Annotated in this window: 109 protein-coding genes, 1 tRNA gene, 1 other RNA gene and 2 pseudogenes (2 of these 113 running past the window's edge); 61 read left to right on the forward strand and 52 right to left on the reverse strand. The window is 66.3% G+C overall.

Annotated elements, in window-relative coordinates:
• A protein-coding gene (locus BLT71_RS04350; RefSeq protein ID WP_157693422.1) for a polysaccharide deacetylase family protein crosses the window boundary here: on the reverse strand, positions 1-701 show its 5' portion. It extends 1,831 nt beyond the left edge of the window; 701 of the gene's 2,532 nt are visible here — the first part of the coding sequence; the start codon lies at positions 699-701; the stop codon falls past the left edge of the window.
• A gap of 605 nt (positions 702-1,306) precedes the next feature.
• On the opposite strand from BLT71_RS04350, the gene BLT71_RS04355 reads away from it, so the two are divergent.
• The 6 genes from BLT71_RS04355 to BLT71_RS04380 all read left to right on the forward strand — a co-directional run bounded on the left by BLT71_RS04355 (position 1,307) and on the right by BLT71_RS04380 (position 5,415).
• Positions 1,307-2,905 carry a glycoside hydrolase family 68 protein gene (locus BLT71_RS04355; RefSeq protein WP_091717907.1) on the forward strand — a complete coding sequence of 533 codons (1,599 nt, stop codon included), beginning with the start codon at positions 1,307-1,309 and terminating at the stop codon, positions 2,903-2,905.
• Between the two features lie 225 nt (positions 2,906-3,130).
• The gene (locus BLT71_RS04360) at positions 3,131-3,592 is read left to right on the forward strand and encodes an Asp23/Gls24 family envelope stress response protein (protein ID WP_091717909.1); all 462 of its coding nucleotides are present in this window, start codon (positions 3,131-3,133) and stop codon (positions 3,590-3,592) included.
• Entirely contained in the window at positions 3,589-3,780 is a 192-nt protein-coding gene (locus BLT71_RS04365; protein WP_056076947.1) for a hypothetical protein, read from the forward strand. Before BLT71_RS04360 ends, BLT71_RS04365 begins: the two co-directional genes overlap by 4 nt.
• Entirely contained in the window at positions 3,777-4,154 is a 378-nt protein-coding gene (locus BLT71_RS04370; RefSeq protein ID WP_091717911.1) for a hypothetical protein, read from the forward strand. Before BLT71_RS04365 ends, BLT71_RS04370 begins: the two co-directional genes overlap by 4 nt.
• Complete coding sequence (locus BLT71_RS04375) at positions 4,151-4,807, forward strand: hypothetical protein (protein WP_091717912.1); 657 nt, start codon at positions 4,151-4,153, stop codon at positions 4,805-4,807. The genes BLT71_RS04370 and BLT71_RS04375 overlap by 4 nt, the downstream gene beginning before the upstream one ends.
• Entirely contained in the window at positions 4,804-5,415 is a 612-nt protein-coding gene (locus BLT71_RS04380; RefSeq protein WP_091717914.1) for a hypothetical protein, read from the forward strand. Before BLT71_RS04375 ends, BLT71_RS04380 begins: the two co-directional genes overlap by 4 nt.
• Positions 5,416-5,445: 30 nt before the next feature.
• Here BLT71_RS04380 and BLT71_RS04385 read toward each other — a convergent pair whose 3' ends face one another.
• On the reverse strand, positions 5,446-7,284 hold the full coding sequence (locus tag BLT71_RS04385; protein WP_091717916.1) for a glycoside hydrolase family 13 protein: 1,839 nt from the start codon (positions 7,282-7,284) through the stop codon (positions 5,446-5,448).
• A 139-nt stretch (positions 7,285-7,423) separates the two neighbouring features.
• Here BLT71_RS04385 and BLT71_RS04390 point away from each other — a divergent pair, with 139 nt between their 5' ends.
• The 5 genes from BLT71_RS04390 (at position 7,424) to BLT71_RS04410 (ending at position 12,072) form a co-directional block, all read left to right on the forward strand.
• Positions 7,424-8,710 carry an ABC transporter substrate-binding protein gene (locus BLT71_RS04390; RefSeq protein ID WP_091717918.1) on the forward strand — a complete coding sequence of 429 codons (1,287 nt, stop codon included), beginning with the start codon at positions 7,424-7,426 and terminating at the stop codon, positions 8,708-8,710.
• A 6-nt stretch (positions 8,711-8,716) separates the two neighbouring features.
• Positions 8,717-9,754 carry a carbohydrate ABC transporter permease gene (locus tag BLT71_RS04395; RefSeq protein WP_091717920.1) on the forward strand — a complete coding sequence of 346 codons (1,038 nt, stop codon included), beginning with the start codon at positions 8,717-8,719 and terminating at the stop codon, positions 9,752-9,754.
• A complete protein-coding gene (locus tag BLT71_RS04400) occupies positions 9,751-10,647 on the forward strand; it encodes a carbohydrate ABC transporter permease (protein WP_091717922.1) in 897 nt (298 codons plus the stop codon). Before BLT71_RS04395 ends, BLT71_RS04400 begins: the two co-directional genes overlap by 4 nt.
• Positions 10,644-10,892: a hypothetical protein gene (locus BLT71_RS04405; RefSeq protein ID WP_091717924.1), complete on the forward strand. Its 249-nt coding sequence runs from the start codon at positions 10,644-10,646 to the stop codon at positions 10,890-10,892. Before BLT71_RS04400 ends, BLT71_RS04405 begins: the two co-directional genes overlap by 4 nt.
• A 127-nt stretch (positions 10,893-11,019) precedes the next feature.
• A complete protein-coding gene (locus BLT71_RS04410; RefSeq protein WP_091717926.1) occupies positions 11,020-12,072 on the forward strand; it encodes a LacI family DNA-binding transcriptional regulator in 1,053 nt (350 codons plus the stop codon).
• Positions 12,073-12,116: 44 nt separating this feature from the next.
• On the opposite strand, the gene BLT71_RS04415 is transcribed toward BLT71_RS04410, so the two are convergent.
• Together BLT71_RS04415 and BLT71_RS04420 are read right to left on the reverse strand one after the other, a co-directional pair.
• Complete coding sequence (locus BLT71_RS04415) at positions 12,117-13,010, reverse strand: hypothetical protein (RefSeq protein WP_091717928.1); 894 nt, start codon at positions 13,008-13,010, stop codon at positions 12,117-12,119.
• A gap of 34 nt (positions 13,011-13,044) precedes the next feature.
• Positions 13,045-13,851 (reverse strand): exodeoxyribonuclease III, encoded by an 807-nt coding sequence (locus tag BLT71_RS04420; RefSeq protein WP_091717930.1) that lies wholly within the window; start codon positions 13,849-13,851, stop codon positions 13,045-13,047.
• Positions 13,852-14,047: 196 nt separating this feature from the next.
• On the opposite strand from BLT71_RS04420, the gene BLT71_RS04425 reads away from it, so the two are divergent.
• Genes BLT71_RS04425 through BLT71_RS04440 form a run of 4 tightly spaced genes read left to right on the forward strand, consistent with a single transcriptional unit; the run spans position 14,048 to position 18,387 of the window.
• Complete coding sequence (locus BLT71_RS04425; RefSeq protein ID WP_091717932.1) at positions 14,048-15,547, forward strand: CoA-acylating methylmalonate-semialdehyde dehydrogenase; 1,500 nt, start codon at positions 14,048-14,050, stop codon at positions 15,545-15,547.
• Complete coding sequence (locus tag BLT71_RS04430; RefSeq protein ID WP_091717934.1) at positions 15,547-16,662, forward strand: enoyl-CoA hydratase/isomerase family protein; 1,116 nt, start codon at positions 15,547-15,549, stop codon at positions 16,660-16,662. Before BLT71_RS04425 ends, BLT71_RS04430 begins: the two co-directional genes overlap by 1 nt.
• Positions 16,655-17,614 (forward strand): 3-hydroxyisobutyrate dehydrogenase, encoded by a 960-nt coding sequence (gene mmsB, locus BLT71_RS04435; protein WP_091717936.1) that lies wholly within the window; start codon positions 16,655-16,657, stop codon positions 17,612-17,614. Before BLT71_RS04430 ends, mmsB begins: the two co-directional genes overlap by 8 nt.
• A complete protein-coding gene (locus BLT71_RS04440; RefSeq protein ID WP_091717938.1) occupies positions 17,611-18,387 on the forward strand; it encodes an enoyl-CoA hydratase in 777 nt (258 codons plus the stop codon). The genes mmsB and BLT71_RS04440 overlap by 4 nt, the downstream gene beginning before the upstream one ends.
• On the opposite strand, the gene BLT71_RS04445 is transcribed toward BLT71_RS04440, so the two are convergent.
• A complete protein-coding gene (locus tag BLT71_RS04445) occupies positions 18,374-19,348 on the reverse strand; it encodes an NAD(P)/FAD-dependent oxidoreductase (protein WP_091717940.1) in 975 nt (324 codons plus the stop codon). The genes BLT71_RS04440 and BLT71_RS04445 overlap by 14 nt on opposite strands.
• Positions 19,349-19,414: 66 nt before the next feature.
• Here BLT71_RS04445 and BLT71_RS04450 point away from each other — a divergent pair, with 66 nt between their 5' ends.
• Positions 19,415-20,011: a helix-turn-helix domain-containing protein gene (locus tag BLT71_RS04450; RefSeq protein WP_091717942.1), complete on the forward strand. Its 597-nt coding sequence runs from the start codon at positions 19,415-19,417 to the stop codon at positions 20,009-20,011.
• A gap of 97 nt (positions 20,012-20,108) precedes the next feature.
• On the forward strand, positions 20,109-20,762 hold the full coding sequence (locus BLT71_RS04455; protein ID WP_091717944.1) for a DedA family protein: 654 nt from the start codon (positions 20,109-20,111) through the stop codon (positions 20,760-20,762).
• Positions 20,763-20,768: 6 nt separating this feature from the next.
• On the opposite strand, the gene BLT71_RS04460 is transcribed toward BLT71_RS04455, so the two are convergent.
• The gene (locus BLT71_RS04460; protein WP_091717946.1) at positions 20,769-21,281 is read right to left on the reverse strand and encodes a MarR family winged helix-turn-helix transcriptional regulator; all 513 of its coding nucleotides are present in this window, start codon (positions 21,279-21,281) and stop codon (positions 20,769-20,771) included.
• A gap of 66 nt (positions 21,282-21,347) precedes the next feature.
• On the opposite strand from BLT71_RS04460, the gene BLT71_RS04465 reads away from it, so the two are divergent.
• A complete protein-coding gene (locus BLT71_RS04465) occupies positions 21,348-22,538 on the forward strand; it encodes an acyl-CoA dehydrogenase family protein (protein ID WP_091717948.1) in 1,191 nt (396 codons plus the stop codon).
• 16 nt (positions 22,539-22,554) lie between these two features.
• On the opposite strand, the gene BLT71_RS04470 is transcribed toward BLT71_RS04465, so the two are convergent.
• The 5 genes from BLT71_RS04470 to BLT71_RS04490 form a co-directional block, all read right to left on the reverse strand.
• Complete coding sequence (locus tag BLT71_RS04470; RefSeq protein ID WP_091717949.1) at positions 22,555-23,340, reverse strand: MerR family transcriptional regulator; 786 nt, start codon at positions 23,338-23,340, stop codon at positions 22,555-22,557.
• A 79-nt stretch (positions 23,341-23,419) separates the two neighbouring features.
• Positions 23,420-23,740 carry a hypothetical protein gene (locus BLT71_RS04475; protein ID WP_091717951.1) on the reverse strand — a complete coding sequence of 107 codons (321 nt, stop codon included), beginning with the start codon at positions 23,738-23,740 and terminating at the stop codon, positions 23,420-23,422.
• Between the two features lie 135 nt (positions 23,741-23,875).
• Positions 23,876-24,079: a cold-shock protein gene (locus BLT71_RS04480; RefSeq protein ID WP_069950491.1), complete on the reverse strand. Its 204-nt coding sequence runs from the start codon at positions 24,077-24,079 to the stop codon at positions 23,876-23,878.
• Between the two features lie 132 nt (positions 24,080-24,211).
• On the reverse strand, positions 24,212-24,838 hold the full coding sequence (locus BLT71_RS04485; protein WP_091717953.1) for a response regulator: 627 nt from the start codon (positions 24,836-24,838) through the stop codon (positions 24,212-24,214).
• Entirely contained in the window at positions 24,835-26,037 is a 1,203-nt protein-coding gene (locus BLT71_RS04490) for a sensor histidine kinase (RefSeq protein WP_091717955.1), read from the reverse strand. The genes BLT71_RS04485 and BLT71_RS04490 overlap by 4 nt, the downstream gene beginning before the upstream one ends.
• 197 nt (positions 26,038-26,234) lie before the next feature.
• Between BLT71_RS04490 and BLT71_RS04495 the strand changes: the two genes are divergently transcribed.
• On the forward strand, positions 26,235-26,804 hold the full coding sequence (locus tag BLT71_RS04495; protein ID WP_091717957.1) for a GlcG/HbpS family heme-binding protein: 570 nt from the start codon (positions 26,235-26,237) through the stop codon (positions 26,802-26,804).
• A gap of 9 nt (positions 26,805-26,813) precedes the next feature.
• A complete protein-coding gene (locus tag BLT71_RS04500) occupies positions 26,814-27,545 on the forward strand; it encodes an ankyrin repeat domain-containing protein (RefSeq protein WP_091717959.1) in 732 nt (243 codons plus the stop codon).
• A 121-nt stretch (positions 27,546-27,666) separates the two neighbouring features.
• Here BLT71_RS04500 and BLT71_RS04505 read toward each other — a convergent pair whose 3' ends face one another.
• From BLT71_RS04505 to BLT71_RS04520, 4 genes are all read right to left on the reverse strand, one after another.
• Complete coding sequence (locus BLT71_RS04505) at positions 27,667-28,860, reverse strand: acetyl-CoA acetyltransferase (RefSeq protein WP_091717961.1); 1,194 nt, start codon at positions 28,858-28,860, stop codon at positions 27,667-27,669.
• Complete coding sequence (locus BLT71_RS04510; RefSeq protein WP_091717963.1) at positions 28,857-29,540, reverse strand: CoA transferase subunit B; 684 nt, start codon at positions 29,538-29,540, stop codon at positions 28,857-28,859. Before BLT71_RS04510 ends, BLT71_RS04505 begins: the two co-directional genes overlap by 4 nt.
• A gap of 56 nt (positions 29,541-29,596) precedes the next feature.
• On the reverse strand, positions 29,597-31,036 hold the full coding sequence (locus tag BLT71_RS04515; protein ID WP_091717965.1) for a short-chain fatty acid transporter: 1,440 nt from the start codon (positions 31,034-31,036) through the stop codon (positions 29,597-29,599).
• A gap of 68 nt (positions 31,037-31,104) precedes the next feature.
• Positions 31,105-31,821, reverse strand: a complete 717-nt coding sequence (locus tag BLT71_RS04520) for a CoA transferase subunit A (protein WP_091717967.1) — start codon at positions 31,819-31,821, stop codon at positions 31,105-31,107.
• Between the two features lie 175 nt (positions 31,822-31,996).
• Here BLT71_RS04520 and BLT71_RS04525 point away from each other — a divergent pair, with 175 nt between their 5' ends.
• A complete protein-coding gene (locus tag BLT71_RS04525; protein WP_091717969.1) occupies positions 31,997-32,788 on the forward strand; it encodes an IclR family transcriptional regulator in 792 nt (263 codons plus the stop codon).
• Positions 32,789-32,912: 124 nt separating this feature from the next.
• Here BLT71_RS04525 and nadE read toward each other — a convergent pair whose 3' ends face one another.
• The gene (gene nadE / locus BLT71_RS04530) at positions 32,913-33,746 is read right to left on the reverse strand and encodes an ammonia-dependent NAD(+) synthetase (protein ID WP_091717971.1); all 834 of its coding nucleotides are present in this window, start codon (positions 33,744-33,746) and stop codon (positions 32,913-32,915) included.
• A 74-nt stretch (positions 33,747-33,820) separates the two neighbouring features.
• Between nadE and pyrE the strand changes: the two genes are divergently transcribed.
• The 4 genes from pyrE (at position 33,821) to BLT71_RS04550 (ending at position 37,256) form a co-directional block, all read left to right on the forward strand.
• Positions 33,821-34,405 carry an orotate phosphoribosyltransferase gene (gene pyrE, locus BLT71_RS04535; RefSeq protein ID WP_056076887.1) on the forward strand — a complete coding sequence of 195 codons (585 nt, stop codon included), beginning with the start codon at positions 33,821-33,823 and terminating at the stop codon, positions 34,403-34,405.
• Positions 34,406-34,590: 185 nt separating this feature from the next.
• The gene (locus BLT71_RS04540; RefSeq protein WP_091717973.1) at positions 34,591-35,358 is read left to right on the forward strand and encodes a GAF and ANTAR domain-containing protein; all 768 of its coding nucleotides are present in this window, start codon (positions 34,591-34,593) and stop codon (positions 35,356-35,358) included.
• 131 nt (positions 35,359-35,489) lie between these two features.
• Positions 35,490-36,131, forward strand: coding sequence for a hypothetical protein (locus BLT71_RS04545; RefSeq protein ID WP_091717975.1), 642 nt, complete (start codon positions 35,490-35,492; stop codon positions 36,129-36,131).
• Between the two features lie 84 nt (positions 36,132-36,215).
• Complete coding sequence (locus BLT71_RS04550) at positions 36,216-37,256, forward strand: alpha/beta fold hydrolase (protein ID WP_091717977.1); 1,041 nt, start codon at positions 36,216-36,218, stop codon at positions 37,254-37,256.
• Here the strand turns inward: BLT71_RS04550 and BLT71_RS04555 are convergent.
• Entirely contained in the window at positions 37,253-38,083 is an 831-nt protein-coding gene (locus BLT71_RS04555) for an HAD-IIA family hydrolase (RefSeq protein ID WP_091717979.1), read from the reverse strand. The genes BLT71_RS04550 and BLT71_RS04555 overlap by 4 nt on opposite strands.
• A 92-nt stretch (positions 38,084-38,175) precedes the next feature.
• On the opposite strand from BLT71_RS04555, the gene BLT71_RS04560 reads away from it, so the two are divergent.
• The 3 genes and pseudogenes from BLT71_RS04560 (at position 38,176) to BLT71_RS04570 (ending at position 40,439) form a co-directional block, all read left to right on the forward strand.
• Complete coding sequence (locus tag BLT71_RS04560; protein ID WP_172830034.1) at positions 38,176-38,853, forward strand: TrmH family RNA methyltransferase; 678 nt, start codon at positions 38,176-38,178, stop codon at positions 38,851-38,853.
• A 140-nt stretch (positions 38,854-38,993) separates the two neighbouring features.
• Positions 38,994-40,016 (forward strand): annotated as a pseudogene (fbaA, locus tag BLT71_RS04565) (class II fructose-bisphosphate aldolase); the annotation flags it as partial.
• Entirely contained in the window at positions 40,017-40,439 is a 423-nt protein-coding gene (locus BLT71_RS04570; RefSeq protein WP_091717983.1) for a DUF3151 domain-containing protein, read from the forward strand.
• 138 nt (positions 40,440-40,577) lie between these two features.
• On the opposite strand, the gene BLT71_RS04575 is transcribed toward BLT71_RS04570, so the two are convergent.
• A complete protein-coding gene (locus tag BLT71_RS04575) occupies positions 40,578-41,207 on the reverse strand; it encodes a uracil-DNA glycosylase family protein (protein WP_091717985.1) in 630 nt (209 codons plus the stop codon).
• 355 nt (positions 41,208-41,562) lie between these two features.
• On the opposite strand from BLT71_RS04575, the gene BLT71_RS04580 reads away from it, so the two are divergent.
• From BLT71_RS04580 to BLT71_RS04610, 6 genes are all read left to right on the forward strand, one after another.
• Positions 41,563-42,648, forward strand: coding sequence for a M14 family zinc carboxypeptidase (locus tag BLT71_RS04580; RefSeq protein ID WP_091717986.1), 1,086 nt, complete (start codon positions 41,563-41,565; stop codon positions 42,646-42,648).
• Positions 42,649-42,889: 241 nt separating this feature from the next.
• Positions 42,890-44,179, forward strand: a complete 1,290-nt coding sequence (locus BLT71_RS04585) for an adenylosuccinate synthase (RefSeq protein WP_056077073.1) — start codon at positions 42,890-42,892, stop codon at positions 44,177-44,179.
• A gap of 322 nt (positions 44,180-44,501) precedes the next feature.
• Positions 44,502-44,858, forward strand: a complete 357-nt coding sequence (locus BLT71_RS04595; protein ID WP_091717990.1) for a YegP family protein — start codon at positions 44,502-44,504, stop codon at positions 44,856-44,858.
• 312 nt (positions 44,859-45,170) lie between these two features.
• The gene (locus BLT71_RS04600; RefSeq protein WP_091717992.1) at positions 45,171-45,722 is read left to right on the forward strand and encodes an RNA polymerase sigma factor; all 552 of its coding nucleotides are present in this window, start codon (positions 45,171-45,173) and stop codon (positions 45,720-45,722) included.
• Positions 45,719-46,642 carry a hypothetical protein gene (locus tag BLT71_RS04605; RefSeq protein ID WP_091717993.1) on the forward strand — a complete coding sequence of 308 codons (924 nt, stop codon included), beginning with the start codon at positions 45,719-45,721 and terminating at the stop codon, positions 46,640-46,642. The genes BLT71_RS04600 and BLT71_RS04605 overlap by 4 nt, the downstream gene beginning before the upstream one ends.
• A gap of 45 nt (positions 46,643-46,687) precedes the next feature.
• Entirely contained in the window at positions 46,688-47,113 is a 426-nt protein-coding gene (locus BLT71_RS04610; RefSeq protein WP_091717995.1) for a CoA-binding protein, read from the forward strand.
• Positions 47,114-47,126: 13 nt separating this feature from the next.
• Here BLT71_RS04610 and BLT71_RS04615 read toward each other — a convergent pair whose 3' ends face one another.
• Positions 47,127-48,158, reverse strand: a complete 1,032-nt coding sequence (locus BLT71_RS04615; protein ID WP_091717997.1) for an isopenicillin N synthase family dioxygenase — start codon at positions 48,156-48,158, stop codon at positions 47,127-47,129.
• A 45-nt stretch (positions 48,159-48,203) separates the two neighbouring features.
• On the opposite strand from BLT71_RS04615, the gene BLT71_RS04620 reads away from it, so the two are divergent.
• Genes BLT71_RS04620 through BLT71_RS04635 form a run of 4 tightly spaced genes read left to right on the forward strand, consistent with a single transcriptional unit; the run spans position 48,204 to position 49,784 of the window.
• On the forward strand, positions 48,204-48,611 hold the full coding sequence (locus BLT71_RS04620) for an MmcQ/YjbR family DNA-binding protein (RefSeq protein WP_091717999.1): 408 nt from the start codon (positions 48,204-48,206) through the stop codon (positions 48,609-48,611).
• On the forward strand, positions 48,604-49,158 hold the full coding sequence (locus BLT71_RS04625; protein WP_091718001.1) for a DUF1990 family protein: 555 nt from the start codon (positions 48,604-48,606) through the stop codon (positions 49,156-49,158). Before BLT71_RS04620 ends, BLT71_RS04625 begins: the two co-directional genes overlap by 8 nt.
• Entirely contained in the window at positions 49,155-49,475 is a 321-nt protein-coding gene (locus BLT71_RS04630; protein ID WP_091718003.1) for a putative quinol monooxygenase, read from the forward strand. Before BLT71_RS04625 ends, BLT71_RS04630 begins: the two co-directional genes overlap by 4 nt.
• A 15-nt stretch (positions 49,476-49,490) precedes the next feature.
• The gene (locus tag BLT71_RS04635) at positions 49,491-49,784 is read left to right on the forward strand and encodes a DUF503 domain-containing protein (protein WP_091718005.1); all 294 of its coding nucleotides are present in this window, start codon (positions 49,491-49,493) and stop codon (positions 49,782-49,784) included.
• Positions 49,785-49,887: 103 nt separating this feature from the next.
• Here BLT71_RS04635 and purL read toward each other — a convergent pair whose 3' ends face one another.
• Genes purL through purS form a run of 3 tightly spaced genes read right to left on the reverse strand, consistent with a single transcriptional unit; the run spans position 49,888 to position 53,232 of the window.
• Positions 49,888-52,197, reverse strand: a complete 2,310-nt coding sequence (gene purL / locus BLT71_RS04640; RefSeq protein WP_091718007.1) for a phosphoribosylformylglycinamidine synthase subunit PurL — start codon at positions 52,195-52,197, stop codon at positions 49,888-49,890.
• Positions 52,194-52,979, reverse strand: a complete 786-nt coding sequence (gene purQ, locus BLT71_RS04645) for a phosphoribosylformylglycinamidine synthase subunit PurQ (protein WP_091718010.1) — start codon at positions 52,977-52,979, stop codon at positions 52,194-52,196. Before purQ ends, purL begins: the two co-directional genes overlap by 4 nt.
• 1 nt (position 52,980) lies before the next feature.
• Entirely contained in the window at positions 52,981-53,232 is a 252-nt protein-coding gene (gene purS / locus BLT71_RS04650) for a phosphoribosylformylglycinamidine synthase subunit PurS (RefSeq protein WP_015935902.1), read from the reverse strand.
• A gap of 267 nt (positions 53,233-53,499) precedes the next feature.
• Between purS and BLT71_RS04655 the strand changes: the two genes are divergently transcribed.
• Positions 53,500-53,685, forward strand: a complete 186-nt coding sequence (locus BLT71_RS04655) for a hypothetical protein (protein ID WP_091718013.1) — start codon at positions 53,500-53,502, stop codon at positions 53,683-53,685.
• 114 nt (positions 53,686-53,799) lie between these two features.
• A complete protein-coding gene (locus BLT71_RS04660) occupies positions 53,800-57,129 on the forward strand; it encodes a S8 family serine peptidase (RefSeq protein WP_231994444.1) in 3,330 nt (1,109 codons plus the stop codon).
• A 108-nt stretch (positions 57,130-57,237) separates the two neighbouring features.
• Here the strand turns inward: BLT71_RS04660 and BLT71_RS04665 are convergent, their stop codons facing one another.
• The 4 genes from BLT71_RS04665 to BLT71_RS04680 form a co-directional block, all read right to left on the reverse strand.
• Positions 57,238-57,615 carry a serine protease inhibitor gene (locus tag BLT71_RS04665; protein WP_091718017.1) on the reverse strand — a complete coding sequence of 126 codons (378 nt, stop codon included), beginning with the start codon at positions 57,613-57,615 and terminating at the stop codon, positions 57,238-57,240.
• Positions 57,593-58,555, reverse strand: a complete 963-nt coding sequence (locus tag BLT71_RS04670; RefSeq protein WP_091718019.1) for a 3-methyladenine DNA glycosylase — start codon at positions 58,553-58,555, stop codon at positions 57,593-57,595. The genes BLT71_RS04665 and BLT71_RS04670 overlap by 23 nt, the downstream gene beginning before the upstream one ends.
• Positions 58,542-59,123 carry an SSI family serine proteinase inhibitor gene (locus tag BLT71_RS04675; RefSeq protein ID WP_091718021.1) on the reverse strand — a complete coding sequence of 194 codons (582 nt, stop codon included), beginning with the start codon at positions 59,121-59,123 and terminating at the stop codon, positions 58,542-58,544. Before BLT71_RS04675 ends, BLT71_RS04670 begins: the two co-directional genes overlap by 14 nt.
• 101 nt (positions 59,124-59,224) lie before the next feature.
• Positions 59,225-59,692, reverse strand: coding sequence for a MarR family winged helix-turn-helix transcriptional regulator (locus BLT71_RS04680; RefSeq protein WP_091718023.1), 468 nt, complete (start codon positions 59,690-59,692; stop codon positions 59,225-59,227).
• 76 nt (positions 59,693-59,768) lie between these two features.
• On the opposite strand from BLT71_RS04680, the gene BLT71_RS04685 reads away from it, so the two are divergent.
• Together BLT71_RS04685 and BLT71_RS04690 are read left to right on the forward strand one after the other, a co-directional pair.
• Positions 59,769-60,011: a hypothetical protein gene (locus BLT71_RS04685; protein ID WP_015935909.1), complete on the forward strand. Its 243-nt coding sequence runs from the start codon at positions 59,769-59,771 to the stop codon at positions 60,009-60,011.
• Between the two features lie 166 nt (positions 60,012-60,177).
• The gene (locus BLT71_RS04690; protein WP_091718025.1) at positions 60,178-60,393 is read left to right on the forward strand and encodes a hypothetical protein; all 216 of its coding nucleotides are present in this window, start codon (positions 60,178-60,180) and stop codon (positions 60,391-60,393) included.
• Between the two features lie 102 nt (positions 60,394-60,495).
• On the opposite strand, the gene BLT71_RS04695 is transcribed toward BLT71_RS04690, so the two are convergent.
• The gene (locus BLT71_RS04695; protein WP_091718027.1) at positions 60,496-61,854 is read right to left on the reverse strand and encodes an aspartate kinase; all 1,359 of its coding nucleotides are present in this window, start codon (positions 61,852-61,854) and stop codon (positions 60,496-60,498) included.
• A gap of 207 nt (positions 61,855-62,061) precedes the next feature.
• Between BLT71_RS04695 and BLT71_RS04700 the strand changes: the two genes are divergently transcribed.
• The 3 genes from BLT71_RS04700 to BLT71_RS04710 all read left to right on the forward strand — a co-directional run bounded on the left by BLT71_RS04700 (position 62,062) and on the right by BLT71_RS04710 (position 65,442).
• Positions 62,062-63,021, forward strand: a complete 960-nt coding sequence (locus tag BLT71_RS04700) for an ABC transporter ATP-binding protein (RefSeq protein ID WP_091718029.1) — start codon at positions 62,062-62,064, stop codon at positions 63,019-63,021.
• Positions 63,018-64,151 carry an ABC transporter permease gene (locus tag BLT71_RS04705; protein ID WP_091718031.1) on the forward strand — a complete coding sequence of 378 codons (1,134 nt, stop codon included), beginning with the start codon at positions 63,018-63,020 and terminating at the stop codon, positions 64,149-64,151. The genes BLT71_RS04700 and BLT71_RS04705 overlap by 4 nt, the downstream gene beginning before the upstream one ends.
• A gap of 175 nt (positions 64,152-64,326) precedes the next feature.
• Positions 64,327-65,442: a hypothetical protein gene (locus tag BLT71_RS04710; protein ID WP_231994445.1), complete on the forward strand. Its 1,116-nt coding sequence runs from the start codon at positions 64,327-64,329 to the stop codon at positions 65,440-65,442.
• A gap of 50 nt (positions 65,443-65,492) precedes the next feature.
• Here the strand turns inward: BLT71_RS04710 and recR are convergent, their stop codons facing one another.
• The 3 genes from recR to ffs form a co-directional block, all read right to left on the reverse strand.
• Complete coding sequence (recR, locus tag BLT71_RS04715; protein ID WP_091718033.1) at positions 65,493-66,092, reverse strand: recombination mediator RecR; 600 nt, start codon at positions 66,090-66,092, stop codon at positions 65,493-65,495.
• A 73-nt stretch (positions 66,093-66,165) separates the two neighbouring features.
• A complete protein-coding gene (locus BLT71_RS04720; protein WP_091718035.1) occupies positions 66,166-69,894 on the reverse strand; it encodes a DNA polymerase III subunit gamma and tau in 3,729 nt (1,242 codons plus the stop codon).
• Between the two features lie 21 nt (positions 69,895-69,915).
• Positions 69,916-70,012: signal recognition particle sRNA small type (ffs, locus tag BLT71_RS04725), an RNA gene on the reverse strand.
• Between the two features lie 427 nt (positions 70,013-70,439).
• Here ffs and BLT71_RS04730 point away from each other — a divergent pair.
• A tRNA-Ser gene (locus BLT71_RS04730) sits at positions 70,440-70,527 on the forward strand.
• 81 nt (positions 70,528-70,608) lie between these two features.
• Here BLT71_RS04730 and BLT71_RS04735 read toward each other — a convergent pair.
• Positions 70,609-71,529 carry an oxygenase MpaB family protein gene (locus BLT71_RS04735; RefSeq protein WP_091718037.1) on the reverse strand — a complete coding sequence of 307 codons (921 nt, stop codon included), beginning with the start codon at positions 71,527-71,529 and terminating at the stop codon, positions 70,609-70,611.
• A 631-nt stretch (positions 71,530-72,160) separates the two neighbouring features.
• Between BLT71_RS04735 and BLT71_RS20725 the strand changes: the two are divergent.
• The 4 genes and pseudogenes from BLT71_RS20725 to BLT71_RS04750 form a co-directional block, all read left to right on the forward strand.
• A pseudogene (locus BLT71_RS20725) lies at positions 72,161-72,514 on the forward strand (M23 family metallopeptidase); the annotation flags it as partial.
• 113 nt (positions 72,515-72,627) lie between these two features.
• Positions 72,628-73,374: an MSCRAMM family adhesin SdrC gene (locus BLT71_RS20730; protein ID WP_231994577.1), complete on the forward strand. Its 747-nt coding sequence runs from the start codon at positions 72,628-72,630 to the stop codon at positions 73,372-73,374.
• Positions 73,359-73,871: a glutathione peroxidase gene (locus BLT71_RS04745; RefSeq protein ID WP_231994447.1), complete on the forward strand. Its 513-nt coding sequence runs from the start codon at positions 73,359-73,361 to the stop codon at positions 73,869-73,871. The genes BLT71_RS20730 and BLT71_RS04745 overlap by 16 nt, the downstream gene beginning before the upstream one ends.
• Positions 73,872-74,035: 164 nt before the next feature.
• Positions 74,036-74,965 carry a phosphodiesterase gene (locus tag BLT71_RS04750; protein WP_091718041.1) on the forward strand — a complete coding sequence of 310 codons (930 nt, stop codon included), beginning with the start codon at positions 74,036-74,038 and terminating at the stop codon, positions 74,963-74,965.
• A 56-nt stretch (positions 74,966-75,021) separates the two neighbouring features.
• On the opposite strand, the gene BLT71_RS04755 is transcribed toward BLT71_RS04750, so the two are convergent.
• Both BLT71_RS04755 and BLT71_RS04760 read right to left on the reverse strand, forming a co-directional pair.
• A complete protein-coding gene (locus BLT71_RS04755; protein WP_091718043.1) occupies positions 75,022-76,659 on the reverse strand; it encodes a stealth family protein in 1,638 nt (545 codons plus the stop codon).
• A 106-nt stretch (positions 76,660-76,765) separates the two neighbouring features.
• Positions 76,766-77,695 (reverse strand): Cof-type HAD-IIB family hydrolase, encoded by a 930-nt coding sequence (locus tag BLT71_RS04760; protein WP_091718045.1) that lies wholly within the window; start codon positions 77,693-77,695, stop codon positions 76,766-76,768.
• Between the two features lie 147 nt (positions 77,696-77,842).
• Between BLT71_RS04760 and BLT71_RS04765 the strand changes: the two genes are divergently transcribed.
• Both BLT71_RS04765 and BLT71_RS04770 read left to right on the forward strand, forming a co-directional pair.
• Positions 77,843-78,142, forward strand: a complete 300-nt coding sequence (locus tag BLT71_RS04765) for a type II toxin-antitoxin system VapB family antitoxin (protein ID WP_171908923.1) — start codon at positions 77,843-77,845, stop codon at positions 78,140-78,142.
• On the forward strand, positions 78,135-78,812 hold the full coding sequence (locus BLT71_RS04770) for a LytR C-terminal domain-containing protein (RefSeq protein WP_091718047.1): 678 nt from the start codon (positions 78,135-78,137) through the stop codon (positions 78,810-78,812). Before BLT71_RS04765 ends, BLT71_RS04770 begins: the two co-directional genes overlap by 8 nt.
• Before the next feature lie 66 nt (positions 78,813-78,878).
• On the opposite strand, the gene BLT71_RS04775 is transcribed toward BLT71_RS04770, so the two are convergent.
• Entirely contained in the window at positions 78,879-79,529 is a 651-nt protein-coding gene (locus BLT71_RS04775; protein ID WP_091718049.1) for a TetR/AcrR family transcriptional regulator, read from the reverse strand.
• A 56-nt stretch (positions 79,530-79,585) separates the two neighbouring features.
• Positions 79,586-80,284, reverse strand: coding sequence for a DsbA family oxidoreductase (locus BLT71_RS04780; RefSeq protein WP_091723811.1), 699 nt, complete (start codon positions 80,282-80,284; stop codon positions 79,586-79,588).
• A gap of 217 nt (positions 80,285-80,501) precedes the next feature.
• Here BLT71_RS04780 and BLT71_RS04785 point away from each other — a divergent pair, with 217 nt between their 5' ends.
• Positions 80,502-81,563, forward strand: a complete 1,062-nt coding sequence (locus tag BLT71_RS04785; RefSeq protein WP_091718051.1) for a glycosyltransferase family 4 protein — start codon at positions 80,502-80,504, stop codon at positions 81,561-81,563.
• 59 nt (positions 81,564-81,622) lie between these two features.
• A complete protein-coding gene (locus BLT71_RS04790) occupies positions 81,623-83,803 on the forward strand; it encodes an amylo-alpha-1,6-glucosidase (RefSeq protein WP_091718053.1) in 2,181 nt (726 codons plus the stop codon).
• 20 nt (positions 83,804-83,823) lie between these two features.
• Here BLT71_RS04790 and BLT71_RS04795 read toward each other — a convergent pair whose 3' ends face one another.
• Positions 83,824-84,357, reverse strand: a complete 534-nt coding sequence (locus tag BLT71_RS04795; protein WP_091718055.1) for a GNAT family N-acetyltransferase — start codon at positions 84,355-84,357, stop codon at positions 83,824-83,826.
• Positions 84,358-84,372: 15 nt separating this feature from the next.
• Positions 84,373-85,332, reverse strand: coding sequence for a D-2-hydroxyacid dehydrogenase family protein (locus BLT71_RS04800; RefSeq protein ID WP_091718057.1), 960 nt, complete (start codon positions 85,330-85,332; stop codon positions 84,373-84,375).
• Between the two features lie 145 nt (positions 85,333-85,477).
• Here BLT71_RS04800 and BLT71_RS04805 point away from each other — a divergent pair, with 145 nt between their 5' ends.
• Positions 85,478-86,674 (forward strand): MFS transporter, encoded by a 1,197-nt coding sequence (locus BLT71_RS04805; RefSeq protein ID WP_091718059.1) that lies wholly within the window; start codon positions 85,478-85,480, stop codon positions 86,672-86,674.
• 271 nt (positions 86,675-86,945) lie between these two features.
• On the opposite strand, the gene aceB is transcribed toward BLT71_RS04805, so the two are convergent.
• Both aceB and aceA read right to left on the reverse strand, forming a co-directional pair.
• Entirely contained in the window at positions 86,946-88,598 is a 1,653-nt protein-coding gene (gene aceB / locus BLT71_RS04810; protein ID WP_091718061.1) for a malate synthase A, read from the reverse strand.
• Positions 88,599-88,817: 219 nt separating this feature from the next.
• Positions 88,818-90,146 carry an isocitrate lyase gene (gene aceA / locus BLT71_RS04815; protein WP_091718063.1) on the reverse strand — a complete coding sequence of 443 codons (1,329 nt, stop codon included), beginning with the start codon at positions 90,144-90,146 and terminating at the stop codon, positions 88,818-88,820.
• Between the two features lie 148 nt (positions 90,147-90,294).
• Here aceA and BLT71_RS04820 point away from each other — a divergent pair, with 148 nt between their 5' ends.
• A complete protein-coding gene (locus BLT71_RS04820; RefSeq protein ID WP_091718065.1) occupies positions 90,295-91,806 on the forward strand; it encodes a helix-turn-helix transcriptional regulator in 1,512 nt (503 codons plus the stop codon).
• 1 nt (position 91,807) lies between these two features.
• Here the strand turns inward: BLT71_RS04820 and BLT71_RS04825 are convergent, their stop codons facing one another.
• The 4 genes from BLT71_RS04825 to BLT71_RS04840 form a co-directional block, all read right to left on the reverse strand.
• Positions 91,808-92,233 carry a hypothetical protein gene (locus BLT71_RS04825; protein WP_091718067.1) on the reverse strand — a complete coding sequence of 142 codons (426 nt, stop codon included), beginning with the start codon at positions 92,231-92,233 and terminating at the stop codon, positions 91,808-91,810.
• A gap of 365 nt (positions 92,234-92,598) precedes the next feature.
• Positions 92,599-93,624: a TAXI family TRAP transporter solute-binding subunit gene (locus BLT71_RS04830; protein WP_091718069.1), complete on the reverse strand. Its 1,026-nt coding sequence runs from the start codon at positions 93,622-93,624 to the stop codon at positions 92,599-92,601.
• Positions 93,611-95,053 (reverse strand): sensor histidine kinase, encoded by a 1,443-nt coding sequence (locus tag BLT71_RS04835; RefSeq protein ID WP_091718071.1) that lies wholly within the window; start codon positions 95,051-95,053, stop codon positions 93,611-93,613. Before BLT71_RS04835 ends, BLT71_RS04830 begins: the two co-directional genes overlap by 14 nt.
• Positions 95,050-95,718 (reverse strand): response regulator transcription factor, encoded by a 669-nt coding sequence (locus BLT71_RS04840; protein ID WP_091723813.1) that lies wholly within the window; start codon positions 95,716-95,718, stop codon positions 95,050-95,052. Before BLT71_RS04840 ends, BLT71_RS04835 begins: the two co-directional genes overlap by 4 nt.
• A gap of 239 nt (positions 95,719-95,957) precedes the next feature.
• Here BLT71_RS04840 and BLT71_RS04845 point away from each other — a divergent pair, with 239 nt between their 5' ends.
• Positions 95,958-97,376 carry an MFS transporter gene (locus BLT71_RS04845; protein WP_091723815.1) on the forward strand — a complete coding sequence of 473 codons (1,419 nt, stop codon included), beginning with the start codon at positions 95,958-95,960 and terminating at the stop codon, positions 97,374-97,376.
• A gap of 116 nt (positions 97,377-97,492) precedes the next feature.
• Here BLT71_RS04845 and BLT71_RS04850 read toward each other — a convergent pair whose 3' ends face one another.
• Entirely contained in the window at positions 97,493-97,780 is a 288-nt protein-coding gene (locus BLT71_RS04850; protein ID WP_091718073.1) for a hypothetical protein, read from the reverse strand.
• A 100-nt stretch (positions 97,781-97,880) separates the two neighbouring features.
• On the opposite strand from BLT71_RS04850, the gene BLT71_RS04855 reads away from it, so the two are divergent.
• The 3 genes from BLT71_RS04855 (at position 97,881) to BLT71_RS04865 (ending at position 102,950) form a co-directional block, all read left to right on the forward strand.
• Entirely contained in the window at positions 97,881-98,504 is a 624-nt protein-coding gene (locus BLT71_RS04855; RefSeq protein WP_091718075.1) for a TetR/AcrR family transcriptional regulator, read from the forward strand.
• Positions 98,505-98,606: 102 nt separating this feature from the next.
• The gene (locus tag BLT71_RS04860) at positions 98,607-101,063 is read left to right on the forward strand and encodes a carboxypeptidase regulatory-like domain-containing protein (protein ID WP_172829904.1); all 2,457 of its coding nucleotides are present in this window, start codon (positions 98,607-98,609) and stop codon (positions 101,061-101,063) included.
• A 138-nt stretch (positions 101,064-101,201) separates the two neighbouring features.
• Entirely contained in the window at positions 101,202-102,950 is a 1,749-nt protein-coding gene (locus tag BLT71_RS04865; protein ID WP_091718079.1) for a pyruvate dehydrogenase, read from the forward strand.
• A 112-nt stretch (positions 102,951-103,062) separates the two neighbouring features.
• On the opposite strand, the gene BLT71_RS04870 is transcribed toward BLT71_RS04865, so the two are convergent.
• From BLT71_RS04870 to BLT71_RS04885, 4 genes are all read right to left on the reverse strand, one after another.
• Positions 103,063-103,920: a hydroxymethylpyrimidine/phosphomethylpyrimidine kinase gene (locus tag BLT71_RS04870; RefSeq protein WP_091718081.1), complete on the reverse strand. Its 858-nt coding sequence runs from the start codon at positions 103,918-103,920 to the stop codon at positions 103,063-103,065.
• A gap of 70 nt (positions 103,921-103,990) precedes the next feature.
• Positions 103,991-104,416, reverse strand: a complete 426-nt coding sequence (locus BLT71_RS04875; RefSeq protein WP_091718082.1) for a hypothetical protein — start codon at positions 104,414-104,416, stop codon at positions 103,991-103,993.
• A complete protein-coding gene (locus tag BLT71_RS04880) occupies positions 104,413-105,324 on the reverse strand; it encodes a TIGR01777 family oxidoreductase (RefSeq protein WP_091718084.1) in 912 nt (303 codons plus the stop codon). Before BLT71_RS04880 ends, BLT71_RS04875 begins: the two co-directional genes overlap by 4 nt.
• A gap of 41 nt (positions 105,325-105,365) precedes the next feature.
• Positions 105,366-106,022: a TetR/AcrR family transcriptional regulator gene (locus tag BLT71_RS04885; RefSeq protein ID WP_091718086.1), complete on the reverse strand. Its 657-nt coding sequence runs from the start codon at positions 106,020-106,022 to the stop codon at positions 105,366-105,368.
• 189 nt (positions 106,023-106,211) lie between these two features.
• Here BLT71_RS04885 and BLT71_RS04890 point away from each other — a divergent pair, with 189 nt between their 5' ends.
• Positions 106,212-106,946, forward strand: coding sequence for a queuosine precursor transporter (locus BLT71_RS04890; RefSeq protein ID WP_091718088.1), 735 nt, complete (start codon positions 106,212-106,214; stop codon positions 106,944-106,946).
• Between the two features lie 97 nt (positions 106,947-107,043).
• On the opposite strand, the gene BLT71_RS04895 is transcribed toward BLT71_RS04890, so the two are convergent.
• From BLT71_RS04895 to BLT71_RS04910, 4 genes are all read right to left on the reverse strand, one after another.
• Entirely contained in the window at positions 107,044-107,976 is a 933-nt protein-coding gene (locus BLT71_RS04895) for a type IV toxin-antitoxin system AbiEi family antitoxin domain-containing protein (protein ID WP_091718090.1), read from the reverse strand.
• A gap of 172 nt (positions 107,977-108,148) precedes the next feature.
• Positions 108,149-109,453 carry a tRNA guanosine(34) transglycosylase Tgt gene (gene tgt / locus BLT71_RS04900; RefSeq protein WP_091718092.1) on the reverse strand — a complete coding sequence of 435 codons (1,305 nt, stop codon included), beginning with the start codon at positions 109,451-109,453 and terminating at the stop codon, positions 108,149-108,151.
• 111 nt (positions 109,454-109,564) lie between these two features.
• Positions 109,565-110,290, reverse strand: coding sequence for an SRPBCC family protein (locus BLT71_RS04905; RefSeq protein ID WP_091718094.1), 726 nt, complete (start codon positions 110,288-110,290; stop codon positions 109,565-109,567).
• 48 nt (positions 110,291-110,338) lie between these two features.
• Positions 110,339-111,176 carry the 3' portion of a DUF6707 family protein gene (locus BLT71_RS04910; RefSeq protein ID WP_091718096.1) on the reverse strand. It continues 224 nt past the right edge of the window, so 838 of the gene's 1,062 nt are visible here — the last part of the coding sequence; its start codon lies beyond the right edge, outside the window; the stop codon is at positions 110,339-110,341.

Raw genomic sequence — 111,176 nt, forward strand, 5'->3', positions numbered from 1 at the left:
TGGAGTGTCCAGGTGCTGTCGGCCTGGTCCGGCGCCTTGGTGAGGAACGGATCCGCCGGAGGCATGGTCTCCGCCAGCGGGAATGTTTCGCTTCCCGCGATGTGGCTGGCGATGTCACCCAGGCCACGCGCGCTGTTGTACCCGCAGGTGTTGGCAATGTTTTCGATGGCAGGAGTCGATGAGGCATACGGATACGCAAAGCTCGTCACCCGGAAACCAAGGCCCGTCAGGCTGGTGCGGTCGTTGCAGATCTGCCGGGTCACTTCGCCGGTATCTGCAAAGGCCAGGTCGGCGTGGGTGACGCTGTGCCCGCCGATCTCGTTTCCGGCTGTCTGTAGGGCGAGGGCCTGGGCTGTGTTCATGTGCGAAGAATCCGAATTCAAGTAGCCCGATGGCACATAGAACGTACCCTTCAAACCCTTGGAGTTCATGTAGTCCGCCGCCGCTACCTGGTTCAGGTGTGCATCGTCGAACGTCAGGGACACCGTGACGAGTTCCGCAGCGTTGGCCGCAGGTGCCAGGGCCACCGTGCTGATGAAGGTCGACAGGACGAGCAGCGTTGTTCCCGCCGCGGTGGCAGCGGCCCGGCCGGTCTTGAATTTTTCGCGGAGCTGGCGGCCCGCAAACGTGGGAATGCTCCATCGGCTCCTGGCCGGTGGAGGGGCTTTTTGCAGGGGCTGGCCTTTCGGGGCGCGCTGCATTGATCGTTCCATGCGATTAACTCGATTCAGAACAGCGGCTTGCCGGCCCACCCCCTACCCGGAATGGCCCGATCGAAACCGGAACGGGCGTTTGCTGTCTGCCATCCCAGCCTCTGGCTGGCCGACTGCTCCCAAAATATATTCGCTGGGTTAATGCGGCATGAGTGCCCGCTACCTGTCTTTGCCGCCGAACCACTCTATTGACCCTCGTCCTGCCCGGCCCGTCGGGGCAGCCGTTTCCGCTGTGACAGGGGAACCGCAAAATGGATTTGTCAGACATCTGAAACATTTGACTGTGAAAAATCGTTGTGGCACGCGCGCGCCTTGAATTGCGTAAGCGCTTGCACAAATGAGTCGAACTAGGTTTTCGAGTGCCGACACACGTTTTGTCATGTGCTCCAGGCCCTGCCTAGCGTTGACACCGGCCCGGACATCGCCACGATGTCGCCGGGGCCCGCTTCGGGACTCCACCCAAGTCCCGGCCCCCGTTACAAAGGCGTCCCTGACGACGCCTGCCGTGTCGCCGGGGGATCCGCCGGAGTGCGGGGAACCAGGGCATCCGCCCGTCTTCCACGAACAGTTTGAACTCCGCGAGAAGAGCAAAAATGCACAAGCACCCCCAATCACCCCGGAAGCTGCGGTGGCGGACCGCCGCCGCAGCCCTGGCGGCGTCCGTTGCGGCCTCGGCCTTCTTGGCCGTCCCCTCGGCACAGGCCAACGAACCCGCTGACCCGCCGGCCGCCCAGCAGCTCCCGTCGCCCACGCCCGGCTTCGCCCTCCCCACCAAGCACACCCAGCAGGCTGTTGACCCGGCGTCGGACTTCACTTCAAAGTGGACCCGTGCGGACGCCAAGCAGATCATGGCGCAGAGCAACCCCTCCGTTGCACCGGGCCAGAACTCCATGAGCCCCGACGTCACCATGCCGGAAATCCCTGAAGATTTCCCCGCCATGAACGACGACGTCTGGGTCTGGGACACCTGGTCCCTGACGGATGAAAACGCCAACCAGATCAGCTACAAGGGCTACGACGTCATCTTCTCCCTGGTTGCCGACCGCCACGCCGGCTATGGCTTCGACCAGCGCCACTGGAATGCCCGCATCGGATACTTCTTCCGCAAGACCAACGCCGATCCGGCCAAAGACAAGTGGAACTACGGCGGACACCTGTTCCTGGACAACACGTCCATCGGCAACACCGAATGGTCCGGCTCCACGCGCCTCATGCAGGGCAACCAGGTCAACGTCTTCTACACCGCCACCACGTTCCACGATGTGGCAGAGCGCAACGCCGGTGGCGGCGGAATCGCTCCCGACGCCGCAATCGCCAAGGCACTGGGCAAGATCCATGCCGACAAGAACGGCGTGACGTTCGACGGCTTCCAGCACACCAAGCTGCTGGAACCGGACGGCAAGCTGTACCAGAACAAGGCCCAGAACCCGGGCTTCGCCTTCCGCGACCCGTACACCTTCGCTGACCCGGCGCACCCGGGTAAGACCTACATGGTTTTTGAGGGCAACACCGCCGGAAACCGCGGCGACTACCAGTGCAAGGGCGAGGACCTGGGCTACCAGCCGGGCGATCCGCACGCTGAAAGCCTGACCGATGTCCAGAACACCGGTTCGCACTACCAGACCGCCAACGTGGGCCTGGCCGTCGCCGACAACAAGGACCTCACCAAGTGGTCCTTCCTGCCGCCGATCCTGTCCGCCAACTGCGTCAACGACCAGACTGAGCGCCCGCAGATCTTCATCCAGAACGAGAACGGCAAGAACAAGTACTACCTGTACACAATCAGCCACCAGTTCACGTATGCGGACGGCATGCGCGGTCCCGACGGCGTCTACGGCTTCGTGGGCGACGGCATCCGCTCCGACTATCAGCCGGTCAACAACAGCGGCCTGGCGCTCGGCTCACCCACCGACCTCAACCTTCCGGCCAATAACCCGAGTGGAAGTATCTCGGGCCAGCAGAATGGCCGGCAGTTCCAGGCATACTCGCACTACGTCCAGCCCAACGGCCTGGTGCAGTCGTTCATCGACAACGTCAACGGCGTCCGCGGCGGATCCCTGTCCCCGACCGTCAAGATCAACTTCAAGAACGGCGTGACCCAGGTGGACCGCAGCTTCGGCCAGAACGGCCTGGGCCCGTTCGGCTACCTGCCTACCAATAAGCGAATTGGCGGCGAAGGCCTCTACAAGTAACAAGACCGCGGCACCTGCCGCTTCCGCCGCCTGCTCCAGGCGGCACCGCTCAGGCGGGGATGTCCTTGGGGGCCTCCCCGCCTGGGCCTTTTAACTGTCCCGCTCGACGGTTGTCACGCCCCGCACCTACATCACCGCGATTCCACTGCACCTGTCGCGGAGCGATTTCAGCACATCACCGCAGGCTGGGGATAGGGTTGGAAACAAAAGAAGGGGGAGTGCCTGATGGAATACCAGAACCCACAACCCACACCGGGTGTCCACCGCGGGGCCGTGCCGGTTCCCGCTGCGGTGCCGGGGCCGGGCCGCACCGTCATTTCCGAAACCGCCGTGGCCAAGGTTGCCGGTATCGCCGCCAGGGCGGTCCCCGGTGTCTATTCCCTTGGTTCGGGCCCGTCCCGGGCGCTGGGTGCCATCCGGGATGCCGTGGGCAGTACCGACCATGCCACGGGGGTCAGGGCGGAAGTCGGCGAAACGCAGGTGGCTGTCGACATCAGCCTGGTTGCCAGTTACGGCACGCCCCTGCATTCCTTGGCCAACCAGGTCCGCGCCGCGGTCTACCGGGCCGTGGAGGAACTCGTAGGGCTTCAGGTCATCGAGGTGAACGTGGAGGTCACCGACGTCTACGTGCCGCCGCCCGTCAAGCCGGCAGTCTCCGGCTCTCCGGAAAGGGAGGCATTGCTGTGAATCTCACTGTGGCAGGCATCGCGATGGGTGCCTTTGTTGCTTTCATGTCCCTGCAGTTCGGCCTCTGGGGCTTCCTCGTCTCTTTGCTCTTCATGGCCATCGGAGCGCTCCTGGGCCGTGCCGCCGAAGGAAAGCTGGACCTGCGCGGCGTCCTTGACGCCATCACGGGCCGGCGTTCATCGTCATGAGCGCGCCGGCGCCGGCTGTGCCGGGGCAGGTGCTCAACGGCCATAACCGGATCAGCACGCAGGCGCTGACCAGCCTCGCCAAGGCGTCGGCGGCCCGCGAGTTCGGCGTTGACGCCCAGGACGTCCGTGCCGACTGGGCGGACGACGACGGGCTGCTGGCTTTGTCGCTTGTCACGCCTATCAGGGTCCCCCCGCTGCAGGCGGCGATGGATCCGGGGCGGATTGACTTGGTGGGCGGTTCCATCTGGCAGCGTACGGTGCAGGCCAAGGCCCGCATCCTGGCCACGGTGACCGAGCTCAGCGGAGCCAGCCTGAGCCGGGTGGACATCAGGATCAGCGGGGCAAGGATCAGCGAAGGAGGTCGGGTGCAGTGAGCAGCAGCGTGGAGACACGGGGCAGCGACGCCCGCGGCGGCAGGGGCGGACGCCACAATGGCCGGAGCCCGGACATGGCCCGGATCGTGCGCCGGGAAACACGTTCGACGCGTGCCGGCGTCGCCATCGTTGCCGCTGTAGTGGTCATGGCGCTGGCCGGGTACGGGCTGCTGGAGGCTGCGGTGCACGCCATTGGCCAGCCGCCCTGGCTGATCGAACCCCAAGTCGCCGCAGAGCGGCTGACGGTGCTTCCCGCAGGGATTTCACCCCTCCTGCTGGGTGCCATCGGCGCCGTGCTTGCCATGGTGGGACTGGTCTTTTTCCTCAACGGTGTGGCTCCGGGACGCCGCGCCAGGCACACGCTCGCCGGCGGTTGGCTCGAATCCGGTCGTCCCGCCGTCGTCATTGACGACGAAGTGATCGCTTCGTCGCTGGCCCGCCGGGCTCGGCTGGCCGCAAACGTTACGCCGGAGCAGGTAATGGTGGTGGTCTCGCAGCGCCAGGTCATGGTGAACGTCCGGCCCACGTCGGGCGTGCCCGTCGATGGAGACTCGGTCCTGGCCGCCGTCCGGGAGGAAGTGGAGCAGATGGCGCTCGATCCAGCACCGGAAGTCCGTATTAACGTGGCACCGTCCGGGGTGGTGGGAGCATGAACAGCACACCAACCGCCCTGAACCGGATCCTCCTGACACTGCTCGGCCTGAAACTGCTGGCGGTTGGCCTCCTGCTGGTCCTGCTGGCCACCGTTCCCGCCGTCGCAGCGTGGTGGCATTCCTGGTCCGCGGCAGCCTGGAGCACCGCCAACGATGCCTTCAACGCCACCCGGTTCCCCGGGCGGACGGAAAGCTGGCTCTGGATGGTGGTGGCATTGGTCCTGCTGGTCCTGATCGGACTGATGGTTGCCTGGGTGGCCCAGCAGGGTAAGGGCCGGTCGAACCTCCTGGCATCCGAATATGATCCCGGGGAAGTCCCCGGCGATGTCCGGATCGGCGCGGGAGTGGCCGAACAGGCGCTCAAGCAGGCGCTCGCCGGCCGCCCGGACCTCGCCTCGTCCAGCGTGACCACCTACGACGTCAAAGGCACCCCGACGCTGAGGATCCGGCTGCTGCCCCGACAGGGGGTGGCGCCGCATCTTCTGGCCGCCGAAGTCGCCGGTCTGGTTGATGCCCTTGACGCTGTGGTGGGAAGGAAGACTCCCGTCCTCATCCATATCGGCGCCGGGGCCCGGACCCGCTTCGGCAGGGCCGAGCGGGTCCGCTGACGCACTGTTCCCGGGTTGGCTTAACTGGGCCTAGCCCTGCCGGTCCTGGGCATTCCCCGGTTGAAGTGTGGTTGTCTTCTGCAGGTACACGGTGCAGTCCACCGGAATTTCCTGCATGTCCGCCCACTCTGCCCGCGGCTCCGGCCCGCTGGACACCGCCACGGCATAGCCGCCAGGCACCGGGGCGCTGGCGAATCCCATGTTCGCAACCACCAGCACGTCCCCGTTGGTGAAGGCCAGCACGCCGCTCTCCGGTGAATGGGCTTCTGCCCATTCGACGCTCCCCGCCCCCAGTTTCTCCGCCGCCCGGAAAGCCAGGGCGGCGCGGTACAGCTCCAGCGTGGACCCTTCCATACCGTCCTGCAGGTCCGCTGCATGCGGACCGAAGCTGTCCGGCTGCGGCAGCCAGGGTTCCGCGGCGTTCTCAGCAGGGTCCGAGAACCCGAAGCCCGGAGCCCCTGCGGTCCATGGCAACGGAACCCGGCAGCCGTCCCGGCCGATTTCCGCGCCCCTGGTGCGGAAGAACGTGGGATCCTGCCGTGCCCCGGCGGGAAGCATGGTGTGCTCCGGCAGGCCCAGTTCTTCGCCCTGGTACAGGTAGGCCGAGCCGGGAAGTGCCAGCGACACCAGCGTGGCGGCCCGGGCCCGCGCCAGCCCCAACGAGGCGTCCGGCTGTTCGTCGTCCGGGCCGATGCCTTTGGGAAAGGATGTGGGATCGGGCAGGCCAAAGCGGGTGGTGTGCCGGACGGTGTCATGGTTGCTGAGCACCCAGGTGCACGGTGCGCCTACGGTGGCCGCGGCGGCCAGCGAGGTATCGATGGCCGCCGCCATCCGCTCCGCATCCCACCCGGCCAGCAGGAAGTCGAAGTTGAACGCCTGCTGCATCTCGTCCTGGCGGACGTAGCGGGCCAGCCGTTCCGCCGGTTCAACCCAGGCTTCGGCCACGAGCATGCGGTCGGGACCGTACGCGGACAGCACCTTGTGCCAGTCGCGGTAGATCGCGTGGACACCTTCCTGGTCGAAGAAGGGCGACGGCGGATACACCGGTGATACCGCACGGTGCGGTTCTTCGGCGTCGGTGTGGGCACCGGGGGCATCGCCCGGGAGCAGGGGATCCCGGTGCGGGGCAGTGCCCTCCACCATGGCAGCCACGCCGTCCCAGTCCGGCAGGCCGGCCTCCTTGACAAGTCCGTGGGCAACGTCCACCCGGAAGCCGTCCACGCCCCGGTCCAGCCAGAACCGCAGGACTGACCGCATCTCTTCCTGGACCTCTGCATTGTCCCAGTTCAGGTCCGGCTGCTTGGTGTCGAAGAGGTGGAGGTACCACTCTCCGTCCTGGCCGCCGGCGTCGGTGACCCGGGTCCAGGCCGGGCCGCCGAAGATTGACTTCCAGTTGTTGGGTGGCCTGTTGCCGTCCCCGGACCCCGGCTCAGAGTCCTTGCCCGGCCGGAAGATGTACCTGTCCCTCTCGGCGGACCCCGGCGGCGCCGCCAGCGCTTCCCGGAACCACAGGTGCTCATCCGAGGTGTGGTTGGGAACCAGGTCAACGATGACCTTCAGTCCCCGCCCGTGAGCATCCTGCAACATGCTGTCGAAGTCGGCCAGGGATCCGAACAGGGGGTCCACCTGGCGGTAGTCGGCCACGTCGTAGCCGCCGTCAGCCTGGGGTGACTTATAAAAAGGGGAGAGCCAGACGGCGTCTACTCCCAACCGCTCCAGGTATGGCAGGCGGGCGGTCACGCCGCGGAGATCACCCATTCCGTCGCCGTCAGCGTCGGCGAAGGAGCGGGGATAGACCTGGTAGACCACAGCGTCGGCCCACCATTCGCGGCTGTTGCTGGGGGCACCTGGAACGGACGGGTTGGACATTTGGTTCCCCTTAGATAACTTTTTGATGTAAACGCTTGCATGAACCGCAGCAACCTTACTAGTGTGACAGGCACCACATCAACCTCACCAACAACCGCACTGTCGACTTACTTGTCTCTCAGCGAGGAGCTTCAAGCCAATGAAAACCCCTAGATTCCTTCTGCCGGTTGCCACGGCCGGCGTTCTGGCCCTTTCCCTGTCCGCCTGTGCCGGCGGAGGAGGTGGCGGAACCTCGGGCGACGGCAGCGACGCTGAAGCCAACCTCGACAGCCGGGGCCCCATCACGTACGTGCAGGGCAAGGACAACAGCAACGTTGTCCGTCCGCTGATCGAAAAGTGGAACGCCGCGCACCCGGACGAAAAGGTCACCTTCAAGGAGCAGACCGACAACGCCGACCAGCAGCACGATGACCTGGTGCAGAACTTCCAGGCAAAGAACGCTGACTACGACGTAGCCAGCGTGGATGTCGTGTGGACGGCCGAGTTCGCCGCCAAGGGCTGGCTGCAGCCGCTCAAGGACAAGATGGCCATCGACACCAAGGGCATGCTGGAGCCCACCATCGAGGCAGGCTCCTACAAGGGCACTCTCTACGCAGCTCCCGTCTCCTCCGACGGCGGCATCCTGTACTACCGCAAGGACCTGGTGCCCACGCCGCCGAAGACCTGGGACGAGATGATGGGCATGTGCTCCATCGCCAAGCAGAACAACATGGGCTGCTACGCCGGGCAGTTCAAGCAGTATGAGGGCCTCACCGTCAACGCCTCGGAAGCAATCAACTCCGCCGGTGGATCCGTCCTCGACAAGGACGGCAAGCCGAACCTGAACACCCCCGAGGCCGAAGCGGGCCTGAACAACCTGGTGAAGGCCTTCAAGGACGGAAACATCCCGGCTGAAGCCATCACCTACCAGGAAGAGGAAAGCCGCCGTGCCTTCCAGGACGGCAAGCTCCTGTTCCTGCGCAACTGGCCCTACGTCTACAACCTGGCAACCACTGAAGGTTCCTCCAAGGTCAAGGACGTTCTGGGCATGGCAGCCCTTCCGGGCAAGGACGGCCCCGGCGCTTCCTCCCTCGGTGGCCACAGCGCAGCCGTCAGCGTCTACTCCGACCACAAGGCCACGTCCCTGGACTTCGTGAAGTTCCTGGTGCAGGAAGAACAGCAGAAGTTCTTCGCAACCCAGGGTTCGCTGGCCCCGGTCCTCGGTGACCTGTACCAGGACCAGGAACTGGTTGCCAAGCTGCCGTACCTGCCGGTGCTCAAGACCTCCATCGAGAATGCTGTTCCCCGGCCGGTAACCCCGTTCTACCCTGCAGTCACCAAGGCCATCCAGGACAACGCCTACGCGGCGCTGAAGGGTGAAAAGCCCGCCAAGGATGCGCTCTCCGACATGCAGAAGTCCATCGAGACCGCCGGCGCAGGATCGTAACAAGCCATGGCTACCGAATTGGGCCCGACGCCGGTCAAGCAGCCGGCGTCGGGCGCCGCCCCGGCCCATCACGGGCCTAAAGGGGTAGGCGAAGACAACAGGATTGCCAGCCAGGGCCGGTGGGCCACTTGGCTGCTGGCGCCGACTGTCGTCGCGCTGGCCATCGTGATCGTGTACCCGATCATCAGCGCGCTCGTGATGTCCTTCCAGAAGGACGCCGGGCTCGATCCCGTCACGGGTCTTTTCACGGATGGCGGCGCGGCCGGCATCCAGAATTATGTGAACTGGCTGGGGCAGCAGTGTGCCGCCCAGGGTGGCGGAACGGTGGCTTGCCCGCCGGGCACCCTCGGAGGCCAGTTCTGGTCCGCGACAGCCACCACCTTCTTCTTCACCGTGGTGACTGTCGCCTTGGAGACCGTCCTGGGGTTCTGGATGGCCATGATCATGGCTCGGACCTTCAAGGGACGCAGCCTGGTCCGCGCAGCCGTCCTGGTGCCGTGGGCCATTCCCACCGCCGTCACCGCGCAGCTGTGGCTGTTCATGTTCGACTTCAACGGCATCATCAACAAGCTGTTCAACGTCTCCATTCTGTGGACGGGCAGCGAGTGGCCCGCCAAATGGGCGGTCATCATCGCCGATACCTGGAAAACCACGCCCTTTATGGCGCTGCTGATCCTGGCCGGCCTGCAGATGATTCCGGCCGAGGTTTACGAGGCATCAAAGGTGGACGGTGCCAGTGCCTGGCAGCGCTTCCGCCTGATCACGCTGCCCCTGGTCAAGCCCGCGCTGATGGTCGCCATCCTGTTCCGTACCCTTGACGCGCTGAGGATGTTCGACCTTCCGTACATCCTCACCGGCGGTGCCAACAACACCACCACACTGTCCATCCTGGTGATCAACCAGATCAGGCAAGGGTTCAACTCAGCGGCGGCGTTGTCCACCATTACGTTCGTCATCATCTTCCTGGTGGCGTTCATTTTCGTCCGGTTCCTGGGCGCCAACGTGGTGGAACAGAGCGGCGCAACCGGTAAGGGGAAGAAATGACAACCGCAAGTGCTCCCGCCGGAGTGCGGCTGGACCAGAACGCCGCACGCAAGACCGCCCAAAACCGGGAAAGGTGGGCGAGTGCCAGGACGTACATCAGTGCCGCCGTCATCCTGATCTGGTGCCTGGCGCCCGCCTACTGGATGGTGGTGACGGCGTTCCGCGAGGTGGGCTTCACCTATGACACCACTCCGTGGCCAACCCACGTCACGCTGGACAACTTCCTGACTGCCTTCGACACATCGTTTGGCAACAAGTTCGGCCAGGCGCTGCTGAACAGCATCATCATCGGCGTCACTGTCACTGTGGTGTCGCTCGTCATCGGCGTTTTTGCCGCGTACGCGCTTGCAAGGCTCAACTTCCGGTTCAAGTACCTGGTACTGGGCTTCATCCTGGGCGCCTCGATGTTCCCGGGTGTTGCCCTTATCACCCCGCTGTTCCAGCTCTTTACGAACATTGGCTGGATGGGTACCTACCAGGCGCTGATCATTCCGAACATCTCGTTCGTCCTGCCGCTGACCGTCTATACGCTGACGTCCTTCTTCCGTGAGATGCCCTGGGAGTTGGAGGAGTCTGCACGCGTGGACGGTTGCACGCAGGGACAGGCATTCCGCAAGGTGATCATGCCGCTGGCGGCTCCGGCCATCTTTACAACGGCCATCCTGGCGTTCATCTCCTCCTGGAATGAATTCCTGATTGCCAGCCAGCTGTCGAACGAACGGACCCAGCCGGTTACCGTTGCAATCGCCAGCTTCGCGGGTGCGCAGCCGAACCAGATCCCCTACACGGCCATCATGGCCGCAGGCACCATCGTCACCATTCCCCTGGTGATCCTGGTGCTGGTCTTCCAGCGCAAGATTGTTGCCGGCCTGACGGCAGGTGCAGTCAAGTGATGGGCGACGCTTCCCGCTCCCGGGCTCCGGGAGCGGGAAGCACCCGCCGCCGCGTCCGTTCGGGCGAAGACTTCGACATCATCATCGGGTTCCTCGGCTTCTGGGCCCTGGTCCTGCTGGTGGTCACTGTCTGGATGGAAGTGACGGCGCAACCCGCCCTGGGCTGGGCCTTGGGCCTGCTGGCAACCCTCCTGGCGCTCTACGGCATGATCCGCCTCCGCAGGAAACTTCCGGACCGCAGGTAATCGGTCACAGAACGGGGGATGTCCCGCGCGGTTAGCACCGCATCCACGCAGAATGCGAAAATACGAAGTCTTGGGGGTAACGCAGGGCGAACAGCCTTACGCTGCAAGGAGTTATTGAGGGGACACCGTGGCACGCACAACAGAGAGATCCCAGCGGGGCGGCCATAACGGTGTCAGTATCGAGGACGTTGCCGCCGCAGCCGGTGTATCAACTGCCACGGTGTCCCGGGCCGTACGGGGCCTGCCCCGGGTTTCGCCGGCCACCCGCGAGAAGATCCTGGAGGTCGCAACAAACCTCGGCTACGTGGCGTCGTCCTCGGCCTCGGGCCTCGCCACGGGGAGGACCAAAACCATTGGTGTGCTGGCCCCGTTCGTGAGCCGCTGGTTCTTTTCCAAGGCCATCGAAGGGGCCGACCGGGAACTCCATGCCCGGCAGTACAACCTCTCGCTGTTCAATCTGGGCGGCCACGGCAGCAACCGGGAACGGCTCTTCAGCAAGACCATGGTCTACAAGCAGATCGACGCCCTGCTGGTCCTTTGTATGGCACTGACCCCGGAAGAGCTGGACCACCTGCAAAAAATCGACATCCCCCTGGTGGTGGTGGGCGGGCATGTCGAGGAGTGCGCCTACATCGGCATCGATGATTACGCGGCTGCTTCCACAGCTGTCCGGCATCTGATCGAGCTCGGCCACCGGGACATCGCCCTCCTCCATGGGGACGACGAAACGGACCTGAATTTCGATGTTCCCCGGGTTCGCATCCTGGCCTTCAGGGACGTGATGACGGCCGCCGGCCTGAAGATCCGCCCTGAATGGGACGAATGGGGAGACTTCACCGTCCGCAGCGGGCAGGAAGCCTTCCGGCGGCTGTGGTCCGGGTCCGAGGCCAAACCCACCGCAATCTTCTGCGCCTCGGACGAGATGGCCATGGGCGTCATCTTCGAGGCCGCCCGGCTCGGCGTCAACGTACCGGCGGACCTGTCAGTGGTGGGCATCGACAACCACGACTTCGCCGAAGCCATGGGCCTGACCACGGTGGGGCAGCGGCCGGACGAGCAGGCCGAGCTGGCCACCAAGATGCTTCTCGATGAACTGGACGGACAGGAAGGGGCGGTGCAGTCCGCCGTCGCGCCGCATGAACTGATGGTCCGAAGGACCACGGCGCCGCCCCTGCATTGAGCCGTCCCCGGCCGTAACGCCCGGACGGGGAAGGACGCTGGAACTCAGGAGGCGCGGGCCAACTGCCGGATGGGAATCCAGCGCGAGGCCAGCCGCCGGTAGGCCGCAGCCGCACCGGTCATGTCGCCCTCAGCAAGGCATTCGATGCCGAGCCTTATGTCCGTGGGGGAGTCGTCCGGGTAGACCTTGTCCGCCACGGATCCGTAGTCCAGTTCAATCATCGACTCCACATGGAACTGCTCCAGCCATTCGGTCAGCTGCGCAAGGTCATCCAGCATGTCGAGGTCCGGGGCGGCCAGCGCAAGGTTGGCGACGGCGTAGCGGGCACGTTCCAGCGCATCGGTAATTGACGCCCACACCCGGACGGTGACGATCCGGCCGGCGGCCTCCACAACGTCCTTGTGGTCCGACTCCATGAACAGCGAAAACCAGCTGAAGGGGATGCCCCACGTGGACGCCCTGGTGTGCACCCGGGTGGAACCGTCCCGCGCCTTGACCAGGTCTATGCGTTCCTGGTGCCTGTCCCGCTGTTCTTCGGGGATCAGCAGTTCCGCGAGCGGGCCGTGGATCCCTTCCATCAGTGCATTCGCGGCCAGCCCGGCACGGAGCACCAGCTGGCTGGGGCAATACAGGAGTTCCGGCTCGGCCTCTGTGCCGCTGTCGCCGTCAGCGGTCCCCCCGGGCTGGGCGGCCGGGGCGGCGGTGACCCGCACCAGATCGGTGCGGCCGGTGGGAAACGGATCACCGCCGGGGCGGGTGATGCGTCCCAGCGAGGCGAGGAGTTCGGCGTTCTCGACGGCGGCACGTGAGGCAGTGCGCGCCCCGGCCGCCTGGATGGCTTTCCGCTGTTCCTGCGGGAACGCGTCCAGGGGTTCGTAAACGCGGAGGGTGGAGGAAAACGGCAGGCCTGCCTGGCCCCGGTAGAGGTTGCCCGTCACTGCGGTCTCCTTGGCTGGGTCCAGGACGTTGTCATTAGTCCGCCAGTTCCACCAGGACGGGGGCGTGGTCCGATGCGCCCTTGCCTTTGCGCTCTTCCCGGTCGATGGAGGCGCCGGTGACCCGGGCGGCCAAAGCCTTCGAGGCCAGGACGAAGTCGATCCGCATGCCTTCCTTCTTGGGGAAGCGCAGCTGGGTGTAGTCCCAGTAGGTGTAGACGCCGGGGCCGGGAGTGTACGGCCGGACGACGTCGGTGAAACCGGCCGTCTCGAAGGCGTGGAACGCCTCCCGCTCCGGTGGACTGACGTGGGTGTACCGGTTGTTGACGAAGAGGTCAATGTCCCAGACGTCGTCGTCGAAGGGGGCGATGTTCCAGTCACCCATCAGTGCCACCTGGGCCTCGGGATTCTCCGTCACCAGGCCCTGGGCGTGGGTCTTCAGGCTCTCGAGCCACTTGAGCTTGTAGGGCATGTGTTCGTCATCCAGGGAGCGGCCATTGGGGATGTACAGGCTCCAGATCCGGACGCCGCCGCAGGTGGCGGCCATGGCGCGGGCTTCCTGCACCGGGTCCTTGCCCGCCTTGCCGAAGGCCGGCTGGTCCAGGAACGTGCGCTCCACGTCCTCCAGCCCTACCCGGGAGGCGATGGCCACACCGTTCCACTGGTTCACGCCGAAGTGGGCCACCTCGTAGCCCATGCGTTCGAAGAGCTCCCAGGGAAAGTTGTCGTCCTTGCACTTCGTTTCCTGGATGGCCAGGACGTCGCAGTCGCTGCGCTGGAGCCAGGCTTCAACACGGTCGGCGCGGGCACGGAGCGAGTTCACATTCCAGGTAGCTATCTTCACGCTCCCTAACTTACCGTGGCTGCCGCACCGCACGTAAAGCAGCCGGTGAAGCCCGAGCGGCGGCCCCCGGGCACACCGGAGCGGGTCGAAGCCGCCGGGTCAGAGGCGATGGAATTTAGTAGGAAGTCCGAGTATATTCGCAACCACAATGACCTGGGTCACTAAAGCCGGATCACATGCGAAGGGGCATCCAGCCATGGTGCGCGAGCTTTCCCACTACATCGGCGGCCGCCATGCCGGCGGAACCTCCGGACGGTTTGGTGACGTCTTCGACCCCTGCACCGGCGACGTGCAGGCCCGCCTGCCGCTTGCGGACCGGGACGAAGTGCAGGCAGCGGTGGCTGCCGCCGCGGAGGCGCAGCCGGACTGGGCGGCATTGAACCCCCAGCGGCGGGGCCGGATCCTGCTGAAGTTCGTGGACCTGGTGAACCGGAACATGGACGAATTGGCCAGGCTGCTGTCGTCCGAACACGGCAAAACCCTGGCCGACTCCATCGGTGACATCCAACGTGGACTGGAGGTGGTGGAGTTTGCCGCCGGAGCGCCGCACCTGCTCAAGGGCGAGTTCTCCAGCGACGCCGGGCAGGGCATTGACATCCATTCGCTGCGCCAGCCGCTGGGCGTGGTTGCCGGCATCACGCCCTTCAACTTTCCCGCGATGATCCCGCTCTGGAAGTCCGGCCCCGCCCTCGCTGCGGGCAACGCTTTTGTGCTCAAACCTTCGGAAAGGGACCCTTCGGTGCCGCTGCGGCTCGCGGAACTGTACAGCGAAGCAGGTGTTCCTGATGGTGTCTTCAGCGTGGTGAACGGGGACAAGGAGGCCGTTGACGCCCTCCTTGAGGATCCCCGGGTGAAAGCCGTCGGTTTCGTGGGTTCCACACCCATCGCCCAATACATCTACGCCACGGCGGCCGCCCATGGAAAGCGGGCCCAGTGCTTCGGCGGGGCCAAGAACCACATGGTGGTGATGCCGGATGCCGATTTGGACCAGGCGGCGGATGCCCTCATCGGTTCAGGCTACGGCTCGGCAGGAGAACGCTGCATGGCCATTTCGGTGGCCGTGCCGGTGGGTCCGGACACCGCTGACCGGTTGGTGGCCAGGCTGGAAGAACGCGTCCGGAAACTCACGGTGGGCCACAGCCTCGACGCGGGCTCGGACTTCGGGCCAGTGGTGTCAGCAGCCGCCAAGGACCGCATCGAGGGACTCATCAGTTCAGGCGTGGACGACGGCGCCACCCTCCTCGCCGACGGACGCGGACTCACTGTCGACGGCTACCCCGGCGGCTTCTGGGTGGGCCCGGCGCTTTTCGACCACGTCACCCCGGACATGGCCATCTACCGCAACGAAATTTTTGGCCCGGTACTCAGCGTGGTCCGCGCCGCGACCTACGACGACGCTCTCCGGCTCTGTACCGATAACCCGTTCGGGAACGGCGTGGCCATCTTCACACGTGACGGCGATTCCGCCCGGGACTTCGCCACCAGGGTGGATGTGGGCATGGTGGGGGTCAACGTTCCCATTCCGGTGCCGTTGGCCTATTACACGTTCGGCGGCTGGAAGGCCTCCGGATTCGGGGACCTGAACCAGCACGGCGCGGACGCCTTCCGCTTCTATACCAAGACCAAAACGGTCACCACACGGTGGCCCTCGGGAATACGCCACGGAGCCAGCTTCGTGATGCCGGAAGGAAGCTGATGACGGAAACGGCCGCCGCCCCTGAAGCGGAAGTGCTTTTCACCCGGCGCGGCAAGCTGGCGGTGGCAACGCTCAACCGGCCCAAGGCGGTCAACGCACTCACCGCCGGGATGGTTGAGGCACTGCTGCGGCAGCTCACCGAATGGGCGGAGGACGGCAGCGTCAGCACGGTCCTGGTGCAGGGCGCCGGCGGCCGGGGTTTGTGCGCCGGGGGAGATATCGTGGCGATTTACCGCGACATTCTCCGCGGCGGAGACGATACCGCGGACTTCTGGCAGGCCGAGTACCGGCTGAATCACCTGATCTCCCGGTACCCGAAGCCCTACGTCGCGCTGATGGACGGGCTGGTGTTGGGCGGCGGCGTGGGAATCTCGGCGCACGGCTCGGTCCGCGTGGTCACCGAGCGGACCAGGACCGGGATGCCTGAGACAACCATTGGGTTTGCGCCCGACGTCGGCGGGACGCTTTTGCTGGCCCGCGCACCAGGGGAGGCGGGAACCCATGCAGCCCTCACCGGCGCCCACCTCGACGGTGCGGACGCACTGTTCCTTGGCCTGGCGGACCACTACGTTCCGTCCGGCAGGCTCGACGAACTCACGGCAGCGCTGGAAAACGAAACCCCGGAAGACGCCGTCGGACGCTTTGCCGTGGACCCGCCGCCGTCCGGACTTGCCGGGCAGCGGCAGTGGATCGACAGCTGCTACGACTCTGCAGACGCGGAAGAAATCGTGGGGCGGCTGCGGGCGTGGACCGGAGACGGCAGCGCCGATGCGTCACACACCGCGGACACCATCGAGGCGAAGTCCCCCACCTCCGTCAAGGTCACCCTGGCGTCGCTGCGGCGGGTGGCGGGGACACCGCTGGACCACGCGCTGGCCCAGGAATACCGGGTGGGGCTGCGGTTCCTGGCGGCACCCGATTTCCGCGAAGGCATCCGGGCGCAGGTGGTGGACAAGGACCGCGCCCCGCACTGGAAGCCGCCCACCCTGGCAGAAGTATCGCCGGAGCAGGTTGAACGCTTCTTCAGGCCGCTCGGCAGCAGGGAACTGGACCTCGGAACAGGTCCGGAGCATGGGCCGGAGGCGGCACAACAAGAGGAGGCGGACCATGCCTGACACCTACACCGTGGCGTTCCTGGGGCTCGGCCACATGGGCGGACCGATGGCAGTGAACCTGGTCAGGGCCGGGCACCGGGTGGCGGGGTACGACGTAGTGCCGGCTGCCGTGGACGCGGCCCGCTCCGCCGGTGTCCCGGTTGTCGGAAGTGTTGCCAAGGCTGTGTCGGACGCGGACGTGGTACTCACCATGTTCCCCAGCGGCCAGCACGTCCTGGACGCCTACCGCGGTACCGGGGGCCAGCCGGGACTGCTGGCACTGGCAGCACCGGGAACCATGTTCCTGGACTGTTCCACCATCAATGTCGACGAAGCCAGGGAGGCGGCGCAGCTGGCGCTCGGTGCCGGGCACCGGTCCGTGGATGCTCCCGTGTCCGGCGGCGTGGTGGGCGCGGAGGCCGGAACGCTCACCTTCATGGTGGGCGGTGAAGAGGACGACTTCCACGCCGTCAGGCCGCTCCTCGACGTCATGGGCAAGCGCATCGTCCACTGCGGAGCCCACGGGGCCGGCCAGGCGGCGAAGGTATGCAACAACCTGATCCTGGGCGTCTCAATGATCGCCGTCAGCGAGGCCTTTGTCCTCGGCGAGAAGCTGGGGCTGAGCCACCAGGCGCTGTTCGACGTCGCCTCCGCCGCGTCCGGACAATGCTGGGCCCTGACCACCAACTGCCCGGTGCCCGGCCCGGTTCCCACCAGTCCGGCCAACCGCGATTACCAGCCGGGATTCGCCGGCGCGCTGATGGCCAAGGACCTCAACCTTGCCCTCAACGCCCTGCACAGCACCGGAGTGGCCGGCCGGATGGGCCCGCTTGCCGCAGAAATTTACGATACGTTTGCCGCGGAAGGCGGCGCCGGCCAGGACTTTTCCGCGATCATCAACGACATCCGCGAAAAATCCGGCCCCGCACCGCACAAGACCGCAACAGCGCACGACGACGGGAGTCCTGAATGACGGAGTACGCCAACATCCTGGTGGAACAGCACGGCAGGGTGGGGCTGGTGACGCTTAACCGGCCCCAGGCGCTGAATGCACTGAACAAAGCCACCATGGAGGAACTGGTGCACGCCGTCAGCGCCATGGACGCTGACCCCGGAACCGGCGCCGTGGTGATCACCGGCTCCGGGAAGGCCTTCGCGGCCGGCGCCGACATTAAGGAAATGGCCGCCCAGGGCTACATGGACATGTACGCCGCGGACTGGTTCCGCGGCTGGGAGGACTTCACCAGGCTCCGTATCCCCACCATTGCTGCTGTCTCCGGGTTTGCCCTGGGTGGCGGCTGCGAACTGGCCATGATGTGCGATCTGCTCATCGCCGGGGACAACGCCAAGTTTGGCCAGCCCGAAATCAACCTCGGCGTCCTTCCCGGCATGGGCGGCTCGCAGCGGCTCACCCGCGCCGTGGGCAAGGCCAAGGCCATGGACCTGATCCTCACCGGGCGGTTCATCGGGGCCGAGGAAGCCGAGCGGTCCGGCCTGGTGTCCCGCGTGGTACCCGCCGAGGACGTGGTGGCCGAGGCCCTCAAAGCGGCCGAAGTCATTGCCGGCAAGTCAAAGCCGGTGGCGATGGCTGCCAAGGAGGCCGTGAACGCCGCCTTCGAAACCGGGCTGGCCCAGGGTGTCGTGTTCGAGCGCCGGCTCTTCCACTCCCTGTTCGCCACCGAGGACCAGAAGGAAGGCATGGCGGCGTTCACGGAAAAGCGCGAACCGGAATTCAAACACCGGTAACGGCCAGCGACTCCCGGTAGGCGGCGAGGTCGCGGGCCATCTCCCCGGCCATCAGGGAGTTGTTGATCATCACGGCGGTCCACGACGCTGCAGCGGCGGATGCCAGGACCTGTGCCCTCACGTCCGTGACGTTGCCGGCAGCCCAGACTCCGGGCACCGTCGTTGCGCCTTCGGCATCGGTTTCCAGGTAGTCCCCGATGCCCATTGGATGCGGAACCGCCGTCAGGCCAAGGCCGGCGAACGCGTCAAGGCGGGCGTGCACCCGGGTACCCACCACGACGGCGTCCACGGCCACCTCCGGGCCGCCCGCCAGCACCACGGCCTTGAGCGCATCGCCGTGGACCCGCACGGTCTCGACGGCGCCGGGAACCACCTTCACACCACGGGCAGCCAATTGCTCGAGTTCGTCTCCGGAGGGCTCCACCACGTCATTGAGGAACAGGGTGATGCTGCTGCACCATTGCCGGAACAGCAGGGCCTGGTGCACAGACCACGGGCCGGTGCCCACTACGCCGATGGCCTGGTCCCGGACCTCCCATCCATGGCAGAACGGACAGTGCAGCACGTCCCGGCCCCATCGCTCGCGCAACCCCGGGATGTCCGGCAGTTCGTCCACCAGGCCCGTGGTGATCAGGAGTCGCCGCCCGCGAAGCCGCCTGCCGTCGTCGAGCGTTACCTCGAAACCCTGCTCCACGCCGCCTCCGGCAGCCACCACCGTGCCGTTGATGATGTCCGCGCCATAGTGCCGCGCCTGGTCGCGGCCAGTGGCGAGGAGTTCTGCCGGGCTGATCCCGTCGCGTGACAGGAAGCCGTGCACGCCGTGCGCCGGGGCATTGCGGGGCTCACCGCTGTCCACCACCGCCACCCGCCGCCGGGTCCGGCCCAGCATCAGCGCGGCGCTCAGGCCGGCGGCCCCGCCGCCAACAACCAGCACATCGTAAAAGGAGTTCTGTTCAGTCATGCATCCATCGTCTTTCCCGCGCCAATGCTCTGGCAAAGTATTTTGCCGGTATGGCAAAATTCTCGGATGGATGAAAACCTCGACGACGTCCTCGCCGCCGTTGGCCCGCGGCTGAAGGCTTTACGCCTGCGCAGGGACGTCACGCTGACGGCGCTCGCAGCCGCCACGGGCATTTCCGTCAGCACGCTTTCCAGGCTCGAATCGGGCCAGCGGCGGCCTAACCTCGAACTCCTGCTTCCTCTCGCGCAAGCCCACCAGGTACCCCTCGATGAGTTGGTCGGCGCCCCGGCCACGGGGGATCCCCGCGTCCACCTGCGGCCCATCACCGCCTACGGCATGACCATCATTCCGCTCACCCGCAAGCCCGGCGGCATCCAGGCCTACAAGCACATCGTTCCCGCCGGGCCGGTGGAGGAACCCAACCCGCAGGTCCACGAGGGCTACGAATGGCTCTACGTGCTGAACGGCAAGCTGCGGATGGTCCTGGGCGCCCGCGACCTGGTCCTGGGGGCGGGCGAAGCAGTGGAATTCGATACCCGGGTGCCGCACTGGTTCGGCCGGGCCGACGGCCAGGCCGTGGAGTTCCTGAGCCTGTTCGGCTCCCAAGGCGAGCGCATGCACATCCGGGCCCGTCCTGCGGCCGGAAAATCCCCAGGGACGTAGCCCCCGCCGCGCTGCCAGCGGGCGTTCAGGTCCGTACGGTAGACAGGACCAGCAGGAATACGGTCGCGGAACGCGGTGGAAATCGGGGGAGCAGCTTATGTGGGCAACAGCGGCAGATGGAACGGGTGCAGCGGAGGGTCTGGGCGGGCTGGTGGGTGCAGCGGCCCAGGTGATAGAAAACCTCGGTGAATGGGGCGTTGGCGCCTTCACCCTCGCCGAAACCGTGGTCCCGCCCATTCCCAGCGAAGTGATCCTGCCGCTGGCCGGATATCTGGCCAAGCAGGGCTCCTTGAACCTGGGGCTCATCCTCGTCACCAGTACGCTGGGTGCCTACCTCGGAGCCCTCCTCCTGTACTGGCTCGGCGCCAAGCTGGGGCTGGAACGGTCCATCCGCGGCCTGTCGAAGCTGCCGCTGGTAGACCGTGAGGACTTCGAAAAGGCTGCAGGATGGTTCACCCGGCACGGTAAGTCTTCGATCTTCTTTGGCCGGCTCCTGCCCGGCGTCCGCAGCCTGATCTCGCTTCCTGCCGGCGCCGCGGCGATGCCGCTCCTCACCTTTTCCACCTTTACCCTGGCCGGCAGCGCACTGTGGAACGGAGCGCTGATCGGGTTCGGGTACCTGCTGGGAACGCAGTACCACCTGATCGAGGGCTACTCGAAGTACCTGAACTACGCCGTCTACGCCGCCCTCGCCATCACCCTGGCCTGGCTGGTGGTCCGCCGGGTGAAGCGGGCCAAGGTAAGCCGCTGACAGCAGTCAGGGACTGTCCTCGAAGTCACCCGACCCCCTGCGGAAGTCGCCCAGGATCCGGATCAGCTCGTCCACATCCTCCGGCGGAAATCCCGGCTCGCTGAAAACCTGGCTGTTGAGGGCCGCCGTGGAACGCTGAGCCACAGTACGGCCTTCCAGGGTGAGCCCCACCAGGGTGGTGCGGCCGTCGGTGGGGTGCGGTGAGCGGGCCACCAGGCCGGCGCGCTCCAACCGGTCCACGGCGTTGGTGACCGACGTCGGGTGGACCTGAAGCAGGGCGCTTGCCTTGTTCATCGGCAGGGCACCCTTCCGGGCGAAACTCAAGAGGGCCAGCAGTTCGTACCGGGCGAACGTCAGCCCAAACGGCTTGAGGGCGGATTCGATCCTGGCCAGGAGGATCTGCTGGGTCCGCATAATCGCCGTGATGGCGGCCATGGGTGCTGCGACATCGGACCAGCCGTGGTCCTCCCAATTCCGCCGGGCTTCGGCAATCGGATCCCGGGATAACGGTGTGCCCATAGCCAGCCCCTTTCCGGAAATCCTGTGAATATACTAGGACATCCAACCGTTTGGAAGGGAGGCGTCATGCCCGGACACTCCCATGACGGCCCGGCGGAGATTCCCTATCCGGACGCGGACCTCCTGCACATCGTGCGGCTCCTTCCGCCCACCGAACAGGCCAGGTACGCGGACATCCGGAACTACCTGCAGTCCAGCGTCAGGCAGGCCTCCATCGGCTACTGGAACCGGGAAGAGTTCCCGCGCGATGTAGTGGCCGGGATGGGTGCCCGCGGGCTGGGGGAGTTGCAGCTGGACGGCAGTTCCGCCCTGTTCAAAGGCCTCATGTACGTGGAACTGGCCAGGGCCGACGTCTCGCTTTCCGCACTGGCCGGAATCCATAACGAACTCATCGTGGGCACCATCCACCACCTGGGATCCGATGAACAGAAGCGCCGGTGGCTCCCCGGACTGAGGTCCTTTGCGCAGCTGGGAGCCTTCGCCCTCACGGAGCCCGGCCACGGCTCAGACATCTCCCGCGGGCTCGAAACAACCGCCCGGCGGGACGGCGGCGAGTGGGTCCTCAACGGCGCCAAACGCTGGATCGGCAGCGGGACCGTTGCCGACGTCGCCCTGGTCTGGGCCCGGGACACGGCTGACGGGCAGCTCAAATGCTTCCTCGTGGAAACGGACCGGCCCGGCTACTCCGCCGCCAGGATTGAAAACAAGATCGGTTTGCGCATCATGCAGAATGCCGATATCCAGCTGGAGGACGTACGCACACCGGCGGCTAATCTCCTGCCCGGGGCATCAAGCTTCGCCTCGGCCAACGCGTTGCTCCGGGACTCCCGGGCCTGGGTGGGCTGGCAAGCCGCCGGCATCCAGTTCGCTGCTTTCGATGTGGCCCGCAGCTACTCGCTGGACCGCCGCCAGTTCGGCAGGGAACTGGCGGGGTTCCAGCTGGTCCAGCAGCAGCTCGCGGACATCCTGGGGAACGCTGCCGCTTCACTTGCCCTGATGGTGCAGCTGGCCCGGCTCCAGGAAGACGGGTTGCTGGAGATGGCTCAGGCGGCCATGGCCAAGGCCACCACCACCAGGCTTGCCAGGGCCTCGGTGGCGATGGGTCGCTCGCTGCTGGGCGGCAACGGAATCACCACCGACCACGAGATGGCCAAGCTGTTCGCGGACGCCGAGATCCTGTACACGTACGAGGGCAGTTACGAGATCAACTCTTTGCTGGTTGGAAGGGCCGTTACGGGAATCCAGGCATTCACCTAGGCGGCCCGCGCAACTGCTACAGGTTCCGGTCCGCGTAGGTCCGCAGCGCGTCCCGAACAAAGGTGGCGCCGGCCTCGCCCCCGTAGTTGGCGGCGAACCTTGGATCTGCCACGTACATGTCCGCCAGCCCGGTGACGTAGCCTTTGATGTCCCCGCCGGCCCCGGCCGCAGGTGTTCCCGGGATGGAGCGGAGCCAGGCCACATGCCGGGCGGCCAGGCCCTGGGCTTCGTCGCCCCCGGGGGCCGCCCCGGAGCCTGCCGCTGCCAGCCAATCCCGGCCCAGTCCCTCCGAGCGGGACTTCCACTCCCGCTTTTCGGCCTCGTCCATGCCCCGCCACCACGAGTCGCCCTTCGCGTAGGCATCCTTTCCCCAGCGCTCCTCCACTTCGTCCTTGTACTGCGTGTGGTCGAAGCCATCAAACATTTTCTCTGCCACGAGCTCTCCTCCTTGTTGCACTGTTTCGATGGTTTGCCGGACGGACCGGACTTGCCGGGCCAGGCGTTCCTGTTCCTGGCCCAGCCACTCAAGGTGCCGGGTCAGCGCCCGGACAGGGTCCGTCTGGTGCTGGAAGACGTCGGCGATGGCCGGCAGGCCCAGGCCCAGCTCCCGAAGGAGCAGGATCCTCTGCAGCTGCAGGAGGGCTCCGCCGTCGTAGTAGCGGTAGCCGTTGCTGCCCACCCTGGTGGGCTTCAGCAGCCCAATGTCGTCGTAGTGGCGGAGGGTACGGCTGGTGGTTCCCGCCATTCTGGCCACGTCCTGGATGGGCCAGCCGCTGGCCCTGTCCTCCCCGGTTGCTTCCATGCTTCGAGCGTAGGGGTTGACGCAGCGTCAAGGTCAAGGGGAAACGTGAAGGGGAACCTTCCAAGGATTTCGCAGGTGGTCAGCGGGTGCCGCGGTGGCGCGCCTGGGCCACCAGCCGGGTAAAAGAGAAAACGAAAACGGCCTCAATCAGGACCATGAGTCCGGCCAGCAGCCATTGCTGGCGGGCAACGAAGAACACGCATCCCGTCAGGACCAGGATGGTGCCCAGGGCCAGGGCATAGACAGCAAAGCCCACAGCCACGCGGGCGCTGCGCACGCCGGTGCGGAAACCGAAGCCGTGGGGTTCGCCGCCGGGCTGGCCGGGGACACGGTCCGGCATTCCGGGACCGAGCCTGTCGAACTCTTCCCAAGGATCCCTGTCCTCTTCCTTGCCGGTCATGGGTCAATTATCCCAAAAGCACCGAACGTTGTGGGCGGGCCGCCGGCAGGCACAACTAAAACAGCGGCCCCGCCAACACGAGGTTGGCGGGGCCGCTGCCGGGGCTGGCCCGGGAAACCGGGCCGGCCGTAAGACTTAGAGCGGGCGGATGTTCTCTGCCTGCGGACCCTTGGGGCCCTGGGTCACGTCGAATTCGACCTTCTGGTTCTCGTCCAGTGAGCGGTAACCGCTGCTGGAGATTGCCGAGTAGTGGGCGAAAACGTCAGCGGACCCGTCATCGGGGGCAATGAAGCCAAAACCCTTTTCGGCGTTGAACCATTTAACTGTGCCTGTTGCCATGGCTGCATTCCTTCATGTAACTCTGATTCTCTCCCCGGATTTCAGCCCGGGGTGTGCGGAGAACGTCCCCCGCAATCCCAACGTACGGGGCTAAACGCCCTGTTGGCAAGGGTAAACGCCACAAAACCCGCGTCAGCGCATGCCCTCACGGCGGATGGCGGTGGCAATCGCGGCGGCCCGGGTTTCCACTCCCAGCTTCGAATAGATGTGCGCCAGGTGGGTTTTGACGGTGGCTTCCGAGATGAAAAGGCGTTGGCCGAGTTCGCGGTTGCTGAGCCCCTGGGTGAGCAGGCTCAGCAGCTCCGCCTCGCGTGGAGTGAGGATCTCCTCCGGATTGCGGAGTTGCTGGAAGAGCCGCGAAGCCACCGGCGGGCTCATTACGCTCCTGCCCTGCACCGCGCCGCGGACAGCCGAGAAGATCTCTTCCGGCGCGGCGTCCTTCAGCAGGTAACCCATGGCACCGGCATCCACGGCACGCACAATGTCCGCGTCCGAATCGTAGGTGGTGAACACCAGGATGGCCTGCCTGCTGTTGAGCCCGCGGATGCGCCGGATGGCTTCGATGCCGTCCATGCCGCCGCCCATGGCGAGGTCCATGACCACGACGCCGGGCGACAGCTCCCGCACCAGCTCCAGGGCTTCCTCCCCGGACGCGGCGTCGGCCACCACCTCGATGTCCGGCTGGGTGCCCAGCAGGGCGCGCAGCCCGCTGCGGACCACCAGGTGGTCATCCACCAGGAGCACGGTAATGGCATTCATGCCTGGCTTCCGTCCGTTGGTGCCGCCGAGGGGCCAGCGGGGAGCTGCGCCGCCACGATGGTGCCCTCGCCGGGGGCGCTTTCCACGGAGAACGTCCCGCCAAGCTGTTCCACGCGCTGCCGCATGGCCCGAAGGCCGTACCCTCCGGCGTCCGACGGCGGTGCTGCCGCCGCCGGATCAAAGCCGGCGCCGTCGTCGTACACGTCCAGGGTGACGGCGTCCGGCAGGAACCCGAGGGTCACGGTGGCGGTGGTTGCGGAGGCATGGAGCCGCACGTTGGACGCTGCACTCTGGACCACGCGCAGCAAGGTGTGCCGGATGTCTGCCGCCACCGGCCGTGGTTCGCCGGTGACCAGGAGCCGGGCGTCGGGAAGGTAGCGGCGCGCGGCCGTCAGCAGGGCCTCCGGCAGGGGCGAGCCTTCGAGCCCGGGGGAGGCAAGATCATGGACCAGGCTTCGGGTTTCGGCCAGGTTGTCCCGCAGCAGGGAAGTGGCCTGCCGCAGGTCCGAGTGGGCGGCAGGTGCGGGCCACGTGCGCCCGGCGGCCTCGAGCAACAGCAGGCTGCTGGCCAGGCCCTGGGTCACGGTGTCGTGGATTTCGCGGGAAACCCGCTCCCGCTCGGCAATGGCGCCCGCCCGCCGTTCGCTGGCGGCCAGCTGCCCCTGCGCGGTGGACACCTCAGCGTGCAGCCGCCGCTGCTCCTCGGCATCGTTGCGGATCCGGTCATGGATAAGGGTCAGCATCACGCCCACGGCCAGCGGGCCCAGGAGCATGGCCAGGTCCGTGCCTCCGCTGAGCCTGAACAGGCCGGCCGCCGTGGCAACGGCAATGATTCCCGCGGCAACGTACGCGGCAACACCGCTGATCGCGGCACGGCAGAGGAAGAAGAGGGCAAACGAGCACCAGGCAAAGCTGGGTGCAGCGATCACCAGGACCGCCCAGACGGCCACCAGGGCGGCCATCCACGCCGGCCCGGGCAGACCGCGCCTGGCAAGCACCGAAACGCCCGCATACAGCAGGGAGGCTGCCGCAGCCAGGCACAGGACCAGAACGTTGTCCGCGGGCGGGTGGCGCATGACGTACCGGACGGTCGACGCCACCAGGAGGACGGCGAATCCCGCATGGACCGCGGTGTCGATGTTGCCCAGCCGGGGCAGCCCGGCAGGACTCGGGGGATGGTCAGGGCCTGGGGCTGTCATGGAATTTCCGGTCTGGTGGGGGAATGCTGCCCTTCCATGCTATTGCCGGCGGCCGGGGCGGGTCTCTCATCCATTTGGCTGATACGGCCATCCTTTGGTCGCAGCAGGGACCATGCAAAGGCCCGATGGCAGGCGGGGCGCCTGCCGGAAGGATTGACGTGTTCGCAGCGATCGCCTGCCTAACCCAAGGAGCCACCATGAAGAAGTCCCGCACAGCCCTTGCCGCCGCCGCAGCCGGTGCCCTGGTCCTCACCGCCGGAATCACTGCAGCGGCCAACGCAGGAACAACCCCTGCGCCGGCGGCCGTTCCCGCCGTGGACGTCCAGCCTGCGCCGGAAACCGTCGTCCAGCAGAACCGCATCTCCGTGGGGGCCTCCGCCGCTGCCGTGAACGCCGCCCTGGCCAAGTGCCAGGCGGACAAGCTCCCGTTCGTCACCGTTGCCGTGGTAGACCGGTTCGGCACCGTGCAGGCACTCCTCCGCGGGGACAATGCAGCGGAGCACACCATCGAAGCCGCCAAGCAGAAGGCCTACACCGCAGCAGCGTTCGGTACGCCCACCAGTGAGCTGGCCAAGCGGATTAACGGCAACGGTCCATCCATTGCAGACCTCCCCGGCACCCTGTTCCTGGCCGGCGGCGTCCCGCTCAAGGTCAATGGGGTTTCACTGGCCGGCGTCGGGGTTGGCGGCGCACCGGACGGCGCCCTGGACGAGGCCTGCGCCACCGCCGGAGCTGCAGCCATCGCGGGCGCCCCCGCCGGAAAGTAGGCTGCCCGTATGAGGCGCACTGGCATACGTGCCCAGGGCTTGCTGGCCGCCGGCGCCCTGGCCCTCATCCTGACGGCGTGCCAAAGCCCTGCTCCGGCACCATCCAGTGGACCGGCGTCGGCCGCGCCTTCACCCAGTACTGCGGTCCCCACCAGTACTGCGGTCCCCAGCGGAACCGTTGACGCCCAACCCGGCCCTCCTGCTTCAGGGCCGGCGGCAACCCCGGCGGCGCTCTCCGCCGAAGCCCAGGCGGCGCTGGACCAAGAACTGATTGCTGCCGCAAAGGCCAACAACGCGCCGCTGGTCCGCGAACTGGTGGGCCGGGGCGGCAACGTCAATGCCAAGGACTCCATCCAGGACTCGGCCTTCCTCTACGCCGGCGCCGAAGGCTTCAACGAGGTCCTGCAGCTGACCCTGGGGGCCGGCGCCGACGTATCCAGCATCAACCGCTACGGCGGGACTGCCCTGATTCCGGCCAGCGAGCATGGGCATGTGGAGACGGCGAAGATCCTGGTTGCCGCAGGCGTACCCGTCAACCACGTGAACAACCTGGGCTGGACGGCCATGCAGGAAGCCATCCTCCTGAACAATGGCGGTCCCCGGCAGCAGGAAGTGGTGCGGTTGCTGCTGGAGGCCGGCGGGGACCCGGGTATCCGGGACGCGGAGGGCCGGACTGCGCTGCAGAACGCCGAACGGCTGGGCTTTGCGGAGATCGCCGCCCTGATCCGGAGCCACGGCTAGCCTGCTTCGCAGCCGGGGCGCCGGGATTCACCACCTTTGGCCCGGTACGACGGCGGCGCGCCGCACTTTTGGTGCGACGCGCCGTTATCGGCAGCCAAAGGTGGGCAGATTCAGCGGCCGGTCAGACGGCCTCGAGGATGCTGACGTAGTTGGCGATGCCCACGCCGCCCATGTTCTGGACCGCTGCCCGGCGCGGTGCCGCGAGCTGCATGTCGCCGGCGGTGCCGGTCAGCTGCATGGCCGCGAGCACGTGCTGCGAGACGCCGGTGGCACCCACGGGGTGGCCCTTGGACTTGAGGCCGCCGGAGACGTTGACCGGCAGCTTCCCGTCCTTGAAAACCCACCCTTCCTCGAGAGCGCGGGCGCCCTGGCCTGGTTCGGTCAGTCCCATGGCCTCGTACATGAGCAGTTCGGCGATGGTGAAGCAGTCGTGGACTTCGGCGAGGTCCAGGTCTTCAATTCCGACCCCGGCCATCGCCAGGGCGCGCTGCCAAGAGACCCTGGTGGCTTCGAAGGCCGTGGGGTCCCGGCGTGCGGCCGGGAAGAAGTCGTTGGCCTGGCCAAACCCGGCGAGCCGCACGGCAGGGTGGGCGCCTGCCGTGGGGGAGGTGGAGAGCACGACGGCGGCCGCTCCGTCCGAGACGGGGGAGCAGTCCGTGCGGCGCAGCGGGTCCGCCACCATGGGGTTCTTGTCCGACACGGTCCGGCAGAACTCTTCGCCGAGGTCCTTCCGGAGCTGCGCGTAGGGGTTATCCACGCCATTGCGGTGGTTCTTGGCGGCGATACTGCCCAGCACATCGCCCAGGTTCCCGGCCGGGTCGTAACGCTTGGCGTAGTGCTTGGCCACTTCGGCAAACAGCCCGGTGAAGCCGGTGGTCGAGGCCTTGCCGGCCATGTCGTAATCGGCGCCGAGCAGGCCCGCGCCCACCACGTCAGCCCCTGCGTGGGTCATCTTTTCGGCGCCGATCACCAGGACGGTTTTGGCGGTGCCCGCCAGCAGCGACTTGGTGCCCTGCTGGAATGCTGCCGAACCGGAGGCGCACGCGTTTTCCACGCGGGTGGACGGGACATTGGCCAGGTCCGGGGAAACCTGCAAAGCCAGCGACGACGGGAACGCCAGCGGCATCATGCCGGAGTTGAACTGGCCCACATAGATTTCATCGATCTGCCCGGGCCCAACACCCGCGCCTGCGATGGCATCGGTGGCCACCTGCACGATCAGTGATTCCAGGGTGTCATCGGTGAGCTTTCCGAACCTGCTGTGGCCCCACCCGGTGATCAGGACATCCTTGCCGAACTGTTCCTTCAGGCTCATGCCGCCACTTCCTCGTTCTCAAGGCGGACTTCGAAATCCGCATCAGTCTTTTCCTGGATGTCCTCCACGGTGACCCCCGGCGCCAGCCGGGTCAGCGTGAGCTGCCGCCCGCCGTCGCCCGTTACTTCGCCATCCTTCACCAGGTCGAAGACCGCAAGGTCGCTGATGATCCGGTCCACGCAGCTGAGGCCGGTCAGGGGGAGCGTGCATTCGCGGACGATCTTCGCCGTGCCGTCCTTGGCGTTGTGCTCGGTGAGGACCACAACCCGGGGCGTCCCGGCCACCAGGTCCATGGCCCCGCCCATGCCCTTGACCATCTTGCCCGGGATGGTCCAGTTGGCCAGGTCGCCATTGCCGGAGACCTGCATGGCGCCGAGGATAGCCACCTTCACGTGGCCGCCGCGGATCATGCCAAACGACGTGGCGGAGTCGAAGATGCTGCCGCCGGGAAGCACCGTGACGGTCTGCTTGCCGGCGTTGATGAGGTCCGCGTCCTCCTCGCCCTCATAGGGGAACGGCCCCATGCCGAGGAGTCCGTTCTCGCTCTGCAGGACCACCCGCACGCCGTCGGGCAGGTTGTTGGCCACCAGCGTGGGGATGCCGATACCCAAGTTGACGTAGTCGCCGTCGTTCAGTTCCTCTGCCGCAATTGCAGCCATTTCATCCCTGGTCCAGGCCATGGGTTCCTCGATTCTCAATGTCTTGTCGGTTGTTTGGGGGTGCCGCCAGGGGACGGCTATTTGGGAATGACCGGCGGAACAAACTCGAAGGTCATTCCCAGCAGCCAGGCCAGCAGCAGGACCACCGGAAGGTGGAACAGGAACTGCTGGAAGGTGAAGCCCACCAGGTCCCGGGCGCGCAGCCCCAGCACGGCCAGGAGGGGCAGCATGAAGAAGGGGTTGATGAGGTTGGGCAGGGCCTCGGCCATGTTGTAGATCTGCACGGTCCAGCCCAGGTTCATGTTGACGTCCGTGGCGGACTGCATCACGTACGGCGCCTCCACCAGCCACTTGCCACCGCCGGACGGGACGAACATGCCCAGGAGGGCCGTGTAGAGGGCGATGACCACCGCGAATGCGCCGTTGCTGCCGATGCTCGTGAAGAAGTGGGCCAGGTGCTCGGAGACGGTGAGCCCGTCAGCCCCGGCGGCCTTCGTGAGGATGGCTGCCATGGCTGCGTAGAGCGGGAACTGGACCAGGATGCCGGCGGTGGCGGGCACGGCCTTGGTGACCGCCTGCAGGAACTTCCGGGGAGTACCGTGCAGCACCAGGCCCAGCATCAGGAACACCAGCAGGTAGCCGTTCAGCGAGCTGACCACTGAAAGGATGGGCAGCGTGAGCAGTTGCGAGACCAGCCAGCCCAGAGTCAGGACACCGGCAATGATGGGCAGGATCCGGCTGTACTCAAGCCATTCACCCGGCCGCGACTTTTCGGCGGGGGCCTCGGGTTCGTCATCCAGGTCCACGCCCATATCCTCGGCCGTCCGGATGGCCTTTCCTGTGGGAGCCGAGAAATGCGCGATCACGGTGGTGAGGAGCATCAGGATCACCAGCGTCAGCAGCGACTGCCAGGTGAAGATGGTGGTGCCGAAGTCCAGGACCCCGGTGATCTGCAGCAGCGCCGGCGGAATCGAGGCCTTTGTTGCCTGCAATTGGGCCGCCGAGGAGGACAGCCCCAGGGCCCACACTGCACCGAGCCCCATGAAGGCGGCCGCACCGAGGGCGCGGTAGTCGACCGTGAGGTCCGAACGCCGGGCGATGGCCCGGGCCAGGAGGCCGCCGAAGATCAGGCTCAAGCCCCAGTTGATGAACGAGACGGACATGGACATGACGGCCACGAAGCTCACCGCCGCCCGGGCGGATCCCGGAATGACGGCCAGGCGGTTGATCAGCCGGGCAACGGGCGGGGACGTGGCCACCACATAGCCGGTGAGCACCACCATGGCCATCTGCAGGGTGAAGGCGGTGAGGTCCCAGAACCCGTTGCCGAAGGAGTCCACCACGGCTTTGGGGGAAGCCCCGATGGCCAGGGCGGCAATGGCGACCAGGACGACGCCGGCGAGGGCAAAGATGTAGGCGTCCGGGAACCACTTCTGCGTCCATCCGGCGAGGCTTTCCGCCATCCGGGCCAAGCCCTTCTGGCGGACATCCTCGTCTTGAATCTGCGCGGTGTTCATTGTTGTGTGCTCTCCATTGAGTTACGGGCCATTGAGTTGCGGGCGGTTGCTGCGGGTGCCGGCGCCGGTCAGGCGGACACAAGATCGGTGCGCGGCCGCACCGTCCGCTGCTCAATGTCCTTCACGCGGTTGGTTGCCTGCACCAGGCGCTGGACGAAGACGCCCGGGGTGACCACATGGTTGGGATCCACTTCTCCGGGCTGCACGATCACTTCGGCTTCGGCGATGGTCAGCTTGCCGGCCGTGGCCACCACGGGATTGAAATTCCGGGCCGTGTAGCGGTAGACGAGGTTGCCGTCCGTGTCGGCGGTGTGGGCATGGACAAGGGCGACATCGGCAATGATGGCGCGCTCGCGGACGTACGTTTCGCCGTCGAATACTTCCAGCGGCTTTCCTTCTGCCACCAGCGTGCCCACACCGGTCTTCGTGTAGAACGCCGGGATGCCCGCCCCTCCCGCCCGGAGCCGCTCCGCGAGGGTCCCCTGGGGCGTGAATTCAACCTCCAGCTTTCCGGCAAGGTACTGCTGGGCGAAGAGCTTGTTTTCCCCCACGTAGGAGGCAATCACCTTGCGGACCTGCCCCGCTTCGATGAGGATGCCCAGGCCCTTGCCGTCCACGCCCATGTTGTTGGAGACCACGGTGAGGTTCTGCACGCCGGAGTCACGGACGGCTTCGATCAGGTCTGCCGGAATGCCGCTGAGCCCGAAGCCGCCAACGGCGAGGGTGATGCCGTCCTGCAGGGCGCCTTCCAGGGCGGCTGCCGCGGAGTCCTGGATTTTGCTCATGGGTGTGTCTCCTCATCGAGATGGTCAGTCCACTTTGTGGACTCGGCTTCTGGGTATGGAGACTACGGTCCTCGTCTCGAGCCCGTCAAGGCTGAAAATCACCCATTTCAGCCTGCGTTCTATACTGTGGACGAAGGGCAAGAAAGTATCCACAATATGGACGATTAGGACGTTGATGGGCAATTCTCCAGTGCAGGGCGCCCAGGTGGTCAGTCGCCTCGCGAGCCTGCTGCGGCTGGTTGGCCGCAGCGCGGGGGGCATGCCGCTGGCCGGTATTGTCCGCGAATCGGGGCTCACCCGGCCCACCGTGCACAGGCTCCTGTCCTCCTTGGCCGCCGAGGGCCTGCTGGACCACGATCCCGCCAACGGCAACTGGGTGCTGGGCCCCGAAATGCTGCTGCTGGGGTCAGTGGCCTCCGCCCGGTTCCCCATGGAGGACATCGCCCGGCCCAGCCTGCGGCGGTTGGCCGAAGCCACGGGTGAGAGCGCCTTCTTCTCCATCCGCCGCGGCATGGAAACGGTATGCCTGCTGCGGGAGGAAGGCAGCTTCCCGGTCCGTTCCTTCGTGCTGCACGAGGGCGTGCGGTTTCCCTTGGGGGTGGCGTCGGCGGGAACAGCCATCATGGCCTTCCTTCCCGAGGGGGAACGGGAAGGGATCCTGCAGGACTGGGAGTCCCACGCGGGAACCTTCGCGGCCGGGCACACCGCCGGCATCGTCCGGGAGAACCTTGAACGCACCAGGCTGGCCGGCTACTCCGTGAACCCCGGGCTCGTCCTTGAAGGCAGCTGGGGGATGGGTGCAGCCGTGTTCGACAGGTCCGGCAGGCCTGCCTGGGCGCTGTCCCTGACCGGCATTGAACCGCGCTTCAAGCCGGAACGGCAGGAAGAGCTGGGCGGCCTCCTCATGGCGGAGGCGCACCGGATCACCCAGCAATTGGGCGGGGGAGAAGGTGTCGCGGCCCGCTGAGTCTCCCCGGCTTTGCCCACGTACGACGACGGCGCGCCGCCTTTGTGGGAAGACGCGCCGTCGTGATCCCCGCAAGCAGGGGAAGATCAGCGGTGGGGTGGCCGGTACAGTCCGGCGCGGGGCTCTAGCGGCCTTCGCCCTTCCACCACGTATCAAAGACGGTGACGGGGACTGTGCGCTTGTGGCGCGTGCGCAGGTACTTCTGTTCGATGGATTCGGCGACGGACCCGGGAACCTCGCGGCCCTCGAGGTAGTCGTCAATCTGGTCGTAGCTGATGCCCAGTTCGTCCTCGTCCGTGCGGCCCGGCCGGTCGTCCAGCAGGTCCGCGGTGGGGACTTTCTCCCAGATGCGTGCCGGGGCACCGAGCTCGGCCAGCAGGGCCCGGTTCTGCCGCTTGTTCAAACCGAACAGGGGGAGGATGTCCGCGCCGCCGTCGCCGAACTTGGTGAAGAACCCGGTAACGGATTCCGCGCCGTGGTCCGTACCGATCACCAGGTAATTGAATTCGCCGGCCAGCGCGTACTGGGCGATCATCCGGGTGCGGGCCTTGGTGTTGCCCTTGTGGAAGTCGGAAATCTCCGAGCCTGCGGTCTTTTCGAACTCGTCCTCGAAGCCGTCCACGGCCGCGGAGATGTTAAAGGTCCACTCGGTCTTGGCCTTGATGAAGTCCAGGGCGGCCTGCGCGTCTTCCTCATCGTGCTGCACGCCGTAGGGCAGGCGGACGGCTACGAAGTTGGCTTCCACGCCTTCCGCCTCAAGCTCCTCGACTGCCTGCTGTGCCAGTTTTCCGGCCAGCGAGGAATCGAGCCCTCCCGAGATCCCCAGGACAAAGCCCTTGGTGCCGGTGGCTTGGAGGTACTCCTTGAGGAACGTGACGCGTTTGCGCACCTCCCCTGCGGGGTCGATCCGGGGCTGCACGCCCATTTCTTCAATGATGGTGGCCTGGAGTTCGCGCATGTGGTCCACACTAGCCAGCGGCGGCAACCCTGCTCAAGCAACCGCACCGGCCCGGCCCCACTAAACTGGAACCCATGACTTCCCCCAGTGAGACTGCAGTGGACTCTGCAGCCGCCCGCGCCCGACTGCTCGAACTCATCAAGGAACTTGCCGTGGTCCGCGGCAAGGTCATCCTTTCCAGCGGCGCGGAGGCAGATTACTACATCGACCTTCGCCGCATCACCCTGCACCACGAGGCGTCCAAGCTGGTGGGCCAGGTCATGCTGAAGATGGCGGACGACGCCGGCATCGGCTTTGAGTGCGCAGGTGGCCTGACCATGGGGGCCGACCCCGTGGGCACCGCCGTCATGCACGCTGCGGTGGACGCCGGCCGCACCGTGGACGCGTTCGTGGTCCGCAAGGCCCAGAAGTCCTACGGCATGGGGCGCCAGGTGGAAGGCCCCTCGGTGGAGGGCCGGAACGTGCTGGTCCTCGAAGATACGTCCACCACCGGCGGATCCGCACTGACCGCCGTCGAGGGCGTCCGCAAGGCCGGCGGCAACGTTGTGGCCGTGGCAGTGATCGTGGACCGTGATACCGGCGCCAAGGAAAAGATCGAAGCCGAAACCGGAGTGCCTTACCTCTTTGCGTTCGGCAAGGACGAACTGGGCCTCGACTAGGTCCCAACCGCCGGCCCGGGCAGCGACGGCTGGACCCAGGCCCGCAGCCCGGCCACCCAGCCCGGCTCACAGCCGGGCTGGGCGGGGGAGGGCTGCGGTACGGGACTGGCCTGCGCACTTGGCCCGGGCCAGCCGCTGGCCTAATATTCTCCTAAGCCACCTAAGTACCCTTGGAGAACCTGCCCATGCCCACCGCGGACCAGCCCTTGAGCGCCACCGAGACGGTCCAGGACCTGATCCTGGACAGCTCGGATTTTGAAGAGTTCCTCAATGAGCTCGCACGTTTCTCGGCGCACCAGGTAGCCGGGCTGGGCGATGACGCACTGTGCGGCATCACGCTGCTTCGTGACCGGAAGGCCGCCACGATCGGCTGGAGCAGCGACTCCGCCCGCGAAGTGGATGAGATCCAGTATTCGCTTTCCCAAGGCCCCTGCCTGACCGCCGCCCAGGAAGAGCGTGAGGTCCACGTCCCGGACCTGTTTGATGAAGAGCGGTGGGGCCCGGAGTATGCCTCCGCCGTGGCTTCCTATGGGTTGCGTTCGGTGTTGTCGCTGCCCTTCAACCTGCAGGGCGATGCGAAGGCGGCGCTCAACCTGTACTCGGATGTCCCGCATAAGTTCGACGAGCGGGCCACAGCGAAAGCCCGCGGCTTCACGAGGGAGATTTCCCAGGCGCTGCGGCTGGCTGTGCGCTTCTCCCTGCATACGGACAGCGCGGCGAACCTCCGGGCAACCCTGGAATCGCGCACTATCATCGACATTGCCATCGGGATTGTGATGGCGCAAAACCGGTGCAGCCAGGAAGCTGCCATCCGAATCCTCACCGAGGCTTCCAGCAACAGCAATACAAAGTTGAGGGACATCGCCAAATCGTTGGTTGATTCCGTCGGCGGCACCGGCACACGCACGTTCTACCAGGAACCCGGCAGCCGCAGGCCTGAACAGTCAGCCTAGGAAGGCCGCCCGCGCGGGCAGCCTGAGCAGGCGCTGACGCAGGTACTGGAACGCAGGTTGTGCCTGCACACCATCGGGGATACGCTGGCCGAGGTTGAGCCGTCGGCCATAGAACCTCTTTTGGAGTACCTATGGACCGCTCTCTTAATGCGCTCGTTAACCTCGACGTCCCCGCTGACATCGTCAGAATCGACGTCCGCGGAAGCCTCACCCACGATTCCCGGCCGGACCTTGTCCACATCATCCGGCGCGTCCGCCGCATGGGCATGCGTGCCCACATCCGCGTTGACCTCTCGCAGGCCGCACTGGTGGAATCCAGTGCCTTGGCGGGCCTGCGCAGTGACCTGAACACGATGGACGCCAACACCCTGCCGGGCATCTACGGCTCTGGTGTTTCGCTCCACCTGACGGGTTCACACGACAGGCTGGCTGGGGCACACCTGGCCGGTGCCGAGGCTGCCCAGCAGGTGCAGCCACTGCATATCGTCGACGACGACGCCACCCACCCAAACCACGGCAGGGCCTTCGGTGAGGGGCTCCAGGTAGCGCCGGACGCCGCGCTTGAGGAGCTGTTCGGGCGGCAGCTGGTGGAGTATTCAGAACAGGAACTCCTCGCCGCCAGCGACACCCTCTTTGCGCTGCTGGACCACCCCGGGGCCTTCCCCGGCTCGGACCTCCTGGGGCGCTACAAGGACATCGGACGCGAGCTCGGCCGCCGCCAACAGGACCCGGAGGCACCCTTCCCGGCAGCTGAGGGCCAGGCCGCCAGCTGACGGCCGGCCCGGCACAGGGCAGTCACTGAATGGTTATGCAAGGCTTCTTGCGGCGGACTCTTCAGTTGTGCCTACGGTAGAGGCGTGCCGTATGAGGGGAAGGTTGATCCGCAGGGCCGGGGCGGGGCAACCGCAGCCCGGCTGCTGTCACAAGCCGCTGCCCTCAAACGCTTTTCCCGGCGCAGCTTCTTTACCGCAACGGGTGCTTCCGGGGTACTTGCCGCGGACATGCTGCTGACCAGGGAGGTGCAGTCGCAGCGCCGGACGGACAAGATCCTGCCCGTTCCGGACGACTTTGCCGACGCCTACTACCCGGACGCCAGCTGGTTCCTGTTCCCGGGATACAAGACCAGCTGGGAGGAGGCCCAGTGGATCCTGAACTCCCTCCGTGGTTCCTTGAACAAGCGTGCCCGGCTCGCCGCCGTCGGGTATTCCAACCAAGGCCTGGACATCGACGACATCGTGATCGCCGTCATCGAATACGTCCGTGAACAGAAGATCGAGAAGCTGTTCTTCTACGGGCACAGTTTCGGCGGCATGGTGGCCACCCAGGTGGCTGCCCGGCTCCTGGAGATCCACGGCGTGCAGGTCCAGTTTGTGGTGCTGGACTCCAGCCCGTACAGCAAGCACGACGTCCTGGACCAGAGCTGGTTCGACGGCGTGGTGTTCCTTTACGAGCGCGGCTTCCGGTTCCCGTCCACCCTCCGCGGCGGCTACGAGCTGGGCGAACGGGTCATCCACAAGGACGAACGCAGCTGGCGCCAGATCCTCGACCAGACCCTGGAGCAGCTCTCGCCCATCGCGCCGTCAAGCGTGCTGATCCAGACGGAATCCGCCTACATCTACCACTTCGACGGGACCCGCTTCGCAGGGAAGATCGGGAATGCGAAGATGGCCTACCTGGGCAACCCCAAGGACCGCACCGTGCGCTACGAATCAGCGGTGGAAGCTTGGGCGGTGGCGTTCAAGGACAACATGGTCTCCACCGGACTCCAGACCATCGGGGCCGCACCCGCACACGCCAGCCCGCAGTGGAACCCGCACATCTACCGGCCGCTACTGGACGGACTGCTGGACGAGCAATTCCCGCTGCCGGCCGGCGGCTCCCGGGTGACAGTGTTCTAGAGCTGGTTCTTCAGGTCCGCCACGGAGTTCAGGACCTGGTTGGGCCGGAAGGGGTAGGAGGCGATCTCGTCCCGCTGCGTGATGCCGGACAGCACCAGGACCGTGTGCAGCCCGGCTTCCATGCCGGCGATGATGTCCGTGTCCATCCGGTCGCCGATCATTGCCGTGGTTTCGGAATGGGCGTCGATCTGGTTCATGGCCGAGCGGAACATCATCGGGTTGGGCTTGCCCACAATGTAGGGTTCCCGTCCCGTGGCTTTGGTGATCAGCGCCGCGATGGCTCCGGTGGCCGGCATGGGACCGTCCTTGGACGGGCCCGTGGCGTCGGGGTTGGTGGCGATGAACCGGGCCCCGGCGAGGATGAGGCGGATGGCCATGGTGATCGCCTCGAAGGAATAGGTGCGCGTCTCGCCCAGCACAACGAAGTCCGGATCCTGGTCGGTGAGGATGAAGCCGGCCTCATGCAGCGCCGTCGTCAGTCCTGCTTCGCCGATGGTGTACGCGCGGTTGCCGGACCCTGAGCCCTGCACCTGGTCCTTCAGGAACTGGGCCGTGGCCAGCGCCGACGTCCAGATGTTCTCTTCGGGGATCTCCAGGCCGGACGCACGCAGCCGGGCCGCAAGGTCGCGGGGCGTGAAGATCGAGTTGTTGGTCAGGACCAGGAAGCGCTTGGACGTGTCCACCCACCGCTGGATGAGCTCAGCGGCGCCCGGCACGGCCTGGTTCTCGTGGACCAGGACACCGTCCATGTCTGTCAGCCAGCACTCAATGTCCTGGCCGCTGCGGTACACCGCCGGTGCGTCCTTGACCTTGTCCGCTTCTGCCATGCCTGCCTCCGAGTGTCGACGCCTGTGATGAGGGGGCGTGATGATCGCCCAAAGGTCCAGTCTAGTGTTGAGGGGTGAACCAAACGCCCGGGATGGCAGACGCGCCCCACCACTCATCCGAAGAAGCCGACGCAACGGAAACCGGGGCACCCAGGGCGGAGGTCGGCGTCGGGCCCTGGGAAGGCGAATTGCCCGAAGGCGACCACTGGGATCCTGACCTGCTGGCGGACGGTGACCGGCGCAACGTGCTGGACAAATACCGCTACTGGAAGCACGAGGCGATTGTGGCGGAGCTGGATTCGCGGCGGCACAACTTCCATGTGGCCATCGAAAACTGGCAGCACGACCTCAACATCGGCACTGTGGTGCGCACCGCCAACGCCTTCCTCGCCAAAGAGGTCCACATCATCGGACGACGGCGGTGGAACCGGCGCGGGGCCATGGTCACCGACCGCTACCAGCACGTCCGCCACCACCCCACGGTGGAGGATTTCGTCCAGTGGGCGCAGGGGGAGGGGCTGGCGATCATCGGCATCGACATCTTCCCGGACTCCGTGCCGCTGGAAACCTATGAGCTGCCCCGCGACTGCGTGCTGGTGTTCGGGCAGGAAGGACCGGGCCTGACGGCGGAGGTCCACGAAGCTGCCGAAGCCACGCTGTCCATCGAACAGTTTGGTTCCACCCGTTCCATCAACGCAGCCTCCGCCGCAGCGATCGCCATGCACGCGTGGGTCCGCCGGCACGTCTTCAACCAGCACGTCCAGGGCTGACTGCGGCGGCCCGTCAGCGAGTGTTACCGACTGCCGACCAGAAACTCGGCGGTGTGGCGGATATCGCTAGGATGGTGCCTAGCCGTAAGCGGTCTACTTGAGGGTCTTCCAACCCACAGACGAAACTCAGCAGAGGAGTCAGCATGCCCATTGCAACCCCAGAGATCTACTCCGAAATGATCGACCGTGCGAAGGCGGGCGGATTCGCTTTCCCGGCAGTGAACGTCACGTCCTCGCAGACGCTGAACGCGGCCCTGCGCGGCTTCGCCGAGGCTGAGTCCGACGGCATCGTGCAGGTCTCCACCGGCGGTGCGGCCTACTGGTCCGGCGCCTCCACCAAAGACATGGTGGCCGGTTCCCTGGGCTTCGCGGCCTTCGCCCGTGAAGTGGCCAAGAACTACGGCGTCAACATCGCCCTCCACACGGACCACTGCCCCAAGGACAAGCTGGACGGCTTCGTCCTGCCCCTGCTCGCGGCCTCCGAGGCCGAGGTCAAGGCCGGCCGCAACCCCATCTTCAACTCCCACATGTGGGACGGTTCCGCCGAAACCCTGCAGGACAACCTGCGCATCGCCCGCGAACTGCTGGCCCGCACGGCCGCTGCCAAGATGATCCTCGAAGTTGAAATCGGCACCGTGGGTGGCGAGGAAGACGGCGTCGAGAACGAGATCAACGAGAAGCTGTACACCACCGTCGAGGACGCCCTGGCCACCATCGAAGCCCTGGGCTCCGGCGAGAACGGCCGCTACATCACGGCCCTGACCTTCGGCAACGTCCACGGTGTTTACAAGCCCGGTGGCGTCAAGCTCCGCCCGGAAATCCTCAAGGACATCCAGGCACAGGTTGGCGCGAAGATCGGCAAGGACAGCCCGTTCGACCTCGTGTTCCACGGCGGCTCCGGCTCCTCGGACCAGGAAATCGCCGACGCCGTGTCCTACGGCACCATCAAGATGAACATCGACACGGACACCCAGTACGCCTACACGCGTCCGGTGGCGGACCACATGTTCCGCAACTACGACGGCGTCCTGAAGGTGGATGGCGAAGTGGGCAACAAGAAGACCTACGATCCCCGCGTTTGGGGCGCCTCCGCCGAAGCCGGCCTCGCCGCCCGCGTTGTGGAAGCCACCAAGCAGCTCGGTTCAGCCGGAAAGACCTTCTAAATGTCGGATGAGTTCCGCAGGAACCTGATGGGGCCGGAGCCCACGCTCCTGCCGGCAGAATCCGAGATCTACCAGCACCTGGCGCTCGGCCAGGAAGCCGTTGACCTCGTGGCGAAGAACCCCACGTCGTCACTGCTGTGGGCCATCCTTGCCGAGGAGGCCTGGGCGGAGGGACGCACCATAGACTCCTACGCTTACGCCCGCGTTGGCTACCACCGCGGGCTGGACTCGCTGCGCCGCAACGGCTGGCGCGGCGTGGGCCCCATCCCCTGGGAGCACGAGCCCAACCGCGGGTTCCTGCGGGCGCTCTACTCGCTGGGGCGGGCCTCTTCGGCCATCGGTGAAGCCGATGAACCGGAGCGGATCGAGAAGTTCCTCAACGATTCCGACCCCGCGGCCAAGGCGGCCATCGAGGGCAAATAGGTCCCCACCGCCTCCCTAGCTTCGCTGCGCTCAGCCAGGGAACCCTCGGCGGCGGAGGCCCCTTCAAACGACGACGGCGGGCGGTCACCTTTCTTGGGAAAGGTGACCGCCCGCCGTCGTTTATTGTGCGTCTGGTGGTTATGCGCGCTGCAGGCCTGTGCGGGCCATGGCGTCTGCGTAGGCCGTGCGCATGTCCTGGAGGAACTCTTCCTGGCGTGCCGGGGAACCGGCGAAGGCGCGGCCGCTGAGGGAGCGCACCTTGTAGGTCTTCAGGCCGCGGCGCCACAGCAGCGGCACCTCGGTCTTCAGGAGCGCGTTGGCCAGCCTGTTGGCTTCGGTGCCGTGCGCCACGATGACCGAAGCGCGCGGGACCAGGGCGAGGAACTTGAGCAGCGGCTTGAGGCCGGCCTGGATCTGGTCCGGGGTGAACTTGCCGTTCGGTTCGCCCGGGACGTGCCAGGGGTGGACGTTCCACGGCATGACGTACTCGGGCCGCAGCCCCAGCTTCCACTGGATGCCGAGCATGCGGGTGGCAGCGTCCTGGTCACCGGCGGAGATGAAGCCGGAGCTGTCCGCCTCGCCGATGTTGGAGAACAGGCTGATGATGCGGCATTCGTCAACGTCGTGCATGGGGTCGACGTAAGGCACCACCGTGCCCGGCCTGGTGTCCTGCAGGGAATCGCACAGTTCGTTGACGGCGGCGACGTTGGGCTCGTAGCGGCGGTTCAGGAGCTGTTCGTGAAGGGATTCTGGTGCAAGGGCGGTCATATGGTGCTGGGTCTCCTGCGGGGATTGGCGGTGCTTCCGCCTGCGGAGGAGGGCGCGTGAAGGCGCAACTCGACATCGGCGGTGTGTTGGGGTGGGCCGGTCAACCCGGCCTTCCCCAGTTTAGCAAGCCCCGGGAAGCGAAACGCCGGTTGCGCGTATTCCGGTGACCGGACGCACAGCCGGGGTTTCGCCCTTCCCGTGATTCTGCGGCAGCGGGCTACCAGGGCCGCTTCGTGGCTACGGGAAAGCTGTCATGGGTTTCCCAGGTTTTGTCGAGTCCATTGACAGGTTTCAATCAGCTTGGTTGGCTGTTGTCACAGCGCGCAATGGGGGACATGGCGGCTGGACGCACTCAATGCACTCGAAAGAGGTAACGCACGTGAAGAAATCCCTGGCTACTTTTAGGACCCTAGCCGTTTCAGGGGCTTTGGCTCTGGCGGTTGTCGCCGCTCCTGCCCCGGCTATCGCTGTGGGGGAGGGCCCCAACTACGGCGGCAACGGCCAGATCACCACCTCGAAGCTGGCCACCTATGACCAGATGGTGTCGTTCCTGAAGGACCAGGACGCCAAACAGCCGGCCATGGAACTTGAGGTCATCGGCAAAACGGTCAAGGGCCGCGACATCCACCTGGTCAAGTACATCTCTGACCCGGCCAAGCCCACCATCCTCTACCTGACCCAGCAGCACGGCAACGAACAGCTCACCACAGAGGGTGCGCTGGAGTTCGTCAAGCACCTGGGCACCGGAAAATCGGCCGACATCCTCAAGGGCGTCAACATCCTGGTGGTTCCCATGCTCAACGCGGACGGCGCCATGGGTGACGTCAACTTCTCCCTGGAGGATTACATCGCCAAGGGTGACCGCAACATGACCCGCTTCAACGCCACGGGCGTGGACCTGAATCGAGACCACATTGCCAAAATCCAGCCGGAAACCCAGGCCCTGCACAACAACGTGATGCGCAAATACCGGGTGGACTACATGATCGACCTGCACCACCAGGGCACCCGGGCAGAACGCGACGGCAAACTGGTATCCGGCTCCATCCTGTACCCCACCACCCCCAACGCCGATCCCGCCGTCGTCGAACGGTCCAAGCAGCTGGGCGCCGTGGTCTTCGACAACGTCGACTCCACCGGCTGGGGCCACCTCGGCAAGTACCAGGGCGGCAGCGCCGAGACCATCAGCCGCAACGGCATCTCGGTGGAATACGGCATCGCCACCCTGCTCTTTGAGATGCGCGGCATGTCGGACCACTACCTCGACGGCTACGCGCTGGGACAGCGCAGCAACGGCTACTTGATCAAGCAGACCGTCATCACGCTGACGTCCACCGCCGCCGCCATCGCGGATGGTTCAATTGCCGACGCCGACACCTCCTTCTGGGACACCCTCGCCGAGCAGACCTCCCGCCCGGCAGGCGAGGCCGACGACGAGTAACCGCTTCAGGACGGGACGTCCCGGTTCTTTACCGCGCGTAAAGAACCGGGACGTCCCAGCGAGTGGACAAAGTGCACTATCGGCTAAACTTGGGTGGTAAGGGCCCCGGGGCCAACGCGATCGCCAATCCGCCTGCGGAACGGCGGAAGCCGGTCCACTCGGGGCATTCTCATGAACGGCGCTGAACCAGGACCGCCACGCTGTGGCGCCCGGCCGGCCCGAACGAATGGGGGAGGATCCCATGCCAGCAATTGTGATCGTAGGAGCCCAGTGGGGCGACGAAGGAAAAGGCAAGGCCACCGACCTGCTGGGCGGCCGTGTTGACTACGTCGTCAAGCCCAACGGCGGCAACAACGCCGGGCACACCGTCGTCGTAGGCGGTGAAAAGTACGAACTCAAGCTGCTTCCGGCAGGCATTCTCAGCCCCAACGCAGTCCCCATCATTGGTAACGGCTGCGTGGTCAACCTTGAGGCCCTCTTCCAGGAAATCGAAGGCCTGCAGGCACGCGGTGCGGATACGTCCAAACTGCGCGTCTCCGCAAACGCCCACCTCGTGGCGCCGTACCACCAGGTCCTGGACAAGGTCACTGAACGCTTCCTTGGCAAGCGCGCCATCGGCACCACCGGGCGCGGCATCGGCCCCGCTTACATGGACAAGGTGGCCCGCCTGGGCATCCGCGTCCAGGACGTCTTCGACGAGTCCATCCTTCGCCAGAAGGTGGAGGGCTCGCTGCACCAGAAGAACGAGGTCCTGGTCAAGATCTACAACCGCCGAAGCGTTGTGGTCGATGAGATCGTCGAATACTTCCTGTCCTTCGCCGAGCGGCTCCGCCCGCTGGTCATCGACAGCACCCTGGTCCTGAACACTGCCCTGGACGAGGGAAAGGTAGTGCTGATGGAAGGCGGCCAGGCAACGTTCCTCGACGTCGACCACGGCACGTACCCGTTCGTCACCTCCTCCAACCCCACCGCTGGCGGCGCATCTGTGGGCTCGGGCATCGGTCCCACCCGCATCTCCCGCTCCATCGGCATCATCAAGGCCTACACCACCCGCGTGGGCGCAGGCCCGTTCCCCACCGAACTGTTTGATGAGATGGGCGTTTACCTGCAGAAGACCGGCGGTGAGTTCGGCGTCAACACGGGGCGCCCCCGCCGCTGCGGCTGGTACGACGCCGTCCTGGCCCGCCACGCGTCCCGCGTCAACGGCTTCACGGACTACTTCGTCACCAAGCTGGACGTCCTCACCGGCATCGAACAGATCCCGGTGTGCGTGGCTTACGACGTTGACGGCGTCCGGCACGACGAGATGCCGATGACGCAGACCGAGTTCCACCACGCCAAGCCCATCTTCGAATACTTCGACGGCTGGACCGAGGACATCACGGGTGCCCGCACCCTGGCAGACCTGCCGGAGAACGCGCGCAACTACGTCCTGGCGCTCGAGAAGCTGTCGGGGACGCGTTTCTCCGCTATTGGCGTGGGACCGGACCGGGACCAGACCATCGTGGTGAACGACCTCATCAACGACTAATACTTGGGCCCACGCCCGCAGGGTTCCCTGGCCGAGCTTGCGAGGCTAGGGAGCGGGTGGGGACGACGGCGGCGGGCCACCTTTGCGGGTGCCCCGCCGCTTGTTCGTTTCCTTCCAAGCCCGCGGCAGCTCAATTTACACAGGGTTTACCTGCATTGCCTTGTGGGCGTTCATCCCGGACAGCCAGACTTTTGGGACAGCATTCGAGGACTGCCTGGCAAGCACGTCCACCACTTTGCGGGACAGGCGCGGCCGCGCGCCAGCCGGACCATCGGCGGAGATGCCGTCCGGAGATCCGCTCACAACCGGAAGGAAGTGCGCCATGGCGGGCAAGTTCGAAGTTTTCCTTGATCCCCAGTCGAAGTTCAGGTTCAGGCTCGTGGGAGCGGACGGGGCGGTGATGGCGGTCTCGCAGGCCTTCAACGACAAAGCGTCCGTCGTGGTGGGGATCGCCGCGGTCCGGGAGTGCGCCGGGACCGGTTTGGTGACGGACCTGTGCCCTGCCGGAGCCCAAACGCCGTCGGTGACTGTCGCCGCAGCCGCTCCCGCCACCGAACCCATCCTCGATGACCGGGCGGTGGCCAGGCTTCATGCCATCGCCACGGCCAAGGGTCTTCGCCGCCACGCCGACCCCGCACACTGGGACCGGCGCCGGAGCCGGGCGGAACTGGCCAACTGAGGTTGCTTCCACTCCGTCCCGGGCAGTGGCAGCCCACGGCCAAAAAAAACTTTCCTGAAAGAGGCGTAACCTTTCGCCGCCCGGGGACGATTACCTTTATGTAGCGCCGGCCTGGAACTTGTCCCCCATCACGTTCCAGGCCGGCTCTTTAACTCTCCGGCAGCAGGGACAGCTGCGCACGGCCGGAACCGGCAGTGCACGTGGCGGTCCGGTGCGCGGTGGTTACTGCGGGGTAAAGTAAGCGGGCAAAGGCATTCCGGCAACGGGCCTTCCTGCCCAGCCATCCCCGCACCGACCAAAGGCACCACGTCCGTGACCGATGCACTGACAGACGAGTCCCTGCGAGATCCAGATTCTGGTTCCTCAGCCTTCGGCGTCGTCTACCGGACGTATGCGTCACAGGTATTGGGCTATTTCAAAGCCCGTGGAGCCGAGGATCCGGAGGCAGCAATGCAGGAGGTCTTCCTTTCTGTTTTGCCACGCCTGAACTCAGTGAACGGCGGCAGCGCAGGCCTGCGCACGTTCATCTTCTCGGTGGCCCACGCCCGCATGGTTGACGACCACCGGCGGCAGAGCCGCACCCCGGCCAGGCTACCCTTCGAACCTGAACTGGACGGGCGGGAGAACCCGTCCGCTGAAGCGGAAGCGCTCGAACGGATGGCGCCAGGAGAAATCGTGGGGTTGCTGGAATCTTTGCAGGACGAGCAGCGGGAAGTGCTGTCACTGCGCTTGGTTGCCGGGCTCACCGTCGAACAAACAGCGGAAACCATGGGGAAGAGCGCAGGAGCTGTGAAGCAGCTGCAACGTCGCGGCATCCTCAAACTGCGCGAAGCTGCGGCAGTGAAGGAGTACCTGCGGCCATGACCACACCCGAAAGCAGGCTGCGCGAACTGGTCGATGAAGTCCTCACGGACGCAGGCCACCCGGATGACGCCGCACTTCGAAGTGCACTCGAATCGATTGGCTCCCTCGCGTCGCTTCCCGTTCCCGAGCCCTCGGGAGAACTTGCCCGGCTGCTGGCTGGCGGCGGGGACGAACTGGCCCGCCGCCGTCGCTCCAACCGTCACCGTCCCACTGTGGTGGGACTTGCAGTGATTGCCGGAATGGGGCTGGGTATTGGCGGCGTAGCCGCCACGGCCGGCAGCGCACCCGGCAGCAGTGCAGCATCCGTACAGCACTTGCTGGGGGACTGGTCGCCGGATTGGGCGATCACCCACGGCGTACCGGCAGCGCCCACGCCCGAATACCGTGGAGTGGCGGTCCCTGCAGACCAAACTCCGGATTCGGTTCCCGCAGCCAGTTCCGCCTCTGGTTCCGCCGGAACCCCGGAGGGCACCGGCATTCCCCAGGGCAAAGAACTGCGGCCGCACGGCGAAGGTTTGGCTGGTTCCGCTGGAAGACCCGAATGCGGAAGCCCGAAGCAAACCGCGGCAACTCCTGCGGGCATCTGCCCGCCCGCAGCCGAACCATCAGGACAGCCGGACGGGCCGAGCAACCACATCGGCGGGGGATCGACGCGGGGAACGGCTGCGCCCGGGAACGCGGACAAGAAGAAGGTGCCGGACGAAGGCATTCCCGGCCACGCAGTTCGCGGCCAGGACCAAGCCGATCCCGGAGCCCCAGGACGTGCACTCGAGAACAGTGCCGGGCCAGGGAAAGCGGGACCAAAACAAGCCGCTGACAGCGGACCGGGAAGGGCCGCACCGGAAAAGCCCGGCCCGGCAAGCTCCCGGCAAGGGACAGGTACAGGAGATGCCCGGGTAACCGCTGCCGGCGGCAAATAGCTGCCCATCGGCCCGGCAGTCTGCGGCCCGGGTTAGGCTGATGTCATGGGCCACACGAACGATCCTGCAGTCATTGAAAGCCTCATGCGGACCAAAGGGCGGTGGGCCATCGTCGGCCTGACCACCAACGAGTGGCGCTCCGCCTACGACGTGTCCTTGTTCATCCGGGACCAGCTGGGCATGGACATCATCCCCGTCAACCTTGCCGGCGATACCGTGCACGGCGAACCGGGGTACCGCACCCTGGCGGAGATTCCGGCGGAAAAGCAGCCCATCGACGTCGTGGATTGCTTTGTGAACTCGGAGAGGGTTGGCAAGGTCGTGGACGAGGCGATCGCCGTCGGGGCCAAGGCTGTCTGGCTTCAGCTGGGCGTCATCGATGAAGCCGCCGCGGAACGCGCCAAGGCCGCTGGCCTGGACGTTGTGATGAACTCCTGCCCGGCCCAGCAGGCCTGGAAGTTCAAAATCTGAGCCTTGCGGGAGACTAGCCCCGCTTCAGGAGGTCCGGGTAGTGCCGCTCGGTGACGTCCGGGTGCGCCCGCATCCTGCCCTTGAGCATGTTGAGCCCAAAGGACGCGAGCAGCGGGTTGCTGGGATCGTCAGTGATGCCGCGTGCGGCTGCCTTCAACTCCGGGGCCAGCGGAACGGGCTGGATAACCGAGTCCAGGCGGGGCGACCAGAAGAACGGCACCGAGTAGCGGTCCACGCCCGGGGGCGGTGCCTGCACGCGGTGGATCGTGGCGGCAAGGTACCCCTCGGTGGCTACTTCCAGCATTTCGCCGAGGTTCACCACCAGTGCTCCGGGAAGGGGCTCCACTGGAAGCCATTCGGAGGTCCCCGGCGGTTTTACTTCCAGGCCTCCAACATCGTCCTGCAGCAGGAGCGTCACGAACCCGTAGTCCGCATGGGAACCTACGCCCTGGTCACCGGCCTCTTTGACCACGCCGCCAACATAATGGACCAGTTTTCCCATCCATGCCGGTGCTTCCCGGAACGGTTCGTCGAAATAGTCCTCGGGCTGTTGCAGCGTCACGGCAATGGCGCGCAGCAGTTCCATCCCCACCCCGGACATCAGTTCCGCCCAAGCCATGGCTGCCGGCTTTAGTTCAGGGAACGCTTCGTCGGGCCACTGGTTGGGTCCCTGCAGCAGCCAGTACGGCTGGTCCGGCGGATAGCTGTCCACGGGCGGACGCTCGGGGGAGTAGTCGATCTGCTCGCGCGCATCCGCCCGCCCCTGCGTCACTTCGGTTCCCATCCGGGTATAACCGCGGAAGTGCGGGGAAAGCCGGTTGTCCAGCTTCATCCGTTCTTCGAGGGGAAGGTTGAAGAACCGCCGGACGGCGTCAAGGAGCTGGTCCGCCTGCCCTGGCGAACCCCCGTAACCGGTGATTTGGAAGAAGCCCACGTCATGGGTGGCATGCCGCAACTGCTCGATGAATTCCGGACTGAAGGTCCCGTAGGGCTGCCGTGCGGTACTCAAATCCAGAACAGGTATGGCTCCCTGGTCGTGTGACATCCTCGCAGACTAGCACCGTAAGGATGCGCTTTATAGGCTTCGTTCATGGACCCCGCCCTGCTGCGAAAAATCTGCCTCTCATTCCCCGGTGCCTTCGAGGACTACCCGTTCGGACCGGAGATTGCCGTCTTCAAGGTCCGTGCCCACGTAGCCGGAGGGGCCCGGCATGAGGCGAAGCTCTTCGCACTGTCCTCCATGGATCCCGGCGATTTCTACGTGAACCTCAAATGCGATCCCTCCTTGGCGGTTCAGTTGCGGGCCGCGCACGCCGCGATCGACGGGGCCTGGCACATGAACAAGACGCACTGGAATGGTGTCCGCCTGGACGGGTCCCTCCCGGAGGACATGGTGCGGGACATGGTGGAGGACTCCTATGACCTGGTGGTTGCCGGCCTGAGCCGCAAGCAGCAGGAACAGCTTGGCTGGGCACGCCTGGGACGTTCGGGTGAATGAGGCACGGGCGGCCCGCGGCAGCCTGAACTATCCGGGTGTTGGAAGTACAAGGCAGGGTACGACGCCGGCGGGGTACGCCAGCGTCGTGGAGGAGGTGCGCCTGGGGTCGGGGCTGCCGCTGTTCCGTCGCGTCGCGGACGGCATCCTTGGGTGGGAACTGCAGCGGCGCGCGGGCCTCCGTGTCCGGGCGGAGTCCCCACAGGCAAGGCCGGGCGTCCGCGTGGTCAGCGGCTTCGGCGTCGGCCCGTTCCGCCTGAACGCGCCGTGCGAGGTGGTTTGGGTCCGGGAACCGTCCGCGGACGGCATGCCACAGGCAGCAGGTTTTGGCTACGGGACGCTTCCGGGACACCCCGCCCGCGGCGAGGAATCCTTTGAGGCGGTCATCGACGCCTCGGGTGCGGTCTACCTCCGGATCCGTGCTTTCAGCAAGCCGGCCAACTGGTTCTACGCCACCGGCGGACTGGTCACCCGGGCGGCCCAGCGGTACGTTACTTCCCGGTACATTGAAGGGGCACGCACACTCGCCGCGGAAGGAACGTCCCAGTGATTTTTATCGTCGTCAAGTTCAAGGTCAAGCCGGAATGGTCGGAGCGCTGGCCGGAGCTGGTGGCAGACTTCACCGCGGCAACCCGGCAGGAGCCCGGCAACCTCTGGTTCGACTGGTCACGAAGCCTGGACGACCCCAACGAGTACGTCCTTGTTGAAGCGTTCAAGGACGACGCCGCGGGCGACCACGTGAACAGCGAACACTTCAAGAAGGCCATGGCGGACATGCCGCAGGCCCTCGCCGAAACTCCCCGCATCATCAGCCGCCAGCTCGAGGGCGACGGCTGGGACCGCATGGGCGAGCTCACCATCGGCTAGGGAAGGACCGCGGCCATGTGGGTCGGCTGGATCGAGTTCGACATCCTCCTGGGCGACGTCCAAAGCCTCAAGGAGAAACGGTCCGTTATCAGGCCGCTCCTTGCTGAACTAAAGCGTCGCTTCGACGTGTCCGTGGCCGAGGTGGGGGACCACGACCAGTACCGCCGCACCAGGGTGGGCGCCGGCCTGGTGGCAGCCGACCGCGCGCACCTCGTGGAGGTGCTCGACGCCGTCGAACGCTTCGTGGCGGGCCGCCCCGAAATCGAGCTGCTCAGCGCCCGCCGCCGGGACCTGCACAGCGAGGATTAAGCGGGCGCAATGGCTGGCGGAGGGGAGATTAAAAACGATTGCTCCGTAACCGCCGTTTTGAGGGCTCAAAAGGGCAATTACGGAGCAATCGAAGGGGAAGGGATCAGCCGAAGTACTTCGGCAGCGTCCCTTCGTGGGCTTCGCGGAGGGCGTCGAGGGACAGGCTCTCCACGCCGTTGATTTCCAGGGCGCCGCTGGCAGCGTCCACCACGCCGATGCGGGTGTGCGCGAAGCCGCGGGCGGTGCACATGTCCGTGAAGCGCACTTCCTCCGAGCGGGGAACGCCCACCACGGCACGTCCCTGGGATTCGGAGAACAGTGCCGTGAACAGGTCCACGCCATCGCGGTCCATGACATCCTGCAGCGCAATCCGCGCGCCGACGCCGTAGCGCAGCGAGGACTCCACCAGCACGGCGGCCAGGCCGCCCTCGGAGAGGTCGTGTGCGGCGTCGATCATGCCGTCGCGGGAGGCGTTGATCAGGATCTCACCCAGTGCGCGCTCGGTCTCAAGGTCCACCTTCGGCGGCTGGCCGCCCAGGTGGCCGCGCATGTTGGCCCACTCAGAGCCGTCCAGCTCGGCAGCGGTAGTGCCCAGCAGGTAGATCGCCTGGCCATCCTCACGCCAGCCCGACGGCGTGCGGCGGGCAACGTCGTCGAGCTTGCCCAGCACCGCCACCACGGGGGAGGGGTGGATGGGGGTGGTGCCCGTCTGGTTGTACAGCGAGACGTTGCCGCCGGTGACGGGGATGCCGAGCACCTGGCAGGCGTCGGACAGGCCGCGGATCGCTTCGGCCAGCTGCCACATGACATCCGGGTCCTCGGGGGAGCCGAAGTTCAGGCAGTCGCTGACGGCCATGGGGATGGCACCTGCGGTGGCAACGTTCCGGTACGCCTCGGCCAGGGCCAGCTGTGCACCGTGGTAGGGATCGAGGTAGGTGTAGCGGCCGTTGGCGTCGGTGGCCAGGGCAACACCCAGGCCGGTTTCCTCGTCAACGCGGACCACGCCGGCGTCGTCCGGGAACGCCATGGAGGTGTTGCCGCCCACGTACCGGTCGTACTGGTTGGTGATCCAGGACTTCGAGCACATGTTCGGCGAGGCCACGAGTTCCGTCACAGCCTTGGCCAGCTCGGCGGGTGCAGCGGGGCGGCCGGCATCCTGAACAGAGCCGGTGAAGGTGTCTGCCTGGACCGAATCCTGCCACTCCGGGCGGGCAAACGGGCGGTCGTAGACCGGGCCGTCGTGCGCCACGGTGCGGGGATCGACATCGACAATCACGTCGCCTTCCCAGGTGATGATCAGGCGGCCGGTGTCGGTGACCTCGCCCAGCCAGGAGTACTCCACGGCCCACTTGTCCATGACGGCCTCGAACGCTTCCACGTTCTCCGGCGTCACAACGGCCATCATGCGTTCCTGGGACTCGGACATCAGGATCTCGCCCGGGGTCAGCGTGGGGTCGCGCAGCAGGACGGAGGTCAGCTCAACCTGCATGCCGCCGTCGCCGTTGGAGGCGAGCTCGGACGTGGCGCAGGAGATGCCTGCCGCGCCGAGGTCCTGGATGCCCTCCACCAGGGAGCCCTTGAACAGCTCAAGGCAGCACTCGATGAGCACCTTTTCGGCGAACGGGTCGCCCACCTGGACGGCGGGGCGCTTGGACGGCTTGGTGTCATCAAAGGATTCGGAAGCCAGCACGGAAGCGCCGCCGATTCCGTCGCCGCCGGTGCGTGCACCGAACAGGACCACCTTGTTGCCCTTGCCCGAGGCGTTGGCAAGCCGGATGTCCTCGTGGCGCATGACGCCAACGGCAAGGGCGTTGACCAGCGGGTTGCCCTGGTAGACGGAGTCGAACACCATCTCGCCGCCGATGTTCGGCAGGCCCAGCGAGTTGCCGTAGCCGCCGATGCCCGCCACGGCGCCGTGCATGACGCGGGCGGTGTCCGGGTGGTCGATGGCGCCGAAGCGCAGCGGGTCCATGACGGCAACGGGGCGTGCGCCCATGGAGATGATGTCGCGGACAATGCCGCCAATGCCGGTTGCCGCGCCCTGGTAAGGCTCAACGAACGACGGCGAGTTGTGCGATTCGATCTTGAAGGTCACGGCCCAGCCGTCCCCCAGGTTGGTGACGCCGGCGTTCTCGCCGATGCCCACCAGCATGTCCTTCTTCATTTCCTCGGTGACCTTTTCGCCGAACTGGCGCAGGTGGTTCTTGGAGGACTTGTAGGAGCAGTGCTCGCTCCACATGACGGAATACATGGCCAGTTCGGCGCCGGTGGGGCGGCGGCCCAGGACCTTGACGATTTCGTCGAACTCGTTCCGCTTCAGGCCAAGCTCGGCCCACGGCAGGTCCGTCTTCGGAGTCTTGCCGGCGTTCTCCACCGTGTCGATGTTGAACTTCTTGGTGGTTTCGGTGGTCACTTGTCGCCTCCCACAATCTTGGTCAGTACGGAGGTGAAGAAACCGAGTCCGTCTGTGTCGGACCCGCCGACACCGGCGGAGCCGGACAACGCAGTCTCGGGGCCAAAGCCCGGTTCCACGGCGTGCTCGGGGTGCGGCATGAGGCCCACCACGTTGCCGGCTGCATTGGAGATGCCGGCGATGTCGCGGCGCGAACCGTTCGGGTTGAAGCCCACGTAACGGAAGACGACGCGGCCCTCGGCCTCGAGGGCGTCCAGGGTCTTGTCGTCCGCGATGTACTGGCCATCCTGGTTCTTCAGAGGGATGGTGATTTCCTGGCCCGCTTCGTAGTCCAGGGTCCAGGCAGTGTTGCTGTTCTCGACGCGCAGGATCTGGTCGCGGCACAGGAACTTCAGGTGATCGTTCTTGATCATCGAACCCGGCAGCAGGTGCGATTCCGTGAGGATCTGGAAGCCGTTGCAGATGCCCAGGACAGGCAGCTTGGCGTCACTGTTGGCGGCGTCGATGATCTTGGACATCAGCGGCGCGAAACGGGCAATGGCGCCGGCACGGAGGTAGTCACCGTAGGAGAACCCGCCGGGGATGACGACGGCGTCCACGTCACCGAGTTCGGTGTCGCCGTGCCAGAGTTCGACGGCGGTGGCACCGGCCAGGCGCACGGCGCGGGCGGCATCCCGGTCATCAAGGGTGCCGGGGAAGGTAACGACGCCGATCCGGGCGCCGGCGAGGCGCGGCTCCGCCGCGACGGCGATGGCCTCGCCGATCAGGGGAAGTTCAGTCATCTCAGGCCTCGACGACCTCGACGTTGACGACGTCCTCGATCACGGGGTTGGACAGGAGGGTTTCGGCGGCGTCGCGGGCCTGGGCCAGGATCTCCTCCGTCACCTCGCCGTCCACGGTCAGTTCGAAGCGCTTGCCCTGGCGGACAGAGCTGAAGCTGGTGAAGCCGAGGCGGGGAAGAGCGCCGACGATCGCCTTTCCCTGGGGGTCAAGAATCTCGGGCTTGGGCATGACGTCAACAACGATCCGGGGCATCCGGCAACTCCTGTGCGTGAGCTTGGGTAAGGGCGCAGCGGAGTGGTGCCGTCTCACGCCGTACCGGTAGTGGGGGCACACTGTAAGGCAGTGTTCCAGACTTTGTGGACGGGCGCTCCGCGAGCTTGCCTTATCATTCTACCGGCCCGGCGGCCCCACCCTGTATTCGGTAGATCCACGTCACGGTGGGGCCCGCAAAAGCGGAATCCGGCGCTTCCGGCCAATCCCGCTATGGAGTTGAAACGGACCCTTCACTAGGATGACGGGATGGCAGAGAATTCGAAGTCCGTCCTTTTGCCAGTGATGGCCGCAGCCGTATTTGCCGGCCTGGGCCGGATGGTCTTCCAGAAGATCAAAGCCGACCGCCGTGCCCGGGAAACCCGCACGGCCGGACCGGTGGACGAGAAGACCCGGCAATGGATCAGCGACGTGGTCCGGACCCCCCGGCAGTAGCGTCCTGCCGCGGATTCCCGCGCCCTGCCCCTGACGCGCAGGGCTTCCCGGGCTGCCCGTCAGGGTCCCCGCCAGCGCTGTATATGACTGGCGAAAATTCGCCGTATGTGCCCTATGTCATATTCGGCTATCAGTCTGTACTCTGTGAACCGGCTGGTCTTATCGAATTACAAAACCTGTAATTCCCTGTACCAAGCCGGTCGTTTCCGGCCCTCTAATCCTGACAGGCCGGTTCATCGTGAAAGGGTGCACGTGAAATTAACAGGAAAGAGCCCTGCAAGGGGCGGCGGGTTCCGGAGGGCTGCAGCGTTCTCCGTGGGGATTCCGCTGCTTCTTGGTTCAGTGGCAGCCGTGCCAGCCACGGCAGCCCCCGCCACGGGGCAGGTTCCGTCGGTCCAGCAGAAGAACCTTGATCCCAAGGACTACCAAGCCGGCCGGTACATCGTGGTACTGGCGGAGAAGCCCGCAGCCACCTATGCAGGCGGCACCGGCGACCTGAGCGCTACGAAACCCCAGAGCGGAAAGAAGCTCGACGCCGGGCGGCCCGAGGTGCAGCGCTACCAGCAGCATCTCGAAACGCAACAGCGCGAGATCGCCAAGGACGAAAGCGTCCAGATCAAACGCAACTTCACCGCCGCCATCAATGGCTTCGCCGCGGATCTCTCCGCCGACCAGGCGCTGAAGCTGGCCAAGGATCCGAAGGTCCTCATGGTGGCGCCGGATACCGAGAACGCGCCGGACTACTCCACCACCGATTTCCTTCAGCTCTCCGGCCCGCAAGGCATCTGGAATACATCCTTCGGTGGCACGGAGAACGCCGGCAAGGGCGTTGTGGTGGGAGTCATCGACTCCGGCTACACCCCCTCCAGCCCTTTCTTCGCCGGAACCGACGTCAAGCCGCTGGCCGGAAACCCCGAGGTGGGCGTGCCCTACCGGACAGCAGACGGCAAGATCGCCATGTTGAAGTCCGACGGCGACACGTTCGTGGGCGAATGCCAAAAAGGCGAAGGCACCGGGGCAGCTTTCGACGGCAGTGCCTGCAACTCCAAGGTCCTCAGCGCCCGCTACTTCGCCGACGACTTCAAGAAGTACGTCCCGGAGGCCAACCGTGCCCCCGAGGAAGTGCTCTCTCCCGTTGACGTCGGAAGCCACGGCACCCACACCGCCAGCACCGCAGCCGGAAACGCGAACGTCAGGGCCAACCTTGGCGGCCGCGACATGGGCATCACAGGCGGCGTCGCTCCGGCGGCCAAACTCTCCATCTACAAGGTCTGCTGGGAAGACACCGACCCCAACACCGGCGGCTGCTACAGCTCCGCATCGGTGGCCGCCATCAACCAGGCGATCCTGGACGGCGTGGATGTCCTGAACTACTCCATTTCGGGCAGCACCTCCACCACCACGGACCCAGTTGCTTTGGCGTTCCTCTCCGCAGCCTCAGCCGGAGTCTTCGTTTCCGCCTCCGCAGGCAACAGCGGCCCCACGGCCAGCACCGTGAACCACGGCGCACCATGGCTCACCACTGTCGCTGCCTCGTCCTTCTCCACCGAGCTGCAGGGAACTGTTGAATTCGAGGACGGCAGCAAGTACCGCGGTGCCAGCCTGATGGCCAACAACGTCCCGGCCAGCCCGCTGGTCCTCGCAGCATCGGCTGCAGCAGCAGGAGCCGCAAGCCCCGAACTCTGCGGACCGAACACACTGGACCCCGCCAAGGTGGCCGGCAAAATCGTTGTCTGTGACAGGGGAGTTGTTGACCGCGTTGCCAAGAGTGCCGAGGTCAAGCGCACCGGCGGCGTCGGCATGATCCTCGTCAACGTCACCCCGTCCTCCGAGGACGTGGACCAGCACGCCGTACCCACTGTCCACGTGAATCCGCCGGCAACGCAGCAGATCAAGGACAAGCTGGCGGCCAACCCCGCCATCAAAGCCGCGCTGGTGAACAAAGACACCACCGGCCTGCCGCAGGAGCCCCAGCCGCAGATCGCCGGATTCTCCTCACGAGGCCCGCTGCTGGCCACCGACTCCGACCTGCTGAAGCCGGACGTCGCCGCTCCCGGCGTCGCCGTGCTGGCCGGTGTCTCTCCCATCGGTGAAGCCGGCGCCCAGTTCGGCATGATGTCCGGCACATCGATGGCCGCCCCGCACGTGGCAGGCTTCGGTGCGCTGGTCCTGGGCAAGAACCCCACCTGGTCTCCCGCCACGGTCAAGTCAGCCATGATGACCACCGCTACGGACGTCAAGAACGCGGACGGCAGCCGCAACACAGATGTCTTCGCCACCGGCGCAGGCCAGGTGTCCGTTGCCAAGGTCCTGGACCCGGGCCTGGTGTACGACGCCAACGAGACCGACTACCTGAAGTTCATCCAGGGAACCGGACTGGACCTGGGCATCCCGGATCTGGGAACCACCGCGCCGCGCGACATGAATGTGGCCTCGTTTGCGCTGGGCTCACTGACCGGCAGGCCTGAGGTCACCCGCACGGTGACCGCGCTGACCCCCGGCCTGTACCGCGCCCAGGTGAACGTGCCGGGCGTCAAGGTCACCGTGACCCCCTCGATCCTGAACTTCAGCGCGGTGGGCGAAAAGCGGACGTTCAAGGTCAAGTTCGAAAACGCCTCCGCCCCCACGGGCCAGTTCGCCATGGGCAGCCTGGTCTGGCAGGGTGCCGGCAAGAATGTCGCTTCACCGGTAGCGGTCCGTCCGCAGTCCGTAGTGGCGCCGGCGAATGCCGCCTTCAGCTCAGTGGGCGGGACCGGCCAGGGGAAGATTCCCGTGGTGTCCGGAACCAACGCACCGGTCAGCATGACGGTGGACGGCCTGTCCAAGGCGGATTCAACTGCCGTGGAACTGGTTCCCGGGCCGCTGGCCCTGGCGAACAACACCTCCAACGCCATGAAGCAGGTGACGGTGGCGGCGGGTTCGCCGCTGGCCAAGTTCTCCGTCTTCTCCTCGGACGAGAACGCTGACTTCGATCTCCTGGTGTTCACTCCGGATGGGAAGCAGTTGGCCTCCCAGACGGTGTCCGCCAGCGAATCGGTGTCCGTCAGCAATCCCAAGGCCGGCGTGTACACAATGTTCGCCAACCTCTACGCCAGCCCTAACGGCCAGCCCACCAAGGCATCATTGGATGCTGCGGTCCTGGGTGCCAACATGGGCAACGCCTCGGTCAGCCCGAACCCGCTTCGGCTGGCGAACGGTACTGCCGGTGACGTGACGTTGTCGTGGCAGAACCTTGAACCGGGCTCCTACATCGGCCGGGTCAACTATTCCGGGGGTGCCACTCCCACCTTTGTCTCGGTGGTGGTAACCCCGGGTGCCGGTGCCGTGGTCCCGGATGACGAGCAGACAGACCCGGGCAAGAAGGACAAGAAGGACAAGGTCAAGAAGGAAAAGAAGAAGAAGGAGTTCCAGGACGAATCGGGGAGCTCCAACCTGGGGATCTAGGCGCCAGCCTCCCAGGAGGCCCGGAGCCTGAATAACCGGACAACTGATGGCCGGCGGACCGACTGCGATCCGCCGGCCATCCTTGTCTTGGGCCGGGTAACCGTCCGCCTAGGTAGTACCGGCGGCTCCGGCAGTTCCGCCCAGCAGTGGAGCAAGGGCCCGCCACCGGGAAATCTCGCAACCATCGGTCAGGGTCAGCGTCGTGTGAACACGCCTGCCCTGGAACGTCCCCGTGACGACGGCCTGCTGGGGCCCGCCATACTGCTGGGTACACAGGCGCGGCGGCCCGGGTTCCGGGAAGAAGATCGCAGGTCCGTGTTTCAGGACAGCGTCGAGGGCGGCCTGCGGGTCCGGTACGGTCGAGCCGGGGGACACCTTGCCGTGGCTGGCCTGCAGGGTGAATTTATGGTGCGGGCCGTCAGGCGTTTCGCTGAGGTTGATGACCAGGTGGACGGATCCGGGGTCAGGCTGCGCCTTGTTCTCCATGGACTTCTCCTTTCGCGGACCTGGTGGTCTCGCCTGTGGCCTCCGCCAAAGACGCTGCCAGCCGGCCCCGGAGTATTGCGGCTTCCTGGGCAAAGCCACGCTGCCGGGCAACGTAGTCGGCCTTTCCATCGGTGGTCTCAATCCGGATGGGCGGGTAGCCCCAGCCGGCGAGGTCGTAGGGGGAGGCCTGCATATCCATGGCGCGGATCCGCCAGGAGAGCTCGAAGCAGTCCATGACCAGCTCGCTCGGAAGTGCCGGAAGCAGCTTGTAGGCCCACTTGTAGAGGTCCATGTTGGCATGCAGGCAGCCGGGCTGTTCCATGTGCCGTTGGGAGTCCCGGGTAGGCAGGTGCTCATTGAGCGGCAACGCATCAGGAGTATAGAAGCGGAACGCATCAAAGTGGGTGCAGCGGATGCGGTTATCCTCCACCACCTGGTCGGTTCCCTCCGAACCCAGGCGCAGTTTCAGGTATTCGTGGCGCAGATCGAACTTGTCCTGGCGGTACACCATGGCCCATTCGTGCAGGCCAAAGCAGCCGAACTGGGCAGGCCTTGCCGCGGTTCCGCGCAGGATGATCTCCGCGAAGGCCACCGCGTCCGCACGGTCGGCCAGGAAGGCGGCCCGGTCGAAGGTGACCGCCGTGCTTCCCGCAGGCAGGCCGAGCGCAGCCAGTTCGCCGTCGTCGAGCACCCGGTAGTGCTTCCAACCGCGCCGGGCCTCGCCCGCGCTGCCCGCGAGGACGGTTCCGGCGCCCGGGTGCCAGCGGCGAAGCTGACCCGGTTTTTGCGTGTAGTAGGTGAAGAGGAAGTCCTCCACCGGATGTTTCCGTCCGGCGGACCTCCGCTCCAAATAGGGATCCGCGTAGCGGCCGACGCGCAGCTGGTGGGCCTCTTCCCTCGCCCGCCACTCGTTGGCCGCAAGGAGCTTAAGTTGCTCCACCGGCGCCTCCCAGTATGTCTTTCGCGGCGTCCCAGGCGCTGATCTCGCAACCGTCCGTGCGGGCGAAGGATGCTTCGACGGCGGTTCCGTCAACCACTCCGCTCACGGTCGCCTTTTCCGGTCCGCCATATTGCTGGGTGCAGGCCTGGGCCGTGCGGGGCGCCGGGTTCAGCAGGGCCGAATTCCGTTTGAGGGCGGCGCAGGCGGCGTCGGCCGTCGGGTGGCTGCTTTCGCCTGCCGGCACTCCGGCTTCGCACACCAGCGTGTAGTTGACTGCGGCTTGGCCTTCAGCCGGAATGACAGTGATGGCAAGTTCGGCATTGCCCTGGCCAGGCCCGGCAGGCAGCGCGGACGGGGAAGCGGGCGGCGGGGCCGGAACTGACGTTTCGGTGTCCGGGGACGGAGTGGCTGTTGACGGGGGCGCGGTTGCCGAAGACGTGGCGGAGGAGGTTGGCGACGGAGCCGGGGACGTGGACGGCGGGTTGCCGCCGTCCGGGCCACCGGTGCAGGCGGAGAGCAGCCCCGCGGTGACGGCAAGGGCCGCTAGGTGAAGCCGCACGTTACGCATGGTCCGACGCCTCATTCATGCCTCGATTCTAACTTCCCCGGGTTGTCCCGCGGGCTGCGCTGATCCGGGCCTGTGCGCTGGAGGGGAGTGTGCTGCGCTGCCTATGACTCCGTGCTGCCGGATGTGGCGGCGATGAGCGCCATCATGCTGGCGTGCAGTTCGGTGACCTGCCCGCGGGTCAGTCCCAGCCTGTCCATCATGGTGCCGGGAACCTTGAGCGCCTCCTGCCGGAGGGCGGCTCCCTTCGGCGTGAGTTCCACCGACAGCGCACGTTCGTTCCCGTCAGCGCGTTGCCGGGTGATGTATCCAGCGGCTTCAAGGCGGCGCAGCAGCGGTGAAATGGTGGCGGGTTCCTGGGCCAGGGCTTCGCTGATGTTCCTGACGGTGCGGGGACTTGTTTCCCAGAGCGCGAGCATGACGAGGTACTGCGGGTGTGTCAGGTTCAGTTTTTCGAGGACGGGCTTGTAGGCGCCTACGACGCTGCGGGAAGCCACGGTCAGGGCGAAGCACAACTGGTGCTCCAGGAGCAGGTCGTCTTCACGGGTGTCCGGGGCGGCTGCGGTGGTCATTGGTCCTCCAACTGTTAGTGCACTAATAATTAGCGTACACTTTTGGTAGGCAGAATGTCAGATGGAAGGAAAGTTCATGGCCAGGCGCAACACTGAAGACAGGGGTAACGCTTCCCAGCGGTTCATGCGGGCCACCGGCAAATTGCGGGCAGTCTTCGGGCCGGCCAACCGCTCCGCCCTCGGCCACGCCATGACCGAGGAAAACCGTCGGCTGCTCGCTCAGCGCGAGGCTGAAAGCCAGCAATGGGAAACCATCACCCGGCCGGACGGAAGCACCTACGTGGTGCCAAAGGATCCGGGCGACAAATCCCTGCGCTGACGGGCCTGCGGTTCCGTCACTAGCCAATCGGCCGCCGCGCCCCGCCGTGAGGTGACGCCCGATGGTCCGGAGCTTTTTGCACCTTCCCGGCGTAAAATGAGGGGCACCGGCTCCCGGGTGGAGCCAATGGCTCATTTCCTCGCACCGGGGAAGGGGGTGGAAAACAGTGGCACACGTACTCAGCGGATTTATGAGCATGACGGACCGGCTCCGCTTCTTCTTCGGTCCAGCGACCCGGCTCGATGCCGATACTCCGGTGATCCACAGGCACGATGACTTCGAGCAGGCCTCGGAGGAGGACCTTTCGCACTTCGTGGTGGAAACCGACTCAACAGGCCACCACTACGCCGTCCGGCTGGAAGACCTGGAACGGGAAAGCTGAACCCTTCCGTAGACAGGTCCCGGGCCGCACAGCATGAAAAAAGCCGGGCCGCCTTCCATGAATCAATGGAAGGCGGCCCGGCTTTTTGTCTGCCGGCGGCGGTCAGCGGCCGGTGCCGCCATACACGGTGGCTTCGTTGTCGCTGTCCAGCTCGAACGCATTGTGGATGACGCGCACGGCCTCATCCAGCAGGTCTGCATGGGTGACTACGGAAATCCTGATTTCCGAGGTGGAGATCATGTTGATGTTGATGCCGGCGTCGGACAATGCCTTAAAGAAGGTGGCCGAGACGCCCGGGTGGGACCGCATGCCGGCTCCGATCAGGGAGAGCTTGCCGATCTTCTCGTTGTACTCGATGGTTTCGAAGCCGATCAAGTCCTGCGCGGCGTGCAGGGCGGCAAGGGCATCGGCGCCCTCAATGATGGGCAGCGTGAACGAGATGTCGGTCTTGCCGGTTCCGTGGGTGGACACGTTCTGGACGATCATGTCGATGTTGGAATGGGCGTCGGCGATGACCTGGAAGATGGCCGCGGCCTTGCCCGGGATGTCCGGAACGCCCACAACGGTGACCTTGGCTTCCGAGCGGTCGTGCGCAACGCCGGAGATGATTGGCTGCTCCAAGGCAACTCCCTCTTGAGTGGTGATCTTGTCTTCGGCGCTGGGGATGACCCAGGTGCCTTCGTGCTGGCTGAATGAGGAACGGACGTGCAGGGGCACGCCGAACCGGCGGGCATACTCGACGCACCGGAGGTGCAGGATCTTGGCGCCGGACGCCGCGAGCTCCAACATCTCCTCGCTGGAAATGGTGTCGATCTTCTGGGCGGACGGGACCACCCGGGGATCGGCCGTGTAGATGCCATCCACATCCGTGTAGATCTCGCAGACGTCAGCTTCCAGTGCCGCAGCCAGGGCCACCGCTGTGGTGTCCGAGCCGCCGCGGCCCAGGGTGGTGATCTCGTTGGTGCTTCGGCTCATGCCCTGGAAACCGGCCACAATGGCGATATTTTCCTTGTCCAGCGCGGTGCGGATGCGGTGGGGGTCAACATCGATGATGCGGGCCTTGCCGTGGATGCCATCGGTAATCATGCCGGCCTGCGACCCCGTAAACGACTGCGCAGACGCGCCGAGTTTGTTGATGGCCATGGCCAGCAGGGCCATGGAAATACGTTCGCCGGCGGAGAGCAGCATGTCCATCTCGCGGGCCGGGGCGGAGTCGGTGACCTGGGCGGCGAGGTCCAGGAGTTCGTCGGTGGTGTCGCCCATGGCGGAGACCACCACAACAACCTCGTTGCCGGCCTGCTGGGCGTTTACCACCCTGGCGGCCACACGCTTAATGCCGTCAGCGTCGGCAACGGAGGACCCGCCGAACTTCTGCACGATGAGTTGTTTGGTTACCGCACCGCCGGCCTGCAGGCCCTGCGGCTGCGTCGCGTTGTGCACTTCGGTAGTGGGCGTACTCATGGCGCATACCTTCATCGGATCAATGGGATTTTCGGAAGCCAGGCAGCGGGGCGGCCCGGCATCCTCCGACAGTTTATCGCCGCCCGTACCGCGCCGCTGAATTGTGACCGAATCTCAGCCCGGAGGACGACAACCCGGGCATGGCCGCTGGCGTACGCTCGGAGGATCAGCATGCAGCAACACTGTGGGGGGACAGGTGCGCACACTATGGCAATAATTTCGGAACAGTCCGGCGGGCAGCAGGTTCCCGACGACGGAATCACGGCCCGGGGGGTAAGCCGCAGCTTTGGCGCCGTCCGCGCGGTGGACCATATGGACTTCCACGCCCCGGCGGGCATGGTCACGGCACTCATCGGCCCCAATGGTGCAGGAAAGACCACCCTGCTCCTCATGCTGGCCTCGCTGCTGGCCCCGGACCAGGGCACCATCACTGTTGGCGGGCTGGACCCTGTCCGGAACCGCGCGGAGGTCCGGAGCCGGTTGGGCTGGATGCCGGACACCCTGGGGGTGTGGGAATCGCTGACGGCCCGGGAGATCCTGACCCAGATGGCCCGGTTCTACCGGCTACCAGCGTCCGGGATCGCCGCGCGGGTCACCGACATGCTGGAGCGTGTCCGGCTGGCAGACCTCGCCGACCAGCCCGCCCGGGTCCTGTCCCGCGGGCAGCAGCAGCGGCTGAGCCTGGCGCGCGCACTCATCCACGATCCGTCGGTGCTGCTCCTGGACGAGCCTGCATCAGGCCTGGATCCGGGGTCCCGCGTTGAGCTGCGGACCACACTCCGGCAACTCGCCGCCGAAGGAAAAGCCGTCGTGGTGTCCTCGCACGTGCTCAGCGAACTGGATGAGATCGCGGACGGTGCGGTGTTCGTCAACAACGGACGCACGGTCCGGCAGCAAACCACCGAGGAAGCGGTCGCGGCTGGCCGCCGTTATGCGATCACGGCGGCCGACACAGCTGCGCTCGCCGCGGAACTGGAGCGGCTGGGACTCGAATTCCGCCGCGAGGAAGGCCGCCGGCCGGGCGTCAGCCTCGTTCTGCACAACGAGGTCGGGGCGGAGCGGCTCCTGCGGGACCTGGTGCTCGCCGGCGTCGGAATCCGTTCCTTTGCCCCGGCCGTCGGCGCGTTGGAGGAGACCTACATGAACCTCGAAGGGGAACGGCGATGAGCAGCATGACGGAAAACCGGGAAGGAGCCGCCCGCCGCGGAACGCCCGGCCCCTACATGGCCGGAATCGGGCATGTGGTGGCCCTGGAGCTGAAGCAGCGGCTCCGGTCCCGCGGCTGGTACATCATGCTGGCCATCTGGTTCGCCCTGACCGGACTGGTGACGTGGCTGACCTGGGCAAGCTGGAGCGCCTCGAATGCCTTCCAGCGCGACTTCGGTGGCGTATCCGGAACACGATCCACCGGGCCGGGTTCGCTGATCTTTGAAGTGGTGCTGGCGTTCGTCCTGCTGTTCGCGCTGCTGGTGGCGCCGGCACTGTCTGCCAACGCCGTGAACGGTGACCGGGCGGGCGGCACCTTGGCCATCCTCCAGGTCACGCTGCTGGAACCGGGCCAGATCCTCTGGGGCAAATTTTTCGCCGCCTGGGCGGCGGCCCTGGCGTTCCTGGTGGCCAGTACCCCGTTCCTGGTAATTGGCGTAGCGCTGGGCGGCCTGACTCCCGCCTACATACTGGTATCGCTGGTGATGCTCGCCGTTGAGGTGGGCATTGTCTGCGCCATCGGCGTCGGGATTTCCGCGCTGGCCGGGCGCCCCTTGTTTTCCATCGTGGTGACCTACCTGGCGGTGGCCGGCCTGGTGGTTGGCACCCTCATCTCCTTCGGGCTGGGCACCGGGCTGACCCAAGGCACAGTAATGGCCAACAATCCGCAGTACCGTGCCTACGCGCCGCTGCAGTCAGAGCCCGTGGACGCCGGATACACCTGTTCCGGACCTCTTCGAGAACAGTCCGCCCTGCATACCGAGCGGGTGGCCTGGACGCTTGCCATGAACCCCTTCGTGGTGGTGGCGGACGCCATTCCGTACCCGGACAGAACGGAGCGGCAAAACTTCACGTCCATCGGCGCGATCGAAGGCATCAGCCAGGCGGCCCGCCAGGCCATGGCCGGGCCGGAAGGGACCACGCCGTGCGTCAACGGCAAGGTCCAGCCCACATACCTGGGGCAAAAGACCCCGCTGTGGCCTGCCGGCCTCGGCCTCCAGCTCGTGCTGTCCGGGCTCCTGATGTGGCTCGGCTGGCGTTCGCTCCGGACGCCCGCCCGCAAGCTCGCCCGCGGGACCCGCATCGCCTGAGCAGGCCGGCAGGCTGAACCCGAACCCGCCGGGCGGGACCTTTCGAGGGTTCGGCCTGACGGGATCTGGACAGCCCGGCGCCGGTATCCCACGATTGAACCAGTTGTAACGCAGCTGGCCGGCAATCGCCGGCCGCTTCCGGGGCTGGGGCCTGTCCAGGGAAGGCGGACCCGGCATGCCCAATCAGCGGCAACCTTCCGAAGGTCCCGCGCCGGAGCCATTCTTTGAGCCGATCGGCCGGGACACTTCCCCTCCGGGCGCGGACTCTTCCGGGTTCCCGGACGCAGGGACTGATGACGACGACGGCGGGCGTCCGGCCGGTCCCGCGTTGCGGGCGGCGGTGCTTTCGGCAGTCGTGGCTTGGCGGGGCAGTATTGCTTCGCTTCGCTTCTGGGCCGTTGCCGTGGGCGCAGCGTGTGCGACGTGGGCCGTCGCCGCAGGCCTGGTGTGGGTGTCGGCCCCCGCGGAAGGCGACCTGTCCGGCTTGGTTCCCGCTGCGCTGCTGATCTACGTCCTTGCGTCCTCGCTGCTTCCGGCTGCGGCGGCCCTGGTGGGGATGCACTGGGGCATGGCCTGCCAGCTGCGGCGAGCCTCGACCGGAGAGCCTCATCCGGGCTATCTTGCAGCCGTCCTGGCCACCGCACTGCAGGGCCTGGTGTTCGCAGTGGTGGTGCTGGTCAGTCTTCTCATCCAGGCAATGGCTTCCGGTGGCCCCGGATCCGTCGCTGTCACCTCGTCAGGACTGGCGGTCGTGGAAGGGACCCTGTTCGGTGCCATGGGTGTTGCGATGGCCGCCCTGGTGCGTGGCCCTGTCCTGGCAAGGGTGGCGGGTTGGGTGCTCGGCCTGTTCCTCGTGGCGGGGACCCTGGTTGCCGGCGCCCTGCTGGTGCCTGCTGTCCGCTCCGAAGAACCCGTTACTGTGGCGCTGAACGTTCACCGGGCCGCAGACGGGACTCCCGTTGCCTACGAGTGCTCGCAGATCCCGGCCGGAACCGTCGAGGTTTACCGGACGGAGCGGATCATGTGGCTGCCGGCTGTGAGCCGCATTGTGGTGTTGACGATGCTGGCCGGTGAACCGGGGCCGGGGCAGGAACTGCCCGGCTGGCTTTCTGCGGAACTGCAGGCCGCGGCCGACGGCCCCAGGGTTCCGTGCGTCAACGGGGAACCGAGGAGCACGGATTCGCCGCGAACGCCCCTCGCAGCGGCTGGCCTCCTGCTGCAGGCTGGCTTGACCGGCGCCTTGCTGGGTGGCGCGCACGTGGCGGCGTCCCGCCGTCGTCCGCCTGCCTGACAGTTCCGGCGCTCTGCACTTGCCGTTATGTCCTTGCCCCGGGCCCGGGGTTAGCTCAGGGCGTTCCGCCGGCCCTCGAACGCGCGGCCCAGCGTGACCTCGTCCGCGTACTCCAGGTCGCCGCCGACGGGCAGCCCGGAGGCCAACCTGGTGACAGCAATCCCGATGGTTTTGAGCATCCTCGCCAGGTAGGTGGCTGTAGCCTCGCCCTCCAGGTTGGGGTCGGTGGCGATGATGACTTCCTGGATGGCGCCGTCGTTCAGCCGGGTGAGCAGCTCACGGATCCGCAGCTGTTCGGGGCCGACGCCGGCAATCGGATTGATGGCTCCGCCCAGCACGTGGTACCGCCCGCGGAACGAGCGCGTACGTTCCACCGCGAGGACATCCTTGGACTCCTCCACCACGCAGATGATGGCGGGATCGCGGCGCGGGTCGCGGCAGATGTTGCAGAGCTCCTGCTCCGTGACGTTGCCGCAGACCGTGCAGAACTTGACCCGGTCCTTGACCGTGGTGATGGCTTCCACCAGCCGCTTCATGTCCTGTGGATCTGCTTCAAGGATGTGGAATGCCAGCCGCTGCGCCGACTTGGGACCGACTCCCGGAAGGCGTCCGAGCTCGTCGATAAGCTCCTGGACCGCACCTTCGTACACAATTCCCTCTTTAGCTTGGTTTGGTTGTTTTGCAGGTCATGGCGTGGCCGCCCCGTTGGCGGACTGGCCGCCGTCAGTAGCGCGGAGCCAGGGGGCTGCCGTCCGGCGAGCGTTCTTCGATCAGCTTTCCGCCCAGAATACGTTCCACGGCAGCGCGTCCGAAGACGCCCGACTCCTCGATGGTTTCGTCGTCCGCGCTGGGAATGTCCTGCACATAAGTGGCCGCTGCGGTGGCCGCTGCGGCGGCCGCCCGTGCGGGGGCCTTGGCACGTCCGGCTTCGGCTTCCGGGCTGTTGGAAAGCCTTTGGTAGAGGCTTTGGCGTGTCGCGGCGGCAGCGGCAGACGCCGGTGCGGTGGCAAGGGCTGGCGAAGGTGCGGATGCCGGTGCGGAGGATGCCATGGCGTACTCGCGGGCCTGCTGCGGTTCCGGGCTTGCCGGTGCCGGCGGCGCTGGTGCCGATGTTGTGGCTGCCACTGGTGCCGACGGTGCTGCTGCCGGCGTTGTGGCCGCCACGGGTGCCAACGGTGCTTCCCCTGGAACGGTGGTGCGGACCGGTCCGGCGGCGGGAGTAACAGGGATGGACGGTGGGACCTGAGCCGTGGCGGGCTCGTAGTGCGGGGTGCTGGTCACAGCCGTGACACCTGCGGGCCTGGACGGGTTGTCCAGTTCCGCACTGGCCCCGCTTGCGACGGGAGGGGCTCCCACGTTGCTTTCCGTCCCCACAACCCAGACGCCGGGTGCCTGTTCCACAGCCCGGGTCCAGGGGTCGTGAGCGCCGTCTGCTGTGCCTGAAGCCCGCTGCGGGGCTTCCACGACGGGGGATGCCGCTGGTGCCTGTGAAGACGCGGGCGCCGGTGAGGATCCCGGTGTTGGGGTGGACGCGGGGCCCGGTGCTGGCGCTGGATTGCTTCCCTTCGCGGGCGAGGGTGCCCAGTCCATGGGAGGTTCTTCTTCCAGCGGGGGAGCGTCCTCGTCCCTCGGCGGTCCCCAGTCGTCGTCTGAGTAGGAGTAGTCACCTGCAAGGGCCGCATAGGGGTCCCCTCCGGCGGCGGCGCTGGTACCTGAAGGTGCGGCGGAGCCGGCGGGACTGTTGACGGCAGAACGTGCCGGGGCGCTCCCGGCTGTGCCTGCGCCGGACGGTGTGGGCCCGCTGGGGTTGCCGGCGGCGCCGTGATTACCTGGGGCGTGGCTGCCGGCTGCGTGGCTGCCCGGTGCCGGGGCATCGGCCCGTGCACCCTGTGCCTGGTCCTGCGACGATGGCGGCGTGGGGACTGCTTCTGCGTGTTCGGCCGCCTGCGCTGCGCCGGTCCCCGCGGGCACAGCGGAGGAACCGGTGCGGGTTGGCTGCGAGGATGGCGCGCTGTGGCCTGGACGCCCTCCGGCATCGGCAGGTTCAACCGCTGGTGCTGGTGTGGGCGCCGGGGCGAGGCCCCAGGCAACGTCAGCTGAGCTGGCCGGTGCTACTTGGCTGGCCGGAGCCGCCTGGCTCGCGATAGCTACCTGGTTGGCAGTAGCCACCTGATTGGCCGTGGGTACCTCATTGGCCGTAGCTACCTGGCTGGCGGGTGCTTTTGGGTTTGGTTCAGCGCTCGCTTGGCCTGCGCCGGCCGCCACTGCATTGATCTGGCAGTCGATGCCCACCGTTTTGTGGATCGCCTGGCGGAGGTTGTCGGAGTGGTCCGCCCGCCCGAAGGCACCGGCGAGACCGGACGTTGCGAAAGCGAGCGTGAGGACGCTGCCATCGAAGGCGCTGACCTGGGCGTTCGGTTCCACCAGCGCCCAGGTGCTGCGCTTGATTTTGGACAGGGTCTGCAGCACGTCTGGCCACGCACGGCGAAGGACTTCAACATCGCCCATGCCTGCCGGGCCGCCAGGGGCCGCAGTAACGCGTGGCGCGTTCTGTCCGGCACTGCCAGTGCTGCCGGCGCCAGCAGTGGCGTCGCCGCGACCGTGCGACGTGTGAGCTGAACCTGCCGGGGCAGATGCGTCCTGCGTTGCGGAGGACGAAGCGGGCTGAGCCTGCTCCGGAGCGCCCTGCACCGCAGCGGCAGGTCCTGACGTGGGCGCCGGGCGGCCTGCAGCAGGCTGGACCGGAGAGGTGCTGCTGCCCGGTTGGCGTTCGTTGCCAGGCTGATCCACGGGCCAGTCGTTGGTGCTCACGCGCGGGGGCGTCAGCGGCGGGCGGCCGTCCGCGGTCCCTGTACCCGGAGCGCCTTGAGTTGTCCTGGGCGAAGATTCCCCTGTTGCAGGGAGGGAAGGTGAATCTGGGCCAGCCTGCGGCTGGGCCGACGCGATGGGGGCCTTGGGAGTCTGCTCCGGAGTCCCGGCTGCAGGGTCATGCGCTGAAGGGGCCTGCGGTGCCTGAGCCTGGCCCGTATGAGCCTGCTCAGCGGGAGCATGGCCAGCTGCGGCCTGAGCGGCGGGGGACTGGGCTGTGTGGGACTGGGCCGCGGGAGCGTGGGTCTCGGATGCCTGGCCGCCGCCGGCAGCGCCAGCCTGCGTTGCCGCCGGAATCCGGGTAGCTGCAGGGGCGTGTGGTGCCGAGCCGGCACCCAGCGCGGCGCTGGCACCCTGGCCGGTGGCAGCACCGGCGTCGTTCCCGGAGTAGTTCAGCCGCCGCTCGACGCGGTCGATGCGCGCAGCAATGCCGCGTTCATTCTGTTCCGAACTTGGCAATAGGATCCGGGCGCAGAGCAGTTCCAGGTGCAGCCGCGGAGACGTGGCACCTGTCATCTCGGTCAGCGCCGTGTTGGTGACATCGGCAGCGCGGGACAGCTCCGCTGCGCCAAGGTTGTGGGCCTGGTTCTGCAGCCGGGCGATCTGGTCCGCGGGCATCCCGCGCAGGATGACCTGGGCGCTCTCCGGCATGGCCTGGACGATGATCAGGTCGCGGAAACGCTCCAGCAGGTCCTCAACGAAGCGCCGCGGGTCATGCCCGGTTTGGATGACGCGGTCCACCGCGCGGAAAACGGTGGCTGCGTCCGAGGCGGCAACGGCCTCCACAACATCGTCCAGGAGGGAAGCGTGCGTGTAGCCGAGCAGCGCAACCGCGAGTTCGTAGTCGAGCCCGTTCGGACCTGCGCCCGCCATGAGCTGGTCCAGGACGGACAGGGAGTCACGGACGGAACCGCCGCCGGCGCGGATCACCAGGGACAGGACACCGGGGGCAACCGGGACGTTCTCCTGGTTGCACAGCAGCTCAAGGTAAGCCATCAGCGGCTCGGGCGGAACCAGCCGGAATGGGTAGTGGTGAGTGCGGGAGCGGATGGTGCCAATGACCTTGTCCGGTTCCGTGGTGGCGAAGATGAACTTGATGTGTTCCGGCGGCTCTTCGACGATTTTCAGCAGGGCGTTGAAGCCGGCCGAGGTGACCATGTGCGCTTCGTCGATGATGAAGATCTTGTAGCGGTCGCGGACCGGGGCGTAGGTGGCGCGTTCACGGAGGTCGCGGGCATCATCCACACCGCCGTGGCTGGCCGCGTCAATCTCGATCACATCGAGGGAGCCGGAGCCGCCGCGGGCCAGTTCAACACAGCTGGGGCACACGCCGCAGGGGGTGTCGGTGGGGCCCTCGGCACAGTTCAGGCAGCGGGCCAGGATGCGGGCGGAGGTGGTTTTGCCGCAGCCCCTGGGGCCGGAAAACAGGTAGGCATGGTTGACGCGGTTCTTGCGCAAAGCCGTCATCAGTGGTCCGGTGACATGCTCCTGCCCGATAACGTCTGCGAACGAATCGGGACGGTATCTGCGGTAGAGAGCGGTAGTAACTGTCACAGGAAAAACCCTACCAATCCGGGCCGACATCCTGCCGCCCTGTGGGGGAATAGTAAAGACCCCCCATGCACCCGCCAGAGCCCGTCTACCCTTGCTACCTTCCGGTCCTGGGGGAGTTCAACAGGATGACGCCACATGAGGGGCCGTCAGACACTTTACCCGAACATCGGGCCCGACTCGAATCGGGAGCGGTCCCGCGCATCTTCTGCCCGCCACGCCTGCCCGGGGATGGAATGGCGAGCACAGAGGGGGCTATTTTCATTGCTTATCCCGTCGGCAGCCGCGATCATAGGTATGTACACCGATTGGGGCAATCTCAAGGTTGTGAGCTGTGTGGCCTGGCTGAACGGGCCGGACCCGGCAGCTCAACGGTGTCCGATGGAATGGGCGCGTTGGGGGCGCCCATTTCTGGCGTATGGCCGGTTTTGGGTGGCTGGCCAGTAGGGCGGGTGGAACCCTGCGCAGGCTGCGCCGCGGCGGCCGTCCAAGCGCCGGCGGAACGCCGAAAATGGCCCAATTGGGCGATGCGCGAATCTTCAGGTAATCTAGTATCTGCTTTTGATTCAAGAGCAGCTGGAGAATTCGCCTAGCGGCCTATGGCGCACGCCTGGAACGCGTGTTGGGTTAACGCCCTCGGGGGTTCAAATCCCCCATTCTCCGCCAGCCAGGAACCCGGTCCCACAGTGTGGGGCCGGGTTTTTGCATGTTCTGACCAGAATGCGGGCTTTCTGAAAGGCACTGTGCTCAGGCGTCCGGTGCTGCCATTCCCAGCCGGAGCAGACGCGCCCGCGCTGCAATCTCGCTCGGTCCACGGGGACCAAGCGTGAGGCGTACGACGCCGAGGACGGCTTTGGTCGCCAGCCTCACCGGCAGCGGGAAGGGGCCCAGCCGCGGGACAGAGAGCCCCAGCATCTCGCGGTACCGGGGCTCGAGGCTGTACACGGCGCCGGCAAAGAGAACACGATAGCCGGGCCGCAGCATCGGGTGCAATGGAGCCTTTCGGATGAACTCCACCGTCTCGGCGACCCGATGGTCCGCGCGCAGCTGGCCGCTTTCGTACCAGCGGTCCAGTTCGGCCCGCATCTCAGCCTCCGTCAAGGGTGGCCGGTCGACGCCCATCAAACTGCCGGCCTGGGCCCACTCACGGACATAGGCGTCGGGGCCTCCCGGGACAGGCCCACCCCAGATTTTGTGGGAGGCCAGGAACGCGTCCGTGAAGGCGATGTGGATCCAGCCGGCAAGGTGGGGATCATTGGCGCTGTAACTGTGGGCTTGGCCATCGTTGCCGTCATAGGTCCCGCGCACGGGCACATGCAGGCGGCGGACTCTGCCCGAGGCTTCTTCGGCGGCTTCCCTTGAACCGTAGGTCACCGTGAAGATCCAGCGGATCGTGTGGGCAAGGCGGCCCAGCGGGTCCTCCCGGAAGTTCGAGTGCTCGTGGACACCCGCCAACGCCCCCGGATGGAGCGACTGCATCAGGAGCGTCCGGATTCCGGCCACGATAGGGGACATGGAGCCGTGGACTGCCCACACGGCGGAACCGGGGTGGTGGTATCCGGCGTCGTCCCCCTCCTCGAGCCGCACGGCCCAGTCCGGAGGGGCGTCCGACCTTCCGGTGAACGTCTTCCTGATTTCGCCTTGCCACTTCCGAAGAAAGCTCCGCATACCCCATTGTTGCCCGGTTCCGCCGGTCGATGGGAGGAAATCGCCCTGCACAGCACACCGGTGACCAGGCTTGGGAGCCCCGCGCCAGTCCAGCCTGCGGTTTTCCACATAATCCCCGCAATGTGTTGTTAGGGGTTCACACCGGTCCGCCCGTATGGTCCCATGAGATGTACCGTCAAGAAAGCGCGGATGGCTACCTTCTGGAGCCAGTCAATTGGGCAAGCATTGGGGAACCGGTATGGGCGGAGATGCCCGGCGCTTCAGCCATCCGGCCGCGCGCGCGCTGGTTGCTACCGGGGCATTGGCGGTGGCCTTCGGTGTGGTGAACCTCAGTGCTTCTTCCACCGGTCTGTGGCCAGGTTCAGCCGACACCGTCCGGACTGCTGCCACACCCGGGGCGAATGAGCCGTTGACAGGTGCGGGGAACAGTTTCCAACTTCCCGGTGCACCCGCCCAGGACACCCAGGCGTCCGGCCGTGTTGGTCCCGGCCTGCTGTCCCCGGCAATCCTCACGGATCCCGGGGCTGCCGTCGCTTTTCCACGCCCCCAGGTGGGCAGCTCGGGAGTTGGCTCACAATCCACGGTGTCAATGGAACTGTCGGGTATCGGCAGGCCGCCGGCCGGCTTCCTGATGGCACCGCTGGCCCTCCTGAATGCCAGCTCTCCCTTTGGGTTCCGCACCAGTCCGCTGACGGGGACGGCAGGGGATTTCCATCTTGGCCAGGACTACGCGGCTCCGTGCGGCACCACCGTCTACGCCGCCGATTCCGGCGTGGTGCGGGCTGCCGGCTGGCATCCCTGGGGCGGCGGCAACCGGGTGGAAATCGATCACGGCAACGGCCTCATCACCACCTACAACCACCTCGAGTCGATTGCCGTCCGCGCGGGAGACAAGGTGCAGGTTGGCCAGGCCATCGCCCGCGTGGGCACCACCGGCTGGTCCACCGGTTGCCACCTGCACTTTGAAACGATCATGGACGGCAAGTACGTCAGCCCCCGTGGCTGGAGCCTGATGACGCTTCGCGCGCTGGGAGGACCTGCACCCGAGCCCTCAGTTTCCTATGCCCCTGGCGCCGGAGCCTCTTCGGGAGCCACGGTGTGGACCATACCTTTAGGGGTGGGAGCGGATCCGTCGGCCGGCCAGGAGGAAACCACGGCGACGACGACGCCCCCCACCACTGCGTCTCCGTCACCTTTCCCGTCGGTGACGCCGGGCCCCACAGGGACAGTCCTGCCGCCGCCGGGTGCTCCCCAGGTACCGTCGCCTACGCCCTCACCCAGTCCGACGCAAACGCCTACGCCTGCTCCGACACCGACACCGACACCGGCGCCGAGTCCGTCGGCACCGGCCGCAACTCCCAGCCCGACGCCGGCACCTTCGCCCTCACCTGGCCCGACGCATACGCCCAGGCCCACTCCGACACCAACGCCCACGCCTACCCCGTCGCCAACACCTACGGCAACGCCCACGCCTTCACCCGCTCCGTCGCCGAGCCCGACGCCCACTACTACGCCAGTGCCAACTCCAACGCCGCCTCCGACGCCGGTCCCTACACTGGCGCCCACTCCGACTCCCACCCCGACGACGTCTGCCCTGACGCCGACAGCACCTCCGCCGTCGTCCGCGCCGCCCAGCCCGGTGCCGACCTCCACCGCCACTCTGACCCCCACCGTCGCTCCCACCCCAACGCCGCTGCCCTCCGCCACCTTGCCTGCAACGGACCCCTAGGCCGGCAGTTCCTCGGGCCCGGCCGGACCAAACCCCTCGCACGTACAGGAAACACGCAGCCGCGACCAGTACCGTGGGCGGTTGGCAACGAAGCACCGGCATGGACAACTACCTGAGGACGCAACGCGTGGCACCCCTGTACCCAATTCACCTGACCCTGAACGATGGCACCACCACCGAGTTTGCCCGGTTCAAAGGGAACGTGGTTCTAGTAGTCAACGTTGCTTCGAACTGTGGTTTCACGTCGCAGTACGCGGGCCTGGAAGCCCTGTACGGCAAGTTCCGCGACCGGGGATTCGAGATCCTGGGCGTCCCCTGCAACCAGTTCGCGGGCCAGGAACCGGGCAGTGACAGTGAGATCGCAGAGTTCTGCGAGCGAAACTTCGGTGTCTCCTTCCCGCTGACCACCAAGGCCGATGTGCGCGGCAAGAACCAGCACCCGCTCTACGCCGAACTGACCAAGTTCAAGACGGGGATCCTGCCGGGACTGGTGAAGTGGAACTTCGAGAAGTTCCTGGTCAACCGCGACGGCGACGTGGTTGCGCGTTTCGCACCCACCGTGGAGCCGGATTCGGCGGAGGTCATCGACGCGATTGAAAAAGCACTCGGCTGAAATGTAGGCTATTTCCCGAATTTGCCCTGCAGAAAGCGCAGTTCTTTTAGCTTTTTCCACATCAGCTCCGGCGATTTGCCCAAAGTTTGCCAAATGTCTGATTGGATAAATATTACTGAGGGGTACAAGGGAAGCGCCGTTTCCCACCGACCACAGAGGTAGCAATGGAGCACATCGAGGCCGAACATCCCCGGCCACGCCACTTCCTACTCCACCTGAGCGATCCCCATTTGTTGGGAGGTTCGGAACCCCTGTACGGCGTCGTCGACAGCGAAGCCCGCCTCACGCAGCTCTTTGAAGAAGTCAAGGCGTCCGGGGCCAGGCCGGAGGCCGTCATCTTTACCGGCGATCTTGCCGACAAGGGCGAGCCGGGCGCTTACACCAAGCTTCGCGCGATCGTGGATCCCGCCTGCAAGGAGCTCGGCGCCGAGGTCATCTGGGCCATGGGAAACCATGACAACCGTGCCAACTTCCGCGAGGGCCTGCTGGACCAGCCCGGCGATGACGCCCCGGTGGACAACAGCTACTTCATCAACGGCCTGCGCGTGATCACCATGGACACCACCGTTCCTGGGTACCACCACGGGGAGCTGAGCGGGTCCCAGCTCGAGTGGCTGGCCAGGGAACTGGAGACGCCCGCGCCGGACGGCACCATCCTTGCCCTGCACCATCCGCCCGTACCCTCGGTGCTGGACCTGTCGGTGCTGGTGGAACTGCGTGACCAGGGGTCGCTGGCTGCGGTGGTCCGGAATTCAGATGTGCGGACCATCCTGGCCGGGCACCTGCACTATTCCACCACCGCCACCTTCGCCGGGATCCCGGTGTCCGTGGCCTCCGCCAGTTGCTACACCCAGGACCTCAACGTCCCGGTGGGCGGCACTCGGGGGCAGGACTCCGGCCAGGCATTCAACCTGGTCCACGTGTACGAGCACACGATTGTCCACTCGGTGGTCCCCATGGGAACCGCGACGACGGTGGGCGAGTACGTGACAGCGGAAGAGACTGCGCGGCGCCTCGAGGCCGCCGGGGTCCGCATCCCCGAGACCGCGAAGCAGCGCACCACGCCAAAAACAGGCGCCACTACCGGGCGCTGACTTTGCTTTGACTTCCGGAGCGGCAGTGCCACAGCGAGGGCTGTGGCACTGCGGTGCTACTTCTCCCAGGGCGCCTTGATGGGGTAGTACTTCTCCAGGAAATCCGTGACCAGTTCGGCGCGTTCATCGGCTGCGACTTCCGGGAAACTGCCGTCGTTGAGGCAGAAGAAGTCCATGTTGCGCTTGGACAGCAGCTTGGGCAGGTAGTTCAGCCCGGCCCGCATGGTGGTGTCCACGTAGCGCACCTTGGCCGCGGTCTGCGTAACGGCCCGCCCGGTCAGCAGCGCGTAGTAGTGGTAGAACGAGTTGGTCACAGAAATGTTGTCGGCTGCCCGGAACCTGCTGGCGGCGGTCTTCCGGAACTCCTCCGGAAACTCCTCCTCCATCTGCGCGATGAGGCTCCGGCGCAGCGGCGCGGCAGTGTGTTCCAGGTGGCGGGTGGTGATCCGGCCGAACCTGTTCCACAGCAACTTGCGGTTGACCCGTGCCGCGTTCTCGAACCCGCTGCGCTCCGCGTCGTTGTCGCCCAGACCGATCCTGGTCTCCGCCTCAATGAACTTCGTGATGCCGCCTGGGGTGAAGAACAGGTCCGGGCTGACCGGCCGGCCGAAGAACATGTCGTCATTCGAGTACAGGAAGTGCTCCGAGAGTCCGTCGATGTGGTGCAGCTGGCACTCGACGGCCTGGGAGTTGTGGGTAGGCAGCACCGAGGGGTCGGCGAAGAACTCCTCGCTCCGGACGATGGTCACCGAGGGGTGCTCTGCGAGCCAGGCCGGGGCAGGGGAGTCCGTGGCGATGAAGATGCGGCGGATCCACGGCGCGAACATGTACACAGACCGCAGCGCGTACTTGAGTTCGTCGATCTGACGGAACCGGGCCTCGTGGTCGTCGCCTTCGCCCAGGACGGCGTCCTTCTGCTGGGCACGCCGGGCGGCAATGTACTCGGGCGAGCTTCCGTCCACCCAGGAGAACACCAGGTCAACGTCGAAGCTGATGTCGCTGGCATGGTCAGCGAACATGTTCTCGATGGTGGGCCAGGTGTGGCCGTAGCGTTCCACTGTTCCGCGGACGGCGTCCTGGCGCAGGAGCGTGCGGCGCGTCAGCGAGTTTTCGATGGGCAGGATGATCTGCTCGTCCTCGAAGGACCACAGCTCGATCTGCACACCGGCGGAGGCGCCGAACTCGAAGCCGCCCACCGGTTCCACGCGGGGCCGGTACAGGCGGAAGATGCGCGCCTGCCGGTTGGAGGAGAGCTCGCCGTCCGCAACCAGGACTGACGTCTTCTTCTTGGCATCAACGGTCATGGAGTAGAAAGGTTCGTCCCGGCAGGCCTCCACCAGGGCGGCCCGGAGCTTCTTCCGGTCCCGCCAGCCCAGCGCGATGACGGGCCTGTCGTTGTTGCCGCGCACCAGAAGGTAGGCCAGCCCGGCGTTCGCCAGCACGTTGCGCAGGAACAGCAGGTCTTCCACCATGGCCTGGTAGGGCGTCCTGTTGTCGTTGACGACGGCGTAGCGGCCCTTGTGCCGGATCACGTCAGGGCGGAGCCTGAACCGCTGTTCAGCCTCAGCCGAGGTCACCTCGGAATGGAACTGTTCCTCGCTTGAGGGCTGTCCGGCGTAGTAAACCTCGTCCTGGACCGGTGCTTCTGTGATGGTTATCTCCGTGCTGGTCAAAGTAAGCCTTTCTACCTGCATGATAGCCGCGCCGGGGAAACAGCTTGTTTCGCGTGCGTCGGCTTGCCCGCGCCAGGCGGGATGTGCGGGCCACCCGGGACCGGGTGCCGCGGGGAAGGATCCGGCGTCAGGCGCCCAGCGCCTCCCGCCAGCTGCGCAGGAAGGCGCCGCCGGCGTCGTCGTGGATGACCGAATCTGATAGTCCCAGGTCCGTGGCCGTCAGGATATCGTACGGTTTCTCCGGCACGCCGTCAGCGGGACGGACGTCCACATGCTTGACCGGATGGTCGTTGTGGTGCAGCCAGTCAGCCATGGCGTAGTCGGTCCGGGAATCACCCACGGTCCGCCAGGCTTCCGGCGTGATCCCCTGGGCGGCCAGCAGTTCAACCCCCCGGCTCGCCCCAAGGTCCTTGCCCAGCCGCACCGACTCAATGTCGGTGGAGATGATGGTGGGGTCCACGCGGTAGTCCACGTCGTCGTCGGAATTCGGCGCGTGGTGGTCCAGGCGCACCACGCCCAGGCCGTGCCGGGCCATCAGCTCCATGGCATCGGCGTCAAAGAGTTTCTGTTCGGCAAGGTAGTCCGCGCTGGCCACTTCAATGTGCTGCTCCACGGACACCATGGCCCGCTTCGTTTCATCGAAGAACATGTGCGCGCTGTAGTCCTCCGCGACCAGGCGGCGGATGTCGTCACCGTACGCGGCAGGCACGGCCAGCTCGCGGTCAACGTGGACGGGTCCGGGGCCCGCGGCGGTGTAGCTGAACCACACTGCGCCCTTTTCGCAGACCGCATGGATGACGGTGCCGTCCGGGATGCCCGCAGCGAGCATCGGCTCCATGACCTGCTCGCGGATGAAGGCATCCGAGCGGCCGGTGTTGAAGATGACGGGGATGCCGGCGGCGGCCAGTGCCACCAGGTCGCCGATGATGTCCGGTTTGACGTCCCGCGTGACCGGACTGGCTATCGGCCCGTCCACATCCAGCAGCAGGGCCAGCGGCGGGGTTGACGGCAGGCGGGTTCCGGTCAGGGACACGGCGGGGGCTTCGGATGCTGTCATGGAGCCATTGTCTCAGTTGGGTGGTCAACTCGCCGCGCCGCGTGCCTAAAGGTCAACGCGTGTGACATGGTCACCGTTTGGCTACAACCTTAAGGCGGCACGGCCGGGTACTTCCGCTGCCGTCGGCAGGGTGCCTAGGGTGGCATGGTGATATTCAAAGCTGTGGGCGAGGGCCGCCCTTACCCCGACCATGGTTACAGCACGCCCAAGGACTGGGCCTCGCTGCCGCCGCGGCCGGTCCGGCTGGACGAACTGGTAACCACCAAGCGCACCCTGGACCTGGAAGCGCTGCTGGCCGAGGACTCCACGTTCTTCGGCGACCTGTTCCCTCACGTGGTGCAGTACCAGGGCACCCTGTACCTGGAAGACGGGCTGCACCGCGCGGTCCGGACTGCGCTGCACCAGCGCACCGCCATCCACGCCCGGGTCCTGGTGATAGATGGCTAGGAAGAAGAAGCCACAGGACGTCAGCGTCCTGCACGGACACCACGTGGTCAGCGGGCAGGAACTGCGGGCCACGTTCGACGCCGGCCAGAACGCCGACGACACTGCCCGTGTACGGCGCCGGGTGCTGCACGGCGTGGTCCTGGTGCTCCTGATCGGGCTGATCGCAGCGGGCATTATCACGGCCCTTGCCATCATCAACGGGAGATTCAGCATCCCCTCTGCGGAACCTGCCGCGAAGACCGTCAGTGCCTGCCCGGCCGCGACGTTCGACTACACGCCGAACGAACAGGTCAACCTCAACGTCTACAACTCCACCAGCAGGCCAGGGCTGGCGAAATCCGTGGCGGATGATTTCCTGGCGCGCAAATTCGTGGTGGCGACGGTCGGCAACACCGAACCGAGCTACCGCGGGGTTGCCGCCGTGATCTCCGGGGCTGCCGGGCAGTCCGCAGCCTTCAGTGTCCAGCGGAACCTGCCGGGCTCGGACTATTTCCAGGACAGCCGGACGGACGGGACCGTGGACGTCATCCTGTCGCAGGATTATCGGGCCCTCGCGCCGGCGGAACTGGTGGACCAGACTCCCGGCACGCTGAGCTGCCCCAGGGAAAGCCGGCGGGTGGCCGACGATGACATGTGGCCCGTGATCCCCTCGGCAGCGCCCGCTTCCTGACGCCCGTTGCCCTATCAGATCGGGCTGCAAAACCGGGGTTTTGGGGGCTCGGAGTGATGGGCGAACTCAGCCGGCCAGGGCGCGAAGTGAAGCCAACCGCACGGGCCGGCCGCCGTCGTCGAACCTTGCCCCGGCGCCCAGCTGGATGAACCGCACGGTGCGCGCCACGCGCGCTTCCAGTTCCGCGGGCTCGTCGCTGCCCCTGGCCGCGCTCGAGGACAGGGTTCCCAGGATCAGCTGCGACTGCTGGCCCACGTCCGCGGCAGGCAGGTAGCCCTGGTCCATGCCGTCACGCAGGATGCCCTGCAGCAGGACGCTCAGCTCACCGACGTGGTCGGCGAGTTTGGCAAAGGACGACGGCGAGAGCACCGCGCCCATGGCGGGTCCGGGCGGCAGGTGGCGCCGTGTGAGGTCCTCCACCTGCGCGCGCACGTACAGGGCCAGCCGCTCCACCGGATTGTCCAGCCGGCTGAGGGCTTCCCGCAGCTCCGTGAGGAATTTTTCCGTTTCCTCCAGGGCGTAGGAGATCAGCAGCTCTTCGATGTCCGCGTAGTAGTTGTACACGGCGGTGCGCCCCACGCCGGCGTGCCGGGCGACGTCGGTCATGGTCAGCCCGGGCAGGCCGTGCGAGAAGAGCAGCTCGCCGAAGGCCGTCAGGATGCGGCGTTGGGTATCGGCGCGTTGTGCTGCATTGGTGGCCGCTGAAATCCTGGGCATACAGACACTTTACCGCGATGTGTCACTAAACGGTGAGTGCCGCTCCGGCAGCCGGATCAGACGCTGCAGCCGTCCGGGCCGCAGGCTTCGCCGTCGCCGGAATTGACCAGCACCAGGGGGTTGGCGTCCTGCCATGCCTGGTTGAGGGCGGCGGTGAACGTTTCGGCGGGCTGCGCTCCGGAGAGGCCGAATTTCCGGTCGATGACAAAGAACGGCACCCCGCTGATGCCCAGCGCACGGCCTTCCTCGAAATCGTTGCGCACGTCGTCGGCGTACTTGTCGGAGGTGAAAAGCGCCTCGACTTCGGCGTCCGGAATTTCGAGGTCGCCGGCCAGCGCGGTGAGGTAGTCCTGGCTGCCGATGTCCTTGCCGTGCTCGAAGTGGTCGCTGAGCAGGCGCTCCTTGGCCGCGTCCTGCCTGCCGTGGGCGGCAGCGAGGTGGATCAGGCGGTGCGCGGTGAAGCTGTTGGCCACCACCACCTTGTCGAACTGGTACTCCAGGCCTTCACCCTTGGCCTGCTCCGCCACGTGCTCGAACATCTGGGAGACCTGCTGCGGTGCCATGCCCTTGCGGGTGCTGAGGTACTCGAGTTCGGTGCCGTCGTAGTGCTCGGGGAGGCCGGGATCCAGCTGGTAGCTGCGCCACTGCACCTCAACCGCGTCGCGGTGCGGGAACTCGGCCAGGGCTGCCTCGAAGCGGCGCTTGCCAATGAAACACCACGGGCAGGCAACGTCGGACCAGATCTCAATCTTCATGGACTGCATAACCGGTGCGGTTCTGCAGCCATTCCGGACCCGCGTGTGAGATACCCCACGGTAGGTCTTGTGGACCGCCGGATCCTGCGCAATAGTCTGAACAGAGGCCCAGTATTGGACCGCGGAAACCCAAACATTCCACTGCGGCAAGGCGTGCCGCGGCGGGGTGGCGCCCGGCCCGCTGGGGAGTCTGGCCCGTATCACCTGGGAGGTCAGGATGCGGATTGGCCTGGTTTCAGGACCATGGATTCCTGTTCCACCGGCAACGTACGGGGGGACGGAACGGGTGGTTGACACCCTCGCCCGGGGTTTCGCCGCCGCCGGCCACGAGGTGCTCCTGGCTGCACCTACGGAAAGTACCTGCCCGGTGCCCCTTGTTCCCGGCATGCGCCCGGCGGACTACGCGGGCATGGGCACCAGCCTGTCCGAGCTCAGCCACGTGGTCAGGGCCTACGAGGGGCTGGCGGACGTGGACATCATCCATGACCACACCCTCGCCGGCCCTCTCTACGTGCACCGGCCCGGTGGGGTTCCGGTGGTGACCACCATCCACGGACCCCTGCATGCCCAGGCCGTGGACATCTACCGCGCCATTGCCCGTGCAGGGGCGGTGATCGCCATCTCCCGGGACCAGGCCTCCCATGCCCCCGGCGTGCCCGTCACCCGGGTGATCCACCACGGGATGGACCTCGCAGCGGTTCCGGTGGGAACGGGACTGGGCGGCTACCTGTGCTTCGTGGGCCGGTCCTGCCCGGACAAGGGCCTGCCCGAAGCCATCAGCATCGCCCGGCAGGCGGGGATGCACCTGAAGATCGCGGTGAAGATGCGGGAACCGGAGGAGGTGCGCTACTTCCGCGACGTGGTTGAACCCATGCTGGGCCCCAACGAGGACTTCGTGGGGGAGGTGGACGATGCCACCAAGTACCGCCTCATGGGGGAGGCCGTGGCATTCCTCAATCCCATCCAATGGTCCGAGCCCTTCGGCCTGGTCATGATCGAGGCCCTCGCCACCGGAACGCCGGTGATTGGAACCGCCGTGGGGTCCGCGCCGGAGATTGTGGAACACGGCCGGACCGGCCTCCTGGGCAGGACCGAACAGCTGGCGTCCTTCATTCCGGCCGCGGCTGCCCTGGACAGGGCCGTGTGCCGCAGCGCGGTGCAGGTCCGCTTCAGCGCGGAGCGGATGGTGGCGGACCACCTGCAGCTATACACGGAACTGATTGAAAGGAGGCCTCCGGCGGGGGTTCCGCATGCCGCCGCGGTGGACCAGAATCGATAGGGCAACGGTGCTTCCCGGATTTTCGGGCAGCGCCTCGTCGCTTGAGAGGGGAGTCCCTGATGACCGCCTGGAACGCCGATAACGAAGCATCCGTGTCCGATTCCGGATCTGTCACCGTCCTGGAAGGATCCTCCTTCTGCATCTCGTCCGGGAGCGGGGACATCACGTCCGACGGCGGCACGAACGGTGCGTTCTTCCAGGACACCCGCATCGTCTCGGGCTGGGTCCTGCGCATCAACGGCTCAGTGCGCGAACCCCTGACAGCGCAGCGGCCGCAGCCGTTCGAGGCAATCTTTGTTGGCAGGGCGAAGTGGCCAGGCGGCAAGTTCGACAGCCCGCTGGTGGTCCGCCAGGTCCGGCACATCGGCCCGGGCATGCAGGACGACATCACCCTGGAGAACTACGCTGCCGAACCGGTGGAGTGCGAGATTGAGCTGCAGGTCCAGGCCGACCAGGCGGACCTGTTCGACGTCAAGGGCGGCAGGACCACCGGCGCCGACGACACCACCCGGGCCGTCAGGGACGGCAAACTCATCATCGAGGCCGGGCGGCACGGCCAGCAGCGCGGAACAGCCGTCGGCGCCAGGGACGCCGAGGTCACCACGGAAGGTCTGCGCTTCCGCGTCACCGTCCCGGCGCGGGGAAAATGGGCCACCAGCATCATCGTGGTGCCCCTGGTCAACGGCGAAGCACCGGACCAGCCCTTCCGCGAGGGGCAACTGCCGCACCACCGCGAAGGCGTCCGCCGGCACCTGGACTGGGAAGAGGGCGTACCGCGGATCAGGATCGAGGATGCCAGCCTCCAGGACCTGCTCAACCGCAGCCAAAGCGACCTGGGCGCGCTGCGCATCTTCGACCCCCACCATCCGGACCGGGCAGCCGTTGCCGCCGGGGCGCCCTGGTTCATGGCCCTGTTCGGCAGGGATTCACTGCTGACCTCCTACATGAGCCTGATGGTCAACCCCAACCTCGCCCTGGGCACGCTGCAGACCCTGGCAGGCATCCAGGGAAAGAAGGTGGACAACGACTCCGAGGAGGAGCCCGGCCGCATCCCGCACGAGGTCCGGCTGGGGGTCACCGCCGGATTGTCCCTCGGCGGCACGGCCTACTACGGCACCGCCGACGCCACCCCGCTGTTTGTGGCCGTCCTCGGTGAACTGAGCCGCTGGGGACTGTCCAAGGACGTCATCCAGCCGCTGCTCAGCCACGCGGACCGGGCCCTGGAATGGATAGAGAAATACGGGGACCGCGACGGCGACGGGTTTGTGGAGTACCTGCGCCCCAACGACCACGGGCTGGTCAACCAGGGCTGGAAGGACTCCTGGGACGGCATCAACTTCGCCGACGGGACCATCGCCGAACCACCCATCGCCCTCTGCGAAGTGCAGGCCTACGTCTACTCGGCTTATCTGGGCCGCTCGCTGCTGGCGCACTGGGACGGGGACTCAGACCTGGAACACCACTGGGCTGCCAAGGCAGCGGCCTTCAAGGAGGAGTTCAACAAGAAGTTCTGGCTGCCGGACAAAGGCTATTTCGCCGTCGCGCTGGACAAGGACAAGCGCCCGGTGGACGCCCTGACCTCCAACATCGGCCACTGCCTGTTCTCCGGCATCGTGGACCGGGACAAGGCGCAGTCCGTGATGGAGCACCTGATGTCCCCCCAGATGTTCACTGGGTGGGGCATCCGCACGCTCGCCTCTGACATGGGAGCCTACAACCCGGTCAGCTACCACAACGGGTCCGTCTGGCCGCACGATACCGCCATGGTGGCCACCGGCCTGATGCGTTACGGGTTCGTGGACGAGGCACGACGGGTGGCCTTGGGGGTCTTCGAAGCGGCCGAACACTTCGACAACCGGCTGCCTGAACTCTTCTGCGGCTTCGACCGCGGTGAGTTTCCCGGTCCCGTGCCATACCCCACGGCATGTTCGCCGCAGGCATGGGCTGCCGCGGCGCCCGTCCAGCTGGCGCGGATCCTCCTCCGCTTCGACCCCGTCTTTACCCGCGGGGTGGTGCACCTGGCGCCGATCCTTCCGGACACTGTGGGCACGTTCAGGGCCGAAAACGTCCTGCTGGATTCTTCCAGGGTCACCATCACGGCAAAGGGCTCCAGCGGCAGCATCGAAGGACTTCCCCCGGGACTGAAGCTCCTGGCCCAGCCGCGCCCGCCACTGGCGTACCCGCCGGGAAGCCCGGAGGCCGCCTCGGACCATGCCGGCCTGAACCAGCCCGGCACGTAGGCAGCCACGAACGTAGGCCGCTACGGGAGGGCGCGTTCCAGGACGAAGTCGTGTTCCACGGTGCTGCCCAGCCGGAAGGACTTGGCGCCCACCTTCCGGAACCCGGACTTCGCGTAGAAGCGGATGGCGCGGGCATTCTGGCTGTTGACGCCCAGCCAGATCCCGGCCCGGCCAGCCTCGGCGGCAGCCTGCACGCTGGCATGCATCAGTTCGGCGGCGGCCCCCAGCCCGTGGTGTTCGGGATGGACATAGCACTTGCTGAGTTCAACCGACGGCGTGAGTGTCAGGGCAGACGCCACGTCCGGGTCCGATGCCGGCCGGTCCACCAGCAGGCTGGACCCGTTGAGCCGGTCGCCGCTGTCCAGTACCAGGATGGTGATGTCCGGATCGGCGAGGTAGCCCCGGAAGTGGTCCTCGCTGAGCGTGTTGGCCAGGTGCGCCGCGATGTCCTCCGGCGACGACGACGGCGGGCAGGCCAGCGGAAAGGTGACGGCCGCCAACTCAGCCAGCGCGCCGGCGTCGTCCGTGGTGGCACGGCGGATGGTGTGGCTCATTCGTATCCTCCGGGGTCAGGCGGTGATGGTGCGGATGGGGGAGCCCGCCAGCCAGGCGGTGACGTCCTCGAAGGCGCCGCCGTAGAACTGCCGGTAGCTTTCCTGCGTGACGTAGCCGAGGTGTGGTGACAGGACAGTGTTGGGGGCCGCCAGCAGCGGGTGGCCGGCCTGCAGGGGTTCCTGGTCGAAAACGTCCAGGGCGGCGCCGCGGATCCAGCCTTCGTTCAGTGCCCGGATCAGCGCTTCCTGGTCCACGAGGGGGCCGCGGGCTGTGTTGACCAGGATGCCTTCGGGGCCCAGCAGCCGCAGCTCCTGCTCACCCACAGTGTTCTCCGAGCGCGGGGAGAGCCGCAGGTGGAGGGTGGCGACGTCGGACACGCGGAACAGCTCCTCCTTGGACACCAGCCGCACCCCGGCTTCCGCCGCGGCTTCGGCTGTGAGGTTCTGGCTCCATGCCACCACATCCATGCCGAAGGCCTTGCCGTAGCCGGCAATACGGCGGCCGATCTTGCCCAGCCCCACCACGCCCAGGGTCTTGCCTGCCAGTTCCACCCCTACGGTTTTTTGCCAGGAGCCCGCCCGCAAGGAGGTTTCCTCGGAGGGAAGGTGCCGTGCAATGGCCAGCAGCAGCGCCCAGGTCAGCTCCGGGGCTGCCGCGGGCGAACCCGGTGTTCCGCAGACTGTGACGCCGTGGTCCGTGGCTGCGGCGACGTCGATGGAGGCGTTGGCCATCCCCGTGGTCACCAGCAGTTCGAGGGCAGGCAGTTTCTCGAACACCTCGCGAGGGAAGGCGGTCCGTTCCCGCATGGCGATCACGATGGTGGCGCCGGCGAGCGCCGAGACCAGCGCATCCTGCGAGGCGAAGGGTTCGCGGAAGGTGGAAACTTTGACCCCTTCTGCTTCCAGGGCCGCCCAGTCGGCGTAGCCATGGGCCACGTCCTGGTAGTCGTCGAGGATGGCAAGGCGGTGCGGCATGGCGGTGTCCTGTCCTTCGCGGTGTCCGTTGGGGCAGGTTCATCCTAAGCCTGGGGGTCACGCGGTGCCTTGCGGAACCTGCGCCCCTGCGCGGCGTGATAGCAATGAAGGTGATGAGTGACTTCCAGTTCCCCTTTTCCGCCCCGTGAGCGGCCGGCTGCTTTCCCGAATTCCCGGCAGCTGGATCCTGCTCGCCTGCATTGGCCTGCTGGCACTGAACCTGCGCGGGCCGTTCGTGGCCGTCGCGCCGGTGGTGGGTCCCATGCAGGCAGAACTGCATTTCTCCCCTGTGGTGCTGGGACTGCTGACCAGCATTCCCGTGCTCTGTTTCTCGCTCGCTTCGCCGCTGGCGTCCCTGGCCGCGAGGAAGTTCGGCGCCGAGTTCGCCGTGAGCCTCACCATTTTGGGCGTCCTGGCGGGCGTGCTGGTGCGGTCCGCCGGGGGGCCAGCCCTGGTGGTTGCTGGGACGGTGATTATTGGCCTGGCCATCACAGTGGGCAACATTGCCGTGCCGCTGATCATCCGCCGCGACTTCTCGCCCTGGCGGCAGGGGACCGCCATGGGCATCTACACCGCTGCCCTGAACATCGGCTCGTTCCTGACGTCCGTGGCCATGGCGCCCCTGGCTGAATGGACCGGCTGGCGTGCAGCCCTGGCATCGGTGGCCCTCCTGGCCGTGGCCGCCATCGTGGTGTGGACGCTGGCGGTGGGGCCGCGGACCGCGTTCATCGCCTCCGCTGCCGAGGACGCCGGCGAGGCCAAGCTCCCGCCGGTGGCCGGCACCGGCTGGATCACCTTCGGCCTGACGGCCGGCTTCGGCGGCCAGGCCTTCTCCTACTACGGTGTCACCGCCTGGCTGCCCAGCTACCTTCACGACGAGCTGGGCATGTCCGCCGCGGAAGCCGGTGCGGCGTCATCCATCTTCCAGATCCTCGCCATTGTGGGCGGGCTCGGCGTGCCGTTCGCCGCCAAATACATGAGTACGACGGCGGTGGCGGTCACCTTGGGCGTGTTGTGGACGGCCGTCCCGGCCGGGCTGCTGCTGATGCCGCAGCTGTGGTGGCTGTGGTCGACCTGCGGCGGGATCGCCCAGGGCGGCGGCATTACCATCATCTTCATCGCCATCATCCGGCTGGCCCGGAACCAGGCCATGGCGGGCAGGATGTCCGCCACCGTGCAGGGCCTGGGCTACTGCCTCGCTGCGGTTGCCCCGCCCCTGGTGGGCTTTGTCCACGACGTCTCGGAGTCCTGGACCCCGGCGCTGCTGGTCATCCTCGCCTCGGTGCTGACCTTCTTCGTCAGCACCACCCTCTCCGTCCGCAAGGTGCCGCGGGGCCGCTAAGGCGCGGGCCGCCGTCGGACGTCCCTTCCGCACCCCGGGACGCGCGCTCATTTGATGTCGTTAACCCAAGGACGGGCGCTCACTTGATGGGGTTAAACCGCGGACGCGCGCTCACTCTTCTGGGGGAAGTGAGCGCGCGTCGGGCGGTTTGACGCAATAAGTGAGCAGGCGTGTAAAGGGGTTCCGTTGCCGGGCCGGCGCCCCGGATTTCGGGGGGGCCTGTTGCGAAGGGCGTGCCGGCCCGGCGGACGGAAGTTTGGGCAGCTGCGGATCAGGCCGCTGCGAGCTCCTCCACGGTGGCCTTTTCACGGGCTTCGGTGAGGTAGCGGGCGTAGGCCGGGAGGGTGAGGAAGGACGGGAACTCCGTGGCGAGGGTGACTTCCTCGAAGATGTCCCGGGCGTCCTCGAAACGGTCGCCGTCGAAGCGCTCCAGCCGGGCGAATTCGCCGTCCAGCAGCTCCTCCACCCATTCGTGGGTGATGATCTCGCCGTGGTCGGTGATAGCCCGGGCGTAGATCCACTGCCAGAGCTGGGAGCGGGAGATCTCCGCGGTGGCGGCGTCCTCCATCAGGTTGTGGATGGCCACGGCACCGTTGCCACGGAGCCAGGACTCGATGTAGCGGATGCCCACCTCGATGTTGTTGCGGATGCCCTGCTCGGTGATGGTGCCGTGCAGGGATGCGATATCGATGAGGGCGCGGTCGTCCGGGGTGACGTCCTCGCGGAGCTTGCCGAGCTGGTTGGGGCGCTCGCCGAGGACAGCATCGAACGCTTCATGGCAGATGGGCACCAGATCGGGGTGGGCCACCCAGGAGCCGTCGAAGCCGTCGCTGGCCTCGCGGGTCTTGTCCGCCCGGACCTTCTCCAGGGCATTGGCGTTGGCCTCCGGGTCCTTGCGGTTGGGCACGGCCGCGGCCATGCCGCCGATGGCCATGGCGCCACGCTTGTGGCAGGCCCGGACGAGCTGCTCGGTGTAGGAGCGCATGAACGGGGCGGTCATGGTCACCTGGCCGCGGTCCGGGAGGACGAAGCGGGGGCCGCGGGTGCGGAAGTTCTTGATGATGGAGAAGATGTAGTCCCAGCGGCCGGCGTTCAGGCCCGAGGCGTGGTCCCGCAGTTCGTAGAGGATCTCCTCCATTTCGAAGGCTGCGGTGATGGTTTCGATCAGTACCGTGGCGCGGATGGTGCCCTGCGGGATGCCGAGCAGGTCCTGGGCCAGGATGAAGATGTCGTTCCAGAGCCGGGCTTCGAGGTGGTTCTCGATTTTCGGCAGGTAGAAGTAGGGGCCCTTGCCCTGGGCGAGCAGGCGGCGGGCGTTGTGGAAGAAGAACAGGCCGAAGTCAACGATGCCGCCGGCGATGGGTGTGCCGTCGATGAGCATGTGCTTTTCGGGCAGGTGCCAGCCGCGCGGGCGGACCACGATGGTGGGCAGATCGCCGGCAGGCTTCAGCTTGTACTCCTTGCCCTCTTCGCTGGTGAAGTCGATCCGGCGTTCCAGGGCGTCGGTGAGGTTCAGCTGGCCCTTGATGACGTTTCGCCAGGTGGGGGTGGAGGAGTCTTCCATGTCAGCCAGCCAGACCTTGGCGCCCGAGTTCAGGGCGTTGATGGTCATTTTCTTGTCCACCGGGCCGGTGATCTCCACGCGGCGGTCTTCCAGGCCCGGTGCCGGGGGAGCCACCCGCCATGACGCATCGTTGCGGATGTGTTCGGTCTCGCGGAGGAACCTCGGATCCTGTCCGGCGGCGATGGCAGCCCGGCGGCTCCTTCGTGCCTGCAGCAGTTCCTGTCGGCGTTCCGCGGTGGCCCGGTGCAGCTTGGCAATGAAGGCCAGCGCGTCCGGCGTGAGCACCTCGTCCTGCCGGCAAATGGGCTGGGCAGTCATGGTGATGCCGTTGATGGTGAAGCTATCGGTGAAGCTGTTCATCTCAGTCTCCTTAAAGACGAAAGGGAAGTTCGACGGCGGCGAGCGGCACCAAGGCCAGGAACACGCAAAGCCGAAGGTGCGGTGATGCGGCAGCCTGCGTAAAGGGGCCCTGTGCCCGCCCCCGACCGAGTTCTACGAGGTCTTGGGGGCGGGCATGGGGATAGCAGGCAGAGCATTGCCGCTCCGAAGGCGAAGGTGACCGTCCGCCGTCGTAAGTTGCTAGTGGAACTGGCCTTCTTCGGTGGATCCCACCAGGGCCAGGGTGGACGCGTTCGGGTTGAGCGCGGTGGAGAGAGTGTCGAAGTAGCCGGTGCCGACTTCGCGCTGGTGCTTGGTTGCGGTGTAGCCGCGGGATTCGGAGGCGAATTCCTTCTCCTGGAGTTCGACGTAGGCGCTCATGCCTTCCCGGGCGTAGCCGTGGGCAAGATCGAACATCGAGTAGTTCAGGGCGTGGAAGCCGGCCAGGGTGATGAACTGGAACGTGAAGCCCATGGCGCCGAGTTCGCGCTGGAACTTGGCGATGGTGTCGTCATCGAGGTGCTTGCGCCAGTTGAATGACGGGGAGCAGTTGTAGGAGAGCATCTGGTCAGGGAACTCGGCCTTGACGGACTCGGCGAACTTGCGGGCCAGCTCCAGGTCCGGGGTGCCCGTCTCCATCCAGATGAGGTCGGAGTACGGGGCGTAGGCCTTGGCCCGGGCGATGCAGGGTTCGATTCCGTTGCGGACCTTGTAGAAGCCCTCGGCGGTGCGCTCACCGGTGATGAATTCCTGGTCCCGCTCGTCAACGTCCGAGGTGATCAGGGTGGCGGCCTCGGCGTCGGTGCGGGCAATGACGACCGTGGGGGTACCGGCGACGTCGGCCGCGAGCCTGGCCGCGTTCAAGGTGCGGACGTGCTGCTGGGTGGGGATGAGGACCTTGCCGCCGAGGTGGCCGCACTTCTTCTCGGAGGCGAGCTGGTCTTCCCAGTGAACGCCGGAGGCACCGGCCTGGATCATGGATTTCATGAGCTCGTAGGCGTTCAGCGGGCCACCAAAGCCGGCTTCGGCGTCGGCAACAATCGGGACCAGCCAGTCCTCGACGGTCTGGATGCCTTCGGAGAACTCGATCTGGTCTGCGCGGAGCAGGGCGTTATTGATGCGGCGGACCACGGTGGGGACGGAGTTTGCCGGGTACAGCGACTGGTCCGGGTAGGTGTGCCCGGAGTTGTTGGCATCAGCTGCTACCTGCCAGCCGGAGAGGTAGATTGCGCGCAGGCCGGCCTTGACCTGCTGCACCGCCTGGTTGCCGGTGAGGGCGCCCAGGGCGTTGGTGTAGCCGCCGGTCTTGTGCTCTTCGGTGAGCTGCTTCCACAGCTTCTCCGCACCGCGGCGGGCCAGCGTCTGCTCTTCGGTGACACGGCCCCGGAGGCGGACGACGTCGGAGGCTGAGTAGTCCCGGGTCACACCTTCCCAACGCGGGTTGGCGGCCCACTCGAGCTCCAGGGCGGCGGCCTGCTGCGTGTTGTCCTGGCCGGACGGCTTCTGGGTGGGCTCAAATGCTGCAGTCATCGTTGATCTCCTTGATTGAGCTCCGGATTGGGTAGGTGGGAACCGCGTCGTTGAGGTTCCCACCGGCTTTCCGGTGCGGTGCTTCTTTCCGTGTGAACTACTTTTCAGCACTTTCAACCCCCTTTCCAGATAAAAACTATGGAAAGAAATGCGCTTCTTCACGTATTCTTCAGAAATGTCGCCTTCAAGCTGGAACAGGGACGTTTCCCAGCCGCCGTCAGCCGCCGCCGCGGGACTCGACGTCATTGCGCTGGGCCGCCGCGTCCGCCATCTGCGTAAACAAGCCGGGCTCACGCTCGATGGGCTGAGCGCCGCCGTCGGGACCGCCCCCAGTCAGCTCAGCCTGATCGAAAACGGCAAGCGTGAACCCAAACTGACCCTTCTGCAGCACCTGGCCGCGGCACTGAACGTCAGCATCGATCAGCTCCTGGGCGCCGAACCGCCCAGCCGGCGCGCGGCGCTGGAGATCGAGCTGGAACGCTATCAGCGCGGACCGCTTTACGAGTCCCTCAACCTGCCGAAAATCCGCATCAGTTCGCGGCTTCCGCTGGATGTGCTCGAGGCCCAGGTGGGGCTCCTGCACGAGCTGGAGCGGAAGATGAACGAGCAGGTGGCTACCCCGGAAGAAGCCCGGCGCGCCAACGGTGAGCTGCGTGCCATGATGCGCGAGCGCGGAAACTACTTCCCGGAGTACGAGGCCGAAGCGCAGAAGGTCCTCAAGGAGGTGGGCTACACCGCCGGTCCGCTGAGTCAGCACGTCATCGCGGACATTGCCGCGCACCTTGGATTCGCCCTGTACCACGTGGGCGATTTGCCGCACTCAACCCGGTCCGTGACCGATTTGAAGAACCGCAGAATTTACCTGACGCAGAGCCAGCGGCAAGACCACGATCCCCGGTCCGTGTTGCTGCAGGCCCTGGGACACTACGTCCTGGGCCACGAAACACCCCGAAACTATGGCGACTTCCTGGCCCAGCGGGTGGCGACCAACTATTTCGCCGCGGCGCTGCTACTCCCGGAGCAGGCCACCGTTGAATTTTTGCAAAAAGCCAAAGCAGCCAAGGAAATCGCCGTGGAGGACATCCGGGATGCATTCGCCGTTTCCTACGAGACCGCGGCGCACCGGTTCACCAACCTGGCCACCAAGCACCTGGGCATCACCACGCATTTCCAGAAGACGCACCAGAGCGGGATCATCTACAAGGCGTACGAGAACGACGGCGTGAACTTCCCCCAGGACCACACCGGCGCCATCGAGGGCCAGCCGTCGTGCAAGGCCTGGACATCGCGTGCCGTGTTCGACGTTCCGGACAAGTTCAGTGCCTACAGCCAGTACACGGATACGCCGTCGGGCACGTACTGGTGCACCGCGCGGACCGAGCGCTCGGCCACCGGTGAGTTTTCGTTGAGTATCGGGGTGCCCTACCAGCATGTGAAATGGTTCCGCGGGCGTGAGACGACAGCCCGGGCCACCTCCAACTGTCCCGACCCGAACTGCTGCAAGCGCCCGCCGGCCGCCTTGACTTCGGAGTGGGCCGGGAACGCCTGGCCCTCCGCGCGCGCCCATTCGCATCTGCTGGCGGCCATGCCGCCCGGCGCCTTCCCCGGCGTCGACGAAACCGAGGTGTACAGCTTCCTGCAGGCCCACTCGGGGAGCTGAGCTAAGGCCAGTCGGCGGTTCCGGTGGTGACATGTTCTGGGATGTGCTCGTAGCTAATCGCTATGCGCACCCTGGCGTTGGAGATGTCCTCCAGGATGCCGTGCACGGCCAGGAACGATTCCTGGCTGCCGGACCAGCGGCCGGCAGCATGGAGGAACTCGACGAACCGCATCAGAGAGTAGGCGGCCATGACGCCTTCGAAGAGGGTATGCGTGATGAGCGACGACAGCTTTGCAGACACTTCCGCTGATTTCAGGGCAGTGATGGAACGACCTCCTTCGAAACTGGGATAGAAGCGGAAGAAGAGCGTTAGGCTCTCCAGCACCTCCTCGATGTCAACGCTGAATCGGTGCTGGGCATACCAGGAGATGAAGTCCGGACTCAGGGATTCCAACTCCTGGATGTTTCCGGTCGACGGGATGGCCACTCGGGGGATGGCGGTTTTGAACGGGTCTCCAGGTTGGTTCCGCGGATGATTCGTTCGGGCCGCCCGTCGGCGCTGGTTCCTGTCCACATTGATCCTCGCTTCGCTTGCTGTTCGGGGTATCCCAAACGGTAGGAAGGACGCGGTGCGCTTGCTATCACCGGAAGCGCGTATGTGGATAAGGCGCCGAAACCCTGACCCACGCCCGCTCAGCAGTGGTGGGTTTCCCCGCGACGCGCGCTCACTTTCCTGAGGAGAGTGAGCGGGCGTTGGTGTGGGAGCCGCCACGAGTGAGCCCGCGTCGGTGGGAGTGCCGCCACGAGTGAGCGGGCGTTGGTGTGGGAGCCGCCACGAGTGAGCGCGCGTCGCTAGCCGTGGAGGGCGCGGTACGCTGCGGCGGCAGCGGGGTGCAGCGGGATGCCGGCGGTGTTGATCAGCGTTTCCGGACTGAGGAACTGCACGCCCAGGCTGGACTGCGGAATCAGCTCGCCCGCGTGGTTCACCAGGAGCTGGACGGTCCGCTCGACGGTGCCGGAATCCAGGTCGGCGCGGCACAGCAGCAGGTTGGCTGTGCCCACCGTCCACACGGCCGGCACTCCCGGGTAGCTTTCCGCGGGGATGAACACGCGATCGTACTGGGCCCCGTGCCGGGCACGTAGCTCCGGCAGCAGCGACGAGAGGTCCAGCAGCGCCAGCGGCACCTCCCTCTGTGCGGCGGAGATGGCTGCCGTGGGTACGCCGCCGGACCAGAACAAAGCGTCCACGGTACCGGCCTTCAGGGCTGCGAGGCCGTCGTTCAGGCCCAGGCTTACGACGGCGACGCTGCCTTGCGCCGCCGGCCCGGCCTCCGCCGAGGTGCCAAGGCCCGCTGCCGCGAGCAGCCGCGGCGTGGTGAGTGACGTCCCCGAACCCGGCTGGCCCACTGCCACGGTCCGCCCGGACAAGTGTGACAAGGCAGTGATGCCGCTGCCTTTCCGCACCACGCAATGGACGTAGTTTTCATAGACCTTCCCCAGCGCAGCCAGTTGTGCGCCGCCGCCAGTCGCATCCATGGCAGGGTCGGCGACCGCATCCGCCAGGGACACAGCAAGCGTGGCCCTTCCATCCCGCAACTGCGCCAGGTTGTCCAAACTGCCGCCGGTGGCCACGGCTACAGCTTTTTGGGCCACATTGTGGCGTTCCAGGGAAGCGGCCAGCAGCGTGGAGAACTCAAGGTAAAAGCCACCCGCCTCACCGCCCGCCACGGTTAGCAGCCCGGGCCGGTTCCCGCTGCAGGCGGACAATACGGACGGGAAGAGGGCCGCTGCCGCCAGGCCTGCGCCGGTTTTCAGGAGGGACCGTCTGGGCAGGCCGGCACCGGTGAGGCCGGACGCCCTGGCCTCAGCCACGTCCATCCCCGCCTTCGGAGGGGCGCTCCAGGACCGGAACAGGAAATTCGAGCCGGGCTGACAGTCCGTGCGGTGCAGCCGTTGCCAGGACCAGGCGGCCACCGTTGGCCGCCGCCAGTTCACCCACGATCGTCATGCCCAGGCCTGTTCCCCGGACCGAGGCATGCTGCGGCGCCCGCCAAAACCTGGTGGACGCCTGGGCGAGGTCTTTTTCGGAAAGCCCCGGGCCGTCGTCGTAAATTTCCACCGTGACCATGGAAGGCTCCGCCCGGACGGAAGCAGTGACGGTGGCACCGGGGGCGTACTTGACCGCGTTGCCCACGAGCTCACCCACCATCTGGGCAAGCTCGGCCGGCTCGCACGCCACCAGGTCCGGGGACGGCGGCGGGGGAGCGAGGACCAGCCGCACGCCGGCGCGGCCCGCAGCGGGGGCAGCCCGCTCCATTTCCTCCTGCAGGACCGGGTAGGGGTCGATCGGCGCAGCAACGGGCCTGGCCTCCGGGCTGTTGAAGGCCCTGACGGCGTCCTCACTGGCACGGTGCTCGGCGGCGGCCAGCTTCAAGACGTCGTCCAGGATCTCCTCCACCCGCTCCAGCTCGGCCACGGCACTGGCGGCGGCGTCGTGTTCCCGTTCGCTCTTCAGTTCAAGCTGGAGTACGTCCAGACGCAGCCGCAGAGCGCCGATGGGGTTCCGCAGCTGGTGCGACGTGTCGGCGATCAGCTGGCGCTGCGACTCGATGCTGTCGCTGACCGTCCGCGCCATGGCCGTGAAGGACCTGCTCAGTTCGCGCAGCTCCGGCGGACCGTCCTCCGGCAGCCGCCCGGCCCGGCCCGTGCGGCCCAGCTCGGTCACCGCGGAATTCAGCCGCAGGACTGGCCGGAGCACCCAGCCGGTCACGCGTGCGGCGGCGAGCAGCAGGACCGCAGCGAGGGCGACGGCGGCGGCCCCCACCACGAGCCAGCGCTGCTGCAGCTTCGTCCTGGCGGCGTCGAGGTTGACGTCCATGGCCACGCCGCCCAGCACCTGGTTGGCGCTGCCGAAGGGGCGGAAGATCACCTCGGAGCCGGAACTGAGCGGCTCCAGCGGCGCCAGTGCGGTGCCGTTGACGTTCAGCCGGGCCAGGGACAGCGCTTCCTGCACGTCGGAGCGCGCTTCACTGAGCCCTCCCGAGCTGAGCGTCTCCTGTTGCAGCCGGACCACGATCCCCTCGGCATAGAGGGCCGAGTACGTGTCCATCTCGCGCTGCAGCCGCGCGGTATCGCCGTCGCCGGCCGCATCGAAGGCCACCTGCGCCAGCCGGTTCAGGGACGCCACCCGGTTGATCTGGACCTCCTGCGTCAGCTCCCGCGCCGCCGAGGAGAGGATGGTCCCGGACACCAGGAACACCACCACCAGGCACAGCACGCTGAGGACGCCAAGGACCCGCAACCTCATGCGCGATCCGCCTCCACCCGGTAGCCCACGCCCCGGACGTTGATGATGAAACCTGGTTTCTGCAGTTTGGCCCGCAACCCGGTCAGGTGCACATCCAGGGACCGGGACGAGGCCAGGAAGGCATCACCCCACAGGGCATCGAGGATCTGCTCCCGGGTCACTACCGAGCCGGCGTGACGGGCCAGAAGAGCCAGGAGTTCGAATTCCGTGGCCGTCAGAGGGAGGGCAACGCCGTCCCTGGATGCGATCCGGCGGCCCAGGTCAATGTCGAGATCGCCCAGGACGATGGTGTCCGGCACGCTCCCGGTGCGGCGCCCGGCCCTGCGGGTGACGGCTTCGATGCGTGCCAGCAGTTCCACGAGTTTCACGGGTTTGACCAGGTAATCGTCGGCGCCGGAGCGAAGTCCCAGCACCACGCTGCGTTCGTCGTCGCGGGCGGTGAGGATGAGAATGGGGCAGTCGGTGATCTGGCGGAGCTTGCGGAGGACATCCAGGCCGTCCATGTCCGGCAGCCCGATGTCCAGGAGGATCACTTCGAAGTCCCGGTGGACCAGCAGGGCGTCAGCTCCCCGCGCCACCCTGGTGGTCTTGTGGCCCGCCGTCGCAACACCCGCCGCCAGCGCGCCTGCCATGGCGTCGTCGTCCTCGACGATGAGCACTTCCATGGCCATGTTCCTTCTCTTTGGGGGCGGGGCGTGGGGCGAAACAAGGATCGGGTGCGGGGACCAGCCCGCCTTTGGAGATTACCGCCTCACGGGGAACCGGCGCTTGGGAACGGGAAAATGCCTATTCCTAAGGAAGTGTTAGGAAACCCGCTTCCGCATTGGCTGTGCTGTGGATCACCCATAGTTTGGTGGAGGTCCTCCGCGCTTTCGGGAGACCGTCACACCAAGGAAGGTTCATGATGAGCACCGAACAAGCAGCGCCGCTGACGGGGGCAGCCCAGTCCGAGGCGGCACAGACCCGCCGGGCGGTGGGCAACATCCTTAAGGGCTCCGCCGGAAACCTGGTGGAATGGTACGACGTCTACATCTACACGGCGTTCCTGGCCTACTTCCAGCCGCATTTCTTCAATTCCAAGGACCCGATGCAGGGTGCCCTTGAAGGCATGGCCGTCTTCGCAGTCACCTTCCTGATGCGGCCCATCGGCAGCTGGTTCTTCGGCCGGTTCGCCGACCGCCGGGGCCGGAAAGCCGCCCTGACGTTGAGCGTGACCATGATGTCCGCCGGTTCCTTCTTCATCGCCATCCTGCCCACCAAGGACGTCATCGGCGTCTGGGCCCTGGTCCTGCTGGTCCTGGCGCGCCTGGTGCAGGGCTTCTCCGTGGGCGGCGAGTACGGCACCAGTGCCACCTACATGTCCGAGGCCGCCACCGCCAAGCGCCGCGGCTTCTTCTCCAGCTTCCAGTACGTCACCCTGATCGGCGGCCAGATGCTGGCCCTGCTGGTCCTGGTGGTCCTGCAGAACGCCCTGGGCAAGGACGCCCTGACCGAGTGGGGCTGGCGCATTCCGTTCGCCATCGGCGGCGTGGCTGCTCTGGTGGTCCTGTGGCTGCGGCGTTCCATGGAGGAAACCGTCTCCGCCAGCCAGGTGGAAGCCGCCGCAAACGCCAAGTCATCCGGCGAGGCGCAGCCCGGCACGCTGAAGCTGCTCTTCACCAAGCACTGGAGGGCGCTGCTGATCTGCATCGGCGTCACCCTGGGCGGCACCGTGGCGTTCTACACGTACACCAACTTCATCCTCAGCTTCATGAACAACACCAGCGGCATCCCCAAGGAAACCACCTCCGTCATCAACTTCTGGGCCCTGTTTATCTTCATGCTGCTGCAGCCCGTTTACGGCATCATCTCGGACAAGATCGGCCGCAAGCCGCTGCTGCTCTGGTTTGGCATCACGGGCGTGCTGTTCACCTGGCCGCTGATGTCCGCACTGGCCGGCACCAAGGACCCGATGGTCGCGTTCCTGCTGATGATGGGCGGCCTGCTGATCGTGGGCGGCTACACCTCCATCAACGCCCTGGTGAAGGCCGAGCTCTTCCCCGCCTCGATCCGCGCACTCGGCGTGGGACTGGGATACGCGCTCGCCAACTCGATGTTCGGCGGCACCGTCCCGCTGATCGGCGCAGCCCTGCAGAAGTCCGGCCAGGTGGAATTGCTCTTCACCTACGTCACGGTGGCCATCGGGGTATCGCTGCTGGTCTACATCTTCGCGCTCAAGAACAAGAAGTCGACGCACCTGGATCAGGAACAGGGCCACGCCTGGGACGGCGGCACGGCTTCCGCCGCGGACGACGACGATCGCCTGGCTGCCGCCAAGCGCTGAGCTTCCGCAGCACGCACCGGCGGCCGCGCCCCGGTGCCGGCAGGCTCAGGTGCCGCTGCCCGGGGAGGGGACCGCCGTCGTGCGCTGTCCGGTGCTGCCGGTGCTGCAGGGTGCGCTTAGCTGCGCCCGACTCGGCGCCCGGCCCAGGATGCGTGCGCCCGCATCATGCGGGGAACCACCAGATAGACGGCGGTGGGAACCACCATGAGCGTGAGCGCCAGGGCCTTGAATACCGGGTGCCACCCCTCGGTCAGCGGAGCGGTGGCCATCATGCCGAGGGCCACCAACGGGAAGATCGCCAGCCAGGTGATGACGGCCCGGACGTGGACGGACGGTACGGCCGGCGGCGAGGCCGGTGACGGCGATGCGGGGGTCAGGACGGCGGGGCCGGAAACGGTCTCCATGAAAATCTCCAACTAGTTAGTTGCTTTTTGTTGTGAAACGAGAATATGCGCGCCGGACTGCAATTGCAACTACCTGGTTGGAATTGCGTAGAATGGGGTCATGGCCTGGAACACCGAACGCACCAAAGAGCTGCTGCTGGCTGCTGCCACCGAGGAATTCAGCGCGAACGGACTGGCCGGTGCACGGGTGGACCGCATTGCCGCCGCAGCCGGGGTCAACAAGGAGCGCATCTACCAGTACTTCGGCAAGAAGGATGAGCTGTTCGACGCCGTCCTGGCCGCCGAAATGATCCGCGTCATGACTGAGGTCCCCATCCAGGGCCACGGTCCTGAAGCCTTCGGCGACTACGCCGGCAGGCTCTTCGACCGGCACACCACCGACGGCGTGCTGCCGCGGCTGGTGTTCTGGGAAGGGCTGGAGCGGGGCAGGGAAACCGTCAGCAGGGCCACCCGCACGGACCACTGCGCCATCAAAGTGGGGCAGGTGATGGAGGTCCTCCCCGGCGTGGGCCGCGAAGACGCAGCAGACCTGCTGATCACCGTGGTCACCCTCTGTGACGGGTGGCCGGTCCTGCCCCAGATCGACGCACTCCTGGCGGGCAGCGGCCCGGACCGGGCCGCCCGCCGTCGGGCGTTCATCGTGCGGACCGCAACCCTGATGGCCGGCGCCTTGCTCGAGGACGCCGCAGCAGGCCGCCCTGCGGTGGCGGCAGCAGCGGACTGAGGCGGGCAGAACTCCCCATGGCCCCGGCCTTGACCGGCGCCTAGGATGACGGTGAACCGCTCGGTTCACACTGTCACTTTCTGGGGGAAAAGGACTCATCCCATGCCGATACCGCACCCTGCCCTGTCACGCCCGCATCAGAACCCAAGGCAGGGTGCGTGGGCCCGGGCCCGGGCCGTCCTTGCCGCGGCCGTACTCCTTGCCGCCGGACTCTTCGCCGGAGCCGTCCCTGCGCACGCCGCAACCTACACCTTCAAGGGCGTGGTGAAAGGAAAGCTGACCGCCACCGCGACTCCCGCGGCCCTCGCAAATGCATGGGTGGGCGCCTACACCAACGACTCAAGTGCCTCCTACGTTGCCGGCGCCTGGTCGGCCGCAGACGGCACCTACAGCTTCACCGTCCCCGCCGCGGGCAGCTACAAAATCTGGATCACCTGCGGAAACAACGCCTGCGCAGACACGTACGCCGACAAATGGAACGGCGATTCCTCCGGTGCCTACAACTCCACTCCGCTGGCCGTCACCGACGCCGCACCTACTACTACCTACAACCCGCAGCTCGAGGCCTACGGGACCATGAGCGGCCGCATCACCAACAGCGCCGGGCAGCCCGTTACGGCCGCCGAGATCTCGGCCTCACCAGCAAACGGTGGCCAGTACAGCACGGTGCGGCCGGACGCCAACGGGTACTACACGCTGGCCAAGGTTTCGCCGAACCAGGCGTACATCAGCGTGCGGGACGACTCTGGCCAGCGCCTCTACACGGAGCAGTACTGGAACGGGACACAGGGCGTTGACACCTACACCGCCGCCGCCGTCCCGCCGGGCGTCAAGTGGACCAACGCGAACTTCGTCCTCAAGGATGAGACAGTCCTGGAAGCCACCGTCACGGACCCCGCGGGCGCACCCATCGCAGAAATGGGCTACGTACCCTACGTCTTCAACGACGCCACCGGCGCCTGGGACGGCCCCCAGATGGGCCCGCTGACCTCTGACGCCAACGGAAAGATCTACTGGCGCATGACGGTGGGCAAGAAATACAAGATCTGCGTCTTCGACACCTACTACGGTGAACCGCGCCAGTACCGCTACAAGTCCGAGTGCTACAACAACGCACCCACCATCGACACCGCCGTCGTCCTCACCGCCACCGCGCAGGGCCAGCGCGTGCAGGCAAACATGCAGCTGGAAGTGGCCGGACTCTCCCTGTCTCCGGGCAGGATCTTCGCTTATGGTTCGGTCCAGGCAGGCCAAACCCTGACCGTTGATCCGGGCGTCTGGGGCCCGGCGCCGGTGACCCTCACCTTCCAGTGGCAGCGCACCAAGGGTACGGAGACAACTGATATCGCCGGTGCTACCGCCGCAACCTACACCGTCACGGCCGCAGATACAGGCTTTGACATCTTCGCCAAAGTCACCGGAAGCAAGGCCGGCTACGCCTCCTACACGGACACCGTCCACGCGGGGCAGGCAGGTGCAGACGCCACCACCGCGTCCAAGCCGTTCACCATCACCGGAACCCCCAGCGCCGGCAGCACCCTCACCGTCGACCACGGAACGCTGACGCCCACCCCCGAGTTCGGGCCATACTACGACTGGTTCGTCAATGGCGTCCCGGACTACCGCTCCAACACCAAGGCCTTCGCCCTGACCACGGCGGACACCGGCAAGAAAGTCACCGCCCGCCTCAGCGTGCACGCCTGGCCGCTGCAGCCGTACTACGGCCAGGCCTCGGTAACGGTTGCCGCCGGGTCGCTGACGGCGCCGGTTCCCACCATCACCGGCACCGCCAAGGTGGGGACCACGCTGACCGCGAACCCGGGCGCGTGGGGGCCGGCCCCGGTCACGCTGGCCTACCAGTGGTTCCGCAGCGGGGTTGCCATCACGGGCGCCACGGCGGCGACGTACCCGTCCGTTGAGGCTGACCTGGGCAAGACGCTGACGGTCCGGTTGACCGGCACCAAGTCCGGGTTTACGACGACGGCGAAAACCTCAGCGGCCACAGCCGCCGTGGTTGCCGGTACGCTGACGGCGCCGGTTCCCACCATCACCGGCACCCCCAAGGTGGGGACCACGCTGACCGCGAACCCGGGCGCGTGGGGGCCCGCTCCCGTGACGCTGGCGTACCAGTGGTTCCGCAGCGGGGTTGCCATCACGGGCGCCACGGCGGCGACGTACCCGTCCGTCGCGGCTGACCTGGGCAAGACGCTGACGGTCCGGGTGACCGGCACCAAGTCCGGGTTTACGACGACGGCGAAAACCTCAGCGGCCACGGCCGCCGTGGTTGCCGGCACCCTCACCGGCCCCACCCCGACGATCACCGGCACCAAGACCGTCGGCAGCACCCTGACCGCAAACCCCGGCACCTGGGGGCCGGCCCCGGTCACGCTGGCCTACCAGTGGTACCGCGGCAGCACCGCCATCACCGGGGCCACGGCCCAGACCTACAAGCTGGTGGCCGCCGACAAGGGAACCGCCATCAAGGTCCGGGTCACCGGCACCAAGACGGCCTACACCGCGTTGGCGCGCTACTCAGCCGCGACTGCGCTGATCGGCTGACCCCTCCGGACCGACAGGCTCTCCGCCCACCCGTGCCAGCTGCGCGGGTGGGCGGCGCCACTTAACAGGGGGCGGTGAGCCGCGCGGACTATATTGGGGCGTGTCAGCACACCACCACCACCGCGGGAGTCTGCACCCATGGCCAAGGAACTTGCCACCCAACTCATCGAACAACTCCAGGCTGCCGGCGTGCAGCGGATCTATGGGATCGTGGGGGACAGCCTCAACCCCCTTGTGGACGCCGTCCGGCAAACCGGCGGTTCGGCCAAGGGTGGCATCGACTGGGTCCACGTCCGGCACGAGGAGGCCGCCGCGTTTGCAGCCGCCGCGGAGGCGCAGCTTACGGGCCGCCTCGCCGTGTGCGCCGGCTCCTGCGGCCCCGGCAACCTGCACCTGATCAACGGGCTCTACGATGCCAACCGCAGCGGCGCCCCGGTGCTGGCCATCGCCTCCCACATCCCCAGCAAGCAGATCGGCAGCAGCTTCTTCCAGGAAACCCACCCGGACCGGCTCTTCAACGAATGCTCGGTCTACTCGGAACTGGTCAGCACCGCCGAGCAGGCACCGCGCGTCATGCACAGCGCCATCCAGCATGCACTCGGACTGGGCGGAGTCGCCGTCGTGACCCTTCCCGGCGACATCGCCGGGCTCGAAGCCAGCGCGCCGACGCCGCTGCCTGCCACCTTCCGCCCCGCCAGCCTCGTCCCGGACCCGGCCAGCGTCCAGGCCCTGGCGGACGCCATCAACGACGCCGGCAAGGTCGCCATCTTCGCAGGCGCCGGCGTCGAAGGTGCCCACAGTGAACTGATGGCACTCGCGGAACTGGCGAAGGCGCCAATCGGCCACTCCCTGCGCGGCAAGGACTTTGTCCAGTACGACAATCCGTTCGATATCGGCATGACCGGGCTGCTGGGCTACGGCGCCGCCGCCGAGGGCATCGAGGACGCCGATCTCCTGGTCCTCCTGGGCACCGATTTTCCGTACGACCAGTTCCTGCCGGACACCCGGACTGCGCAGGTGGACAGGGTGGCGCACCGCCTCGGCCGGCGGACCGACGTCGACATTGCCGTGCACGGCGACGTGCTGCCAACCCTGCGCGCCCTCCTGCCCCTGGTGAAGGCAAAAAAGAGCCGCCGGTTCCTGGACCAGATGCTCAAGAAGCACGACCGGCTGATGAACAAAGCCGTGGGTGCCTACACCCGCAAGGTGGAGAAGAAGCAGCCCATCCACCCGGAATACGCGGCCTCACTGCTGGACCAGATAGCCGCAGAGGACGCCATCTTCACCGCGGATACGGGCATGTGCAACGTCTGGACGGCGCGGTACATCAACCCGCTGGGCACGCGGCGCCTGATCGGGTCCTTCCTGCACGGCTCAATGGCCAACGCCCTGCCGCACGCCATCGGCGCGCAGCTGGCGTACCCCGGCCGGCAGGTCATCTCCGTGTCCGGTGACGGCGGCCTGTCCATGCTGCTCGGTGAGCTCATCACCGCCGCCGCCTACAAGCTGCCCGTCAACGTGGTGGTGTTCAACAACTCCACCCTGGGCATGGTCAAGCTCGAGATGCTGGTGGACGGGCTCCCTGATTTCGGGGTGGATGTGCCGGATGCCAACTACGCCGCCGTGGCCCAGGCACTGGGCTTCCATGCTGTCCGCGTTACGGATCCCTCGCAGATCGAGGCGGCCTACCGGGAAGCGTTCGCGCACCCTGGGCCGTCGCTGGTGGAACTCATCACCGATCCCAAGGCGCTGTCCATTCCGCCCAAGATCTCCGGCTCGCAGGTCATCGGGTTTGCCACCGCCATGTCCAAGGTGGTCCTGAACAGGGGAGCAGGCGAGGCCGTCAGCATGGCGCGCAGCAACCTGCGGAACATCCCCCGGCGCTGACCCCTCCCGGACGCGCCATCAGATACCGCCCAAAAACCCGGAACGCGTCTGCATGGAGTCCAGACGCGTTCCGGGTTTAAGGACGAAAAGTGATGGGGCGTTTTGGGGCTGTCTAGCGGGCGCCGCCCTGCCACAGGGCATCGAACGGTGCACCGGAGGCCACGCGGTTGCGGATGCCCTCGGTCACGAACGCCTTGGCCGTGCGGGCCGCCTCCAGCGGGGTGGCGCCCTTGGCGAGTTCGGCGGTCACGGCCGCCGCCAGCGAACAGCCGGCGCCGGAAACGGCCACCTCGCCCACCTTCGGGGCGCTGAGGACTTCGAGGGTCTCGCCGTCAAAGAAGACGTCGACGGCGTCCGGGCCCTCCAGCCGCACCCCGCCCTTGGCCAGGACTGCCGCGCCGCTGAGTTCGTGGATGCGGACAGCGGCGGCCTTGAGGGACTCGACGTCCGTGATCTCCAGGCCGCTGAGGGATTCCGCCTCAAAGTGGTTGGGGGTGACGAAGGTGGCCAGCGGCAGGATCTCGGCCTTCAGGGCCTGGTCCGTGTCCAGGGCGTGGCCGGGCTCCTGGCCCTTGCAGATCAGCACCGGGTCCAGCACCACGTTGCCGAAGCCGTTGGCCTTCAGGGAGCCGGCCACGGTGCTGATGGTGGCCGGGCTGCCCAGCATGCCGATCTTCACGGTGTCCAGCACGGAGGGGGCGCCCGACGCCGGTCCATACGCCGCCGCCGTTGCCTCCAGTTGGTCGGCAATCACCTGCTGGTCCACCGGGACGAAGCGGTGGTTCCAGTTGTCCTTCGGGTCGAAGGACACGATGCAGGTCAGGTTGGCGATGCCGAAAACGCCCAGCTCCTGAAAGGTCTTCAGGTCGGCCTGGGCGCCGGCACCACCGGTGGCTTCGGACCCTGCGATGGTGAGGACGACGGCCGGAGTGGTGGCGGACGGCGATGCGCCGGTGGAAACGGAAGTCATCCCACCATCCTGCCATCCGGCGTCGTGCGTTGCCTTGTGTTGCTGAACAGGGGGAGCGGGAGGGCTGTGTTCAGGACCCCAACGTGGATGGCTGCGCGTCCGGATCCACACGGACCAGCCGCCAGACGGCCAGTCGGCCCACGGCCAGTGCCCCACCGATCATGAGCGCCGTGGACAGCATGAAATCGGCGCTGGAACCGGACCATGGCCTGAGGGCGGCGAGACCCGCGCCAATGAGTGCGCCCAGGCCGGCGAACGCGGCAACGTGCAGCCACTGGTTCCGCACGGGCTGGAGCAGGATCGCCAGCGGCGCCCCGGCGCAGAAGGCGAGGACCGTCGCCGGAACGGCTCCCCAGACGAGGGTCGCCAGGAACATGGGCAGGAACCACGATCCGCCGCTCCAGACAGCCAGGATGACGGCCAGGCAGAGCAGGCTGACCAGCGCGCCGACGGCCAGGGCTGATGTACCCAGGACCACGCGGCGCGGCCTGCTCACACCCGTCCCTTGGCGACCTGCTGTAGGGCGCCGCCCAGTTCCGGCTGGCGGTAAATGAACCCGGCGGAGAGGAGCTTCTGCGGCAGGACCCAGCGGCTCTTGAGCACCAGTTCCGCTTCGGTGCGGATCAGCACGGCGCCCGCCCGCAGGAGCCACGCAGGAGTGGGCAGGCCAAAACGCTTCCCGTAGGCACGCCGGACCAGCCGCATCAGCTCGTGGTTGCTCACCACGTCCGGCGAAGCCACGTTGACCGGTCCGGTGATGTCCGTCCGGGCGTGCAGGAACCGCATGCACCGGTACAGATCCTCCACGTGGATCCAGCTGAACTTCTGGTTGCCGTCTCCCATGGGTCCGCCCAGGCCCAGCCGTGCGAGGTTGGCAAACGGCCGCAGCGCCCCGCCGCCGGGGCCGAGAACAATAGAGATCCGCAGCGGGATCTTCCGGGTTTTTGGCGTGGCCGCAACATCCAGTGCGGTCTCCCAGGCGCGGGCCACGTCCACGGAGAATCCGGTGCCCGGCTCGCCGTCGTTCTCTGATTGCGGCCGGTCCCTGGCGTCCCGGTAGATGGTCCCGGTGCTGGCATTCAGCCACGTCGACGGCGGTTCCTGGCACCGGGCGATGGCGCGGCCCAGCGCCTCGGTGGTCCGGACACGGGACTCAAGAATCGAGGTCCGGTTCCGGGCGCTGTACCGGCAGGACACCGAGCGTCCGGCGAGGTTGACCACGAGGTCGGCGCCGTTGAGCACCCTGGTGAGGGCGTCGTCGTCGTTCCAGCTTGCCGAGGAATTCCCCGCTCCCTTGCGCCCGATGGTCCGCACGGACCAGCCGTCCTGCTCGAAACGCGACCGGACGTATCTGCCGATGAAACCCGAAGCGCCGGCGAGTACCACCGTCTTGGTTCTGCGCATTTTTCCCCCTTGTTGGTTTTCCACGATGTGTTGCCGCCTGCCTAACTGCGGACGCTGCGGCTGAGGTTGAGGACGTCATCCAGGACCTTGCCTACGCCTGGAACGCGGGCCAGCCCCAGTCCGCGGGCGATCAGCGGCGCTGCCCCATCCACCAGCCGCCTGGTGCGTTGCTGCCCGTCCGAAGTGTCGTAGACCCAAAACAGGGTGACGCCCATGTAACAGAGCCACAGCAGCTCGGGCAGATCGCTGCGCAGCTTTTTGGAAACAGCCGGCCGGGCGCCGTCCACCGCCTGCCGGAAGATCTCCAGAGACGCTTCGCGGGCCGGGGTGGAGGCTGTGGAGAACGGGTTGACGGGGGAGGTGGGGCGGATGGCGGTGGCCACAAAGTCGGCGCCGAACCGGTGGTAGGGAGCCATAACGTCCAGGCCTGCGTGGAGGACGGCCTTGAGCCGCTCTGCAAGCCCGCCCGTGGTGTCCAGCGCTCCGGCCGCGCGCTCGGCGTGCTCCGCCTGGACCTGGACGTAGAGTTCGTGGACCAGGTCGTCCTTGGACTCGAAGTAGTAGTACGCATTGCCCGCAGAGACGCCTGCCTCGGCCGCGATGGCCCGCATGGTGGTCTTCTCGAAGCCGATCTCGCGGAACATCCGCAGGGCAACTTCTGCCAGTTTCTGCCGGGTCTGTTCACTCTTCGCAGCCAATTGTTCCCCCAAATTTGAACGTGTTCAAGAATAAGTATCGCACATCTTTTGAACGTGTTCAGTTTCTGCCGTGCCCCGTCGCGCGCCTGCGGATGGTGGCGATGGGAGAATGGACCGACCCCAGTGCTAATACAGCCGGCGGCCCGGTTCCGCGGCCGCCGAGCGAACCACTCCGAACGGATCTCCTCCATGCCTGCTGCCTCAGGACACAACGCCGCGCCCGAAACCACCTCGCCGCAATCTCCCGCGAAATTCGCCTCAATCGGCTCGCCGTACTTCGGCATCATGCTTTCCTTCATGGCAGTGGTGCTCATCCTGTCCAACATCGGCGCCTCCAAGGGTGTGGAGATCGGCCCCATCGTGACGGACGGCGGCTTCTTCCTGTTCCCGCTCGCCTACATCCTCGGTGACGTCATCAGCGAGGTGTACGGCTTCAAAGTGGCGCGCAAGGCCATCTTTACCACCTTCGCACTGTCCGTCTTCGCGTCCCTCTGCTACTGGGTGATCATCGCCCTGCCCGGGTTCGACGACGAGTACGGCATCGCCAAGCAGTCCGCGCTGGAGGGGGCACTCGGCCCCGTGCCACAGATCGTGCTGGCCTCGCTCCTGGCGTTCCTCGCCGGCCAGACCATCAACTCGTGGATCCTGGTGAAGATGAAGGCCCGTACAGGCGAGAAGTCGCTGTGGGCCCGGCTGATGGGGTCCTCCGGGGCGGGCGAATTCGTGGACACCCTGATCTTCTGCAGCATTGCCGCGTCCGTCATCGGCATTACCGACTTCGGCATGTTCCTGAACTACGTGGTGGTGGGGTTCCTCTACAAGACCCTGGTGGAGTTCCTCTTCGTCCCCGTCACCGCCCTCGTTATCGGGTGGGTCAAGAAGCGCGAACCGAGTTACGGGGCTGCCGCTCTACCGGCAGCTTGATTCTGCGGCCGCCTGGCCCGCCGATTCGACGGTTCCCTGCATGCTCGATGTTTCGAAGCCACGCATAGGCAGGGAACCGTCGAAACGGGTGTAGCGGTCAGGGTTCGCAGTTTCTGGCAAACGCGCGCAGTACGCGATACTTGAACTCCGCCTCGCTGAAGAGATGTTTCCACTCGATACGCAATACGATCCAGCCGTCCTCGGTGAGCGCCTTTTCCCGCTGTCTTTCGTTGTAGATCACCTCGTCAGTTGGATGGAAGTCGAAGTACTTGGACTTGCCGTCGAATTCGAGTGCCACCTTGCGGGCCGGCCATGCGAAGTCCAAGCGATAGGGTCCGTTGGCCGTGTACACCGAAAACTGAAGTTCCGGCGTGGGGAGTTTCAGCCTGTGGATGAGTTCGCGGGTGAGGCTTTCGCCGGCTGACTCGGAGCGCGGATCCACCAGTTCAAGGGCCGTTCTGAGCGCCACAGCTCCGTTGCGGCCTGCCAGTGCAGCGCATCTTTCCCGAAGGAGTGGAACGTCTGCACCGAGCCTGGCGGCGTGATCCACCAGAATTACCGCCTGCCTAACGTTGAACATCAGGCAGGAGTCCACAACTGTCCGTTCCAGCGAGGTGCACGGCAGGCCGTCAACGAGCGAAAGTTCACGTCCGTTAATTGTCCCTGTGTGGGCGGCAACGTCAGATCCGTGGGAAGTTCCGGAAGGGCGGCCCGGTTGCGTCAGGTGAACTGTGTCATCGACGTTCCAGAGATGGAGCCGGCGTAGGGCGGCGGCTGAGGTGTGGCTATAGACAAAACTTCCTGCCGACGTCGTCAGCGTTCCGTGTGAGTGGCCGTAAACGCGTTGACGCAGGTGATCCGGCTCCGTCAAACCGTTCCACCAGTCACCGCGGGCATAGCAGCCGCGGCGGATCCTGACCAACTGCCCACCGCGCACCAGCGTGGAGATCGCCCGGGCGTTCAATCCCTGTTCCAAAAATTCGGCGGTCCGCCAGAAATTTACCTGGCCAAAAGCAGGGATCCCATTCATGGTTCAAGCGTTGCCGGAACGCCTCCCGCCGCCCAGCGCTGGACACGGCTATGTGGACAATGCCGTTTCGACGATCAGCTGCGCCTCCGATGCTGACCCACGTCGAGTGCGCAGGGAACCGTCGAAACGGGTAGACACTGGCACTCGACGGCGGGAGGCCGCCTCACTGCCCTCAGGAGTAGTAGTTCGCCAGGGTTTCGGCCTTGAAGTCGAAGAAGGTGCCGGACTCGATGGCCAGGCGGGCATCGTCCACCATCTTCACCACGAACCGCTCGTTGTGGATGGAGATCAGCGTGGCCGACACCATTTCCTTGGCCTTGAACAGGTGGTGGATGTACGCCCGCGAGTAGTTCTGGCAGGTGTAGCAGTCACAGCCGTCCTGCAGCGGGCCGAAATCGCGCTTGTACCTGGCACCGGACAGGTTGTACCGGCCGGTGGGGTGGTAGAACGCGGAGTTGCGGGCGACGCGGGTGGGGGAGACGCAGTCGAAGGTGTCGGCGCCGTTCTCGATGGCCGTGAAGATGTCGTCCGGCTCCGAGATGCCCAGCAGGTGCCGGGGTTTGTTCTCGGGAAGTTCTTCGTTGCACCAGCGCACAATCGTGCCCAGGTTTTCCTTCTCCAAAGCCCCGCCGATCCCGAATCCGTCGAACGGCATGGCACCCAGGTCGCGGCAGGCCTTCCGGCGCAGGTCCTCGTACTGGGCTCCCTGGATCACGCCGAACAGCGCCTGGTACGGCTTGCCCACCCGCTCGCCGGTCAGCCGGAAGTGTTCGGCGATGCACCGCTCGGCCCACAGCCGGGTGCGTTCCAGCGACTCTTCCTGGTAGCCGCGGGAATTCTGCAGCGTGGTCAGCTCATCGAAGGCAAACATGATGTCCGCGCCGATCTGGTGCTGGACCTGCATGGAAATCTCGGGGGAGAAGCGGTGCCGGTCCCCGTTCAGGTGGGATTTGAACCAGACGCCGTCATCATCAATGTGCGCCAGTCGTTCCTTGCCGGGCGCCACAGCATCGTCAGGTCCGGAGGCATCAACGGACTTCATGTCGATGACCTTCTTGAACCCCGAACCCAGGCTCATTACCTGGAACCCGCCGGAATCGGTAAAGGTGGGGCCGGCCCAGTTCATGAAGGAGCCCAGCCCGCCGGCCTCGTCCAGGATGTCCGCGCCCGGCTGCAGGTAAAGGTGGTAGGCGTTGGCCAACAGCGCCTGCGCGCCGAGGTCCGCCATGGACTCCGGCAGGACTGCCTTGACGGTGGCCTTGGTCCCGACGGCGATGAACGCCGGGGTGCGGATCTCGCCGTGCGGGGTGGTGATGGTGCCGGTGCGGCCCAGGAATTCGCCGCCGTTCTCCGAGACATGGGCGGCCGACGGCGGGCACGATTCACTGAGTCGGGTCCCCACCGTGAACGAGAATGCGGACTGCTCCGCGGGAAGCGCGGGATCAGGCGTGGTTGCGGGGGCGGGGTTGGCTGGCACCGTACCAGTGTGCCAGCAAACCGGCCGGCACCAACAAAGCGGGCCCCGCCGGTAAGCGCCCGGAAAGCCGGGCGCACATCCCCGGCACCCAGCCGGTCAACCAGCGCCCCGTCAGCTGACCGGATCCGACTCTGGGTACTGGGCCTGCCGCCACGAATCCCAGGATGACCGGATGGCGTCCACCTTCGCGGCGCCCAGATCGTACGTGGAGGCAATCACCATGGACCCGCCGTCGGGCCGCAGGTCCTCGATGACAGGCTGGTCCGTCACCACCAGGAGCCCCTCGCCGTGCGCGGCGTAGTCGTGGACGGTGAGCCCCACCTGGTGGTTGCTGCGGTACCAGACCTTTCCGGAGATCTCCTCTCCGGTGGCCAGGGTGAGGCGGTAGTCCTCGCCCGGAGCCGGGACGTCGGTGAGGCCGAGCTTCTCGATCGCGGAGCCGGGGCCGCCCGGAAGCTGCAGGAACAGTGTGTGCCGCGTGCCATTGGGGTGGCGCTCCAGTGCGAAGCGGAGTTGCTGGAGGAACGTGAGCCACCCCTGGGTGATGTCCTCGTCCCAGGCAGCCCATTCGGAGTTATGGTCCAGCGCCGCGCGGGTGACGTTGACCCGTGTCCCGCCGGCCACGGGATGCAGCTCGAACGTGTCGCCGCCGTGCACGGTCAGGCTGGTGTGGTCCGGTGCTTCCTGCACGTTGTCGGCGAAGTAGATTTCCTTGACTTCGGCGTCAAGGTCTTCGGCCTGCCAGCCATGCCACTGGACCACCCGGGACGGTTCACGCAGCATGTTCCAGACCTGCGGCGCATCGGCGTTGATCACTACGCTGAGATTGTTCGTCATAGCCCCGAATCTACAACTCCGTCCGGGGCCCGGGTAGGGCTAATTTGTTCAGGCGCGGACGGCCTCAAGCTCGTTGCCGATCCGGCGCTCCAGCTCGGACATGCCGATGGTCTCCGAGCCGCCGTGCGCCCGCAGGAACAGCAGCGACTCCAGCCGCAGCAGCCGCCACTCACGCTCGGCGTCGTGGTTGGAGTTGTCGATGGAACGGAAGATTTCCTTGTCGTACAGGTTGGGCTCGTTGAGCGAGCGCTGCCGTACCTTGGCCGCCATCCGGGCCTTGAACGGATCCGTTTCCTGGCTTTCCGGGGTGCGGATGAGTTTCTCGTACACGGCCGCGCGTTCGTCCTGGCCGTCCTGCCGGCAGATGTAGCTGGCCAGCGCCAGGGATGCCTCTACGGACGCCCAGCGCCCGGGGTTTCCGTCGTAGGGCAGCACCGTGAGGAGGTCAGCGATGGACAGCGCGCCCTCCGCGTCCTTCAGCGCGACGAACAGTTCGTGCGCGAGGTCGGTGAGGTCCTTCAGGCAGCTCCCTGACTTGAAGTTCACGCCCTTGGACAGGCGGTCCGTCAGCAGCAGGACGCCCACGGCATCCGGGTGCGCTTCAGCAGCGGCTTCCACAACGGATTCGGGGGTGCCGTCCGGGGCGGGGATCAGCGCCAGTTCCTCTTCGCTGGGCCCGTTGGCTGCGGGTGGAGCCGCCGGAAGGGGAGGTACGACGACGGCGGGCACCTGGGCGTTGGCGGCCGGCTCACCGCCGGGCTGCTCCTGCCCGGGTTCCGTGCCAGCCGCGGCACCGGCCGAGCGCGTGGCCTCCGGCACCGGGGTGTCCGCCGCTGTGGCAGCCGGAACGCCGGCGACTGCCAGCGGAAGGTGCGTGACGGCGTCG

The sequence above is a fragment of the Pseudarthrobacter equi genome (genome assembly GCF_900105535.1).
GTDB classification, from domain to species: domain Bacteria; phylum Actinomycetota; class Actinomycetes; order Actinomycetales; family Micrococcaceae; genus Arthrobacter; species Arthrobacter equi.

Bases quoted from the DNA above. Each gene is read 5' to 3' on its own strand.
- BLT71_RS04780 (WP_091723811.1), bottom strand. From the start codon at position 80,284: ATGAAGATTGAGATCTGGTCCGACGTTGCCTGCCCGTGGTGTTTCATT.
- BLT71_RS04520 (WP_091717967.1), bottom strand. From the start codon at position 31,821: ATGAGCAAAATCCAGGACTCCGCGGCAGCCGCCCTGGAAGGCGCCCTG.
- BLT71_RS04465 (WP_091717948.1), top strand. From the start codon at position 21,348: ATGCCCGGACACTCCCATGACGGCCCGGCGGAGATTCCCTATCCGGAC.
- BLT71_RS04845 (WP_091723815.1), top strand. From the start codon at position 95,958: ATGAGCACCGAACAAGCAGCGCCGCTGACGGGGGCAGCCCAGTCCGAG.
- BLT71_RS04525 (WP_091717969.1), top strand. From the start codon at position 31,997: ATGGGCAATTCTCCAGTGCAGGGCGCCCAGGTGGTCAGTCGCCTCGCG.
- BLT71_RS04785 (WP_091718051.1), top strand. From the start codon at position 80,502: ATGCGGATTGGCCTGGTTTCAGGACCATGGATTCCTGTTCCACCGGCA.
- BLT71_RS04700 (WP_091718029.1), top strand. From the start codon at position 62,062: ATGGCAATAATTTCGGAACAGTCCGGCGGGCAGCAGGTTCCCGACGAC.
- BLT71_RS04745 (WP_231994447.1), top strand. From the start codon at position 73,359: ATGGACAACTACCTGAGGACGCAACGCGTGGCACCCCTGTACCCAATT.
- BLT71_RS04735 (WP_091718037.1), bottom strand. From the start codon at position 71,529: ATGCGGAGCTTTCTTCGGAAGTGGCAAGGCGAAATCAGGAAGACGTTC.
- BLT71_RS04570 (WP_091717983.1), top strand. From the start codon at position 40,017: ATGTCGGATGAGTTCCGCAGGAACCTGATGGGGCCGGAGCCCACGCTC.
- BLT71_RS04595 (WP_091717990.1), top strand. From the start codon at position 44,502: ATGGCGGGCAAGTTCGAAGTTTTCCTTGATCCCCAGTCGAAGTTCAGG.
- BLT71_RS04460 (WP_091717946.1), bottom strand. From the start codon at position 21,281: ATGGGCACACCGTTATCCCGGGATCCGATTGCCGAAGCCCGGCGGAAT.
- BLT71_RS04380 (WP_091717914.1), top strand. From the start codon at position 4,804: ATGAACAGCACACCAACCGCCCTGAACCGGATCCTCCTGACACTGCTC.
- BLT71_RS04400 (WP_091717922.1), top strand. From the start codon at position 9,751: ATGACAACCGCAAGTGCTCCCGCCGGAGTGCGGCTGGACCAGAACGCC.
- mmsB (WP_091717936.1), top strand. From the start codon at position 16,655: ATGCCTGACACCTACACCGTGGCGTTCCTGGGGCTCGGCCACATGGGC.
- BLT71_RS04820 (WP_091718065.1), top strand. From the start codon at position 90,295: ATGCGCTTCTTCACGTATTCTTCAGAAATGTCGCCTTCAAGCTGGAAC.
- BLT71_RS04660 (WP_231994444.1), top strand. From the start codon at position 53,800: ATGTCATATTCGGCTATCAGTCTGTACTCTGTGAACCGGCTGGTCTTA.
- aceA (WP_091718063.1), bottom strand. From the start codon at position 90,146: ATGACTGCAGCATTTGAGCCCACCCAGAAGCCGTCCGGCCAGGACAAC.
- BLT71_RS04610 (WP_091717995.1), top strand. From the start codon at position 46,688: ATGGGCCACACGAACGATCCTGCAGTCATTGAAAGCCTCATGCGGACC.
- BLT71_RS04370 (WP_091717911.1), top strand. From the start codon at position 3,777: ATGAGCGCGCCGGCGCCGGCTGTGCCGGGGCAGGTGCTCAACGGCCAT.
- BLT71_RS04495 (WP_091717957.1), top strand. From the start codon at position 26,235: ATGAAGAAGTCCCGCACAGCCCTTGCCGCCGCCGCAGCCGGTGCCCTG.
- nadE (WP_091717971.1), bottom strand. From the start codon at position 33,746: ATGCGCGAACTCCAGGCCACCATCATTGAAGAAATGGGCGTGCAGCCC.
- BLT71_RS04580 (WP_091717986.1), top strand. From the start codon at position 41,563: ATGCACTCGAAAGAGGTAACGCACGTGAAGAAATCCCTGGCTACTTTT.
- BLT71_RS04870 (WP_091718081.1), bottom strand. From the start codon at position 103,920: ATGACTTCCGTTTCCACCGGCGCATCGCCGTCCGCCACCACTCCGGCC.
- BLT71_RS04750 (WP_091718041.1), top strand. From the start codon at position 74,036: ATGGAGCACATCGAGGCCGAACATCCCCGGCCACGCCACTTCCTACTC.
- BLT71_RS04390 (WP_091717918.1), top strand. From the start codon at position 7,424: ATGAAAACCCCTAGATTCCTTCTGCCGGTTGCCACGGCCGGCGTTCTG.
- BLT71_RS04445 (WP_091717940.1), bottom strand. From the start codon at position 19,348: ATGACTGAACAGAACTCCTTTTACGATGTGCTGGTTGTTGGCGGCGGG.
- BLT71_RS04505 (WP_091717961.1), bottom strand. From the start codon at position 28,860: ATGAGCCTGAAGGAACAGTTCGGCAAGGATGTCCTGATCACCGGGTGG.
- BLT71_RS04585 (WP_056077073.1), top strand. From the start codon at position 42,890: ATGCCAGCAATTGTGATCGTAGGAGCCCAGTGGGGCGACGAAGGAAAA.
- pyrE (WP_056076887.1), top strand. From the start codon at position 33,821: ATGACTTCCCCCAGTGAGACTGCAGTGGACTCTGCAGCCGCCCGCGCC.
- BLT71_RS04395 (WP_091717920.1), top strand. From the start codon at position 8,717: ATGGCTACCGAATTGGGCCCGACGCCGGTCAAGCAGCCGGCGTCGGGC.
- BLT71_RS04855 (WP_091718075.1), top strand. From the start codon at position 97,881: ATGGCCTGGAACACCGAACGCACCAAAGAGCTGCTGCTGGCTGCTGCC.
- BLT71_RS04480 (WP_069950491.1), bottom strand. From the start codon at position 24,079: ATGGCAACAGGCACAGTTAAATGGTTCAACGCCGAAAAGGGTTTTGGC.
- BLT71_RS04860 (WP_172829904.1), top strand. From the start codon at position 98,607: ATGCCGATACCGCACCCTGCCCTGTCACGCCCGCATCAGAACCCAAGG.
- BLT71_RS04880 (WP_091718084.1), bottom strand. From the start codon at position 105,324: ATGCGCAGAACCAAGACGGTGGTACTCGCCGGCGCTTCGGGTTTCATC.
- BLT71_RS04850 (WP_091718073.1), bottom strand. From the start codon at position 97,780: ATGGAGACCGTTTCCGGCCCCGCCGTCCTGACCCCCGCATCGCCGTCA.
- BLT71_RS04510 (WP_091717963.1), bottom strand. From the start codon at position 29,540: ATGGCCTGGACCAGGGATGAAATGGCTGCAATTGCGGCAGAGGAACTG.
- BLT71_RS04515 (WP_091717965.1), bottom strand. From the start codon at position 31,036: ATGAACACCGCGCAGATTCAAGACGAGGATGTCCGCCAGAAGGGCTTG.
- BLT71_RS04615 (WP_091717997.1), bottom strand. From the start codon at position 48,158: ATGTCACACGACCAGGGAGCCATACCTGTTCTGGATTTGAGTACCGCA.
- BLT71_RS04705 (WP_091718031.1), top strand. From the start codon at position 63,018: ATGAGCAGCATGACGGAAAACCGGGAAGGAGCCGCCCGCCGCGGAACG.
- BLT71_RS04560 (WP_172830034.1), top strand. From the start codon at position 38,176: ATGGCAGACGCGCCCCACCACTCATCCGAAGAAGCCGACGCAACGGAA.
- BLT71_RS04545 (WP_091717975.1), top strand. From the start codon at position 35,490: ATGGACCGCTCTCTTAATGCGCTCGTTAACCTCGACGTCCCCGCTGAC.
- BLT71_RS04455 (WP_091717944.1), top strand. From the start codon at position 20,109: ATGTGGGCAACAGCGGCAGATGGAACGGGTGCAGCGGAGGGTCTGGGC.
- BLT71_RS04485 (WP_091717953.1), bottom strand. From the start codon at position 24,838: ATGAATGCCATTACCGTGCTCCTGGTGGATGACCACCTGGTGGTCCGC.
- BLT71_RS04540 (WP_091717973.1), top strand. From the start codon at position 34,591: ATGCCCACCGCGGACCAGCCCTTGAGCGCCACCGAGACGGTCCAGGAC.
- BLT71_RS04555 (WP_091717979.1), bottom strand. From the start codon at position 38,083: ATGGCAGAAGCGGACAAGGTCAAGGACGCACCGGCGGTGTACCGCAGC.
- BLT71_RS04430 (WP_091717934.1), top strand. From the start codon at position 15,547: ATGACGGAAACGGCCGCCGCCCCTGAAGCGGAAGTGCTTTTCACCCGG.
- BLT71_RS04770 (WP_091718047.1), top strand. From the start codon at position 78,135: ATGGCTAGGAAGAAGAAGCCACAGGACGTCAGCGTCCTGCACGGACAC.
- BLT71_RS04385 (WP_091717916.1), bottom strand. From the start codon at position 7,284: ATGTCCAACCCGTCCGTTCCAGGTGCCCCCAGCAACAGCCGCGAATGG.
- BLT71_RS04835 (WP_091718071.1), bottom strand. From the start codon at position 95,053: ATGAGGTTGCGGGTCCTTGGCGTCCTCAGCGTGCTGTGCCTGGTGGTG.
- BLT71_RS04890 (WP_091718088.1), top strand. From the start codon at position 106,212: ATGCCTGCTGCCTCAGGACACAACGCCGCGCCCGAAACCACCTCGCCG.
- BLT71_RS04475 (WP_091717951.1), bottom strand. From the start codon at position 23,740: ATGACCGGCAAGGAAGAGGACAGGGATCCTTGGGAAGAGTTCGACAGG.
- BLT71_RS04760 (WP_091718045.1), bottom strand. From the start codon at position 77,695: ATGACAGCATCCGAAGCCCCCGCCGTGTCCCTGACCGGAACCCGCCTG.
- BLT71_RS04575 (WP_091717985.1), bottom strand. From the start codon at position 41,207: ATGACCGCCCTTGCACCAGAATCCCTTCACGAACAGCTCCTGAACCGC.
- BLT71_RS04605 (WP_091717993.1), top strand. From the start codon at position 45,719: ATGACCACACCCGAAAGCAGGCTGCGCGAACTGGTCGATGAAGTCCTC.
- BLT71_RS04720 (WP_091718035.1), bottom strand. From the start codon at position 69,894: ATGTCGGCCCGGATTGGTAGGGTTTTTCCTGTGACAGTTACTACCGCT.
- BLT71_RS04795 (WP_091718055.1), bottom strand. From the start codon at position 84,357: ATGAGCCACACCATCCGCCGTGCCACCACGGACGACGCCGGCGCGCTG.
- BLT71_RS04695 (WP_091718027.1), bottom strand. From the start codon at position 61,854: ATGAGTACGCCCACTACCGAAGTGCACAACGCGACGCAGCCGCAGGGC.
- BLT71_RS04790 (WP_091718053.1), top strand. From the start codon at position 81,623: ATGACCGCCTGGAACGCCGATAACGAAGCATCCGTGTCCGATTCCGGA.
- BLT71_RS04635 (WP_091718005.1), top strand. From the start codon at position 49,491: ATGTGGGTCGGCTGGATCGAGTTCGACATCCTCCTGGGCGACGTCCAA.
- BLT71_RS04680 (WP_091718023.1), bottom strand. From the start codon at position 59,692: ATGACCACCGCAGCCGCCCCGGACACCCGTGAAGACGACCTGCTCCTG.
- BLT71_RS04865 (WP_091718079.1), top strand. From the start codon at position 101,202: ATGGCCAAGGAACTTGCCACCCAACTCATCGAACAACTCCAGGCTGCC.
- BLT71_RS04500 (WP_091717959.1), top strand. From the start codon at position 26,814: ATGAGGCGCACTGGCATACGTGCCCAGGGCTTGCTGGCCGCCGGCGCC.
- BLT71_RS04355 (WP_091717907.1), top strand. From the start codon at position 1,307: ATGCACAAGCACCCCCAATCACCCCGGAAGCTGCGGTGGCGGACCGCC.
- purQ (WP_091718010.1), bottom strand. From the start codon at position 52,979: ATGACTGAACTTCCCCTGATCGGCGAGGCCATCGCCGTCGCGGCGGAG.
- aceB (WP_091718061.1), bottom strand. From the start codon at position 88,598: ATGAACAGCTTCACCGATAGCTTCACCATCAACGGCATCACCATGACT.
- BLT71_RS04655 (WP_091718013.1), top strand. From the start codon at position 53,500: ATGGCAGAGAATTCGAAGTCCGTCCTTTTGCCAGTGATGGCCGCAGCC.
- BLT71_RS04425 (WP_091717932.1), top strand. From the start codon at position 14,048: ATGGTGCGCGAGCTTTCCCACTACATCGGCGGCCGCCATGCCGGCGGA.
- BLT71_RS04620 (WP_091717999.1), top strand. From the start codon at position 48,204: ATGGACCCCGCCCTGCTGCGAAAAATCTGCCTCTCATTCCCCGGTGCC.
- BLT71_RS04840 (WP_091723813.1), bottom strand. From the start codon at position 95,718: ATGGAAGTGCTCATCGTCGAGGACGACGACGCCATGGCAGGCGCGCTG.
- BLT71_RS04905 (WP_091718094.1), bottom strand. From the start codon at position 110,290: ATGACGAACAATCTCAGCGTAGTGATCAACGCCGATGCGCCGCAGGTC.
- BLT71_RS04755 (WP_091718043.1), bottom strand. From the start codon at position 76,659: ATGCAGGTAGAAAGGCTTACTTTGACCAGCACGGAGATAACCATCACA.
- BLT71_RS04685 (WP_015935909.1), top strand. From the start codon at position 59,769: ATGGCCAGGCGCAACACTGAAGACAGGGGTAACGCTTCCCAGCGGTTC.
- BLT71_RS04490 (WP_091717955.1), bottom strand. From the start codon at position 26,037: ATGACAGCCCCAGGCCCTGACCATCCCCCGAGTCCTGCCGGGCTGCCC.
- purS (WP_015935902.1), bottom strand. From the start codon at position 53,232: ATGCCCCGGATCGTTGTTGACGTCATGCCCAAGCCCGAGATTCTTGAC.
- BLT71_RS04440 (WP_091717938.1), top strand. From the start codon at position 17,611: ATGACGGAGTACGCCAACATCCTGGTGGAACAGCACGGCAGGGTGGGG.
- BLT71_RS04830 (WP_091718069.1), bottom strand. From the start codon at position 93,624: ATGGACGTGGCTGAGGCCAGGGCGTCCGGCCTCACCGGTGCCGGCCTG.
- BLT71_RS04665 (WP_091718017.1), bottom strand. From the start codon at position 57,615: ATGGAGAACAAGGCGCAGCCTGACCCCGGATCCGTCCACCTGGTCATC.
- BLT71_RS04895 (WP_091718090.1), bottom strand. From the start codon at position 107,976: ATGAATGGGATCCCTGCTTTTGGCCAGGTAAATTTCTGGCGGACCGCC.
- BLT71_RS04675 (WP_091718021.1), bottom strand. From the start codon at position 59,123: ATGCGTAACGTGCGGCTTCACCTAGCGGCCCTTGCCGTCACCGCGGGG.
- BLT71_RS04360 (WP_091717909.1), top strand. From the start codon at position 3,131: ATGGAATACCAGAACCCACAACCCACACCGGGTGTCCACCGCGGGGCC.
- BLT71_RS04800 (WP_091718057.1), bottom strand. From the start codon at position 85,332: ATGCCGCACCGCCTTGCCATCCTCGACGACTACCAGGACGTGGCCCAT.
- BLT71_RS04450 (WP_091717942.1), top strand. From the start codon at position 19,415: ATGGATGAAAACCTCGACGACGTCCTCGCCGCCGTTGGCCCGCGGCTG.
- BLT71_RS04470 (WP_091717949.1), bottom strand. From the start codon at position 23,340: ATGGAAGCAACCGGGGAGGACAGGGCCAGCGGCTGGCCCATCCAGGAC.
- BLT71_RS04710 (WP_231994445.1), top strand. From the start codon at position 64,327: ATGCCCAATCAGCGGCAACCTTCCGAAGGTCCCGCGCCGGAGCCATTC.
- BLT71_RS04775 (WP_091718049.1), bottom strand. From the start codon at position 79,529: ATGCCCAGGATTTCAGCGGCCACCAATGCAGCACAACGCGCCGATACC.